The following is a 115,343-nucleotide window of genomic DNA, read 5'->3' on the forward strand; positions in this document are numbered from 1 at the left end:
GGCGTGAACAACACCGTATTGGACATGAGCCTGTTGAATCAGCTCGCGCCCAATGCCCTCACCCGCACCGACATTGCGATCACTCAGGAAGAAGGTCAGCTCCCGTCTACCTTTGTCGACGGACGCAACCTGCTGTTCCTCTCGTTTGCCGCTGTTTTTGCCAAGCAAAAAGGCGCACGCCATATCGTGACTGGCGTATGCGAGACGGATTTCAGCGGCTATCCGGACTGCCGCGACGCGTTTATCAAATCGCTCGACGTGACGCTCAACCTGGCGATGGATTATCCATTCGTGATCCACACGCCGCTGATGTGGCTGAACAAGGCGCAGACGTGGAAGCTCGCTGACGACCTGGGTGCCTTCACCTATATCCGCGAAAAAACCCTTACCTGCTACAACGGCATCAAAGGAGACGGCTGCGGCGAATGCCCTGCCTGCCACCTGCGAAAAGCCGGACTCGACACCTACCTTTCCGAAAAAACGGCACAAGGGGCCGATGCCTGATGAGCGCCTACTTCGACTTTAAAATCGTGGAGCGCATGCAGACATTAGGCACCGATATCGATCATTCACAGCTTCGCTACCACAACAAGCGCGTGATGGTCAGCAAGGAATTTACCTTCGATGCGGCACACCACCTGCACGCCTACGAGGGGAAATGCAAGAACCTGCACGGTCACACGTACAAGGTCGTCTTCGGGATCAGTGGATTTCCCGACGAAATCGGGCTGGTCATCGACTTTGGCGACATCAAGGAAATCTGGAAGAAGCACATCGAAATCTATCTGGATCACCGCTATCTCAATGAAATGCTCCCCCCGATGAACACCACGGCGGAAAACATGGTCGTTTGGATCTTCGAGCAGATGGAGCAGCAATTGCAATCCAGCACCTACCGCGACCGATACAAAGGCGCTTGGTTGGAATTCGTCCGCCTGTATGAGACGCCGACCAGCTACGCCGAGGCAAGACGGGAGTGGATGGTCGAATGAGTCAGATTCCTGTTCTGGAAATTTTTGGACCAACCATCCAGGGAGAAGGCATGGTCATCGGGCAAAAGACGATGTTCGTTCGTACCGCTGGCTGTGATTACCGCTGCTCCTGGTGCGATTCGGCTTTTACCTGGGATGGAACAGCTCGAGACGAGATCAGGCAGATGTCTCCTGAGGCGATCTGGGAAGAGCTGTACCGTCTGGGAGCAGACCGCTTTTCTCACGTCACGATTTCTGGCGGCAATCCCGCGCTGATCGAAGGCATCGGTTCGCTGGTATCGCTTTTGCAAGAAAAAGGGATTCGCACTGCCGTGGAGACGCAAGGCAGCAGATGGCAGGATTGGCTCATGCAGATCGACGATGTGACGATCTCTCCCAAGCCGCCCAGCTCCGGGATGCAGACTGATTTTGACATGCTGGATCAGATCGTCCATCGCCTTGTCAATGGCGAGCATCAAGGCGTCAGTCTGAAGGTCGTTGTGTTCGACGACGAGGATTTTGCTTATGCACGCATGATCCACCGTCGCTACCCGCAAGTGCCTTTTTACCTGCAACCAGGCAATAGCGATCTGACCGACGCCGATACTGAAACACTGCGCGACAAACTGTTGCACTCCTTTGAATGGCTGATTGACCAGGCGATGGCAGCCCCTGACATGAACGATGCCAAGGTGTTGCCGCAGCTGCACGCCCTGGTCTGGGGCAACAAACGCGGGGTATAACGATAACGAATGAGGAAATGAGGTAGTAACGAAATGGCCAATCAAGAAGAACGAGACTTGTCTTCACTCACGCTCCTGGGCAACCAGGGAACCACATACAACTACACGTATGATCCAAGTGTATTGGAAACTTTTGACAATAAACATCCGTACCGCGACTATTTTGTCAAATTCAACTGCCCGGAATTCACCAGTCTCTGTCCAATTACCGGACAACCCGATTTCGCTACCATCTATATCAGCTACGTTCCGGATATCAAGATGGTGGAAAGCAAATCGCTCAAGCTGTATCTGTTCAGCTTCCGCAATCATGGAGACTTCCACGAAGATTGCGTCAACATCATTATGAACGACCTGATCAAGCTGATGGAGCCGCGCTATATCGAGGTATGGGGCAAATTCACGCCGCGTGGCGGCATCTCCATCGATCCGTACTGCAACTACGGCAAGCCGGGGACAAAGTATGAGGAAATGGCGAATTACCGGATGATGAATCACGATCTGTACCCGGAGAAAGTGGATAATCGCTAAACTTTGTATTTTGGAATCTAATTGAAAATGTAAAGAGGTACTCAGAAACGAAGAAACGTCCCTGAGTACCTCTTTTTTATTGTATCGAACCTTTAGCTCAATCTTTCGTTGTTACTTTGGATATGCATGCCGATCGTTGCACCGATAATCCGAACCTTATCGAACACTGTCAGTACTTCTTGGCCAGTCAGCGTGTAGATTTTTCCGGCGTGACCGTCACCGATTAATGCGGCTACCCCTACGTCGGCGATGTCGGCAACGTGAATCATAGCGCTGGGCGAGTTACCATAAGGTATTTCGTATCTGGCTCCCTCTTCATTTCGTAGAAGTAACGGACCGGTGACCTTTAACGTCTCAGCATCAATCACATCTGATGCATGAGTGCTGATGTCCACTCCAGACTCCTACATAACCTGAACAGACCGAGGGTTCAGACCGTGAGCTTCTAGACCCGCGCTTTTCACCTCGTAACGATCGCCACCCAGCGCTTTCAAAAATCCAACGGCGATCTGGCTGCGGCAAGAGTTCCCGGTGCAAAGGAATAAAGTATTTGACTGACGTGGGCGCTAAGCTAACGGGCAGGAGAGTTGAAGAACAAAGAGAATAACTAAGGTTATCAATTTTAGGATAGGCGGTGATAAGAAGATGGCTCAAGTAACTCTGAAAAGAATAACTTCTGAAAACTGGAGGGAGGCTCTTGAACTTTCCGTAAATGTTGAGCAACAAGAATTTGTTGCCGCTATCACACCACCTGTTGCAATTGCTCTTGCCAAGGCGTATATCAGACCAGACGGCAGGATGGTCGAACCTTACGGGATCTACCTTGAGCAAAATATGGTTGGTTTCTTCAATCTGCACTATACTCCCGATAGCAAAGAAGACTATTGGGTTTTTCATTTTTTCATTGATAAAAGGTTTCAAAGAAGAGGTTTAGGATCTGCTGCAATGGCGAACTTGATAAAACATATCAAAGAAACCCACCCTTCTTGCCATTGCATTCGCTTGACTGTCCATCCCAAAAACGAGGCGGGGAAAAGCTTCTATACTAGGCTTGGATTTAGCGATAATAAAATTCTTTCATTTGGTGAACCAACATACTCCATCTACATTTAGGCATACCTTGTTCAACTAACGCATTACGTTAGTTCAATGAAGCAGCGACAGTCTAGGACTTTATTTTCTTGTCCTTGATTGTCGCTGTTTCACTTCGTGCAGCTAGCATAAAGATAATGGCAGCAATCCCTGCCGTGACGGATACCGGAATGGCAATCACTTCATTCAGAAGATAACCTGTCAGCAGAATCCCCAAAATGACCCAGGAGAGTCGAAAAAGACGAACATCTTTTAGGGCTTCATGAGGCTGTTTTAAAGAAGACAATTCATACTGTTTGGGAATATCATTTTTAAAATATAGATACAAAACGAGTAAACTTGCACCTAGCGAGAAAAAGTTCGGTACAATCATCCGGGTCGCATACTCAACAAATCCGATATCAAAAAAGTCTGCAGAGACGATGCTGACCAGGTTGCTCACGATCAATGGCAACGACGTGGTATCCGCGATAAAGCCACTTGCCATGATAAAAGGCAAAATCATTTTATCCGGGAATTTCAGGGCACGTACTTGTGCAAGAACAATCGGTGTCAGAATCAGTGCCGCACCATCGTTTGCAAAGAAAGCAGCTACAGCTGCTCCCAACAGGACCACATAGACGAACATCCGTCGGCCATTCCCTCTGGCTAACCTGGCCATGTGCAAGGCGGACCATTCAAAAAATCCGATTTCGTCCAAGATCAGCGAAATCAAAATAATGGCCACAAACCCCAGCGTTGCATTCCAGACGATTCCCGTTACACAACGTCGGCAAAGCTGACAACGCCAAAAACTAATACCAAACCTTATATCGTTATAACTATATGGTTATTTAACTCATACACTGTTCGATCTGCAAGCAATCCTTGTCGCAGGTGGCAGGGACCTGCCAATCGGCGAGCATCGCACCGAGTTCCTTCTTTGTGGCAGCATAGGCCTTTTCGAGTTCGGTGGCGAGCAGCTTGCGACACTCTTCGGCGGACGCTCCGCAATACCGATGTTTCGGTTCGGGAGCCTGGCCCGAATAGAACCGGATTTCATCGGCAACTCGGGATAGCCAGGGGCTTGCCGTGTCCGGATTTATGTTCAGCGAAGGCAGATTGTTGGTCTTGCCGGCTCCGTCAAGGATTTCGCTTCCGAGCTGCGGTTCGAACACGGAGCGCACGAGCGGTTCCCAGAGGCGGTCAAGCAGCGCAATCCCAGGGCCGTGCTCAAGCTTTCCATCGCCGTTGTTGTCGAGACGCAACCCGTCGACTGCTGCCCAACGATCAGCAAGCTTATATGCCTCCTCTGCTTCCTTGTCTGGAAGCTCACCAACGAATTTGCGGATCAGCGGGTAGAACTGCTGGGCCTGGAAGTCGGTCACCGCTGCTTTGGTGTGGATTTTGACGAGGTCGGTCAGGGAGATCGGCCCCTTCGCGACTGCATCCAAGGTTGGTTCCTTCAGCAACTTCACACGGTGGTCGCTGGTTGCGGACCAATATTGATCCTTCATTGGCCAACCAACCGCGGTTGCGTTGTTCCACCCAGCAATCACGCCGTCCGGACCGTTGATCGTATGGGGGTACTGGGATTTGGGCGGTGTCTGGAAGGTGTAGCTTGACGGATCGAACCCCTCCCAATCCCACTCGCCAGTACCCCAGACAGGCAAGTCACGAGCGGCCCCGGGAGCCCGTACCGGCACCAGACCTGCATCGAAGCCGGCGATGTCCTTCGTGTCAACGTACCACCAGCCGATATTGTAGGCCGTCCCGGTCACCACCTCACCGAAGTCCGCCGCAGACTTGATGACGGAAGGCGAGAACAGCTTGGCATGCGCGACGTAGTCCATTTCCTCGTGCATGTAATAGGTCCGTGCCTGTGCCAGGGCGACCGGTTTGCCACCGGACATGGCCCGCCCGATGACCGGCCCATGGACGCTGCGCTCGGACGTCAGGGTGTAGCTTCCGCCGTCTGCAAGCTGCCTGCTCTCGGTTCGGGTCGTGAACGGTAGGCACTTGCCCTTGTAGAGATAGTGGGTGGACTGAATTGTCGCAGCTTTTCCATCCGGCTCACACAGAACTTCGGCGAAGGTATCGGCCTGATCGGGAGGCAGGATCGTGATCGACCAGGCATAGTTTTCGCCACGTCCCGCGACATAAGGATAGGGTCCGCTGATTTCCAGAATGCCGCGTGCCTTGAAGTCCGGCGCAACAATGGCGATCTCGGAGTCGAAATTGTGCGGTGTGGCGTAGCCATCCTGAGGGCCTTGCACGGCCAATGGATGGCCGGTAACGGAGTGCTTGGCGGCCACCAGCAAGGCATTGGAGCGTACCTTCGGAAGCATTGCAAGATCCAGATCCAGCGAAGCCTTCTTTTGCCCGACCCGGAGAATTTCCCTCGGCTTATAACTGTCGAGGTCGAGCTTTGCGATCGATGCCGGATTGACCGCCAGATCGACACTCTGCACTGCGGGCAGGCTTACTGACGTACGGGCGTTCTGCTTGGACCGGAGATCTTCGTAGACCGACTGCGCCTGGTCGCCGAACTTGGCTTCGAGCTGCGCCAACAATTGCGCGTTAGCCTCTTCGCCCGCTCTGAGGCCTCCGCCCCAGGAAATATGATTGAACGCTGCCATGGCCATGATGTCGGTTACATCCCAACGCTGGGGCTTGATATTGCGATGGACATATTCGAGCGGCAGGAGCGAGGAGTCCGCTTCGATCGCATCGAGATAGGCGTTCAAACCATCAACATAGGCTCGAATGTCTTTCGCCGCCTGTTTGCCCCAATAGCCATACGCCACCTCGAGGCGGTCGAACATCGCCTTATATTCTTCCTTTGAGTAGTCGATCAGGCGAAAGGTTCGAGCATCGGATTGCAGGTTCATGTCGTTCTCACCGCGCCCAAGAAACTCAGCGCTGCGCGCCCACCATTGTGCTCGAAACTCATCCATCTGCCAGAGCCGATCTTGCGCTCTCGCGTAGCCGACGCCGAACATCGCGTCCTCGCGCGTATCGCCCTTGACGTGGGGGACGTTGTGGGTCTTGTCACGAACGATCTCGACGCCGACTCGCGGCGAAATACGCGACGCCACATCCTGCGCAGGCACCTCAAAGTCGGCTGGCTTGAAGAAATTTGAAAGCTCGTCTTCCGTGAGGTGATCCAGTGCCTTTGGCAACCCGTCGTACATGTCGCGCTGGCTTTGCGTACCTGGTGGCTCAACCCCTTCTTTGACATAGTTACCACCGTTGCCGGGAGCGAAGACCCCCTGCACATGAAGGCTGGGATCCGCCGACGCAGTCACGGCTCCTACCATCAAAAAAACGGCCAACGATAAAAGCATCATGCAGGCATGCTTGCGTATTCGCCTATTTCCACGCATTTCCATTCCCCCATCTCTTTTTCTGATTGCGAGAGCCAAGGCAGCAAGTCCGGTACGTCATAGCATCTGCCGGCGTTGGCGTCACTCGGCTGCCACACTTTTCTGTTTGGGTGCAGCCAACGTCAACGTTGTGATGGTGACGAAACTGGCGATCAGCCCGTACACGATTGGATCAGTCGAGCTGATTCCCTTAACCGCCAAACCGACGAGGATCACCACCGTACTAACCAGAATGGAATAGAACGCCGCTTTGGCTGTCGTCTGTTTCCAGAAGAATCCCAGGAGGACCGGGAAGAAAATCGCTCCTGACAGCACTGCATAGGCTATATCCAACGCCACCAGCACATCCTGAATCCACACAGCGCAGATGATCGTAAACACCCCGATGGTGAAGGTGGTCAGACGAGATACCTTCATGAAGCGCTGTTCGCTCATGTCAGGTGCGAAATATCCCTTGACGATATCGTTGACGATCAGCGTGGAAGAAGCAATCAGCGTTCCGGAAGCGGTGGACATCAGGGCAGAAACGACACTGGCCAGAACGATTCCAAGCACACCGCTCGGCAGCGTTTGCAGTGCCATGCTGGCAAAGGCATTCTGCGGATCGTCCAGATTAGGCAGCACTACGAATGCGCACATGCCGATGATGGAGAGCACGATTGCGTACAGGAAGCTGTAGACCCCGGCTCCGATCGTTCCGTATCGGGCAATCGTCATGGTGCGGGCGGTGAAAATCCGCTGCCATATATCCTGCGCCACGACCATGCCCAGACAAAACAACAGGAAATACTGAATAATCGTCTCCAGTCCAACATTGGTAAAGTCAAAATAGTTCGCCGGCACTTTCGCCGCAAGGTTGCTCCAGCCGCCCGCTTTGGACAGGCTCATCGGCAGCATGATAAAGAAAATACCGATTGTCATGATGACGAATTGCACGATGTCAGTCATTGTTACAGACCACATGCCGCCGAGAATGGTGTAGAACAGCACGATTCCTCCCCCGACGATCATAGATACCGTCATGTCCCAACCAAGTAGCACGTTCAGGATGGTGCCCATCCCGATTACCTGCGTCACCGTCACCATCATCGCATAGATTGCGGCCACCAGCGCACTGATCAGGCGTGTCTCCCGGTTAAAGCGGCTTTGCAGCATTTCGCTTACTGTAAGTACCTTCAGACCGGAAATTTTCTTAGCGAGAAAAATCCCAAGCACAACGATGCCCATCCCCAGCATAAAGACCAGCCAGATGCCGGACATCCCCAGTTGGTACCCCAGCTTTGTCGTTCCAATCGTGGAAGCGCCTCCAAGTATCACCGCAGCAAGGCAGGCAAGATACATGGTGAAGCCCAGATTGCGCCCCGCTACAATGTAATCCTCCGAGGTTTTGGCCCGTCTTGCCCCCAAAATACCAACAAAAATTAAGACAGAAAAATAGAGTATCATGACCAAAATATCAACCGAATGCATTGTGCTCCCCCCAAATTATCATAGATAGGTAGGGCTGGGTCCGGCCGATCAACAAGACGGCCCTTCCCTATTTACAACCGTTTTGATGCTAGTTGCCGTTTTGCATCTCTCTCTTTTTCAAGGCAATCAGCGTAATAAATTCATAGACGATGTTGGCAGCTGCCGCAGCGGTAATCTGACCGTGGTCATAGGCAGGCAGCACCTCTACCAGATCAAACCCGACGAAGTTAATCCCCGTCAAACCGCGGACGAAAGCAAGCGCATCATCCATGCTGGCACCGGACACTTCAGGCGTTCCTGTCCCCGGCGCATAGACCGGATCAAGGAAGTCAATGTCAAACGACAGGAACACCGGTCCGTTGCCCACACGCTCGTGAATAATCTCCAGCATCCTCTCGACGCCAGCCTTCTTATACTGGTTGGTCGTGTAGACATCCAGTCCCAGATTCCTGGCATCGTCCAAATCCTCGATACCATACAAGCCGCCTCGCATGCCGATCTGTATGGAGCGGGAGACGTCCAGCAATCCTTCCTCGATAGCACGGCGGAACACGGTGCCATGGTTGTATTTTTTTCCAAAATAACTATCCCACGTATCGGAGTGGGCATCAAATTGAAGCAGTGCAACCGGTCCGTGCCTGTTGGCGATCACTCTCAGCTCCGCAAGCGTAATCGAATGGTCGCCCCCCAGGACGATCGGGATGATGCCCTGCTGAACGACTGGTGTCAGTCCTTCTTCCATTTTTTCATAGGTGTCCTGAATGTAACCGGGAACTACCTGAATATCCCCATAATCCACACCAGATACGTAGTCAAATACATTGATTGCCTGCTCCGGGTTGTACGGACGCAGCAGAATGGAGAAATCCCGGATTGCCTCCGGGCCGAAACGCGCGCCCGTTCGAAACGATTGGCCCGAATCAAACGGTACTCCGGTAATCACGAAATCCATATCCTTATCCAATGTCTCAATGAAAGGGAGTCGCATGAAGGTACGGGGTCCGCAAAAGCGCGGGGATTGAAACGAATCTCTCGGTTGGTACTTACCCATGATGTTTCCTCCTAATTCAGATTTGAGTAGGTATATCAGCAACAACCGTGCCAAAAGTGAAAAGTAAGCGTTTTCAAGAGAAATCGCGATTTTTCACCGTTCATGGTATTCACTGTTGAATAGGATGAAAACAAGAAAGTGCTCCAATATAGTGCTTTCACGCTCCCTATACATCGATGAATACCATATTCATCGATATATAAAAAAGGTTACCTTACGCTCAGTCCAATTGATGACTAAACAAAGGTAAACAGTCGCAACTATTAGTTCTCTTCCACTTCCGCTTTCTCCCGCTTGCGAAAGCGACGCACTTTCAACAAATTGCCGCAGCATTTGTAACACACCTGCGGCACATATACCTTTTTTCAAATCTGTAAAAATTTGTTCTTCATATGGTAGAACAGAATGTAAGAAATGATCGGCACGCCCCGTAGTCCTAAGTGAAAGGCAAAGAAAACATGGGAGGGACATCCATGCACGAGGACCAGGAATGGGTAAACCAGGTCTTGAACGGAAATAAACAAGCCTACGCCCATCTGATTCACAAGTACAAGGACAGGATTTATGCATTGCTCCTTCGCATGGTCCGTCATCTTGGCATGTATGTCTCTCCGACATTTGCCTCCTACGTATCCTCCTTCGTCAGTCGGGTCAGCGGGGACCTTGGACTAAAATTTGCGGCTGAAAACGGCTTCAATACAGCAGTCAATCAATCGGTCAGCGATCAGGGATACACCTTGCGCGTGAAGGATATCGTCGCCGACTCGGCTCGACTCGTCATCACCTATACGCTGGAGGATGCAAGCGGCAACCCCTTGGACGATCAGTATCTCCACTATTTTGACGGCAGCAAGATCTATCTGGCTGACAAAGTAGGGAATGTCTTGTCTGAATTGCCGGAGGATCATGAATTGGGACAGGGCTATGGGGACATCACGTTTGTACTCGATGAATGGCCGAAAGACGAAGACATCGTCGTCCATTTTGATGTACATGAGATTGGAGTCCGTGACCCTAAACCGGTCAATTTCGCATTGCAGATACCGGTCAATATTGCAGAAAGCAAACAAGCAGCGACGACGATCCCTGTCCAAAACGTCTTTACATCGCCGCAAGGCATCCGGTTCTCCTTTGATCAGGTCATGTATGCACCGAGTGCGACGCGCTTCGAGATCACGACATCCGTGACAGACGAATCGTATGAACGAGAGAGACAGCTCGTCCACGAGATGGAAGGGGATGATGCCGATTTTACCATGGATGATAGCTACCGCTTTTCGTATCGAATCGTCAATCAGGCAGGCGAAGTGATAGCGGCTTCTGAGCGTGGAGAGGTGAATAGCGGACGTACACTCTACTTTTCCCCTACCTATCCAAAAGGGGAAAATGTAAAAACGGGAACCATTCAGTGGAAGACAGCCATCATCCCGGGAGAGCCATCCGAGACGCTGACCTTTATCCTGGATGAAATCGAGAAAGAAGAGAGAGCCGATTTTGCCATCTCGATCCGTCCTGACACGTTGCTTCAATCTCCTATTTCGAAAACCAATGAGGAGACGGGAGATACCTATACGATCAAGGGCCTGAAAAAGGGAATTTATCCCGGAACTAATGAGGAGATCTGGGTCATGACAATCGAAGGGAATCTGAAGATTTGGGATATGCCATCGTGGATCTTGAGCGACGGAACGGGAAAACGCTATGAAGTGACTCCCGACTATACGACCATGACCGTCAGGCATACCAAAGAGGGAGAGATTCTGAAACAAAATTTGTTTATCAAGGGAATGGCCTCACCACCTGAGGAGCTGTCCCTGAAGCTGAAGACCTACAAGAAGCGTTACACGAATATCGAGTGGAAAGTTCCGATTCCATCTCAAAAATAATTCCAGCCACTGTGGGCATGGTCATCCATGCCCATTTTTTTATCGAGCAGTTTGGTTCTCACCCTTGCTGATCATTGCCTGACGATTGCTTCTTCGCTTTTATGAGAAACATTTCCCGAATAAAAGCCCCGACTGCCATCGATAAGGCAACGATGACGACGAGGTTCATGACTCGCACAAAGGTATGAGGCGTCAGGATTGCCGTCGCACAACTGGACAAGACCATCAACCCGAAGAGGATCGAGAAAAGGATCAGCTGCTTGAACGTCGCCTGCTTACTCATCCCCTTCCCCCTTGGCGGACAGCTTTTTCAAAATCTTCTTCAAGGTCTCGTTGATAGTCAACAAAGCCATCAGGATAAAGCCAAGCATGATAAAGGTAATAATCTCTCCCGTAAAGACGGAGACAACCGCCAGAATGACGGCATAAAGAATATGCAAGCCGTTTTTAAAGAACTCCAAGTAAAGCACACTCCTTTTGCTACGATATTGAGAAATTGATGCCATAGAATGAGCCGATTCATCAGGAAGACCATCCGATATGTTTTATGATGCCCCCCCGTTCTTCTCACTCAACCGTTGGACCTCTTTCTCCAAAAAATCAAGCCGCTTGTGAATGCGGTAAAAAATCGGCAAGTAGGCAATTACGACAATGATGAGCCAGCCCATTCTGATTTCCTCCTTTCACATTCTGACAGGTTGATACGTTTATCTCAAATGGATGCAGAGATTTTCAGTAGCCAGCCTTTGCAGGTCGCGACCGTCGATTTGGCCTCGCTCCAATTGCTTGTGCGCTATCTCTTGAAAACCATCGCCAAACCAGATCGACCATAATTCTACTAGCTGGCCGTCCGGTATCTTGGTCTTCGTGTATTCCATCAATTGATTCGTCCATCTCTCATCGAAGTTTCCTTCCAGCCAGTAGATTTTGGGCAATTGGATGTAGAAGTCCAGATCATAGGGCGGATTCTCGCATCGACCGATCTGTAAGCCGCCCAAATCCGTTTCCTTCTCTGCGTACAAAACCTCTGCTTCGTCGTCCAGCTCCTCCCAAGGGATGGGTCCTTTTGGCTGAGGATTCATTGTTTTGATATCCTTTACCTTCAGCTTGATGAATCCGCTCAGGTCGATCTCCGCTAGAGGATCGGAAGACGCGATAAAGGTATAGCGACTCATAGATTGCCCCTTTCGATCATGACATGCACGGTATTAATTCCTTCGATAATCATAGCTTTCATCCGGTACATCCAATTCACGTCCATTAATCACGACCGTATCATGATCCAGCCATTCAACCTTCGCCTCATGCTCCCGGTATTGAAAATAGATGTTCCTGGATTTCCCGCTCTGATTGTCGATCAACTCGCCCAAGGTGGAGAATGAAGTCGTCGCACCTGCATCGGAGAGATATACCTTGACCGTGTATCGTCCGTCTGGTGACTGGTTTTCCGTAAGCAGATCGCCTTTGGGAATCCGCTCCATATCGAAAAATGCCCAATAGATGCCATAGGCGAAAAAAGCAAGAACAGCGCCTCCCGCTATGGCGAGAGTGCGTAGCACCTTTCTTTTGGTAGCTCGTATCTCCTGATCTGGGAAACTGTCCATATCCATCTCCTGGTCACCTGCTTTTCTTTCCCCTTTTAAGGGAAATCTCTGTGCGAATGGGGCATATTCCCAAGCGTTTATATGGTACCATGGAAAAAGCCTACTAAACTCATTCTCGACGCGAGGTGACTTTCCGTGAGTCAATTTGAAGCCGGCACCTTTATTGCCTATCTGGCGTTTTCGATCTTTTTTCTCGTCGCCTACAAGCTGCAGCAAATCTCCTTGTTCGCATTAATCATGCTGCTGGTGGCTACAGCCGTTGGCATCGGCATTTTCTATCTTTTGATCATGCAGTACTGGTACGCCTAGCTGCCTGCCTATTTAGTGACGCGATTGGTTTTAAACAGCTCTTTTCCCTGTGCGTCCAGATAGCCGAAATGCTGTTTGGTGGTGAAGACAAACGGCGGAGATGCGACTTCTTCACTCCTGACCTGCAAAAAGATGTGATCGGTAGCCCGAATGGATTCATACACGAGTGGAGTCATCGGGCTCAACTCGATCGAAAGAAGGCCGTACAGCCCGCTCTTCTGATCTTGCATGAGGATCGCGCGATTTTTTTCCCCGTAGTTTTCGACCACCTGCATGGAGCGGTAGTTGCCACTTGTCTTGCGCTGCAAACTCGATGAGTAAGCATCCCATCCGCCCTCGCTCTCAACCAGTACGCCATCCAGGTAAGGGAATGTCTGGATGCTGACAGCCCCCTCCAGCTTGATCATCCCCTGTTCTTTCGTGTCCACCCACAAGTCTTGTTTTCCATCTGTTCTCGTCAAAACCAGGAGTGTTTGATCTTTCATCATCCGTGCCTGTATATCCCGGTACACAAAAGGAGTAAGGGCCGTTAGCTGATCATCTTCCAGCTTCACCAATGCCCACCCGCTCTGATTCGCTTTTTTGCCGATGCTGTAGACCGCATTGTTCATCTTGACCAGTACAACAGGCATTCCTTCCTGTGAATCTTCCTTGACACGCACCTTGATCTCATTGGTGATCAGCTGGCCTACTGCTGTGTATAAATCTGCCTCGTCTTTACCTGCATCCAGTCCTATTACCAAGTCGGCGGCATTGTCATAATACAGAGCACGGCTGTAACTCTTGCCAATCTGCTGGTCCGTCTTCCGATCGATCAAGACCAGTTTCTTGTCAGATGTTTCTGATGTACGAAGCTGATCGGTCAAGTGGCGCTGAAACTCCTTGCCCGGATCAGCTGGATTTCCGTCATAACCGTAGTAGAGCGTTGTTCCATCAGGTTCGCTCACTTTTACTTTTCCGTCCTGCTGTTCGTAGTGAATCACCCGGTTTTCCTGCGGCGGCAAAAGCAGGCCCTTTCTCTCCGAATACAGCCCGATCTTCTTTCCATCCTGTATGCTGAGCATGCTGTAGCTGCCGCCAATCGTCGTCAACGTGTCAAACCAGAATTGCGGTTCCTGCATGGGCAGCTCGTAGCCAGGCAGGAGTCCTTTCTTCCCGTCTTGACGGACGAGCAGGCGAGCTGCTGGTGGGCCTTCCACCCGTGGATATTGGAACGGAATGACGACTTCTCCGCCAACCTTTACAACTCCGTACAGACCTGTTTTCAGATCTTGCCCCAGAACATGGTCTCCGTGAACGATCTCTGCACCCGGCCTGAAGGAATACGACCAAGCTTTGTCTGCAGCATGGTACGTGACAGTCTGTCCGTCTTTGGTGCTGTATACTTCCTTGGTGCCGGATTCAATCCCGACGTCGCTAAAGCGCGGTTCAGCCAGCATTTTGCCGTTTCGCCACAGCCCGATGCCTGTCTCGCTTTCCACTTGCACATACCCGTGGTTCCAGAAGGCAAGCTTTTTGTATTTCGGTTCCAGCACGTAGTTGCCGTTGCTGTCTACCAGTCCCTCTTTGCCAGCTACCCGCACTCGGATGTAGGCGGACTTCGCTCCATCCTGCGGGAGATGCTCCGCTTTTTTCAGCGAAAATTTGGGCTGCATCGTGACAGGATCGTACAGAGTGAGCTGGTCGGCTGTACTGGCAATGGCGTAGCGCATCCGTTTTTCTTCTCCAGCATCATCTGCTACCTTGTACAGATCGACGAAGGAAATCTTGCCTGCGAACAGCGGCAGCAACACCTTGCCGGACGGAGCCAGCATCATCGTCTGCTCTCCGCCCATCACCACCACATCGGGGTATGCATCCGATAAAAAGTAGGTGTGGGCTCCAACGAATTTTTTCTGGGAAAGCTGTTGTGTTGCCAGGTCCAGGTATTGGAACCATCCGCCTTTTTGCACGATGGCGATGTTTCCGTCAGGCTTTATCTCTACCGAATCCCATGCAGCAGGGATAATCGTTTTGCCTGTCTTGGCATCCAGGATCCCCTTTTTTCCTGCTGCTGTGACGACCACATAACGCGGGTATTGCTCGATGCTATCATAAATCGGTGGAGTGACTACCTTTTCTCCATTGGTAAAACCGATTTTTTCGTTGTCCATGACATATGGCTGGATCGTGGGAAATGCCGCCGCATGTACGGGAATAGCCGCTGCCTGTACGAGCAGCAGGGCTGCCACACCGATCCTGGTGATGCTTCTCATCATCATCTTGTTCCTCCATCTCGTTGAATCTGCCATACTTTTCAGACGCTGCGAGGAGGGAAAGGTTTCATCTATCGTGTTTCTTTGATGCGATACCCATACGGATACGCTTCTCGGTACCCGAGCTTTTCATAAAGTCGTCGGGCCGGCAAATTATCTAAGATGACCAGTAAATGGGAGGCCAAGCGTTCATGGACAGTTCCTCTAGTTCTGCAATCACGGACATCATCTCCGCTTCTCTCACGCTACAACCCCTGCTGCTTCCGGATCGTAACCATTTGCCCCAGGTGATACGTATTGTGCGTCGTCAGACAGGATAAGGCCTCCCACCAAGTGCAGGACGGATCAAAGGGCAAAGGTTCATCCATTTTGGAGTCGTCACATCCGTTCAACTCGCGCTTCCATTCATTCATCACAGAGTCAAAGCGTTCGATTAGCGATCTCCACGCTTCTTCCTCTTCTCCCTCGGCCGTCATTACGGAAAAGGTGGCCTCATTGGATTCCAGATTTTCTACCGATTCCTGTCGATAGCGGTGCAGCCATCTTTCATTCCAGAACGTCAGGTGGGCTAGCAACTCCCAGATGGAATGCTGCCCTTCGCCTTTCCATTTCGCTTGTTCCGCCGTGAGTCCCTGCACTACCTCAAGCACAGGCGGATACCAACCCTTTTCCTTGTGAAACAAAGCAATCTGCTCGACAAAAATTTGGCTCTTTTTACTCATCCTCCGCATGTCCCCTTACGTAGTCTTTTTGCGCCATTATACCCTAAACTGGATCAACTGGTGAAAAAAAGCCCCATGCCTGACGGAATAGCGGCTGTGCGACGCTTTCATCAGGATGGGGCTCATCTTATTCCGGCTCTAGCCAACTTGCTGCTGTCTCTTCAGGGGAATCATCCGACGATAAGTGAACAATCTCCATATCCACTCAAGCGGCCCCATCGTGAAACGGGACAGCCACCATCTGCTGAACAGCATGAGGACAGTGTGGATGCCTACACTCATGAGTGCGGCAGACAGCATGTCGGTATTGCCTTTTACGCCAAACCCATAGCCAATCAGCAAGACGAGCACCGTCTGAGAGAGGTAATTGGTCAGGGCCATGCGTCCGTAGGATTTCAACGGCGCAAGCACCTTTTGAGCCGTACGGTTCTGAAGCAATCGCATCAGTGTTGTCACGTACCAGGCAGACATCAGAAGACCGACGATCGTCGCGGCAATCGTGTAATGCCAGATTTGATTGAGTTCTGCTTCAGTCATTTCGCTATCCACGATTACCATATAGCTGAATGGCACGTTTTGCGGAATCAGCTGATATTGCACAACCAAACCAATGACTGTGAGCACCAGCGTGACTCGTTGCAACACGATGATCCGCGGCATGTGCTTGGAGATATGCTGAAAAATACCGTACTGCCCAACAGCCAATCCGAGTAGGAACAACGGCAGGATCAGCAATGCCTTCATTCCTGTTGCACCTGCGGCCGCCAACAGCACCAATGCGAGGGACAAATTGATTTTTTTGTTCACCCGATAAAACGGAATCAGGAGAAACCCGACGATCGCATACGGAAGCAGCGCCTCACCCGGATGGAATTGGCTGTGAATAAAACCAAAGATCAGCAGGGCCAGCAGTCTGCAGATAAACAAGACGAGACTGTTCTCTCCCTTTTCCTTGGCCCTGCTGTAAAAGATGGTAAACCCTACTCCGAAAAGAAAGGAGAAGATGACCATAAAACGCGACTCTACTCCGAGCTGAAGGATCACATTGATCGCCGCATGGATGCTTCCCGGTTGCGGATCAGCTACGGACAAGAGCGGCAAAATGTTCACCAATAAAATCCCGATCAATGCGAAACCGCGCAGATAGTCCAAACTATCCATACGTTTGTTCGTGAGTGCTTTTTCTATGATGATCACTTCCTCCTTGACGTTATTGTGGCCGCTCACCCATCACACCGCATTATCCTAACAGGAATACAGGCCATGATTGTATCGAAATTCATTACACGCTCATTACATTTTTGTAAGGTGACTTTGGGGCGCAAAACGGCGCAACAAAAAATGACGCCCCGAGAACGAGGCGTCTAAAAGATGTACCATGTACCACTACAGCACCTGGTCGTGCTTGCTATCCTCCGCCAGCCCTGAGCTCTTGGAAGCAGACTTGCTCCAGAGCCAGTAGGCCACGGTGATAAAGATCATCCAGGGGACCCCGACGATCAGCGTCATCTGGAATGCATCCGTGAACCAGGTCGTGATCATAATCGCCAGCATCAGTCCCGCTCCGAGCAAGGTCAGATACGGATACCCGATCATTCGGACGGGGAGTTTGCGTCCACCGGAAGCTTCCCATTTTCGACGGAAGAACAGATGCGTGACGAAGATCATGAACCAGGTAAACATCGCGCCAAACAAGGAGATGCCCATCATCAGCATGAACGACTGATCTGGTGCAACCGCTTCCAAAACAGCGGCCAACGCAATCCCGATGGTGGACAGCCACAGGGCAGAGGTAGGCACTCCCTTTTTGCTCAGCGCTCCAAAGCGCTTCGGTGCATAACCAGCCCGCGAGAGAGAGAACATCATCCGTGTCGTAATGTACAATTGGCTGTTCATCGCGGAAAGAGCCGCGACGAGTACGACGAAGTTCATAATGCCGCCCGCTCCGGGAATCGACAACAGCTCCATGACTTTTACAAACGGGCTCTTATCCACACCCGCTGCTGTCCAGGGAACAATCGCCAGCATGAGAGAGAGCGTCAAAAGATAGAACACGATCAGTCGGACGACCGTCGAGCGAAGCGCACGAGGAACAGCCTTCTCCGGCTCCTGTGCTTCCCCTGCCGTCACCGCAATCATTTCGATGCTGAGATAGCTGAACAAAGCGACAATCACCGCAACCCACATCCCCCACCAGCCATTCGGCAGGAAACCGCCTTGCTCGGTATAATTGTGAAACCCGATTTCAGGCTGTGTGCTGGTCCCGAATACTACGTACGCTCCTAATAAGATAAAAGAAACAATGGCAACAATCTTCACCATGGAGAACCAGTATTCGACGGAACCAAACATTTTGACGCTGGTTGCATTCACATAAATAAGGACGGCAGAAAACAAAACGATCCATAACCAACCGGGGGCATCAGGGAACCAGTACTTCATGTAGACCGCTACTGCCGAGATTTCGGTACCGACGGCCGCGACAATACATGCCCAGTAGGAATACCGTACAGCGAACCCCGCCCACGGGTTGATGTAGTGTTCGGCAAAAGCGCCGAACGATCCAGAGGTGGGATGCGCAACGGTCATCTCTGCAAGACAACCCATTAGCAGAAAAGCAATGACAGCACCTATCGCGTAGCTGATGAGAACACTCGGCCCCGCAAACCCGATCGCGAAGCCGCTTCCCAAAAAGAGACCTGTCCCGATCGCGCCACCGATGGCGATCATGGTGAGCTGCCCGGTGGTCAACCCACGGTGCAGCCCTTTTTCGCGATCCATAATCTTTTGAAACTGATTCGCATCTCCAGCCATAAATAACCTCCTCAGTAAGTGGGGTTAAGCAACGACTTCTCTGGTGTTTTTAAATTTTTTGTACTGCTCTTCCTTCATGATTTTCTTCAGAATTTGCACGGCATTCCAGACATCCTCAAACGAGTTGTACAAGGCCACCGGAGCCAGGCGAATGCCGTTTGGCGCGCGGAAGTCGGGGGTGACGCCGTTTTCCTTGAGCGCTTTGCAGATGCGGATCGCCTCGTCATGCTCCAGGTAGACATGGCCACCGCGACGCTTGTCTTCCAACGGATTGCCGATTGTAAAGCCCATTCCTTGCAGCTCATGATCGATCAGATCCATCATATAGCGCGTGAGCTGGAGCGACTTTTCCCGAAGCCGGTCAATGCCCGCCTCCGCAAACAATTCCAGAGAGCCGATCAACGGCGCAATGCTGAGCAGATGCGGTGTTCCCATTTGATACGCACCTGCGTCTTCGGCCGGCGTCAATTGATGCTCCATGTCAAATTGTTTGTCCTTGCGGGAGCTGAACCAACCTGTCAAGCCGGGAAGACGATGAAAATGCTTCCGGTTAATGTACAGGCTCGCTACCCCGCCCGGCCCTGCATTCAGATACTTGTAGTTGCACCAGACTGCGAAATCAACATCCCATTCCGCGAATTCATGCGGCATCGCACCGACCGAATGACAGCAGTCAAAGCCGATCAGAATCCCGCGTTGGTGTGCCTCCTGTGTCAAGCGGCGCATATCGAGGATTTGCCCGCTGCGATAATAGACGCTTGGCAAGACAACCAGCGCGATCTCATCTGTCATCGCGGCGATAATATCTTCTTCCTCAATCAAACGACCGTCGCGGCTTTTCACCCGCACCAGATGCTCCTGCGGATCGTAGCCTCTCAATCTCAGCTGGCTTTGCAGCACATAGATGTCAGAGGGAAAATTCAGCTCGTCGGCGAGAATTTTCGTTCTGTTTCCAGCTGGCTGATAAAACGTCGCCACCACCTGATGCAGATTGGTCGTCGTCGAGCCTGTCACAATCACTTCTTCCGGGGAAGCGCCTACGAGCGGAGCCATCTTTTTTCCCAGACGTTCAGACAGAAAAAACCAAGGCTCATCTCCTTCTGTCCAGCCATTGATCCCGTGCTCCTTCCACGAATCCAGCAAGGCAAGCAAGGACTGTTCTGCCTTTTTGGATAGCAGCCCCAACGAGTTCCCATCCAGATAGATGGCCCCTTCCTTCAGATAAAACTGACTGCGAAAAGAAGCCAGCTCATCCTGCTTGTCTCGCTCGATCGCCCATTCGCGTGAAGGATCAAAATGTTGTGCAGCCAAAAAATCATCCCTTTCTTCAAGTATTCATTTTCTGTAAATTAAGAGTATTATATCAATGATTTCATGTCAATGACATCATGTCGGCGAATGCTTGTCTCGGTTTTCTGGCATTTCCTGTTTTTCTTGTGAGATAATAATATGAGAAAACACCGATTATTCCCGCAAAACGAAAGGAAAGCCTATGAATACGTCCCAAGAGAAAATGCCTGCCCGCAAGCGGCGCTCCCTCGAAACCAGAAAAAGGCTGTTGGAGGCCGGGCGAGCTCAATTTATCGAAAGCGGTTTTCAAAAAACGACCATCTCCCAGATTATTAAGAGAGCCAATACCGGCTATGGAACGGCTTATGTCCATTTCAACGGAAAAGACGATCTGCTCATTCATCTCATGGAGGAAGTCATGGTCCAGTTTTACGAGATCGCCGAGCTTCCCTTCACTCCGAAATCCAGAGAAGAAGCTAATATCATGATCGAAAAGCAGGCTGGACTGTTCCTCGAAATGGCGCATGAAGAACGCCAGATGATGCAGGTGATCGAGGAAGCCATTCGTTTGTCAGATGAGGTAAACCGCAAATGGAAGGAGATCCGCGAGCGATTTATCAAGGGAATCGAACAGGATATTCGCTACTCCCAAGCCCATGGCCTGGCCCGGACGGATGTGAACCCCTACCTGATCGCCCAGGGATGGTTCTTTGCCAATGAGATGTACCTTTGGGAAATCGTCAAAAACGAGGATGGCTATCCGGTACAAGAAATTGCCCGCAATCTCACCGCGATGTATACGGGTGGGTTGTATACCTGATAGATGAAGTGATTCGCGTATAAATCCAGGAGCTGATGCCCCTCTGGTCGAGGAGCACCAGCCCTGCGTAGTTAGTGGTCTAGTTGCGACGAGCCATCTGCACCGAATAAATGTCTCAAGACGATGCGACTCATGTCAGTGACGCGCTCAAATACAAAGGCAACTTGATCATCGTGTGGCTGCAGATAGTAATTTGTGTATCCGAACTGCGTAAGTTCCTGACTAAGCCGCAGAGCATCTTTGACATTTACGAAGAAGTACAGATGCTTGGTCATAATAATCACCTCCTTCCGCACCTAAAAGTAGCAGAAGGATCTTGGGACAAAAAACACTCTAAAAAGGAAAATGGAACTGTAGTGAGGTGAAGTCCCCAATTGGGGATAAATATAAATATCGTGTGAAAACTACCCCTATAACACTGTTCATGGAAGAGAAACAGTCGTAGGGGGTCTAAGATGTCCTTGAAAGATTTTGAAAACCGAGTTGTTCTGATCACAGGTGGTGCAACCGGAATTGGTCGTGCCACTGCACTTGCTTTTGCAAAGCGTGGCGCTAAAGTAGTCATTGGGGATGTAAATGAACAAGCGAAAGAAACCGTGGAAATGATCAAACAAGAAGGTGCAGAGGCACTATTCAAGAAAACGGATGTAACCAGCTCATCCGATGTGAAAAGCTTGATTGATTTTACAGTAGAACAATTTGGTGGTCTAGATCATGCATTTAACAACGCTGGTGTACTGCCTCCAACAAAAGACTTTGCAGATATGACAGAAGAAGACTTTGACTTTGTTGTCAATGTAGATCTTAAAGGTGTTTTTTATGCGATGAAACATGAACTTGCCTACTTCACAACCAAGGGAAAAGGTACGATCGTAAACACAGCCTCCATCGCAGGCATTATAGCGGACCCCGGCATGGCACCCTATGTCGCGGCGAAGCATGGTGTCGTCGGGTTGACCAAGGCAGCAGGCATCGAGTATATTGCAAAAGGCATTCGTGTCAACGCCATTGCGCCAGGTTTAGTGGAAACGAATATGACAAAAGGCTGGCTCGAGGATGAAGAAATGAAAAAGGTGGTTACTGCAAATACACCGATAGGCCGTCCTGCAAGACCGGAAGAAATCGCAGGCATGGTGCTGTTCCTCTCTTCAGATGCGGCCTCCTATGCAGCTGGTCAAACCTTTATCGTGGATGCTGGTCAAACGGCACATTAACGATCATTGGTCGAAAGGCACTCTTTCTTACAAGGGTGCCTTTTCCTTATCCGAGCAAGTAAAAGCCCGGACACAAAACCGTCTCCAGGCTTCAACAAAATACTGATACTGCTGCTATTGCTTCCGCTACATTCCTTTAAACCATCCCACCGCTTTTCGCAACGACTCTGCCTGCTCCTCCAAAGAACGGGTCGAAGCATTCACTTCCTCGCTTGCCCTCACCTGCATCTGTGTTGCTGCCACGATCTTGTGGGTCTCGTCTGCTCCGCTTCTCACGACAGCGGCAGTCTGCGCGGATGTGGCGGACAACTGCTCGACGCTCGCGGACAATTCCTCCGTGACCGCGGATACCTCCTGCACTTGACTGGAAATCTCCCCCATGCCATGCGTAATTTGCATAAAGGCTGATTCCGCATCCTTCATGATGTCTGCACCCTGGTGTACATCCTCTGCCATCGTGTTCATCGCTTGTACCGCCTGTGCGGCTTCCAGCTGTATATTCTGGATCAATACGGCGATTTGCTTGGCAAAATGATTGGAGCGCTCCGCCAGATCCCGCACTTCATCCGCTACGACGGAAAAGCCCCTGCCATGCTCGCCAGCACGCGCTGCTTCGATTGCGGCGTTGAGAGCGAGCAAATTGGTCTGGGAAGCAATCTGTGTAATCATCTCCACGATCTGCTCGATTTGCTGCGAGCTGTCGCCCAGTTGCTGGATTGCTTTCGCCGATTCGTCCATCGTCTGTCGAATGGCGCCCATTTGCGAGCTTGCTTGCAGCAACGCGGATATTCCCTGCTTTGCCTCCTGCTCCGCCGTCAGGGAAGCCTCAGCCAATGATGAGGTGGATTCTGCCACACGTCCGATCCCGAACGCCATCTCTTCCATCGCCCTGGCGCTTTCCTGCGCACTAGCGGCCGTAGCATCTGTCCCTGCGGATATTCCTTGGATCGAAGAAGCGATCTCGTGACTGGCAGCGAGCGTATCCTTGGCGTGTCCGCTCAGTACAGCAGAGGATCTGGCGACATGACTTGCCGCTTCGTTGACCTGTACAGCAAACTGCTGCAGCTTGGCCCGCATGGCATTGACGTGGTTCGCCAATTCACCGATCTCGTCCCTGTTGCGGATCTTGAGATCTGCTTGCCCGAGCTCGCCTTGCGTGATCAGCTTGACGGAGCCTGCGACCTGCATCAGGGGATTGCGGATATGACGTGTCAGGAGCACGGAGAGCAGCATGCTGATCAAGAGCGCCACTGCCATGCTGATCAAGGTTTCCCGTCTCCCCGACTCATGCAGCGCAGCGGCTTGCACGGTAGCATTGGCCGCCCCTTCCTCGCTCAGGCGAACGAGGTTGGTCAAATATCCGTCCATGACTTGAAACATCGTGTCAGCTTCCCGCATGACATCATTGAGCGAAACACGGCCAGACTGACCCACCATTTCTTCATAGGTTGTCAGGTAATTCGCCCATGCCGCTTTCAATGAATGAAAGAACTTCTCCTCATCGGCGGTGAGCGGCGCCTGCTCGTAACGGGCGAACTGTTCCTCGACCTGCTGCAGCGTTTGCTGTGCCTGCTCATGAATGAAGAGCTGCTTCCTCTCATCCGTGGTCCCTGCGTATTGAAGCTGCAGCGCAAAAAAATGCTTGGTTACATATTTGATTTGCATGATCGCCGTCATCTTGGGAATCCAGTTTTCGTTAATTTCCTCTGCCTTGCTGTTGATCTGTTCCTCCGTGCGCAGCCCCATCCAGCCCAATCCGGCCATGAGCAGCAGCATGCAAAGAAAACCCGCAAACAATTTGGTGCCAACTGTCTGCTTCATCCTGAACGCCTCCTCCCTTCCATCTGAAAAAGGAGAAAAAGAACCTGACAATACCCGTTGCTTTTTCTCCTGGATGTTTACAATGCTTTTCTTGTCGCTTGCTGTTGTGTAGATTGGGTGATCTCATCCTCGTTTTGCGGCAGCTGGTAGATTGTTTCCAGCAAATGGCTGACAGCAGCGCGTTCACGCTCGCGATCTGCCTCGCTCCAGCCCAGCTTCTCACCCATGAGACGAATGACCGTATCTGCTTTGGCGTCTGCTTTTTTCACCTGGAAATAGGTCCAGCCTGTACGCAAGCGCAGGAAGTCGGCTGCCGTCGCGGTCATCTCTTCTTCGATCGCGTAAGACAATTGGGCATCGAGCAATTCTTCCTCCGTCCGCTTCTGCCCCGCAGCCGCTTCACTCAATCGCTCGTAGATGCGCAAGGTGTTGGTGCCGTACGTATCGATCCATTCTTGAGCGGTTGCTGCATCTACTCCTTTGGCAGTCCCTTTTGCCAGAAGCTCTTTCTTACAAGCCTCGTAATCGGTATGTCCCATGCGTTCACCGCCGCTGACCACGATCTGATCGGTCTCGCAAGCGCCGAACTGGCGTCCCGATTGTTTGGAGAGATCCCCCGCGACGAGGTCGACTACTTTTTCCGCCATTTTGCGGAAGCCTGTCAGCTTGCCGCCGGCAATCGTAATCAATCCGGAATCGGAGATAAAAATCTCATCCTTACGCGACAGCTCGGATGGCCCTTTTCCTTCCTCGTAGATGAGTGGACGCAATCCAGCCCAGTGGGAGACGACATCCTTTTCCTTCAGTTTCACCTCCGGGAACATGGCGTTCACAGCGCGCAGGAGATAGTCGCGGTCTTCCTTGGTCGTGCGCGGCTGGTCGATATCCAGTTGGTAGCTGGTATCGGTCGTGCCGATATATGTGATGTTGCCGCGCGGAATCACGAAAACCATCCGGCCGTCTGGCGTATCAAAATAGGCGGATTGCGTGACAGGCAGCTTTTCCTTCTCTACGACCAGGTGAACGCCTTTGGTCAGATAGAGGCGTTTTCCTTTCAAGGAATTGTCCAGCTTGCGCACACCGTCTACCCACGGACCTGCAGCGTTGACGATTTTCTTCGCGTAGATGTCATAGGTATTTCCCGTGTTGCGATCCGTCACCTTGACGCCGACAGCTTGACTGCCGCGATAGATGAATTCCGTCATTTTGGCGTAGTTGACGATCTTTGCTCCTTGCTGCCACGCCGTTTTCATAATGTCCAGGGTCAGGCGGGCATCATCTGTCCGATACTCGTAGTAGTACCCAGCGCCCTTCAAGCCGTCCTTTTTCAACAACGGCTCATGACGCAGGGCTTCTTCCCTGCTGAGCATTTTCCGCCGTTCTTTTCGCTCCACCCCTGCCAGCCAATCGTAGACGTACAAGCCTACCGATGACGCCAGATAGCCGTACGTTCCGCCTTTGTAGATCGGCAAAAGCATCGGAGCTGCGATCACCAGATGCGGAGCATTTTTGTACAAAATCGCACGCTCGCGTCCGACTTCCTGCACGAGCTTGACATCTCCCTGCTTCAAATAGCGCAAGCCGCCGTGAATCAGCTTCGTCGACCGGCTGCTGGTCCCCGATCCGAAGTCATTCTTCTCCAGCAGCCCGACGCGAACCCCACGCAAGCTCGCATCGAGTGCGATCCCTGCTCCTGTGATTCCCCCGCCAATGACAAGGAGGTCCAATTCTTTTTCCGCCATGTCAGCCAGGATCGCTGTTCGATTCTTTGCTGAAAAATTTCTGTCCATCTCCGCTCTCCCTTTCTCTACAACCTGCTATTTTTTTCCAATAACAAAAACCCCCAAAGGAAAAGAGCAACTTGTGCATCTTACAAGTCGCAGCTTCTCCAAAGGGGGTTCTCCTGTTCTCTTCCCTGTTGAAAACATGCTATGGAATTAAAACCACAATTCACTTGTCCCGACAGACACAGCGAGTGCTCCGGCTGCCAGTGCATCATTGATTTCTTTCTTGGTGTCGATCAATCCTCCGGCAATGATCGGCAGAGGTGTCAGGTTCGTCATCTCCTGGATGACACGGGGCATCACGCCTGGCATGACCTCGACCGCATCCGGCAAGGATTGTTCAATCACCTTGATCCCTTTGACCACAGCATTGCGATCGATGAGAAAAATCCGTTGGATGGCCATCAGATTCATCTCTTTCGCTACGCGGATCAGATTGCTGCGAGTCGAAATGATCCCCGTCGGTTCAATGTTCTTGGCGACGTAGGCGACCCCGCTTTTATCCGCTGCAATGCCTTCAATAAACTCCATGTGCAAGAATACATGCTTTCCGGCTGCCTTGACGCGATCCACCAATTCCTTGATGTTGAAAATCGAGCCAGTGAGCAGAAAGATGATATTCACTTCACTTTCGAGTGCAGGCTCCAGAAGCTGCTCTTCTTGCACTGCAGCAATAGTCTGGCATTCCACCAGGTCGACGATCGGGTACATTCCCTAACCTCCGTTGCTTTGAGTTCCCGATACCATTATAGCACGATTGGTTAGAGGTTCACGATTTCTTTAATGCTATTCAGCACATAGCGTGGACGATGTTCGCTTGTTTCCGCCATCTCGGCAGTGCTGATACCCGTCAGGACCAGTACAGAATTCATCCCGGTATCATTGCCCATCTTGATGTCCGTCTCCAAGCGATCTCCGACCATATAGCAAGCGGAGTAATCCAGCCCGAGATGCTCTACAGCCGCCTCGGCAGCGATAGGAGAAGGCTTGCCAACCACCAGATCGATCGGTTGTCCTGTCGCTCCCTCCAAAGCACCGATCAGAGCGCCTGTGTCAGGAATCTGCCCATCCTCGAGCGGGCAAGTGCGATCCGGATTGGAGGCAATGACAACCGCTCCGCGAATCGCTGCCTGATAGAGATCATTGAGACGGTCATACGTAAAGTTGCGGTCCCAGGAAAGCACGACATACTGCACATCCAGCGGATTCTCGCTCATCGTGATGCCGTGTTCGCGCAGTTCATCGCGGATCGGCTCTTCCCCGATGACCAGCACCTTGTCTGTTGGCTTGCATACTTTTTGCAAATAACGGGCGACGATCAGAGATGAATTGAGCACGTCATCCAGACTGGTCGGAATCCCCATCTTTGTCAATTTGTGTGCGTACGATTGCCGGGTCGCAATCGGCTTGTTGGACAGAAAGACTACCTTGTCCCCTCTGTCGCGCAAGGCTTGGATCGCCTCAACTGCTCCATCGATCAGCTTGTCGCCGAGGTAAACCGTGCCATCCAGATCAAAAATAAATCCCTTCATGCTGACTCACTCCTGTCCTATCCAATCCGTCATCCTATTAATAAAGCTGATCCTTCGTGATTTTCTTGGCGATAGCCTGAAGAATGATCACAATCACGATAATCAAGATCGCCATCGCACACGCCGTATAATATTCACCGCGCAGCAGGTTTTGGAAGACCGCCAAGCTCATCGGCGCCCAGTCCGTAGGAGCCAAAAGAATGGAAATACTCGTCTCTTTAATAACGGTGACGAAGACCAGAATCGCACCGGCCGCAATCCCTGGCACCATCAACGGCCCAATGACCGTAAGCGCAGCAATGAGGTTGGATGCGCCCAGGCTGATAGCCGCTTCTTCGATATCCTTGCGTATCGCCATCATCGAGCTCATCGTCGAACGGATCATATACGGCATCCGGCGAATCGTATACGCGATGATCAGCAAAATCGCCGTCCCGGTCAGGTGGATCGGAGCTGTGTTAAATGTTTGAATCAGCGCGATCCCCAAGGCAATCCCGGGAACGATCAGCGGAATCGAGGAAACAAAGTCAAGTCCCCCGGAACCACGACGCACGACAAAGTAAGACACAAAGGTAGAGATGATCACGCTCAGCACCAGCGTACCTCCGGCCAGCACCATACTGTTCCAGATGTTTTTGCCGGAGATGCTGAAGATCGTTTTGTAGTGATCCAGCGTATACCCGTCCGGCAGCGCATGGTGTCCCCAGGTCGTGGCGATGGACGAGAGAAATACCGAACCCATTGCCAGAATCGGAACAAATGTGATCAGGAATGTGTAGATTGTCAAACCTACCAGCGTCCCTTTGTGGTCGTTCAGCTTTTGCTTGGTCGGCTTTCCGGAGATGGTTCCGTACTCTCTGCCTTTGATTACCAGACGCTGCAGCCAGAAGAAGAACGCTGCGACGAGCAACATGATCACCGTCAGGACTGCAGAGCCCGCCCAGTTAAAGAATCCGGCAATCTCGCGGTAGGATTCTACTACGATCAGGTTCAAGTCTTTGGGTGCCAGAATGATCGGCGTACCGAAGTCGGAGAAGCTGACCGTAAAGATCAAGAGCATGCTGGAGACAATGCCCGGTACTGCGAGCGGCAGTGTTACGCGCAAAAACGTGTACCAGCTTTTCGCCCCGAGGTTTTGCGAAGCTTCTTCCAACGTGACATCGCTAATTTTGAATGCAGCTACCATTGGCCACAGTGCATAAGGGAAGAAGAAAAAGACCTGTACCAACACAATGCCCAGCATGGACTGCACATCAAACAAGACACCTTCTCCACCGAAGCTATGGTAGAGCTGCGTCACCCAGCCCGTTTTCCCGAACATTAGGACGAAGGCGTGGGACGAGATAAAAGTCGGCATAATCAATGGAATGGTGCACAATGCCGCAAAGAAAGGCTTAAACGGCATTTTCGTGCGGGCAAACGCATACGCGATCGGCAGCACAACCAGTGTGACGATAATAGCTACCCCAGTCCCCAGCTCCAAGCTGTTGATCAATGCCGCAAAATAGCTGTTCCCCTCGCTGAAAATCGAGGTATAGGCCTCCGCCGAGATGTTGGACAGCTTTTCTATTGTCGAATTGAAGATCTTTTGGCTGGTAAAGCTGCCAAAGATATTGATGGGCTGCCCTGTGAAACTGACGAGCAGAATCGAAAAGAGCGGAACCAGCAAAAAGACAAAGAAGAAAAGATAAATCAGCCATTTGAGAACCGACAATCCATTTAATTGAGCGAGGAAACGTTTCATCATAACGCCACCACGCGATTCGGATCAATTTGCAGTTTCACCGCTGTTCCTGATGGCAAGATTGGACTGCCCGCTTCAAACACCGTGTCTACCTCAAAGCGCAATTCGCCAACCTTGACATCGTAGCGGATCGTCGGGCCCAGGTAAGTGGATAGTTCAATCGTTCCATCCAAGATGTTCTCCTCGTTGGCTGCTGCCTCCCCTGCAAACAGTCGGATGCTTTCAGGACGAATAATGATTTCAACGTCCTTTTTGCTTGTCGGGTACGTGGAGCGAAGCTGTTGATTTTGTCCGACCTGAATCACGGTCTCCCCGGCCTCATTCGTGCCTTTGACCGTGCCGTTGAAGATGTTGGACGAGCCTACGAAGTCCGCAACAAACTTGGTAGCAGGGTTGCTGTACAGCGCTGTCGGTGTATCGACTTGCACCAGACGTCCGCCATGCATGACGGCAACACGGTCTGCCATGCTCATTGCTTCTTCCTGGTCGTGCGTGACGAAAATGGTAGTGATGCCTACCTTCTGCTGAATCTGACGAATGGTGACGCGCATGACGTTGCGCAGCTTTTTATCCAGGTTGGAGAGCGGTTCGTCCATCAGCAGAACGGCAGGCTCCATAACCAGGGCGCGCGCCAATGCCACACGCTGCTGTTGACCGCCGGACAATTGACCCGGCAAGCGATCAGCCAGATGTCCCAATTCGACAAAATCGAGGGCATCGCGTACCTTTTGCTCAGTGACGCGGTCTACCTTCCCCAGTTTTCTGTTCAGCATATGCGCCAAAGTGGAGATTTTTGCTCCGAACCCGCCTTCGTAAAAGCGGCGAATATTCAGACTGTACGCGACATTCTCAAACACGTTGAGATGTGGAAAGAGCGCGTAGCTTTGAAAGACCATCCCGCAGTTGCGCTGGTTGGCCGGAATCAGGTTCACGTTACGATCCCCGATGTAGATATTGCCGGAAGTAGGTGTCTCAAATCCCGCAACACATCTCATCGTTGTCGTTTTCCCGCAGCCGGAAGGACCCAAGAGGGCGAAGAACTCGCCCTCCCGAATCTCCAGGTTGACATCTTCCAAAGCGGTGTTTCCGTTATATTGTTTATTCAAGTGCTCAATCTTCACCGATCCCATGGAAGATCCCCCTCTTATTGGAATTTTTGACGCCATTCGTTACGTACGCGGTCATAGTTTTGTACAACCCAATCTACATCCAGCTCTTGCGCGTGAGGAATTACTTTTTCCAGCGTCAGCGGAGTTTTGGATTCTACGTCTTTGGAGATTGGGATATGGTACCAGTCAGCCAGTGTTTGTTGTCCTTCTTTGGAGAGCAGGTAATCGATCAGTGCTTTACCGCCATCTGGGTTTGGACCACCCTCAACCAGCGACACAGGGTTTACGATAATAGGTGTTTTCTCAGGCACGATGAAGTCAACCTTCTCGCCTTTTGCCTTGTTTTCATAAGCCATGAAGTCAAAGCCGATACCGATCAGAGCTTCCCCTTTTGCTACGGCTTTTGTAGGTGCAGAACCGGAGTCAGGGATTGCGCTCATTTGGTCTACCAGTTTTTCGAAGTACTTCCAACCTTCTTCGTCGCCTTTTTCCATCAACTGGCTAAGTACGAGGAGTGTAGCTGTACCCGATGCTGCCGGGTTTGGCATTTGAATTTTGCCTTTCCATTTTGGATCGAGGAGATCATCCCATGTTTTCGGCAAATCTTCCGGCTTCACCAGCTCCGTATTGTAGACGAAGCCGAGTACGAATACTTCAGCGCCGATCCATTTCCAATCCTTGTCGCGAACCTTGATGCCGTCAACTACTTCCGGCCAATCCTTGATTGCTTCTGGTGTATAAGATGTAATGATGCCTTTGTCCTTCGCAGACTCGAAAGGAAGGAATCCGCCGCCGCCGTACCAGATGTCAGCCATTGGGTTGTCTTTTTCCGCAATCATCCGGTTAACCAGTACATTGGTACCTGCATATTGCACGTTAACCGAAGAACCTGGGTTCAGCTTTTCAAAGGCTTGTCCCATCTGTTTGGTCATATCAGGTGTTTCTGGAGAGTAAAAAGCAATTGCGCCCAGTTCTTTCTTCGCGTCGCCACCCTCGCTGCCGCCTGTATTGGAAGGCGCAGAACCCTCGGAGGAAGAGCAACCAGACAAGACAACAGATGTCAGGAGAGCTGCTGTCGCCAAACCATGAAACCACTTTCTTTTTTGCATTTTTTGGACCCCTCTCTATTTTTTGTTCTTTTTCGCCAATCGACAATATTCTGGCAAAGCGCTCGATTCAGACAGAAAAAGGAAAAAACCCCTACACAAACATAAACACACTTCTCCCCTAGGGAATGTGTTTACGGGTAAGGGTTTTCTCCATGTTCTCCGCCTAACCGTATGTGAAGCACTTTTTGTCGATTAACAGGTTATCTATAGCGAATTATAGGGATTCTTCACATTATTGTCAATGAAAACACTTACATTTTTTTAAATAATTCGCCCTTTGGTGTGATTTCGTTCCAAATTCTCGCTGATCTCCCGGTAGGTTTCGGGCGTTTGCTGCTTGAAAAATTGCGAGACTCCCCAAGGAAAAATCTGGTGCAGCCACATCTGATAACGATTCGTGTAGGTGAACATCGATTTCGTTACCCGGGCAAATTCCTCTTTGCTTTCCATGTCTTCAATCAGCTCATGATAGCGACTTAGATACCGCCCGTATCTGGCAAGTCCAAAATAGCTGATCACCCCAACGTCGATTTTCAGCATCCGTTTTGCCATGGTCTGCAAATGCTTCAGATCAAACTCCGGGTCTTGGCTAAACGCTATCAAATCCGCAAAGATATGAATGCCCAACGCCCTCATCTCTCCCCCGAGCATCACCAGTACGGAATAATATTGCCCGTATATGCCCGCTCCTGAAGGAAGATATCCTTTCTTCAGGGCATAAATATCCTCAGGTTCGTTCACCCAAATCTCCTCGATCTCTTTTTCCAGTTCAGTAAGGAAATCTTCTATCTTACGGTTCACTGTTCATCACCGCCTGCCAATCGGACGTGGACAGACAAGTAGTGATCATCAAACAACAGATTATGCCAGACCTTCTCGCCAATGACTTGGATCTTTTCCAGATCCTCATCTGCAATTTGAGCCAGAGGCACAGCTGGCACGGGCTCGGTCATCGGACCGTAATTCATCGCCAGATATTGAAAGTCCAATTCGATATTTATTCTGCCGATCGGTTGTTTGTCCATCGGTTCCTCCTGATACGCGACCTCGCTGACCAGCCGATAGGGGAAATACATCTGTTTGCCGGCAACAACCGCATGACTTTGTATGCTTGTAAACGGCAGTGTTTTCTTGAACTCCTCGCATAACTCCGGATTCATCTCCGACAGAAGTGTTGCTCTGACTGTACAATCAAAGTCAGGCCAACAAATTTCAATTCGTATACTCATCGAATTCCTCCATTCCTCGAGATCCCTATTTCTTGACTGACGCTAGGACGACTGTTTCAACAGCAGCTTGGCTTCATCCGAATCCAGGAACCCGTGGAACTTGCGAATGACTTCAGCCGGCTGCGGCCGGGTGCACAAGCTGACGACGACGAAGACGACAGCGTTGAAGAGCAATGCCCATAAGCCAGGCATCATATCGAGCAAGTCGATTTTGCCAAGGGTAAACCAGACCATCACCACTGTGCCCACAACAAAGCCTGATAGTGCCCCTGCTTTCGTGGCTCTCGGCCAGAACAATGCCCCGAACAGCATCGGAAAGATTTGCGCCATACCCCCCGTAGCCAAAGCAATCAGCATCGCCAGGAGCGGCGGTTTTTCGATCGAAGCATAGAAGGAGAAGAGAAAAATCACGACAATCGCAATGCGACCCACGGAAATCAAACGTTTATCGCTGGCGTCCTTTTTGATCGTCTGATAGACATCTCTCGTAATCAAGGCACTCGCTGCATGCAATTGCGAATTCGCCGTAGACAGGACAGCCGCCAATCCCCCGGCGCAGACAATCGCCGCAAAGACTAAAGGCGTGTATTCATACAGGAATCTCGGCAGGATTTCGTCAGGGAATTCGATCCCCGGAAATACGGCCTTCGTTCCCAGACCAAACCAAATGTAGGAAATATAGATCCAGATCAGATACAGGGGAGAAAGAACCGCTACCCACTTCAGCACTTTAATCGAGCCTGCGGAGAACATCCTCATGATGACATGGGGAGCAGCCACGCTGAGTCCGATCGTGATGATCACGGTCCAGGAAAACGCCATCGGCAAAGAGAAATACCCGGCATCCCCCGGCAAGAGCAATTGGTTCGGCGTCTTTTCCGCAACAGTCAGCCATGTCTGTGTCGGACCGCCATAAAGGACATCCGTCAAGTACCAGCAACCGGCAACCATGGCGACAAACATGAAGATCCCCATGAATATATCCGTCCAAGCAACGGAGCGCATCCCGCCCAAATAGACAAAAATGAGTACGACAATCCCTGAGATCAATGCACCCCAGACATACGGAACAGCTCCCAGCGTAGCGAATTCCGTGATCCAGCCTGCGCCTGCCAATTGAAGCTGGATATAGGGAATGACAAAGGCCGCCAGCACGATGCCTGTCAACACCTTCAGAAACTTGCTTTGATAAAAGGCATCCAGCAAATCACCAGGGGTCATGAAGTCGTATTTCTTGCCCAAAAGCCATACTCTGCTTCCTACCAGATAAAGCAAGATTCCGCCCAAGGTTTGCGTATAGGGGCCAATCGCCCAGTAGCTCATCCCGTGAGCATACAAAAAGCCGCCCGTGCCTAAAAATGCGGATGCGCTATGGTAGGTCGCCGTGTACGTAAAAAACAGGGCGGCAAAACCAAGGGTCCTGCTGGCGACAAAGAAATCGCTGGCGTTGTTGTCCAGCTTCTTGGCCCAGCCGAAAAGGCCGATCGCCAATACAATAAAGGTAAACAAGGCCAAGATAATGGTTGATGTAATGGCTGGAGACATGCGCGTTTTCCCCCTTTATTAAACCCATAGCTTTCGGGCTGCATAGATCCCGGCAACTAGCATCACGTGAACCCAAAAGGTTAACCATACATAGGTAAAGGGCATCCCGAACAGAAACGGATAAGCCGTATTCGCCCAGATCAATCCCGGATAAACCATGAGAAATGAGATGATGACAATAACCGTCAACGTCCAGCCCAGCTTCGTTCTCGGCAAAAGGTATGTATGCTTTTTGATTAACCTCATCGCCTCTTCCTGATCGTCAACAGCTGTTTTTACAGAAGTTTCCAACTCCATTCTCTTCCCTCCTTTTGAAATCAGACAAGCTCTGGCCCACCCTAACTTGAAAATGGATCATTCCTCCAACAGGAAGAATTTGCGCCCGATGATCGCTTCTAAACGAAAGTACCTGTCCAATTCACTGTCCCGAATCGCATGAGTCATCGCGGATACGGTGTCAAAGTCAGGTACATCGAAGAGAAAACACGCATGCCAGCCTAATGTAGAAGCTCTGCCAGCACTGAAAACATCGGCATCCAGTGTACCGAGAAGGGTAGAACCATTCGCTTTCCAGCTTTCCAAGATGACATTCAGCTTGGGGATAATGGCTTCATGCTTCTCCTGTTTTGTCGTTTGGTACCACCCGCTGGTAGCTTCAAACAGAAACACCACTCGCAATGGCTTGGTTATTTTCGGGACCAAAACATCTACTTGATCGCTCATCTGCACATCCCCTTACTTTTTGAATATTCAGATAAAAATGAACGCCGTATCGTTGTATGCGCACCTCTTTATCTGTGTGTTATAATTAATAATATTCAAATCATTCACTCACTTCAGTTAAAAGTGCTACAAACATGACTCCTTTAATGAAAATAGTAGAGGTGACATACATGAGGGATTCCAGGCATACTTCGTCTTCTACCAACTCCTTTAATCATTCGCCTTGGCAGCTCAATCAGATGGATGTCTGGGAAGCCTTGTTTGAAGACGCCCCAGTCAAAACACTTCGCAAAAATACCGTTGTCTTTCATCAGGGAGATCCTTTGCAATCGATCTATTTTGTGAGACGGGGCAGAGTCCGGTCTTCCGTCTTCGATGAAGATGGCCAGGAGATGACGATTTTAATTTTTTCTGAAGGCAGCATTTTCGGTGAGGTATCAGCGATTGAACAAAGTCCTTATCAAGTGACGACCACTACGAATACAGCCTGTACATTGGCCTATCTGCCCGTTGCGGTGTTTCTGGAAAAAGTCGAGCAAAGTCCTTCCCTCACTCGCCAGCTGAATCGAAGTTTAACCCAAAAAATAATAAGGCTAGCCTCTCATATCAAGGACATAGCCTTATTAAACTCCGATGAAAGAGTGGTTGCCTATTTGTTAAAATTAGCAGATACCTTCGGAGTAGAAACAGAACTGGGTTTAAAAATCGCCATTCCCTTTACTCATCAGGAAATGGCGGATCTTATCGCCACTTCGCGTGTAACGGTCTCGAAAGTAATGAGTCTGCTCGATAAAGAAGGCATCTTGCAAAGAATAGAGGGTTATCTCTATATCAAAGACAAGGAGGCATTGCTCCAGTGGTGTGCTTCTCAGGGACGTTGATTGCGTTCATACCACTTGATCAGGGCCTGTGTACCGCTGTTTTCCTCTCCCTCAGCTGCCATCTCGTCATAGAGAGATTTCGCCAGTTCCAATCCGGGAGTCAGAAGCCCCATCTCTTTGGCTGATTCCAGCGCAATGCTCATATCCTTGATCATATGCTTGATATAAAAGCCAGGAGCGTAATTGCCGGCGATCATGCGCGGAGCCAGATTGTTCAAGGACCAGCTGCCGGCAGCCCCGGCACCGATGCTGTCCAGCACGCGTGTCGGATCAAGCCCGGCTTTTTTCGCATAGGAGATCGCTTCACACACCCCGATCATATTGCTTGCAATCGTAATCTGGTTGCACATTTTCGTGTGTTGGCCTGCACCAGGACCGCCTTGCAAAATGACATTGGTCCCCATGATGCCAAGCAGCGGAGCCATCGCATCGAAGGCTTCCTGATCCCCGCCGACCATGATCGTGAGTTTCGCATCGCGCGCTCCAATATCACCGCCGGATACAGGGGCATCGAGCGAATGCAGCGCATGCTTTTTCGCTTCCTCGTAGATGCGCTGCGCCAAGGACGGCTTCGAGGTCGTCATATCGATGAGATACGTCCCGGGTTTGGCGTGCGCGATGACTCCCTGCTCGCCCAGGTAGACCTCCTCTACATCATGCGGATAGCCAACCATCGTGATGATCACGTTCGCTTCGCCGGCGAGATCTGCTACCCGCTCCTTCCACACGGCTCCCTGCGCCAGAATCTCTTCAGCCTTCTCCTTGCTGCGTGTGTACACCAGCACCGGATAACCCGCTTTTATAAAATGGGAGGCCATGCTTTTTCCCATCACGCCTGTCCCGACGAATCCAATTACGCTTTTTTCTGTATGTGCTTCCATGATTGCCCACTCCTTCGCCGTTTTCACTATGCTTTCTTTAGACTAGTTACTTCTGTAAACAGAGAGGAAAGTCCTTTCCATCACGCACTTTTGGAAGCAGAAAACTTCTTCCTGTAATAGACGGAGAACCCGATGATGACAGGTACGAGAATGATGGAAGGCATGAACCACACCACGATGGATACGGAATCAACCCCAAGCAGTCGCGGAGCGCCGAATACGGTAAAGGCGGTTACGGTGGCGATGCAGCATCCGAGCATCCCGCCCAAATGCTCAAACCACCAGTGCATGCGACGGTTGGGCGGCCGCAGCCAATACGCCAGTTGAGTCGCCCCCAGGAATATCCCAATGAAAGGAAAATAACTCAACAGCGGAAAATCAATCAGAAAACCGTAGGCCGAAATCGCTACCCCCGAGATGAGCAGCAGGGCGGAGACGAACAGATCGGCTAATTGGCGATGAGCGGCTACGCGCTTTTTGAACCGCAGCACACGGATGCCATGCCAGGCGGAAGCAGAGCTTAACAAGGAGATAAAGATGAGAAACCAGGCGAACGCCGTGCTGTCGGCAGTGCGATCCGGATCAAAGCCGATTCGCCAAACTCCCATGTACAAAGCGGATAGCGCCACCACCCCCATCGATACCACATACACCCAGCCTATGCGGTTATGCGTTTTGCCCCCTTTTTTGGTCACCACAGGAATCCAAAAGACAAGTAACGCGGCAAAACCAGCAATGATGTGCACAATCTTAAAAAAGGAAAATAAGAACATGACCAGCTTCCTTTCCACCCATGTTGGCCGTTGCAGCTGCAGCCGACAACGCCACTAAAGGGATTATACAGAAAAATCCAATCCCTCCCAAGAAAAATAAAACAGCAAAGGAGCCACCCTTCGATGGCTCCACAGCGTTACAGTGAGGCAGAAGATTTACTTGGGGGACAAATGCCGTTTCTCCACCATAAGAAACGTATCGTTCTTGCAGCCGGGGCAGCCCTGATTTTTCAACTCCTCAATCGTCGCCACCTCTCCTTGCAAACCCACGAACACTCCCTGGCCGCATTGCATGCAGCGATAGGTCCGCAACGTGCGTTTTACTTCCCCTGTATAGAGCGCGTCAGAAAAGGCATCCTTGACCTGGGCGTCCGTTACCGCGGTCGTCTCCAGGACGATCATTTGACTGCGGTTCGCAATCATTTCCGCTCCTTCGTACTGATTGAAATGCTGGTGGGCCGCATGGACGGTAAGCCCCATACGGACAAATTCCCGGTTCATCGCCAGCATGAAGTCAGGTGATTTATGGGCAAAGGACAGGAAGACCGGGAGCCCTTTCTTTTGCTTTAAGGCCGTGATCCCCCGTGAGACAAACAGGCTCATTCCTTGCAGCGTGTACGGCGGATCGGTGAAAAAGCAATCGTATTGCGCATGCCATTCGCTCGGAAGCGGATTTCGCAAATCCCAGGGAAAGCACCGGATGGGCAGTTGGGCGCGGTCTGCGATTTCATGGATGTGGCGTATAAATCGTTCATCGAGCTCCACCACATCGATCTGGGCTTGCGGCACCTCTATGCCGGGAAAGAGCTGCTGAAGGAGCATCCCCAATGAGACGCTGACCAAGTCATCATCCCCTACGCACAAGATCTTTTTGCCGACCAGGCTGTGGTGCTTCAAGCACAGGATTGCTCTTCGCAGGCTGGTTTCCGTCGTGCATTTCGACTGGTCCAGCTGGACATTCACCTGCGGCCGACGCGCGAACTCTTCTTCCAATCTCTCCAGAATCACCTTCATCTCAGGAAGGTGAACCGCCTCATTCATGTCCGCTTCCATGAGTTTCAGGTACAGCGCCCTGTTAATGCCTCGATAGCCACATCTTCGTTCTACCCATCGATTGGCCTCTTTCGTGCAATGGACGCCATTTTTTTGTTCGAGCGCGCCCTCGCGGATCAATTCTTTTTTGATCGCGGCCGCTACAGGGATGGGCAAAAAGGTTCTGCGGGCCAACTCCTTTGTGGAAATGCCCGGATGAAAATAGCAGGCGAGCACAGCTTTTCGATCACCTGGATTCCCTCATCTACCTTCACACGTGCTCCTACTTCTTCTACGTAATGTTTCATTGCGTCACTCCTTCAGGTTTTGTGAGATATGCTTGCGCTGCAGCTTGACTTTCTGATTTTGGATCAGGACCACGATGTTGCCTTTCGCGTCCTCCTTCTCGTACACAACGCCGCTTTTTCCCAGATAGGAGACGAAGACCTCATCGCCCGGCTCCAGGGTTTTGTCTGTGTCTGGTTGTGGTTGTCGCACAGCCTCTGTCGCAGCCTCTTGCTTTGTCTCTGTTTTTGGTGTTTGCGGTTCGTCAGACTGATCTGGCTGCCACGCGGGCAAAAGTACCAGGGATGGCTCTGCATGCACGCTGTTTGCCGCTTGACCCGTGACATCCACCTCCGCAGCGAATTCACCCAGTCGTCCGGTTCGTGTGATCCCGTTTGCCGTGATCTCCCTTGAGCGCTCAATGATTTCGTTTGGCAGGCCGATTTTTAATGCGATGGAAAAGGCGTAGCTCTGTCCGGCTTCCCCGATCCGCAAGCGATACAGCGGTTGAAGGGTCTGGGTATCGAACTCCATCCGGGCGTTTTCAAAGCCGGGTGTTGCCGCTGCGAAATTTTTGATTTCATTAAAATGCGTCGTCGCCACAATCGTCGCCCCTCGTTTGTGCAATTCCTCCAGGATGGCGATGGACAAGCCGACGCCTTCGCCCGGGTCAGTACCGGAGGCCATTTCATCGATCAGGACGAGGGTCGAGGAATCTGTCATTCTCAGAATGTCGATCACATTATGAATGTGGGCGGAAAACGTGCTCAGAGCATGCTCAAGGCTTTGCCCATCGCCGATTTCTACTGCGATATGGCGAAAGATCGAAAACAAACTTCCCTCTTGAACCGGAACCAATAAGCCCGACTGGACCATGAGGGTGAGCAGGCCCACTGTTTTGAGCGTCAACGTCTTGCCGCCCGTATTGGGACCCGTAATAATCAGGGATTTATAGCGAAAGCCCGTCTCGAAGTTCAAGGGAACCATCTCCCGGCCGAGCAAGGGATGGCGTGCTTCACGCAGCCGCATAAACCCTTGTTCATTGATTTGCACATTGGAGCCCCCGATCGCCAGCGCGTACTTCGCTTTGGCGAAGAGAAAATCGTAGATGCCTACTGTCTCTACGTTTACGTGAAGCTCGCGGCTGTACTCATCTGCGAGAGCGGATAGCGCCATCAGCACTTTCGTGACCTCACGCTCCTCCTCTCCCCTAAGTGCTTCAAGCTCAAATTGGAGTTGGCTGATATCACTCGGCTCTACATACACGGTTTGACCACTGGCAGACTCATCCAGGACACTCCCTGTCACCTGCTTGCGGTATTCTTTCTTGATCGGAATGACGTAGCGTCCATTTCGCGTGCTGATAACATGCTCCTGAAGAATCGATCGGTACCTGCCCATCAAGGCAGCCAGCTTGCTTTTCAGACGTTCTTCACACACGACGATCCGCTTTCGCACCTTCGCCAGATCCTTGCTGGCTGTATCCATGACCTGCCCACGCCAGATGCTGTTCTCGATTTCTCCTTTCAGCCTAGTAAGCGGGGACATCGCGGTAGCAAAACTCGTCACATGCGGGGCTGCGTTTGCTTTTGCAGCCATGTACTTGATCAGTTGCGCGCAACTCGTCAGGAATTGGTGGATATGCCCTAAATCCTTCACGTTGAAGACATGATCCTTGCCCAATAAGTCCAAGATGCGCTCGATTCCTTCCAGCGAAGGAATCGGCACACTGGCCCCATGTTCCAGCAAAGCTTTGGCCTCCGCTACCTCATCCAGCTTTTTCCGCAATTCCTTTACACCTGTCATAGGAACCATCTCCTCGACATGCCTTTGCCCGATATAAGAGAGGGCATATCCCTTGAGCTTTTCCTTGATTTTGTCGTACTCCAGTCTCTGCAAGGTTTGTTGATTCATCTTCCTTCGCTCCTTTTCATGAAAAATAAAAAGGACGAAGAATGAACGAGTGTCATTCTCCGCCCTTTATGGCTCCCTATAAAAGTGCCCGCCAAAAAGAAAACCGTGCTGAAGACAGCACGGATTGTGGGCGCAATGTATAGGTCATATACCTAAGGCATTGTATGATATCCGCTGTTCTTAACTAAATCCCAAGGCCACTCATAAGCCATGACAAAATAAACCTTGCAAAAGCTGCAAAATTTTCATGGACTTACTACGAACCTCTGTATGGAATTTGATTAGTTAAGAACGACCACCGACATCAAAATCTCTCCTTAGACGAGGATACCCTCACTATACCGCGTGTGATCCGGTCCAGTCAAGAATAACGCAAGGAATTTTGTGTTACCCTATCCAAATAATAGAAAATAATAAGCAGGGTGTTCACCATGAAACGGACCTTCAGGCTCAAGAACCGAAACAATCAAATGGTGGAGATGGAAAGCGATCCATCATCCGAGGAAACTCCGATCCAGCTCGATCCATCGAATCCTGACATCGAGACTCGCATGGACTTCCTCCAGCAGAAGCTGGCTGATTGTTCGGATGTCGTCACCCATACCTTCTTGGCTGGACCCCAACGGAAGTGCGCCTTGATCTATCTGCATGGCATGGTAGATGTGAAGATGCTGCAGAAGGACATTCTACAGTCCATTTTAGCGATACGTGCCAGAAATGCCTCTGCGTTTACCCATGCTATTTTTGTCAACAAGCAACTTCCTGTCAGCGATTATCGGGTAATTCCCACTACGGAAGGCATCTCCTCGATCCTCGAAGGCAATGTACTGCTACTCATCGATGGAGAAAGCCAAGCACTCGAGTTCCCTATATCTTCAGTAAAAAAGCGTCAAATCAGCGAGCCTCCCAATGAATTGACGGTTAGGGGACCACGCGAAGCCTTTATCGAGAGTGCGGACGACAATCTGACCCTGCTGCGCAAGCGGTTAAAAACCTCTGACTTCAAGACGGAAACCATGCGCATCGGGACCAAAACGCAAACGAAGGTATTGATACTCTACATCAAGGGAGTCTGCAAGGAGGAGCTGGTACAGGATATTAAAGGCGTCCTGGAAAAGATCGAAATCGACAGCGTTCTCGGGAGCAGTTATTTGGAGGAATTTTTGGACAGCGCTCCTTTTTCCCCATTTCCCCAGGTGCAATATACAGAACGCCCGGATGTCATGAGCGCTGGACTTTTGGAGGGAAGAGTCGGCATCATCGTCGATGGTTCACCTATTACGCTGATCGTCCCGGTGACGCTGCCGATGCTGCTCCAATCCGCAGAGGATTACTTTCAACGCCATGTGGCGAGCACCTGGATTCGCTGGATTCGTTATCTCTTCGCCTTCAGTTCCCTGGTCCTGCCATCCTTTTATATCGCCATCACGACGTTTCACCCGGAAATGATTCCGCAAAAGCTGTTGATCACGATTGCTGGTTCCCGCGAAGTAGTTCCGTTTCCCGCTCTCATCGAAGCCATGATCATGGAGATTTCCTTCGAGGCTTTGCGCGAAGCAGCCATTCGCATCCCCAAACCGATCGGTCAGGCAGTTTCCATTATCGGCGCATTGGTCATTGGAACTGCCGCTGTTCAAGCGGGAATTGTTTCGGCTGCGATGGTGATCATCGTCTCGTTTACCGGAATCGCCTCGTTCATTATCCCTCACTTCGACCTGGGACTGGCATTTCGCTTGCTGCGTTTTCCAATCATGATCTTCGCGGGTTTGTTTGGCCTTTTCGGGATCATTTGCACGATGATCTTTCTCTATATCCACCTGATCAATTTGCGTCCTTTTGGCGTCCCGTACCTGACGCCCATGACACCTTTTGTATGGAGTGACTTTAAAGACACACTGATCCGGGCACCCTGGTGGCTCATGCTCAAAAGGCCGGTCCAGTTTGGTCCCAATCGTGTCAGACAGCAATACTACCGGGCACGGATTCCAAAGGAGGATGGAGATTGAACAAATCCAGTTTGGCCTTCCTGGTCGTTCTTCCTCTGCTGTTCCTCGGAGGGTGCTGGTCTTCGGTTGAAATCAACGATCGAGCATTTGTCCGCATGATGGTCCTGGACAAGTCGGAAGAGGGCATCGAGCTTACTCTCTCACTCCCTCTTCCCAGTCGCTTGATACCCGGACAATCAGGTGGTACTGGGAATCAAAACGGAAAACCATACACCTTTGTAATATAGGACGGGGCGTACAATTGGTGAAGCTTTTCGCTTGATCCAATCCGACCTTTCCAGAAAAATTACTTTCGGTCAGACTAGCGCGGTTGTTATTGGCAGCAACCTGGCCAAGGAAGGAATACTGCCGATCCTCGAATTTATTGCCCGAGAACCGCGATTCCATATCAACTCGAACCTTTTTGTCATACAAGGAAAGGCTATTGATATAACACAGGCGCCTACCATACTGGAACGCTTCCCTACTGAAATCCTTCTAAACTACATGAAAGAAGCGGTCATCGTCAAAACCAACACCAATGATGCTCTGATGGCCACTCACTACGGGGGAGACATGATCCTGCCCCTCCTCAAAATGGAGAGGAAGTCGATACCAAGTGAAAAAGGGCAAAATCTCTGGCTGCAAACGGCGGGAGGCGCGTTTTTTAAGCAGGGAAGGTTGGCAGGCTTGCTGGACATTCATCAAATGCGCGGTGCACTGTGGATTTTGGGCCAATTGGATACCTCCGTCATTACCGTGAAATCTGAAAAAGCCAACAGATATGTAAACTACATGGTCAAACGCTCGAACACTCGAATTAAACCGGTCTTCCATGGCGATCAGATTACAGTCGTCATTCGCACCAAAGCTACTGCCTCTCTCATTTCCAGTGATGCTGATGTGGATCCCCTAGATCCCCACGAACAGAAGCGAATGGAAAAAAAGTTGAACGCCAAAGTAAATGAGAGCATTATCCAGGCAATCGAACTGGCAAGAAAGGCTGACTCGGACGCCTACCAAATCAGCTCCCATCTGGATTGGACGCATCCGAAACTATGGAAAGAGAAAGCTCCGCAATGGAGAGAAATCTATCGCAATCAAATCAAATTTCTCCCCCAAGCTGAAATTTCGATAAAACGGGTAGGTTCCATCAAGCAGCCCGTGAGAATTCATTCTGTGGAAACGGAGGGAGACAAATGATCATGATTGCTCTTTTATACGGCATTATAGTGGGAGTCGAGTTCCGGTATTTGCGGCTCCATCAACGAAAACGGCGCACTTTCTATTTTGTGATTGGAACCGCCGCAATCACATTTTTGTATTTTGAAGCCTTGTATGTGTTTCGTGATCAATATTCGATTGGGCTTTCGCTTGAAGCGATTTTCTCGCCGATAGATCAATTGATTGTGTGGAGAAGGTAAAATCATGGGCAATCGGACAATTAAAATTACTCAGCTGCAGATCTACATGCTGTTCACCTTGTATCTTTTTACTACCATACTTGGATTTCGAATGAGTACATTGGTAGCAGAGGCGCGATTTTCAGCCTGGGTATCCTTGCTTTGTGGCTCCCTGATCGGATTGATCATCACCTACTTTTGTTTTCGTCTGGCAGTGAAGCGTCCACAAGAGTTTTTTGGCTTTTACGGAAAAAGGATAGTGGGCAGCTGGCTGCACTATCCTCTCGTTCTCATCATCATTTTTTCGACCCTCTTTTCTGCTTCCTACATCCTGCGGGAAATTCAAGATTTCATCGTAGAAGTCTACCTGCCGGAAACACCTGACTGGGCCGTTGCCCTCATATTTGGCATCTGCATCGCCTATGCAGTCCGCTCGGGCGTTCAGACGATATTCCGCTGCGCCCAAGGCATCTTTTTTTTCAGCATTCTCAGCATGATCATCGTTCCTCTATTTGTAGCCAGTGAAATGAAGTGGGGCATGTTCCCTGCCCTGTTCAACCATTTTGACGCACCTGGGATCTGGAATGGAACGTATCTTACGACTGCTCTCTACGGAGAAATGGGGTTTATCATTTTTCTTTTTCCGTACTTTGCAAATGGACAACGAACGATGAGAAGCATCAGTTGGGCCACCATCACCTCACTGATCATTATTTTCTCCAGCCTGATCCCTGTTCTGTTCATTTTCGGCCCGTACGTAAGCGGCAATCTCAACTACCCCGAGCTGGAGCTTATTCGCTTTATCCGTGCCGGAGCTTTCCTGGAGAACCTGGATCCTGTGTTATTGGCGGTCTGGCTGACCAGCGTTTTTATTAAAATCAGCATGCTTACCTATATAGCGGTCATCTTGCTCGTGAACACCTTTTCATTGACAGATCATAAACCCTTTTCCTTTTCTGTAACGGCCGTTATGATTGGTCAGGCGTTGTATATGGTCAGATCACACACGGAGCTTTCCTATATTTTGTTGCACGGCGGCTCCTCTTTTCTGCTATTTGCCCAGGCAATTCCGATCTTCTATTTATTGGTAGACGCGTTCCGAACGAGATGGGGAACGAGGTACGAGAAACTTTCCCAGAAGAATTGACAAGGCATTGTCGACAATTGCCGCTATTCTTTCTATAATGGTGGGGATTGAGAAAAACCGTTCTCAGGTTGTAGGAGATGATTCCGATTTCGTACGCACTTTCCTTTTTGTTATCGTTTAGTATCGTGATGATCCTGATCCCTCCCTTGCGCAAATTGGCTTTCAAGCTTGATTTTGTGGACAAGCCCAGAAAGGACGTCGAACGTAAAATACACCGCGAGCCGATACCGCTGACTGCCAGCTATGCGATTTTCGTCGGCTTCGCTGCTTCTTTCCTGCTGTTTTCCAAAGAGTCCGCCATTCAGACGATTGCCGTCCTTTGCGGCTCGGTGCTGCTTTTGGTTATCGGCACCATCGACGACTGGTACAAGACACAGGGGAAGGACTTTTCCGCCCTTCCGAAGCTGATTGTACAGGTGTCTGCCGCAGTCATCGTCTATCTTTCGGGGATCACCTTTTCCGGCTTTTACAATCCGTTGAGCGGCGAGTACATTCTGCTCCCTGTCTGGCTGCAATTCATCCTGACAATCCTCTGGATTTTCGGGGTGACGACCGTAATCAACTTTTCGGACGGGATGGACGGGCTGGCTGGCGGGTTGACGGCGATTTCTGCCGGAACGCTGTTTGTCGTCGCCCTGGCAAAAGGGCAAAGCACGTCAGCTGTAATGGCGATCAGCCTGATCGGCGTGTCTATTGCCTATCTGCGCTACAACAAGCCGCCGGCGAAAATTTTCATGGGCGATGCAGGGGCGACATTTCTTGGCTTTATCCTGGCCGTGATAGCGCTGGATGGGGCCTTCAAGCAAGCGACTGTCCTCTCTCTGTTCATTCCGATTCTGGCTCTCGGCGTCCCGATTTTTGACAATCTGTTCGTCGTGACCAAGCGACTGCTGCAAGGAAAGCCGATCTACCAGGCGGATGCCACACAGGTTCATTACCGCTTGCTGAAGTCCGGGTTAAATCCCAAGCAGGTCGTCGCCTTTCTTTGTTTGATCAGCGTCTGTTTCAGCTTGACTTCGATTATTTTGCTCCTCTTGGGAGTATGACGAGCACAAAAAAATGCCGCATGGGACCATCTCCCAGCGGCATTTTTTCATTTCCGACAGATTACGACTGCTCGATCAGGGCAGCCGCTTCGGCAGCAGCCTGCTCCACTTTTTTGCGATGCTGCAAGCAAGAGATGCACTTTTTGCTCTTGCGTCCGAATGCCGTGTAGTATTTGGACTTTTTGCAGGAGCGGCAGGTCATGTACAGCGAGCTGGACATCGCGTAATTTTCTTCCGGCGTATTCTTCACCAGAGGAATGATCTTGTTGTATTTGACGAGCAGATGGGCCGTGTGGATCGAGTCCACCAGTGCCGAATGAAGCCTTCCTTCCTGCACGATCCCCGCTTGGTCGATGGCGTCTTTTAAGCCCATTTGCTTGCGTTGGGCAAGCTGCATGCTGATGGGGGGCTGGATGTCATTGTAATTTTTCAACCAGGAGAAAGGCAGTCCGAATCGCGCGCAATGTTCGATCATCAAGCGTTTATCGTCTTTTCCCCAGGTACATAGATAGTAGTCCTCATCATGCCCAATCCACGCGAGAAAGTCGGCAAAGGCTTTGGGAAACGGGATAAAATCGGGCAGATTATCCTTGTCCAATCCGATGAAATCACAAGTCCGCTCGGATATGCGGCGTTCGATGGCAGGAAAGGTGTAGCGTTGAAAGGTGTCTACTTCGACTCCGTCCTTGCCCGGTACGACCTTGGCGGCACCGATCTCGATGATTTCGGGGATTTTATTTTTCTGAAAGGTTAAGGTCGTTTCCAGATCAAATACGATGATTTGCATGGGGAATCACATCCTGAGCGTAATACTTCTATTATGACGGCAGACGGGGATAAAAATCAAAAAATGTTCTACATTCTTTATTTGCTATTGCGGTCTTGGCTCGGGCTGACCCCCAGTTGTTTTTTAAATGCGCGCTCAAACGTACCCAAGCTGCCATACCCCGTCTCGAAGGCAATTTGTGTGATGTCCAAGTCCGTCTTCTGAAGCAGATGAAGCGCTTTTTGTATCCGAATCTGTGCTAGATACTGGGCTGGTGTTTGGCCTACCTGGTCACGGAAAAGACGGATCAAGTGATACTTGCTGAGTTCAGCCGTTTGTGCCAGCAAATCCAGGTGAATATCCTCGGACGAGTGTTCCTGGAGATATTCCATGACCCTGCGAAGGGCTGGATGTCGTACCAGCGCAGTCTTTTCATGCAGCGGATGGGCATGTGACCCATTCTGGAGGGAAAGAAGAAGAAGGGCAAGCTCCTGCTCCGTCTCTTGCATGTCCAACTGATTCCATGATTGTGACATGGTTTGCAAAACTGCATATTCGGCCAAACGGCGAAAGTGACTTGTCGCGCCATGGGCCCAGGGAGCAAACTCAATGGAGGAAACGGGCTTCCCCAACCGGTCTGCCTGCACATTTCGCAAAAAGGATTCCTTGAAAAAGATTAGCATCATACGGGCGGGATCATCCCCGGCGTAGTGCCGATGCTGATATCCAGGTGAAAGCACTAAACGCTCATTTACGGTGAGCTCTCGGATTTCCCCGTTACATTCCATCCGGGTAGACCCATGTATCGGAATGCTCATCTGGTAATACCCTTGATGTTCATGCAAATCATCCGCTGAGCGGGCCGCCACTTGATAAATTGTGATGGCACACTGTTCTCCTTCAACCGTAAGCATTTTGGAAATATTACCCATTTTCAACTCCTTTCTTCGGTGCACGCTCGAACCGCAATTATTGCCTCACTACCACCGCAATTATCGGCAAGACTTTGCCGTCTTTGGCCGCGATAATAGGATCATCTTCTTATGCAGGAGTGCATCAGTCTATGAAATGGTCCTTGCTTCGCAACCGCAATTTCGTCCTGTTTTTGGTGCGTGAATCCTTTTCTCTGTCCGGCACGATTTTTCTCAACATTTCCCTTGCCTTATACTCCCTCGCCTTAACAGGTTCTGCCACATTGTTTGCATCAATCCTGTCCTTGGGCATCATTCCGCATCTGGTCCTCGGACCGCTGGCAGGCGTAGTCGTCGATCGGATGAATAAACGGACATTGATCCTCTTGCTGGAGTCGGGCAAAGGGATATGCTTGTTTTCATTTTTTTTATTTTCCCAGATGGCTCCCGTCGAATCGGGATGGATTTACTTCTGCGTATTGTTTTTTGCAACCTGCGATGTATTTGCCTCTCCCGCGTATGTGACCATACTGCCTACCATTGTCAATGCAGACGAACTAAGCGATGCCAACGCTCTCGATACGACCGTCGTGGAGACGGTCCGCGTGCTCGCTCCATTCCTGGGAACCGTTGTCTACAGCTATTATGGACTTAGCACAGTCTTTCTCGTGCATGCTGTACTCTGTACGGTCTCTGCCCTCGTCACATCCCGCATGGCGATCGCTATTCCCCCTAAAACCGGGGTGTCTTCCACTATCCTACAGGATATGAAAATGGGCTTCCAGTTCTTCACAAAGGATAGGCGCATCCTGTCGCTTGTCGCCAACGGAGTGTTGACCCATCTTTTTCTCTTTCCGTTTGTCCTATTGGGGTTCCCGTTCTTGATCAAACAAGTCTTCAACGGCAGCGATCTTGATTTTGGCATGGTAGAGAGCCTGCAGACGGCGGGCTCCCTGTGCTCTATTGCAGGCGTTGTTTTTCTACAGAAACGGTATCGGCTTTCTATCAATATCGGAATCGGCATCATCGGCATGCTGGTATTTGTTTTCCCGTTGCTGCTATTGGCGGACTCCGGCTTTTCTTCCTTCCTCATGCAACATCCGACTCTGATGGTTCTGTATTTCGGTACCGTAAGCTTTCTACTGTTTTTTGCCTTTGGCACATACGGTGTCTTTTTTCGAACCTTCTATCAACAGACGATCGGGGTGGCCATGCTTGGACGCTTTGTCTCTGTCATGGGCATGCTGTTTGCGATGGGTCGTTTTGCCGGATTCCACTTATATGGCAGAATCTTCGATGCCTCCCCGCTTCTGCACGCCATTCTGCTTTTAGGAATGGGCATGATTCTGAAGCTGCTCATGCACATCCCCTTTCTGGTTGATGAAAAAAAGCGGAGGCAATGCGACAAAGCAGAAAACAGCCGCTCCCTCTGAGCATGGGCGCGGCTGTTAGAAGCTGCATCAGTCATTCGGCTTTGGTCAATTGGCGCAAGGAATAGCTCATTCGTTCTACTTTTCCTTCTGCTGAACGGAAGAAATCGATCCAGACGGTGGATCGGCCGCGCCGGAAGACAAAGCTGTCAGCTCCGACCGGGATCAGCGGATAGGCCTGACCGTCCGCTTCCAGGTACAGCTCATTTTCTTTGCTCACAATCTCGGCCTTCATCCATTCTTGCGATTTGTACAGGCCGACATACTCCCTTAGTCTCTCACCTGGCAATTCTATTTTCTCAATCGGGTAGATGAGAGCATCTGCAGATCTGTTCGAGATCGTGTTCAAGATGCCCAGCACCAGATCGCGTACAGGTACACCGTCCACATTGCACAGCACGACGCCGCTTAGACCCGTCTGCGGCTGGACAAACACATGCGAACTGATTCCTTTCAGCGAGCCGCCATGCTCGATCAATGCTCCTCCGGGAAAAGCGGGCGAGACCATCAGTCCGTAACCATAGGAGCGGTATCCGTCACATCTGGCATGGGGTGTCGTCATCTGATGAATGCTTTCACGGGACAACACACCGGATGCTGGAGCCTCGCCGCCCGTACGGAACAATTCCAGATAGGTCAGGAGATCTCGTGCCGTAGACTTCAGAAAGCCACATGCGCGCATCGCCGGAGCATCATGCCAGAGCGGAGCCGCGATCACCTGTTCATTGCCATCTATTTTCTTTCGGGTATACAAGGTGGCGACATCCTCGGAATCTGCCAAATCCTCCACCGCAAATACCGTTCTCGTCATGCCCAGCGGCCCCAGAATATGCTCCGACAGGTACTGCTCGTAGCTCATATTGCTGACACGCTCGATAATGGCTCCGAGCAGACCGTAGCCATCGTTGTTGTAGCTAAAAGCTGTGCCGGGCGCTCCCAAAGCCGTACCCTTCCACTTGGCGATTGCTTCCAACACCTCTGCGTATGTATCGAGGTAGGGAACTGTCTTGAGCTCCTCTTCTGCCTCTGTCCCCAAAATCGCCGGATCTTGCTCCAGACTGCGCTTCATCGCGCCGTCCAGATAGGGCAAGGGAGGCATGCCCGGCGTATGCGCCATGAACTGCTCAATTGTAATGGCGTTTGTCATCTCGTCATCCAAAAAGCGAAACTCTGGCAAGTAGCGTATCACCGGATCGGTGACGGACAGCTTGCCTGCCTCTTGCAGCTGCATGATCGCTGCACAGGTGAAAGATTTGGTCACCGAAGCTATTCCGAAAACGGTATCCATCGAAAGCGGCAGTTGCTGCTCCTGATCGCGGACGCCGAAGCTTTCCTGGTAGATCCATTCCCCATCGCGGGCTACTGCGATGACCGCACCGGGAACCTCGGATTCTTCCAGCAGTTTTTTGGCAAAATCCTCAAATGCTTCTGTCCATTGCTGCATGATTACACCCCTCCCATGGCCAATTCATAGACGGCTCTCGCCACCTTTGCTATCGTACGCTCTGCCTCCTGCTTTTCTTCCACTTTTCGCGACAGGACCGAAATGGCTATCTGGCCTTTTCCCTCTGGCAGATAGATGATTCCTGCGTCATTCACAACCCCATTCACGGTGCCTGTCTTATGCGCGACCCTGGTTCCCGGAGGGAGGAGAAGCGGCAGGCGGCTATTGTATTGCTGCCGGCGCAGGATGTCCAGGATCAGATCGCAGGAGGCTGCGCTCAAAATCTCTTTTTTTGCCACCATCGACAGCAGACGGTTCAAATCGGCTGGGGTCGCGACGTTGTTTTCTGTCGTCGGTGCCCCGACATCGAACAGCAGTTGATAATCTCCCGTCTCTTCACGCCGCTCATATTCCGCGAAGCCGGCAGGCGAAGGCGACGGATCCTCCATCCCCACACAGCGATTCAACAGCTGCCAGCAGGTTTGCGGAAGATAGATGCTTTCCAGCCCCAATTCGCGCATATGCTTCTCGATGTTCCCGAGTCCGACAAGGTTGATCACCATATCCGTCGCGTAGTTATCGCTGACGATGGTCATCAGCATCGCCAGGTCCTTTACGGTCAGCTCTGCGCCGGAATCCAGCTCCTGCAAAACACCGGAACCCGGCACCCGCTCTTCGTATCGCAAGGGAATGCGCTGATCCAGCCTGATTTTCCCCGCTTCCACATCACGCATCAATGTCACAATTATCGGAATCTTAAAGACGCTGGCCATCTGAAATAGCTGATCAGCCTGGTGTCCCACTGTCATCCCGCTCTCCAGGTGGGTAACGGCCACCCCGAACTCTCCTTTTGCTTCCTGCAAAACCTCATCAATTGCCTGCTGCCAACTCATGACTATGCCTCCATTCGTCTGCTTGCCTATTCTCGTGTTTCCAGGTATTTCGACATGGGGGGGTTTATTTCCTTGAAACGGGTGGTACTCCGTCTTTAGTGGTGGAAAGGAAAAAGAGGAGAACGCTCAGGCGGGTTGGGATCTTTGCTGGGAGTCATTCCTGGTCGGCTCCATTCCAAAGGCGGAACCGCGGCCAAAAGCAGCCACTTCAATGAAGTGATTCAAGGTTGTCCGCTGAAATCGTGTTCCGCCTTTTCCATTGCGCCTGGGTCAAGATCCCAAAAGCCTTCGCTTTTCTCCCCTTTTTCCTCGGCCAGCTTATGCCTGTCCTACTGCTGTTATTCAAAATAAAGGATTAGACTGAAAAAATATAGTTAACGGGCAGTAATGCGGGATAACAACTTATCTTGTGTCCACACCCAGTGTCTGATGAATGTATGATTTTTTTTGATTGGAGCCAGATTGTTAGAAGAGCACCAACGTCGCAAGTATCAAAGGAGGCAAAAACGTATGAAAATCGTTGTTACTAGTATATTCGTACAAGATCAAGACAAGGCTCTGGAGTTTTATACAGAAAAGCTGGGGTTTGTTAAAAAGGAGGACGTTCCAGTCGGAGAATTTAGGTGGATAACCCTTGTTTCTCCCGAAGAGCAAAACGGTACAGAGCTTGTACTCGAGCCGAATAATCATCCTGCCGCCAAAGAGTATCAAAAGAAGATATTTGCTGATGGCATCCCAGCAACGATGTTTGGCGTTGCAGATATTAACAAAGAGTATAAACGATTGTTGGAAAACGGCGTGAGGTTTACTATGGAGCCGACAAAAATGGGCGAACTCACATTAGCTGTCTTCGACGATACATGCGGCAACCTTATACAGATTGTCCAGAAGTAACTTCTACAATGGAAATATACATTGTGAATAAGTACATGTAAGAATACGCTAAAACGGCAGCCGACATAAGGGCTGTCGTTTTAGCGCCTAATGGGCAGTAATATACAAATTAGCAATCCATAAGAAACACAAAAAGTACTTTAAGCTTATCATTGAAAAAACTAAACTTGAAAGCTAATGGGGCGAAATTATCAACCAGCCGCTTACCATGTATGAAACTTTAATGTCGACAATATTGAACTAGCTGTCGCCGACCTAAGGCATATGGCCGTCTTTAAGGATCCGGCTGGTAACATGCTGGCGGTTCTAGAAGAGTAAAGTTTACGCAGGTTCGAGAAATTTAAAAGGAGGTAACATGAAAACAACCCAATCAAAAGACGGCACAACCCTAGCATACGATGTGTACGGTAGTGGGCCAGCACTCATCTACATTACGGGTGCTATCTGCTATCGCTCATTTAAGCCGGTAGTACAAGATGCCAAGGTATTCGCTACTGAATTCACGGTTTATAGCTATGACCGTCGTGGACGCGGTGATAGTGGCAACACACTTCCTTATTCTATCGAACGTGAAATTGAAGATATCGAAGCCATGATTGACGCAGCCGGCGGCATGGCTTATTTGTATGGCCATTCTTCTGGTGCTGTTTTAGCACTTGAGGCTGCATTGCGACTTGGCAGCAAAGTACAAAAGGTAGTTATGTATGATGCGTCATACGTGCACGATGAAATAGAAAAGGCTGAATATAAACAGTTGAGCCAAACCATACACAAACTTCTCGATGATGGCAAAAACGCAAAAGCAATGGTCACCTTTTTGAAGGGTATTGGTATGCCAAAAGTATTTGTTTTGTTGTTGCCGCTATTTCCTGGCTGGCGAACTATGAAAGCACTCTCTCCAACACTTGCTTATGATATTGCTCTGACTCAGGACATGCCACCCCTCGAACGAGCCACTCGGGTTTCCGTACCAACGCAAATCATCGTTGGACAAAAAAGTCCCGCCGCAATACATGATGTCGGCCGCCAACTAGCAAAGGCAATTCCAAGCGCAACGTTCGCACAGCTTCCAGGACAAGACCACATGGTTAATGCGAAAAGTCTGCTGCCACTTCTATCGGGCTTTCTCAAGTAATTTTCTATAGCGTTATTCGATCATGGATATTGAACGGAACGAAAGACGAAAGCTCAATCATGACATGACGGCAGCCGGCCAGACGCTCGGTTGCCTTTTCATTAAGCTACGGCAGGATACCGACAGTAAGGAAGCGAAATCGATTGAGGCACAATTTTCATCATTTTAGTTCTTGAAAGGAGAAGAGAAATGGCAGAGATTCTTTTGTTTCGACGGTCATTTGTTTACCACGATCGAGGATGGCATGGCCTATGTCAATGAGATCGGCTTCGAAGAGATAACAGAGCGAGGTATACGTGTAGCCAGTGAGTTTCCGCGTGAGATCATCTACGCGGGGTTTTCGCTCGGTGTTGTTGCGGCTCAGAAGCTCGCTCAGACTCGTGAAGGCGCTCGTGGCGCATTGTTGTTTTACTCTTGCGTTCCGACATCGATGTTCGGATCTCCCTGGCCGGCGGAACTGCCGGTGCAGATTCACGGCATGGACGCTGATCCCTACTTCGTTGATGGGGGCGACATTGAGGCGGCACGCGAGCTCGTGGCTACAGCCGATCATGCCGAACTCTTTTTGTACCCAGGAAATCAGCACTTCTTCGCAGATAGCAGTTTGCCGTCATATGACGCCAACGCAACGACGCTGCTGTTGCAGCGTGTACTCGAATTCCTCCAGCATTTGGATAACTGAGCGTTTGCTACGGGCAGATTACGTTAATGATCTTCATTTTATTTAGTTGCATGCAAAAACCATGTATGTAGTATGATCGATGTGTTAGTTATTGTATGATGGGTAATATACTGACTGCCTGAATAGGTATTTAACATAGGAGGATTGAATGTCCTGGAGCAAATTGAAGCAAAATCTGGAGAGTTTTCTCTGTCCTGCGTTACATGGAAGGGTTGAATACCGTGCAACCGGCTATCGCTATTTACCGGATAAAGCAGGCCTTTGTTATATTGCGGTAGATAAAAAGAATGTATTCAATATGAGTGATAAAACTACTTTAATCAAATGGTATCAGACGGAGCTGGAAATTAAGAATGATCCAGATATCCAAATTCCTATCAGCAATGAAGAAATTGAAGCTGTCAGAAAAGATACCAAGGGAACAGTTCCGGAGGATCGTCTAAAAGTAATTGCAAGAAATAGAAAGATTTCAGAATATGCAAAGGAGCTTTTGTTAGCACAAGTATCATTAAGTAAATCAAATTTTAGTAGTGTAGCTAATCAATTTTTATCCCTTTCTATAGAAGAAAGCATGGAGAGCAATGATATACTATTGAATATTCTAGCTTTGGTGGACAGACGAGTTGGAAAAAAGCGAATTTTAAACATGGCTGAGAAAATGAAGGTAAAGCATCCAATCGTGCAGTATTTTTATGAACTACGTCTTAGTACCTTATGAAAACAAATAACAAGAAAATGTAGCTGAGCAACCACTGAAGCCCACTCAAAATCTCACGAGGAATGTGATGAGGATATGGTTAAGGCAGTGGATCAAGCCTCCTAAAACGATGAATCACGATCATTTTAGGAGGGAACCAAACATGATTTTCCATCCCATTGACATGGATACCTGGAGCAGAAAGCCTTATTTCGACCATTACCTGAACAACGCCAGATGCACCTTTAGCATGACGGCCAACATCGACATTACCCGGCTGCTTCCCGAGCTGAAAAGAAACGGATATAAGCTGTATCCGGCGCTGATTTACATGCTTACGACGGTCATGAACCGTCACACCGAGTTTAGGATGGGCTATGATACGGATGGCTACGTAGGTTATTGGGAAAGCATGTTTCCCAGCTACACCATTTTCCATGAAGACGATAAGACTTTCAGCAGCATCTGGACAGCACACCACGAAGATTTTCATGTCTTCCACGAGCGCTACCTTGCCGATCTCGCTGTGTTTGGAGAGATCAAGCAATTCACTCCCAAGTCCAATGAACCGCCATACACGTTTCCCATCTCGTGCGTGCCGTGGGTGAGCTTCACTGGCTTCAACCTGAACATTTACAACGAGGGGACCTACCTCTCGCCTGTCTTTACGATCGGAAAATACTTCAGGCAGGCTGACAGCATCTTACTGCCGTTAGCGGTGCAAATGCACCACGCCGTGTGCGACGGGTATCATGCCAGTCTGCTTGTGCAAGAAATGCAAGCTCTAGCTGACGCTGTCGCCACGTGGCTGCCGTGCAGTAAATAAACGAATACAATGTACAAAAGCGACAGCCCCGGACATGGCGATCCATGCACCGAGCTGTCGCTTCGTTTCTTTCCTTTGCATACGATCGATCTAACGCATCCGGAGCAGTTTGACCCTGCGGTGTCTGCTCCCTCGGAACATCTGGCTCTCCCTGTTACTCCTTGCCTTCGGGAGCTGCGTTGGCCAATTCCTGTTCGCGCAGCGTTCTGCGCAGGATTTTGCCTACTGCTGTCTTTGGCAGAGCGTCCCGGAATTCCACGATGCGCGGCACCTTGTAGGCAGCCATGTTTTCACGGCAATAGGCGATCAGATCCTCTGTCGTCAGACTGGCATCTGGCTTGAGAACCACGACAGCCTTCACGCTCTCACCCAGGTATGCGTCAGGAACACCAATCACCACCGCTTCCATGACAGCCGGATGCTGGTACAGCACTTCTTCCACTTCGCGCGGATAAATATTGAAGCCGCCAGCGATGATCATATCTTTTTTGCGATCGACGATGTAATAGTAATCCTCCTCGTCGCGGTAGGCGATGTCACCGGTGTACAGCCATCCATCCCGGAGGACCTGTTCCGTCTCTGCCGGCATATTCCAATACCCGCTCATCACCTGCGGACCGCGAATTACCAGCTCTCCGGCTTCTCCTGGCGGAAGCTCTCGCATTCCGTCCTGCAAATCCACGATTTTGGCTTCCGTGTTCAAAATGGCCTTGCCCACAGAGCCCGCCTTTTGTTTGTCAATTGGATTAAAATGCGTCACAGGCGAGGCTTCCGACAATCCGTAGCCCTCCATGATGGTAGCTCCTGTCTTCGCTGTAAATTCCTTGAGGATCTCTACCGGCAGGGGCGCAGACCCGCTCAGGCAGTAACGGATCGAGGAAAGCCCGTAATCCGCAGCTTGGGGATGAGCGTTCACGGCTACATACATCGTCGGGACTCCCGGGAAGAGTGTCGGTTTGGTATCCCGGATCGTCTCCAGCACCTCATCCCGATCAAAACGAGGGAGCAGAATAAGCTGGGAACCGTCCAGCACCCCCATGTTCATACACACGGTCATGCCATACACGTGAAAGAGTGGAATCACTGTCAGAATGCGGTCCTGGTCTTCTTCGTCGCTTTTATCTTTGGCGCCTTTGAGGATTCCTGAGATCTGGAAGGCGTTGTAGACGAGATTTCTGTGGGTGAGCATGGCGCCCTTGGAGCGGCCCGTCGTCCCTCCGGTGTACTGCAGCACGGCAATGTCATCCGCAGTCAAGGGAACGCTCGGCAACAATTCTCCTGATCCGAACAACGCTTCAAACAGGATGGTGTTTCCGCTGTAGACGTCTCCTCTTGGAGGCAGCTCCACGATGATTTTCTTCAGATTGGCTGCCAGGGACACTTTTTCCACCGCAGGGAGCAACGGCGCGAATACCACGATGGCTTTCGCTCCAGAGTCTCCGAGATAATGCTCCAGCTCGGCGGGGACTGCCATCGGGGTGATCTGGACGACGATCCCTCCGGCCTGCAAGATCCCGTAGTACGCAATCGGAAATTGCGGGCAATTGGGGAGCATCAACCCGACGCGATCCCCTTTTTCAATTCCCAAATCCCGCAATCCGGCTGCAAAGCGGCGCACACGTTCTGTCAGCGTCCGATAATCCATCTGCATTCCTTTGAAATATACAGCACTTCTTTCCGGGTAGCGCTCGCAGGTGGAGGCCAGCAATTCTGGCAAGGTTGCCTGCGTCATGTCTAGTTGTGACATCAACAACACTCCCTTTCACGTGAATAGGCTGATTCTGTATATATAATTCAAAGATAATGGGTCGAATTCCTCTCTCTTTTGTCCTCCATCATGAAAAAACAGGGAAGACGACCGACGCTCGGGATCCATCCTTTAGTCCGGATCAGTTACAGGTATCCAGCCCGTCAGCAATGCCCCACCCTCCGCATGATTGCCTGCGGCCAGATCCCCTCCGTGCCGCCTCATAATTCTCTGCGAAATGGTCAGCCCTAGTCCGCTGCCCCCCGTAGAACGGTTTCTGGACGCATCGCCACGATAAAGAGGATCAAAAACCCGTTGCAGCTCTTCCGACGAGAAGCCCGGCCCAGTATCACGTATCGTAAACATCACTTTCTTCTCTTCTTTCTGGCATTGAACAACAATATCACCATGGGCGGGTGTATGTCTGACGGCATTTTCCAGCAGATTGTTCACGGCTCGCTCCAATAAGTGCGTGTCACCGATGATGGTGCAAGGTTCTGCAAAATGGCTCGTGATCGAGATGTGCTTTTGCTGAGCACGCGGGTTCAAGCTGTCAATCGACTTCTGGAGTATGAGAGCAAGATCAACAGACTTGCTGCTCAATTCCGTCTCCAGATACTCCATCTTGGTAAAGGTGAAAAGGTCCTCTACCAGCAGGCCCAGCTGCTCCGCTTTTTCCTTGCAAACCGCCACATATTTCGATCGTTTTTCCGGTGTTTGGGCAATGCCTTGTTCCAGACCATCCAAATAACCGCGCAAGGCGAACAACGGTGTTCGTAAATCATGCGCGACAGCCGCGATCATGAAGCGGCGTTCTTCCTCCAGTGCCACTTGTTTCTGATGCGACTTTTGCAGTCCTTTGACCATCACCTCAAATCCATCGCGGACTTCGGCTATTTCGGTGATCCTGGACATGGGCAGCTGCACATCCCAATCTCCTGCGGCAATTTGTCTAGCCGCCACGCTCATCTGCTCGAGAGGCTTTAGAAGGAGCCTTCTCATCACCACTGCGACAATAAAAAAGGCCAGTAAAAGTCCAGCAACCGCCGCAATGATTTGGACCGTATTTGATTTCGGCACGTACATGACAACCTTCCCAAGTACACGACCGTCCTCTATGATGGTGAACCGCTCCGTTGACTGCGAGGCATGATCGTGTTCTGGATTGGAGCGATAGATTTCTTGATCTGACGCAGAGAAAAGCGTCACTTCCAGCTTTGCTTCCTGAAGCAGGCTATCCAGTTGGTTTTGCCAATTCGGATCCATCCATTTGTCCGAGTTGGTTTGGATCAGGTTCATCGTTTCGGTCTGCTGTCTTTGAAAAACCTCATGTTGCGGCTGATTTGTTGCAAAGCTCAGCGTGCCTGTTTCCATGAAATGAGCTGTCAAAAAGAACCACCACGGCATGTTGAGGATGAAAAATAGGCAAAGCATGGAAACCGTACGAATGCGAAGTGTTCTCATGTTAACCTCCCTCGAAGCGATACCCTACTCCCCATACATTGACCAGGTATTGCGGATGATTCGGATCGGATTCGATTTTCTCGCGAAGCCGACTGATATGAACCCGGATCGTATGCTTGTCGCCTACTCCATCCCAAAATTTCTCAAGTAATTGTTCATAGGAAAAAACATGTCTCGGGTGTTCCACAAATAATCGAAACAGCTCGTATTCCCTCGGTGTAAGCACGATGCTGTTCCCGTCCACGAATATTTCTCTTGTGGACAGGTTTACTTTGAGACGCCCATATTCTACGATCCTTCCATTCGATTGCTGCTGGGTAGTGGAGCGGCGCAATACTGCTTTTACTCTGGCAATAATCTCCCCCGGTGAAGCCGTCTTGACGATATAATCGTCGCCGCCGAGAGTCAGCCCGCGAATCTTGTCCACATCATCGCTGCGAGCGCTTAGGAAAAGGATCGGAACATTGCTCTGCGCACGAACCCGACGGCATAACTCAAAGCCATTTTGACCCGGCATCATGATGTCAAGGATGATGCAATGAATGGCGCTCTGCTGAAACGCTGCCCATGCTTGTTCGGTATCACAAGCAGTAATGACGTGAAAATGTTCATTCTCCAAAAAGTCTCGCAATAGTTCAACAATACTAGGGTCATCATCTACAACCAGTATCGTGTTGAGAGCATTCATGAATATCCCACCTTTGCTTTTCCAGTCTATCATTTTTTCTGCAAGAACTATCGGAACCACGCATTTTGTGATGGTTTGTTTACTATTTTGTGATTCTCTTGCCACATCCTTTGAGATATTCCATTGCTATCATTCGAGGCGAGCACAGAAAAGGAGGATGTCTGAATGCTTACTGTTCAAATCGTACTATTCGATGGTTTCGACCTTTTGGATGCCATGGCGCCTTACGAGGTTTTTTGCGCTGCTTCCACAATCGCGGAACAAGAATTACAAGTAGAATTCGTCACCGCCGAAGGGCCGAGGCTCGTGACGAGCGGGATCAATGGTTTACAAATAGAAGCGACCGGAGGACTGAATCCAGAACGCGCGGATATTATTCTCGTGCCCGGTGCAGCCGGTGATGTCGAGGGAGATGGTCCTGATTCGATCCCGGCAATTCTGAATCGGGCAGCGAATACAGAATTGACCCGTTTGATCCAACAGGCACTCGGGAAAGGAGACGTCGTGGTCGCCACGGTATGCGGAGGTTCCCTGCTGCTGGCTATGAAAGGGCTGCTGGAAGGCAGACCGGCGGTAACCCATCATCTCGGGATGGATGTACTTGGAGCCGCCGGGGCCATTCCCGTCTCGGCACGTGTAGTAGATGACGGCAACCTGGTTTCCGGCGGCGGCGTGACCTCGGGACTCGATGTGGCTCTGTATCTGCTGGAACGCGAGCTTGGTCCGCGCATCGCCCACGCGGTAGAGCAATTGTTTGAATATGAGCGAAGGGGAACGGTTTGGCGAGAGAAAGGAATTGCGCCTAGCTCTCAGAAGAGGTGGCAGGACGAAGAGCCGAACATCGCGAAGATGACTTCCGGCACTGAGCATCACAATATCGCTCAGGCATCTGTCTTTGACGGTGAGTGGGATACAATAATCGTGACACCTGTAGGAAGCCTTCCAGTCCGGCTGTCCATAACAACCAAGAATGGGGCAATCCAAGGCACTGCGCTCCAAGGAGATGAGGCGGTCACATTTATGAATCCGGTTCTGCAGGACAACAAGCTTGCCTGGTCGCTGCGAATCACGAAACCAATGCGTCTCAATCTGAAATTCGAAGTTGCCGCCGAGGGAGATCACATGACAGGAATCGCTAAAGCTGGTGTCCTTCCTGCCTCCAGATTAACGGGCATACGGATTTCCTAACCTGGAAGCTATGAAAAATATGATAAAGATGGAGCCAGGAGGTTTTTGGAGCTCATGAAGAATCGCAAAGCATTATACGGCATTCTAGCCTGTATCAGTATTGGATTTATCCTTTATGCCCTGGTATACAATTTTATCATCGATCCCAGAGCCGAGGAATTTTTAAGCCATAAAACGGGACTGAAGCGCGAACTCAACCTGCCCGTCTGGTTAAACGTGATGTACGTTCATGTTGCTTCCGCCTGCATTGCCATGGCGGCCGGGTTGCTCAACTTTTCGCAACGTATTTTAGAAACATACCGTAAGCTTCATCGCATCAACGGCTACGTGTATGTATTGTCCGTACTTATTGTCGTGCTGACCTCCGGGTATATGGCACCTTACGCCACAGGCGGAAAAATAAGCAGCATGGGGTTTAATGCGCTAAATATCCTATGGCTGCTCCTCACCATCGTGGCGCTTGTCCACATCAAACGAAAACGGATCAACCAGCACCGGAACTGGATGATCCGCAGCTACGCCTTTTGTTTTACGAACATGCTGATTCATCTGATCACCTCCCTTTTTCATCAGGGATTTGGGTTCGTGTACGCTACCAGCTACACGATTGGCCTGTACAGCTCCATTGCGCTGCTGCTGCTTATTCCTCAACTTATCATCAGAAATCTCGGCCAATCTAGAGACGCTTGCCATCAGTTGTAAAACAAAGAGAGCATTCCCACGGCGGGAATGCTCCTTTTGATTCTGCTTTTTCTTATGTATACGAGGCTATGTTCAACTGATCGCAGGTTCGTACATGGACAAGGATAAGGCCTCACATGACCTGCGGCAAAAGACGATCGGGACCTGTCTTTGCTTCGCCAGCTTCTTGATATTTTTGCTCAGATTGTGGTTGACGAAGTTGATAAAGACGACGATCAGCTCCGTGTCCGCCGGGATCATCGCCTTCACCTCCGATTTCTTTCTTCCGGAGACGTGATACACATGGCGAAATCCCTTCTCCTGCAGCATGGTCTCGATTGCCCCTACCTTATCCCCGCCAACGACAAGGACGCCAGCCATACCCGATTCCTCCCATCGCTAGGCTTGAGTTTTAATTTATATTATTCCGAGTTGTTTAGTGTGTATTATAGCATGCGAGATGGGATTTGCCAAACTTTTTTCGAACCCTGGCAGCTGCTGCCATTCATGCATATTTGCTTGGGTAATGGACATTCTTATCCATATAAACGCACAGGAGGAAAAGTTATGAAAGAAAATGATCACACATTAGAAAGTGAAATGACATTAACGAACCGCCAAGGTCATCCCATTTCCGATAACCAAAACATTCGCACAGTCGGAAACAGAGGGCCATCCACATTAGAAAACTACCATTTTATTGAGAAAATTTCACATTTTGATCGTGAGAAAATTCCGGAACGCATTGTTCACGCACGCGGAGCTGGCGCACATGGCTATTTTGAAGCGTATGGAAAAGTGGGAGATGAGCCGATCTCGAAATATACCAGAGCCAAATTATTTCAAGAGGCGGGGAAGAGAACCCCTGTCTTCGTACGCTTTTCCACGGTAGCTGGCGGCGGCCACTCTCCTGAAACGCTGCGTGATCCACGCGGGTTTGCCGTGAAGTTCTATACCGAAGACGGGAACTGGGATTTGGTAGGAAACAACCTGAAAATCTTCTTCATTCGTGATGCGATGAAGTTCCCGGATATGATCCACGCGTTTAAGCATGACCCTGTAAACAATCTACCCGATCCGGAAAGAATGTTTGATTTTGTTTCCCAAACACCGGAAGCGACGCATATGATCACCTTTTTATTTTCTCCGTGGGGGATTCCGGCCAATTATCGTCAAATGCAGGGCTCTGGAGTCAACACGTACAAATGGGTGAATCAGGAAGGTGAAGCGGTCCTTGTCAAATATCATTGGGAGCCCAAACAAGGAATTCGCAATCTGACCCAAAAGGAAGCCGAGCAAATTCAAGGGAAAAACTTTAATCACGCGACACAGGATCTATATGAAGCGATTGAGCGGGGGGATTATCCTGAATGGGAGCTGTTCGTCCAAATCATGAGCGATGACGAGCATCCCGAATTGGATTTTGACCCTCTGGATGATACGAAGCTGTGGCCGAACGATCAGTTCCCATGGCTGCCAGTCGGAAAAATGGTCTTGAATAAAAATCCGGAAGATTACTTTATGGAAGTGGAACAAGCTGCATTCGGCACAGGCGTCCTGGTGGATGGACTCGATTTCTCGGATGACAAAATGCTTCAGGGGCGGACCTTTTCCTATTCGGATACGCAGCGTTATCGCGTAGGCGCGAACTACCTGCAACTGCCGATCAACGCTCCGAAAAAACGGGTGGCGACGAATCAAGGCGGCGGACAAATGCAGTTTAAGCTGGATCGCGCTCCCGGCCAAAACCTCCATGTCAACTATGAGCCATCCGTGCTGGGCGGCTTGCAGGAATCACCGAAGAATGGAAAGGATCATGAACCACATTACGATGCAAATGTGGTTCGCCAAAAAATTGACCGCACCAATGATTTCAAGCAAGCCGGCGAAACGTATCGCGCCTTCGACGATGCAGAGCGCGAGGAATTGATCTCCAATTTGGTGGATGCCCTTAAAATATGCAATCCCAAAATTCAAGAGAAAATGATCGAGTACTTCACGAAAGCGGACCCGGACTACGGGAAACGTGTTTCGGAAGGGCTGGCAAAGGCGAAGGCAAGCCTCGAGCACAACAGTTCTGCCGCAGCAGACAAAGCTGTTAAGGACGCTGAAAATATGGGTCACAAGACAGACGGCTATTAGGCTGCTGAATGGACGCTCCCCCACTCAGGACAACAATTTGAAGTGGGGGATTCTTTTGCATCATAAAAAAAGACCGCTGAGCACTCTCGTGACAACGGCCTCTTCCCTCTATGAACGAATGCTATTTACCTGGCATATCCGGACAGAGCTTTCGCCGTTTCGCAAATCACGGGAACTACCTGTGATTCCAGCATGTCCGGATTCAGTACGCTAGTCGGCGCTGCTACGTTGATCGCGGCCAGAATTCCGCCATCGCGATCAAAGATCGGAACTGCTACCGAGCAAATGCCAATCTCGAATTCTTCCTTGCTGATGGCATAACCCTTTTTCCGAATCTCCTCCAGCTCCTTTTTCAGATCAAGCAGCATGGTCTTCGTCTGGGTGGTGAAGGATGGCAGATTCGTATTCTCGCTTAAAGCCTGCAATTTCTCCTCCGATAAAAAAGCGAGCAGAACTTTTCCCATCGAGGTGGCATGGGCAGGCAAGCGGGAGCCGATCATCACATTCAGCGTAGAAAAGCTGGTGCTGGTAGCCGCACGCGCGACGTAGACCACTTCATTTCCATCGAGAATGCCCATATGCGCCGAAGCCCCCGTCTGGTCGCGCAGCTTCTCCAGGTAAGGGCGCGCAAGATCGGGGAGCTGCATCGTATTCAGATAGGCAAAGCCCAGATCCATCACCTTCGGAGTCAGCTGATAACGCTTGGTGACTTCATCCTGGTAGAGGTACCCCAAATACTGCAGCGTATAAAGAAAGCGGAACGGAACCGTCCGGCTTACGCCCATCTTGGCGGCGATTTCGACCAGGCTCAATGTCGGTGTCGAGGCATCGAACATTCGTAATATTTCCAATCCTCTGATCAGGGAATTGGAGAGATAGCGGTCTTTTTCTGGTTTCGACATAAGCGCTTGTTACTCCTTTCACTAGCAAACTTGCAATAGGCGGTCTCTCCTATTGTAGTCTTTCTTGTGGTCACGTAACAAGTGCGAACTGGAAACTTTTAGGCTTAGACGGCTTCGCCCTGCTTTCGGGCGAAGCCGTCTTTCCTTATCCGATCGAAATGTATTCCGTTTTCTTCTTCAGGGAAGAGAGCACACTCAGAGCTGCGAGATAGCTTGTTTTCGGATTGCTTGGCATCGGATCATTCTCCAATTGGATGCTCATCCGGCCAAAAGCGCCAGTCGCCTCGATACAATGCGTGTTTTTCGTCGCCTGCGGATCTGCGACAATTTTGACGGTTGTTTTGTCACTGCCAAGGCCAGCCAACGACAATACAATCGCAACGTTGATATTTTTCGGGAACTTGCTGATTGCTTCCGTCGCCGTTCCTTCAAAGACTACTTCCTCTGTCTCCACCTCTCGTCCAATCAGGGAAAGCGGCGGCTTGCGGGTGGTCAGGGAGACAGACTCCAGCTGACCAGAGGCATAAGCCGAATGAATGACATCCAGGCCGCCAATCGCACCGGATGGCAGCGTGATGCGCGTTCCGTTCTGACGGCATGCCTCACGGAGATTTTGATACAGCGTCTGATCGACCAGTGCGCCTACGCTGATAATAACCAGATCTTTTCGCTTCGCGATGACCTTCTCTGCATACTCATGCACAGCTTGGACCGTCGCAGCTTCTACGACAATGTCAATGCCCGAGTCCAAAAACGCGTTCAAGTCCTGGTAACCGTCGATTCCATAGCGGCTCTCCCACTCTTCGGCTACTTCGGGACGCCGGAGCAAAACAGACTTGACCGTGCTGTTGGGCAGTGTCCGTTCGACATTGATGCTTTGCAGGAGGAAGGTCGCGATGCTTCCTCCGCCGATGATTCCGATTTTCATCAGGCTTCCCCCTTCTGTGCTGCCTGTTCGCGCTCCCGAATGAACGAGCGAACGAGCGAGTTGAATGTCTCAGGCTGTTCCATATAGACCAGATGCCCAGCCCGTGGGACCAGCTCCAGGGTAGAGCCGGCGATGCCTTGGTGCACGACTTGGGATTCCGGCACGGGCGTCACCTTGTCATCCTCGCCGCAGATCAATAGGGTAGGCATTTGAATCGATGCGAGCAACGGCGTTTGATCCGCGTTGAACAGCGAATACGCCACCGAGCGATAACCAGCCAGACGTACCTGAGACATGATCCGTTTGCCCTCTGCGACCAGCTCTGGCGCGGCGTGAGGCGAAAACATCGCGGGCGTGCGCAGTTCGGCCAGCTCTTCTGGCGGCAGGTTCTCGATATTATGGAGACGATTCTTCAGTTTTTGCTCGTTGGTATCCGGATTGACGCGACCGCCGCGGGTGCTTGCAGCCAGGATCAAGGCTTTCAGATATTGCGGATATTTGGAAGCGAACTCCATTGCCAATGTGCTGCCCATGGAGTGACCCAGCAAGTATACCTGCTCCAAGCCGAGCGAATCCAGAAAACCTTTGAGAATTTCGGCCAGCTCGCCAAAGGTGCGGAATTCCGGATCGGGATCGGAGCTTTGGCCATAGCCGGGAGTATCCCAGCCGATCACGCGAAAATCATCTTGCAGTCCAGCGTACTGTCTCGCCCAGGACTGCGAGTTATTGCCCAAGCCATGCAGAAGGACGAGAGGAATGCCCTCTCCTGCTGACCGATAGTGGATGCTGAGCGACCCTACTTGCGTCACGGACATTGCGATCACCTCATCTTGGTCTTTTGGTGCGTGAAATGAAAAGACCCGGCGGATGCCGGTCGTCTTTTCATACTGATAGGCAAGAGCCCGTCATTATTTTTGTTGTTCAGCAGCAGCCGCAGCAGCTTTGGCTTTTGCACGCTCAATGCGAAGATTTTCGAGTGCGCTGCCTGGCTCGTATGTTGGAATTTGCGGTTTTGCCGCACCCAGCATAACTGCCATGATCGCTTCTTCATCGCTGTCGTTGCGAACACCGCGGTAGTAGCCTGGAGGAGTCCAGATGCAATCGCGCTCGCCCAATTTGAGCTCATGGATGGTGTCGCCGATTTGTACGCGGGCAGTCACGCTGCCTTTGATCACGAAGAATACTTCTTCTACGTCTTCATGCAAGTGCATTGGGCCTTCGCAGCCTGCAGGCAGGTACATGTTGCTCAAAGTGAAGTGTTCAGCTTGGATCACGTTGCTATCTACGGCAGCTACCGCGCCAGTACCGATATAACGGCATTGGGCACGACGGTAGTGAGGGCTGATTTGCTCTTGGAAAGAAAGTGCGTTATAGTCCAATTTTCTTGTTTCCAGACGGGCTACATACTTTTTCTCAAACTCTTCAATGGAGATGTTTTGTTCACTCATGATTCATGCCTCCTCAAGTGTTTGTGTTTTAAATGAGAAACATTGTTTTGTATTTAAAATTATTATATGCTCATTTTCCCTGAATGTCAATATTCGAAATGGTAAGAAAACATCATTTGTATGCGTTTCCAAACCGCCCTGTTACTGCCAGAAAACGTACTTGCGCTGAATCTTCTGGATCAACAGGTTCAACAGATAGCCCACGAGCGTAATCAGGACGACACATGCCAGTACCTTTTCCTGCATCAGGGAGGCGGACATGTAGGTCAGCAGATAGCCCATGCCTGCGGTCGCGCCGATCATCTCTGTCAAAATCGCAATGATAAAGGCCATCGGCAGCGCGATCTTCAACCCGGTAAAGATAGAAGGCATCGTCGCAGGCAGCAGCACGCGCCAAAATACCTGGCTGCGATTGGCCCCCATGTTTTGCGCGGCCCACAGGTACAGCTTGCCTACGCGGGTCGAGCCGTAATAGGTATTCAGCACGATCGGGAACAGACATTCCAGGAAAATCATCGTGATCTTGGATGCGGAACCCAGCCCCAGAATGAACACCAGAATCGGATAGAGCGCCACACGCGGGATCGGAAATCCAAGCGAGAAGATCGGCTGCACCAGATCATTCAATAGCTTCGAGCGGCTCATCAACAGCCCGAGCGGAACGCCGACGACAGCAGCCAAGGCGAACCCTGCAAAAACGCGGAACAAGGTGATGGGCAGATTCTCCAACAGCATCCCGGTGGTGATCAGTTCAAAGGCAACGACAAGCACTTTGGACAAGGAAGGGAACAACCGCTCAGGCATGATTTGCAAAAAGACCACCAGCTCCCATGCCACCACGATCCAGATGAGCGATTGATATTCAATAAGAAATTTCCATCCTTTTTTCATGATGATCTACCCCCTGTTCTCCGACCACCAGAGCAATCGCGCACGGACAGCCAGCAAAATTCGATCGAATAAAAAGCCAAGCAGGGCAATGAAGAAAACGGAGACAAACATCAGGTCGGTACGCCCGGCCATGTCAGCCAAGAGGATCATGAAGCCCAGCCCAAGGCCATTGGACGATCCAATCATTTCCGAGGAGAACATCATGACGAAGGTCAGGCCCAGCGATACGCGCAGCCCGTCGAAGATCTTCGGAAGGGAAGCAGGCAGGATGACCTTCCACAGGATCTGAAACTTGCTGGCCCCCATATTCTCGGCTGCCCAGACAAATACTTGCTTGACGCCATGCACTCCGTCCTTGGTCGCAATGAAGCAAGGAAAGAAGGCGGTTAAAAAAATCAGCAGGATTCGCGTCGTATCTGAAATCCCGAACCAGACCATCAAGATCGGCAAAAGCGCAATTTTCGGAACGGGATTGAGCACGTCGACGATGGGCTGGAAAAAGATCCCGACCGGTTTGAAAAATCCGGCCGCAATCCCGAGGACAATCCCCAGCACCATGACGAGCAAAAAGCTGACCAGCGAGCGGTACAAGCTGGACGCTGCATTGGTAAACAGCTCGCCGCTGACGATCAAGGCCCACATCTCGCTGCCCACCACATACGGGCTGGAGAGATACGCGGGTATCCATTCCAGACTGGCAAGAGCCTGCCAAATGGCCAGGAGAACCACGATCTCGATCGCGGCAATCTTTTGCAGGCGTTTATCCATCACATTCCCTCCTCGTCCGATGTACCCTGTTCCTGATGAAGCAAGTCCCAAATATGATTGCGGATATCCATGAACTCCTGGGTCTTATGCACGTCGAGCGTGCGAGGACGCTGGAAGTCGATCTCGATAATCTCTTTTACCACTGCCGGACGGCCGCTGAAGACAACCACGATGTCACTCAGGAATACGGCCTCGTCGATATCATGCGTGACAAACATCACGCTCTTGTTGGATTCCTGCCAAATGCGCTGCAATTCGACCTGCATCTTCTCGCGGGTCTGGGCATCCAATGCGCCAAAAGGCTCATCCATCAACAGCACATCGGGATTAAAAGCCAGGACGCGCGCCAGGGAAATACGCTGTTTCATTCCGCCAGACAGCTCGGAAGGAAGGTTTTTGCGGAAGTCCCAGAGATTCACCAGTTTGAGATAATGCTCGACGACTTCATCGCGTTTGGACTTCTCCATCCCCTGGATTTCCAATCCCCATGCTACGTTGTCAAACACGTTTTTCCATGGGAAGAGCGCAGATTCCTGAAACATCATGCCGCGGTCGGGACCTGGCTTGTCCACTTCCTTCCCACGAATCCGAACCTTGCCGCTAGACTTGGGAATGAAACCGCCTACAATATGCAAAAAGGTACTTTTTCCGCATCCGCTCGGACCTACGATGCTGACAAACTTCCCCTCCGGAATCTTCAGGCTGATCTCCTGGATAGCAGTGACTTCCTCTTTCCCTCTGGTGTAGACCTTGCCCAATTTCTCGATCTCGATGGCCGGTGTCTTGTTTTCCATCACTGATTCTCCTTCGCTAGGTAATAGACAGGTGAACGGCCCCTATTATGAGGGAATAGGGGCCGCAATGTTTTGCGAGTATGGCTTACTTAGGCAGATAAGACATGTCGATGATGGTATTCGGATCGACTGGCTTGTCCAACCATTTTTCTGCTACCAGCATTTCCTGGATTTTGCCCCATGCTTCGATGTTTACGGTTCCGTCTACGGAGCGATTGTTATCCGTCATTTTCACGTACAGCGCTGGGTCTGCTTGTACTTTTTTCGCATCGATCAATTTTTGGCGAGCTGCTTCGCCGTTTTCCTCGTAGTACTTGACGGTGTTTGTATAGTCACTCAAGAAATCTTTGATTGCTTGTTCGTTTTTCGTTACAAAGTCAGGGTTTGCCATCATGACCAGGAAGTCTTCCTCGACGTTCACACCTGTTTTGGAATTGAACACCTCGACGAACTCGCCACTCGCATTCGCTGTTTCAAAGAATGGCTGTGGGAATACTCCGACATCGATTTTTTTCGATTTTACCGCTTCGCCCATGGAAGGAATCGGAATGACTGCGTATTTCACATCTGTATCCGGGTCCAGGCCTGCGGAGCGAACCGCTGCACGCGCCCAAAGGTCAGTCGGTGCCTTGAAGTCAGGGATCCCGATTACTTTTCCTTTCAAATCAGCCATGCTCTTGATGCCGGAATCCTTCAGCGCCATGAACTTGGTGTTGAAGCCCTTGCCAGGCGAATCCTTGACCACGGAACCGATGACTTTCAACTGGATTCCCTGGGAAGCCGCCAGCATGGTCGCCCCTTGGCCGATGGAAGCTATGTCGATCTGGTTGGCTTGATAGGCGTTCAGTCGGTCTGCATTGGCGCGGAATTGCGTAATGTTCAGGGTGTAGCTTTTTCCTTGATTAGGTGTTAAGGAAGGATCTACCTGCATAAGCCAGAAAGGTTCCTCTGAGGCAAAACCGCCGCCCAATCTAATCTCTACGGGTTGGTTTCCAGCTGATGCCGTCTGTTCAGCAGGTTTTTGCTCTCCTGCTGGTTGTGCTGGCTGGTTGGTCTGGCCCGATCCACAGGCTGCTAAACCGACTGCCAGGCTCAAGATGAACGCGATTTTACCCAAACCTTTTTTCACGATGATGCCCCCTTGTAACAATCAAAGTATTGTTTCGCATGAAAAACACCGTTTTTCATATAAACAATATGTTACAAGCTTATTCACATCCTTGTCAATATTGAAAACGATTAAAATAGTAAAAATATTCTTTGTAAATCAATCATTCACGCAAAAAGAAAAACCACCCCATATATATTGTAGAAAACTTGAAAAATGGGTGGTTTTTTCTTCCGTTTTTTTACTGTAAAACTTTATGAAAAAAGTTAATTGTCTCTTTCCAGGAATCACGGGATGCGTCCGCATGATAGCCGCCGCGTGTATCGTTCAAGAATCCGTGATGCGCTCCCTCATACACCTTGTAGGTGAAGATTTTGTTTGCCTGCTTCATGGCATCTTCAAATGCGGGCACCAGCGAAGTGATTTTCGGATCCAGCTCTCCGAAAAATCCCTGGATCGGGCATTGGATGGCTTCTACCTGCTCCTGGGTCACCGGCATGCGGCCGTAGTAATTCACTGCTCCCGCAAGCTTGGGCTCGGCTGCGGCCAGCATGATGGACAATGCTCCGCCCATGCAAAAGCCGATCGAGGCGACTTTCTCGCCCTTGCTCCACTCATAGTCAGCCAGGAATCCTGGCACGGCTTTGAGGCTTTCCAGCAATTCCGGCAATTTGTTCAAGTAGGCAAACAGATCGGTAAAAGTAGCGCGCAGCATCTCACGCAGTTCTTCGGGCTGTTTTTCCAGTGCCGCTTCGCGCGCGACCGGGTCATGCCAGGACGGAGGTGCCAACGTATCCAGAAAAGTCTTGATCTGCTCGATGCGCTCCTCTGTCAAGCTCTCGGGGCGTTTTCCCTCTACAGCGTACAGATCGGGAGCCACTGCGAGATACCCCGCCTTGGCAAAACGCTCTGTCAAATCGAGGATATGCGCATCCGTCCCCCACAGCTCCTGGATCACCAGGATGACGGGCAAGGGAGCTTTGGCCCGCTCGGGACGAGCTGTATAGAGCCGATGCGTCGTTCCATTTTGCGAAAACGTGATCCATTCTGTCTTCAGTGACATCCTATCCCCTCCTTTTGACTGGCGTGTATCCATAAAAAGCGGAAAGTTCGTCTGCTGCCTCCAATATAGCGGGCAGGACGAAGCTGGTCACATAGTCGAGCGGCAGGATGGATTCGGGAGCAGCCACACTGATCGCAGCGACGAGTTCGCCGCTTTCATGAAAGATGGGAGCTGCCACGGAGCGAACCCCCGCCTCAAACTCTCCGCTGCTGATGGAGTAGCCTTGCGCGCGGACCGCTTCCAGCTCTTTCAGCAAAGAGGCAATCATCGTTTTCGTGTCTTTTGTATACGAATGCAGATCCGAGATGAGCAGCAGCTCCTGCCATTGCTCCTTGGGCTGGAAGGCCAGCAGGGTTTTTCCGATGGCGGTCGCATGTGCAGGCAAACGAGAGCCGACTGCAACAGCGAATCGGGTTATGCCCCTGGCCGTTTCACAAGCGACGTACACGACAGACGTCTCATCGAGAATCCCGATATGCGCGGAACCGCCTGTCTCGTTGCGCAGGCGCTCCAGATAGGGCCGGGCTACCTCTGTGATCTGCAAGGTGTTCAGATAGGAGAAACCAAGTTCCAGAACTTTCGGTGTCAATTCATAGCGCTTGGTGCTTTCATTTTGTCTGATGTACCCCATATGCTGCAGGGTAAACAACAGACGAAACGGGGTGGTTCTGCTCACACCCAGTTGATTGGCGATTTCGACTAAGGAAAGAGTAGGCTGTTCGGGTCGGAACAGCCTCAGGATTTCCAGTCCCCTCATCAGGGAACTGGAACTGTATCGTTCTTTTTCTTCTTTTGCCACCGCTTTGCCCTCTCTCTCATGGAATGGGGGGGAGCATGCCGGTATAACGCATTTCTTATCCTTCAAAACGCTCCAAAAGTTCAATAATCACGTGATAGTCCGATACGGTATCCATGTACGCGTATTTGCCATTGCCTGTGAAGAAGTAGCCTTTTTGGATCAGCGGATACCCCATTGCTTCCAGCTCTGCTACCTTTTCATCCAGATTTTTTACCAGAAATGCGATATGATGGACGCCCTCTCCCTTGGTGTCGAGATGCTCTCTCCACGTGCTCGGCGAATCGCCTGGTTCGATCAGCTCGATCTCGATCAACGGCGTTTTGATGAACAGGAAACGGCATTTTGCTTCTGTCGGCTGACCGCGATAGACGACGCGTGTCACTTCCGGCTTGCCTTCTTTCAGCACGTTCGGCTTCTCAACGCCAAGCAAAGAGCAGTATGCGTCTGCTGCGGCATCCAGATCGTGGACGACTATCGCAATTTGCACGACTGTATCACTGCCTAGCAGAGGTTTGATGTCTTCTGCCTTGGCCTTCACCGGCGGGATCGCCTGCGGCTCGTCACGCTCCAGCAGCTCGACCATGGTTTTGCATTTCGGGACGGTGTCCACGTAGGCATAGCGTCCCTTGCTGGAGGTGAATTCACCTGTCTGCACGGTTCCGTATCCGGCTTCGTTCAGGATCGCCAATTGCTTTTTCATATCTTCTGTATCGACCGCCATATGGTGAATGCCCTCGCCTTTTGTGTCGAGGAATTCGCGCATGGTGCTTGGCTCTAGATCGGGCTCGATCAGCTCGATCTGGACAGAAGGCGTATCCATGAAGATCAGCTTGTTTCTTGCTTCTGTAGGCTGGCCGTTGAAGACGATTTTGGAGATGGAGCTGTCTCCGGTCAAAAACCAGTTCGGCTTGGGTACGCCCAACAGCTTTCCGAAGGACTCAGCCGCTTTCTCAATATCATGAACGACAAAACAGATCTGGTTCAGCTTGCTCGTTCCCAAAAGTGCGTTACTCAAGGTCCAGTCCTCCTCTAGCTCAAGCCGCGAACCACAAGTCCTCCGTCGCTGGAGATGACCTCTCCGGTGATCGCTCGCGCCTTGTCTGATGCGAGCAGCAGGTAGGCCCCGACGTGATCCTCCGAGGCCATCACGATCTTCAGCGGGTTGCGCGTCTTAATGCTTTTCGCTTTGGTTTCGTTGTCTACTATATTGACGAACGGGCGCAACGGCGCAATGACGGAGAGTGCCGTCAGTGTGCCTCCCGGAGCTACGGCATTGACGCGGACGTCAGGTGCCAGCTCAAAGGCAAGCTGGCGCAGCAGGCCAAGCTGGGCGTGCTTGCTGGCTGTATACCAGACCCCTCCTCCATCCGGGTAGAAGCTGGCGCCGGACAAGGTGAAAATGATGTTTCCCCTCGTCCGTTTCAGTTCTTCCACTGCTGCTTTGGCGGCAAAGAAGCTGCCTTTTACATTGATGGAGAACAAGATGTCATACGCCTCTGACATTGCTTCCGGGGTGACATTGACGAACTTGGCAAAAGCATCGAACACCCCTGCATTGGAGATGAGGACATCCAGCTTTCCGAACGCTTCGACTGCCGTCTCTACCGCTCGCTGATGATCCTCATAGATCGTCACGTCCCCTGTGATCGTGCGCACTTTTTCACCGAATTGCTGTTCCAGCTCTTTTAATCCTTCTGCCGAACGGTCCAATACAGTGACAAAAGCGCCTTCCTTCACAAATTCCTCTACGACCGCTCTACCGATCCCGGAGGCCCCGCCTGTGATATATACGGATTTTCCCGATAGCTCTGCCATTTTTGTACCCTCCCTAACCGCTATACAAAGATAGCCAGGTTGCGTGTGTTGATGGTCGTCTGGTCGATCAGGAAGAATCGCTTGGACAGCTTCCACTCGCCGTCTACATAGGTGAATTCATCCGTTCTTTCCCCCGAAACAATGTCGTGGAAAATATCGGTGGAGCGGCTGCGGTACAGCATCAAATAGCTTTTTACCACCGCTTTTTCATTGGCTTTGAATTCCATCACGCGCACATTGTTTACGTTGCGGCGGGTACGCGAAGGCGGCATTTCCGCCCAGGCGTATTCGGTTTTCAGACGCTCTACACGCAGCTTCAGCAGCTCGTAATCGTCGTTGAAGGCAAACATGTCGGTCGCATAGTCAGGGCGTTCCATCCCTTCCTTGTTTACGCGCACCGGCATGACGTACTTGAGATCCTTGTGCATCAGGGCAAACCAGCCGTCGAAGTCGATCTCGTCCAAGAGACTCGCCTCGCGGTACAGCCATTGCTGAAATTCATGTGTTGCCAGCATCATTTCCATGCTCATCGTGTCCATCCTCCTCCACAAATTACGAGTTCATCAGGTCGAGCCAGTACCGGTAGAAGTTGCGGGAGCCAGCTTCGGAGAATTTGTCCGGATAAGCTACACCTGGACCCGGGAAGTCTTTCACGGGCTCGCGATGCATGCCCATCGTGTAGTTGTAGGTCAGTTGCTTGGTGTATGGCATTGTGCCGCTGGCAGCAGCTGTAATATCGGTAAATACCTCTGTGTCATCCTGTTCAAAGATCCCCGATGGACTGAATGTCAGGATGTACGCTTCACGAGAACGCTCTTTCCAGTCCTCTGTCGCGCCTTTTTCTACCAGGAACCAGGTCATGACTTCCATCTTGTCCGGTCCGACTGGCTTCCACAGGCGCATCGTGGTATTGGAGATCAATTGGTCTTTGATTTTGGTATGGGAAACCAGGATCGACAGGTTCGGGAAAACGGTACCAATCAGATTTTTCAGATTGGACATCATCTCGAATTGAGCGGCCGACAGATTCGCCTTGTACTCGTCGATCAGGTTTTCCGGGAACGCGAAGTCCGGGTTCGGCATTCCGATGTTGCAGCCATGGCCGTTGTTGGTATGAACCTGATAGCCGCGCTTGGAATAGGTTGCGCTTGGCACCATGCCCAATGCTGCGATCGATCCATGCGTCACCATGGTGTGGTAGGAGTCGCTGACGAAGTTGTCAGAACCGATTTTCCAGTTCGAGTGAACGATAAATTTCTGCGGAGGTCCTACGACTTCCATTTCGGTGCGGCCGAACACCATGTCCAGATACCATTTGTAGTCGCCAAGGAAGTCTTCCAGCGGCTGCGGATTGTCGTTCCAGGTACCGAAGATCAAGCCTTTGTAGGTGGCGATGGTGACCTTGTTCAGGCTCATTTTGGATTTGTCCATTTTGTCGCCGTAGATGTCGTTTTGCAGCGGCACCCCGATCAGTTCGCCGGTATTTTTGAAGTTGAAGCCATGGTACGGACAGGTGAAGTTGGCCTTGTTCCCTTTGTCCGCACGGCAGAGCTTCATTCCACGGTGTGTGCACATGTTGTAGAAAGCGCGGAGTTCTCCGTCCGAAGAGCGAGTGATAATGACGGAATAGCCCGCCAGATCACGAGTCAGATAGTCGTTTTTCTGGGAAAGCTCGGACTCATGGCCCAAGAGAATCCAGGTTTTCATAAAGATTTTTTCATGCTCCAATTTATAAATGGTAGGGTCCGCCAGGATATAGGCAGGAATGACGCCTTCCTCCGGCCGTACCGTTTCATTCAGGTATTGAAGGGTCTCTTCACGGGTCATTTCGTCAAGAAGCACTTCTGGCTTACTCATTCGTGATCACTCCGTTTCTAGCATTTTGATCTTTCTGTATCTTCCATTTACAGTGATGCTTTCTTATACAGGAGCACTTCTGCCCCTTCTTTCTTCAGGGTGGTGATATACGCCAGGAAACCGATGATCGCGACTACGATCAGCATGATGATGGATGTGCCGAAGTCGCCGCCTGCCGCATCACGCAGCCAGCCCATGATGTAGCTGGAAAAACCGCCGAGAATATTCGTGAAGCCCATCAAGCCTGCTGCGCGGCCTGCTGTCTCAGGAGTGGAGAATTTGACGATAAACAGATTGCTCAATTGGAACACGCCGCCCTGCGTCCCCATCGCCAGCCCCAGACATACACCCGCCAGAACCGGGTTCGATGCATTGGAGGCAATGGTCAGGAAGATCGCACAAAGCGCGAACAAGATAGTGGCCAGCAGAGAAGGTCGCTGTGTTTTGTCCGCCAGATAACCGCAAATCAGAACGAAGATCAAGGCGAACAGCCAGGACAAGGAAGTGATTCCAGCCATCTCTTCGATCGCGAATCCTTTCCCTTGTGTCAGGTAGGTCGGCAGCCAGATACTGATCCCGAAGAACAGGAAGGAGGATGCGAGCATTCCGATCCAAACCATCCAGTAGCGGAAGTCTTGCGCAAAGTTTTGACGGTCTTCCGCTTTGCTCACGACGTCTTCCTGACGGATGAAAGCCAATTCTTCCTTGCTCATTTTCGGATGTTCTTCCGGTGTTTCACGAGTCAAATACAGGAACATCGGGATGTTGATCAGCAGGTTGAACGCTGCCAGCAAGAAAAAGGCGCTATGCCAGGTAAAGTTGGCAATAATGGCAGTCAAGGCAAGTGCCCCGATCGCTGGTCCCAGATAGTTGCCTGAAATCCAGGAGGATTGGGCACGGCCAATCTCCTTGCGATTAAACCAGTTCGCAATAAATTTGCCGGATACCGGGATCATGATCCCTTCGCCGATCCCCAGAATAATCCGGGAGACTAAAAACGTTTCATAAGAGGTTGCCAAGCCCGCCATAATCATCGTAATTCCCCAGATGACCAAGCCGAGGATCGCTGTCTTGCGGGCGCCGAGCTTATCGATGACGATGCCCCAAAACAGGTTGGACAATGCATACGCGACTGTGAAGATAAAGGTCAGAAAGCCAATCTTTGCGTTCTTGTCATCGCCAGTCAGGCCCATGTCTGCCAAAAATGCTGGATCCGTCTGGATAACAGAGATGCCAAGCTTGTCAATTTGCCCAAAGAACCAGAAGAAGAAAATTGGGATTGAAATATAAACCCATCGCATGTTTTTGCTTAGCATAATCTGCGCCTCCTGATGTAAGATGCACTAGTTGAGTGTGGGCGTAAAGCTGTTAATTGGCAAATCCGTATTTGTCTGCAAACAAATCAATGCTGCACCATTCGGTTTCGCGGCTCAGTCCACTCTCTTTCAGGCCTGGGAAGTCATAATGCAAGTCTTGGAAAATCGTATGGTTGTTAAAGAACACAGCTCCCGCTTCCAGGCGGTCGGCAATTCCTTCAGCCTTTTCCTGATCGGCTGTCCAGACGGAAGCGCGCAATCCGAATTCGGTGTCATTCGCCATCGCAATGGCTTCATCCAGATCGGAGAATTTCAATACAGGAATGATCGGCCCGAACTGTTCTGCGCGAACCAGCTCGCTGTCTTGTGTTACACCAGTGGCAATCGAAGGGAGCATGAAGTAGCCTTTGTCCCAGGATTCTTCATCCAGCTTGATTCCAAGTGTTTCGACATGAGCGCCTTCACTCTTGGTGCGCTCGATCAAGCCTTTTACATAATCGTACTGGGCTTTGTTGTTGATCGGACCCATCATGGCATCCGGCTGAATGCCGTTGCCGACGATCATGCGTTGGAATTCCTTGGTCAGCTTCTCGAGGAACTCGTCATAGCGGGATTCATGCACGTACACGCGCTTGATCGCGGAGCATACCTGACCGGCTGCTCGGAGGATTCCCATGCGAATGCGCTGCATCGCTGTTTCGTCCAGCACGGCATCTTCGAGTATGAGCGCCGGGTCATTTCCGCCCAGCTCCATGTACAGCTTTTTCACAGTACCCGAAGACATTTTCATGATTTGTTTACCGGTCTCAGTGCTGCCTGTAAAAGCAATCGTGCGGACGCGTGGATCATGACAGAGCACGTCTCCCACCAAAGCACCCGAGCCTGTGACGATATTGATGACGCCTGGAGGCAACTGTGCGGCTACTACCTTGAGCGTCTCGAGGACAGTCAAAGGGCAATCGGTCGCCGGTTTGACTACGACGCTGTTTCCTGCCAGTACAGCTGGAATGACGCGTTTGTAGGTCAGAATCATCGGCGAGTTCCAAGGAGAGATGACGGCTGTCACACCGCGCGGACGGCGACGGATTTGCACCATTTGTCCGCCTGGCAGCGTTTCTGTTTTCCAAAATTTAACAAGCGCGTCTGCGCCTTTGCTCATGATTTCCACACAGCGCATGATGTCTTTTTTGGCTTCGACTAGCGGTTTTCCGTTTTCACGGACGAAGAGCGGCACCGTGGACTCGATGATTTCCGCCAACTTTTCGGAAGCTGCTTTGACCAGCTCCGCTCTTTTCTCTACCGGTGTGCTCGCCCATGCCGGAAATGCCCGCTCAGCCGCATCGACCGCTTGATTTACCTCTTCTCTTGTACAAAGAGCCACCTGTCCAACCACTTCTGAAATGTTGGCGGGGGTGGTCACATCTGTGACCTTCCCCCCCTTGATCCACTCGCCATTGATCAGAAATTGGCCGGAAATGCTTGGATATGAGTTCGTCATGTTTGTTCGGCCTCCTTACAGTTTTTTCGGCTTAAAGGCGTCTGCCGCTCCTGGAGGGCCGCCAAACGGTTTGGCCATCGGACCTACGGCATTCATATCGACTACGATCATGGTTGGTTTTCTGCGCGCTACGGCTGCTTCCAGCTCATTGACCAGTTCTTCGGGAGAACCGACGCGGTTGGATTCGTACCCCATCGATTTTGCCAGCATGACGAAGTCCGGGCTGACCAGATCGACAGCTACCTGACGTCCGTAAGCTGCATCCTGAATGTTGCGCAGTACACCGTAGCCTGCATCGTCAAACAAGAGAACGATCAGCGGCAGATTTTCCTGTACCGCTACAGGCATTTCACCCACGTTCAGCATGTACCCGCCGTCTCCTGCCATCAGGACGACTACGCGGTCCTGTTGTCCCATCTGGGCACCGAGAGCAGTCGGCAAGCCTTGTCCGATACCGCCGCCGGAAGCGTGGATGGAAGTGCGAGGTTCATAGATTTCAAACAAGCGGCTGCCCCACACGTTGGCAGGAACCGTCACGTCACGCACGAGGATGGCGTCTTTTGGCAGCACTCTGCGCATGCCGTCGACGATCGCTTCGTATGGTCCCAGCGTTTCGCGCAGGATCGCGCGCACTTTTTCACGAACGGATTTCACTTCTTCTACATAAGCCGCCTCAGGAGCAACGCTTTTTGCCTGGAGTGCTTCGTTCAAAGCAGCCAGGATCGGCTTCGCTTCGCCCAAGAGGCCATGTGTCACTTCATAGTTGCGGTTGAACGCACTCAGGTCAGCGTCGATGCTGATGTGCGCCTCTGGTGCAGTCACTTTCCAGTTGACCGTCTCATTGCCGCGGAAACGAACCCCGACACTTACCAGCAGATCCGCATTTTTCAACAGCTCTTTTACAGCTTCATAAGCCGCGAAGTGACCGATGCATTGCGGATGATCCTCTGGAATCGAGCCTTTGCCGGACTGGCTGGTAATCACGGCGGCGCCGGTCAACTCAGCCAGCTTGGTCAGCTCTTTGGAAGCGCCTGCAGAAATGACGCCTCCGCCCGCCCAGATCACCGGACGACGGGAGTTTGCCAGCTGATCGACAACCTCTGCCGGAATCACAGGTGCTGCTTGTGTCGCACAGGCGACTTGCACCGATTCGATCTTGCTTTGCGGGATGATCGCGGATTGGAAATCAATCGGGATTTCCAGCGATACGGGACCTGCTGGAGCCGTCGTCGCTGTGACGATCGCTTGACGGACCACGGAAGCAGCTTGCTCTGGCTTGCGCAGGCGGTACGCTTCCTTACAGCAGCCCTTCATCATGGAGAGCTGGTCTTTGCATTCGTGAATGTAGCCACGGCCTGTTCCCAGGTATTTCGAGCCGACTTCACCTGTCAGGTGCAAGACAGGGGTTCCTGCTGCCCAGGCTTCGACCAGTGAACCGGCTGCATTCGCAGCGCCGCTTCCTGTACTGGTAATGACGACCCCCAGCTTGCCTGTCGATCTCGCGTAACCATCCGCCATATTGGCTGCACCGCTCTCGCCACGGGAGCAGACGATGCGGATGCTCCCCTCGCGAAGCAATGCGTCGTAAATCGGCATATTGTGAATGCTGACGACACCAAAAACGACTTCGACCCCGGCGCGTACAAGCTCGGCTACAACCGCGTCCGCTGTTGTGTATTCCATTTGTCCATTCGTAGTCATGATGTACCCCTTTCAGACTTTTTCGTTATTAAAGCGCTTTCCCCAAAGCTCCGGCTACTTCAATCGTAGATCCCGATACGTAGCTGGCTTGTGCAGAAGCCAGGAAAAGGATCGCACTCGCCACTTCTTCGGGTTGGCCGACTCTGCCCATGGGGATATTGCGTTTTTTCGCCAAGTCGTTGTAATACTCTGCCGGATCCATCTCAGGCGCATTCTTCAAACGTCTGCGCTCCCATTGATCGGTCGCGATCAAGCCGAGACTTACAGAGTTTACCGTGATGTTGTGGGGAGCCAGCTCCTGGGAAAGAGTCTTGCTCAGGTTCAGCAGCCCTGCACGAGTCGCAGCAGTCGCGACCATATGCCGCTCCGGTTCTTTCGCCAGCGTCGCATTGATATTGATGATGCGGCCGCCGCCCTGCTTGAGCAGATGCGGATAAGCGGCGCGTACTGCGTGAATGATCGCGAAGTACTTCAGATCAATTTGCTGTCTCCATTGCTCATCCGTGATGTCAAAGAAATAGCCCATCACGCTTTGGCCCGCTGCGTTGACCAGAATATCGACAGCGCCGAAGTGTTCAGCAGTGCCGTCGATAAAGCTGTGCACGTCTTCTTTGCTAGTCACATCACAGGTTTTCGCAAAAACCTGATCGGCAGAAGCGAACTGCTCCAGATGCTTGCAAGCGTTTTCCATTCTCTGTTGATCGCGCCCGCAAATCGCGACGCGGGCGCCTTCCTGCAGGAACATCTCTGCCGTTTTCAAACCGACGCCGGAGGTTCCGCCCATGACAATCGCCACTTTATTTTTCAGACCCAAGTCCATCTTTTTTCAACACTCCTTCTTCAGCGCTGGCTGGTTGTCGTCGATGCTAGTCTTTTTTCACCAGTTTGGTCGCCCAGCCTTCGTCCGGATCGCCTTTCATGGATGCACGGGCTCCTGGCGGCGGCGGACCTGCAATACCCCATTGGTCCATCAAATGCGGCACGCGTTTCCAAACCAATGCTTGCCACTTGTCATCGTCCTCTACCGTAGTCAGGTAGCAGGTGTACTCCATGACGTATCCTGCTGGATCGCGGAAGTAGCAGAAAATGTTGTTGCCTGGGCCGTGACGTCCTGGTCCCCACATCGGTTCGACATCTGCTTTGCGGACATTGGCGATTCCGCGCATCACTTCGTCGACGCTCTCTACCTCATAGGCGATGTGATTCACAGATGCATGTTCGTCCTGGTTAAATGCAAGCGAATGGTGGTTCTTGTTGCAGCGCAGGAAGACCATTTGATGCTCGCTCCAGTCCGTAACCTTGAAGCCCAGTACTTTTGTATAAAAATCCGTAATCATGTCGATGTCTTTGGTATTCATGACGACATGGTTCAATTTGATCGGATCGACGTTTTTCTTGCTCCAGTCCTTGGTGTGAATCTCTACCCAACAACTCAGCTCGATGCATCTGCCTTCCGGATCGAGAAAGCGAAGCCCGTATCCTGCTCCCGCTTCGTCCAGATAGCCTGGTTCTTGAATGACGGGAATGCCCAATTCCTTCAGTTTTTCCGCAGCCGAATCGACAGCATGCTTGTCGACGACACCGAACGCGATATGGTGCAAGCCTCTTTTTTCCCCTCTTTGCAGATGCAAAATGTGGTTCTCTGAGCCAGCGCCACGGAAGTACACATTATTCTCGTCCTCTTGGAGCTTATCGAGTCCCCATATTTTTTCGTAAAAATCTGCCTGTTCTTGCAACACCGGCGTAAATAAGCTGATGTGGCGCAGATGGGTAATGCCCAACATAGGAAATCACCTCTTGTGGAATAGTGTTTGGAGCAAGAAAAACGTATGTGTTTTAAATATAAAACGATGTTTCCGAATATGACTAAAAAAAAGAGGCTCTTACAACCTGTTGCTATGCCTAAGATGCTTTGCCCTTCCTTCTCTCTCCCATAAACACGCGCATCGTTTCATATACAAAACAAAGTTTATTTTTATGTCTTTATTTTAGTTTTTTCGCGACTATGGTGTCAATACTAAAGATTTAGATAATTTCACACTTATATGCAACCCCCTATGCCTGATAGACATAGGGGGCGCTTTTGCTAAGGAGTTACCGCTTTTGTTTGGATTATTTTTTCATCCAGACCGAGCGCTGTATGTACCACACGCAGTACATTTTTCAACGCAGATGGATGGACGTGAGTGTAAAGACAGCCTTCTTCATTCTTTTTCCAAGAATTGGCGTGAGGCAGCCGTCTTAACACAGGCAACAGCTCCCAGGTCGAAAGCGGTGACTCACCCGCGATGGCAACCCGGTATCCGCCCAGTTCTTCCCTGTGCGCCAGGGCAAGGCGCGGCCGATCAGACCCTGTCGAAGGCTCACCTCCCACCCTGGTTCCTTCCTCGGTGGAAAAGCTGGAGCGAACGACCAAAGGCACTTGATGCTTCCTGGCATGTTCCACGCAGCGCGCATGCAGGACGGCTGCTCCCATGCGGGATAGCAACAACATCTGCTCGGCGGAAATCCAGGAGAACTTCTGTGCAGCTGGGACCAATCGCGGGTCTGCTGTATAGACGCCATCCACATCCGTCAAAATCTCGCAAAGCTCTGCTTGCAGGGCAGCCGCCAACGCCACAGCACTGGTATCGGAGCCTCCCCGTCCCAACGTGGTAATCTCTCCTTGCTCCGATATCCCTTGGTAACCCGCCACGATCACGACCTTCCCTGCATCCAGATGCTTGTGGATCGGCGAGGGATCGACCGATTGAATCCGTGCATCCGTATGTTTGGCCTGTGTCGTGATTCCTGCCTGCCAGCCTGTCAGCGACACCGCCTCGCAGCCTTTTTGACGCAGGGCCATCGCCAAAAGGGCAATCGATACCTGCTCTCCCGTGCTTGCGAGCATATCCCATTCCCGGTCAGCGGGCTTCTCGGCGATTTGTTCTGCCAGTTCCTTCAATTTATTTGTTGTATTTCCCATTGCGGACAAGACGACCACCAAGCGCTGATGCGTCTGCCTGGCGAGAATGATCCGATCGGCCACCTTGCGTATCCGGTCTACAGATGCAACAGACGTGCCTCCATATTTCTGTACAACAAGCGCCATGCGTCTCCTCCCTTATTCTCTCGTCGCAATATAGTCAGGTCGAGGCTGCTGCCCCGAAAACGGAGCCACCAGCTTGTTTTCCACGCTGTTGTAAACCATGAACACATTGCTGCGCGGCAGTGGGGAGATGTTGCTGTTGGAGCCGTGCATAATATTGCAATCGAAAAGAACGACACTCCCCGCTGGTCCCGTCATCGTGTCAATTCCATGCTTCTCCACGAGCTTCGCCAGATTCTCCTGATCAGGAACACCGTATTCTTGTCTTCGCAGCGACTGCTCATAGTGATCTTCCGGCGTCTCTCCCACGCAGGTGATGAACGATTGATGGGAGCCGGGCACGAGGAGCAGCGGGCCATTATAATGGAAATTTTCTTCCAGTGTAATCGAACAACTCAAGGCCCGCATCCGTGGCATGCCATCCTCTACATGCCAGGTCTCAAAGTCGGAGTGCCAGTAAAATTCCTTGCCGGTAAAGCCTTTTTTGTAATTGATCCGCGACTGGTGGAGATAGACCTCGCTGCCCAGGATTTGCTCGATCATCTGTACCAATCGAGGGTCCTGCGACAGCTGCCGGAACACCTCGTTGTCCCGGTGAACGGCGAAGATGGATCGCACCTCTTGGGATTCTGGCTCCCGGATTACTTCCTTGCGATTCGCTTGCGCATTTTTCTCCCATAAGCGATCCATTTCGCTGCGAAGTTCCTGGACTTCTTCCGATGCAAAAAAGCCGGTCAAGTTCAAATAGCCATTCTGTTCGTAAAAGGAAAGCTGCTCGGTTGTGAGCGGGCCGCTGTTTGTCCGTTCGTTGCGATAGACGACCGGATCCACACGCGGCAGAATCCTTGCCTTTGGGCTGACACGAGATGGATACACGTCATGTACGATGGATTGGTTTGTCATGAGCGATTTCCCTCCAGTAGCGGGTAGACCCCTTCTTCATCATGAACCTCGCGCCCTGTCAACGGCGGATTGAAGACGCAGACCATCCGCATCTGGCTGCGCGCCCGCAAATAATGCTTTTCATGCCCGGACAAGGCGTACATCATCCCGGGACGGATCTGATAGGTTTCGCCTCCGACGACCTCGATCTCGCCTTCTCCTTCGATGCAATACACGGCTTCCAGATGGTTTTTGTACCAGATGTAGGTTTCCGTTCCCGCCTTGATGATCGTATCGTGCAGAGAAAAGCCCATCTGATCATGCTGCAAGAGAAACCTCCTGCTGGCCCATGTCGGCGTATCGATGTCGTCCTTCGTTCCGATAAGGTCCTCCAAGTGTTTGACGATCATAATCCTCTCTCCTTTCGCTGGCATATCTTTACACTTTCCTCGAGAATATCCAGTCCTCTATTCAGTGCTTCGTCAGAAATCGTCAGCGGGGGCAAGAGCTTGATCACTTCGCTTCGCGCCCCGGAAGTCTCCATGATTAATCCTCGCTCAAACGCGCACGCGCAGATTTTTTCTGCCAGCTCATCCTCCTGTACGGCGAGACCCAGCATCAACCCCTTGCCGCGAACCTCCGCGCCCAGATATGGATAATCAGCTGCGATCTTCTCCAGTCGGGCACGCGCCATCTGCCCCTTTTTCCCGATGCTTTGGCGAAACGCGTCATCCTTCCAGTAGTTCAATGCCTCAAGCGCGGCGATAAACGCCAGATTGTTGCCGCGAAATGTCCCGTTGTGCTCACCTGGCTGCCATTTATCGAGGTCCGGCCTGATCAGCGTGAGGGCAAGGGGCAAACCGTAACCGCCGATGGATTTGGAGAGGCAGACGATGTCCGGCGTAATGCCCGCCTGCTCGAAGCTGAAGAAGGAACCCGTTCGTCCGCAACCTGCCTGCACATCATCGACGATCAGCAGGATGCCGTGCTTGCGGCAGATCGCCTCGATTCTGCGCAGCCACTCCGAGCTCGCTACATTGATCCCCCCTTCCCCCTGAACGGTTTCGAGGATCATAGCTGCGGGGAGAGAAAGTCCGCTGCCACCGTCTTCGAGCAGCCGTTCGATATAGGCGGCGGTATCCACATCCGCGCCCATGTAGTTGTCATAGGGAAGGGACAAGGCATGGGTCAGGGGCATCCCGGCTCCTTCGCGCTTCATCCGGTTTCCGGTCACGGACAAAGAGCCGATCGTCATGCCGTGAAACCCGTTGGTAAAGCTCAGGACCGTATGTCGCCCAGTCGTCTTGCGCGCCAGCTTCAAGGCTGCTTCGACGCTGTTGGTTCCCGTGGGACCGGGGAACATGATTTTGTAGGACATGCCGCGCGGGGCCAAGATCACCTCGTTGAATTTCTTCAGCAACGCCTCTTTGGCTTCGGTCGCCATATCCAGGCTGTGCGTAACTCCGTCCTGTCTCAGATACTCGATCAGTTTTTCCTTGATCACCGGGTTGTTGTGCCCATAGTTCAGCGCTCCTGCGCCAGCAAAAAAGTCTATATAGGCCCTTCCTGCGTTATCCCAGAGTGTATGCCCGCTCGCTTTGGCAAACACGACCGGAAAATTTCGGATGTAGCTCCTTACCTGTGACTCGATTTGCGCGAACACCTGCAATGGGTTTTGTACCTCGGTAATGGTTTTCATGCACAACCTCCTCAGTCATGGGCGGGAATGGGACCGATGCGATACGTCCATTCCGCTTCATGGGCTCCACCTGGAAACAAGTGGGCGGGAAAACATTCTTCGATCCGACAATGGGTCCTGTACGTTTTGCCTACACCTTTGAACAAAGCACTGGAAGCTTCATTGGCAGGAGAGACAGTCGCTTCCAGATAGCGAATGCTCTGGCTCTCGCCTCTGCGCAAAAGCTCCTGAATCATGCTTTTGGCGATGCCCATTCCTCTGTATGCGTCATGGACGCCGATCTGCCAGATAAACAAGGTATCCTCCTGATCTGGTCGGTAGAAGCCGGTCACAAAGCCCACGATTTCTTCTTCAATCTCGGCGACTACGCAGGTATCCTGAAAAAATCGGGCAAACATCAGGTAGGCATAGGCAGAATTCATCTCCAGCACGCCGGAATCGCGCGCCAGCCGCCACATCGAAGCGCCGTCGTCTTCTGTCGGCGATCGCAGGCTGATTTGCCCGGAACGAATCTTCTCGCTCGTCTTCATCTGTATCACCTCCTTTCAAAGCTACGGCTTTGCACCCGGGTTCACCCCGCGCGAAAACGGCTCAGGAACGTCTGCAGTCGCGGGCTTTCCGGCTTGTAAAAAATTTGTTCGGGCGTGCCCTGCTCCACAATCCTGCCTCCGTCGGTGAAAATGATCCGGTCTGCCACATCACGGGCGAAATCCATCTCGTGAGTAATCAAAAGCATCGCCATCTCGCCCTCTGCCGCGATTTCCCGAATGACCGCCAGCACTTCCCCGACCAGCTCCGGGTCGAGCGCAGAGGTCACCTCGTCAAACAGCATGACCTTCGGACGCATGACCAAGGCACGGGCGATGGCGACGCGCTGTTTTTGACCGCCGGACAGCTGCGTCGGATAGTGGTCCAGCTTGTCGGCGAGACCGACCTTTCTCAGCATGGTGATCGCCCGGTCGATCGCTTCTTCCTTGTCGAGACCCAGCACGTGAATCGGAGCCTCCGTTACATTGCGCAGAATGCTCATGTGCGGAAACAGATTGAAGTGTTGAAACACCATCCCGATCTTGCCGCGGATACTGTGCAAATGCTTTTCATCTGCACGCACCAGTTTGCCATTCACGTTCTTATGCCAGAGATGCTCTCCGTCCACCTCAATCGTTCCTGAGCTCGGCTCCTCCAGCGTCATCAGCAGACGGGCCATCGTGGTCTTGCCGGAGCCGCTGGGGCCAATCACGGCGATCTTTTCGCCGGGTGCGATGTCCAGATCAATTTCCCTTAAAATGGTCAGGTCCCCAAACGACTTGCTCACCTTTCGATAACGGACGACGGGAGCTTCCTTACTTGCAAAATTCATGATTGCTTCCTCCTTTTTTACGTGCGGTTCCACTTCAATTCCAGTCTCCTGATCAACAGCGATGAGGCGTAGCTGAGAATCAGGAAAAGAATCCCTACGAGTGTGAATGCTTCCAGATAGCGGAAGGATTCCGCCCCGATCATCTTGGCTGCCATAAGCATTTCAACCAGCGTAATGGCGGACAAGACGGGCGTTTCTTTGAACATGACAATCAAATAATTGCCGAGAACCGGGACTACCGGACGGATCGCCTGGGGAAGAATAATGCGCCGCCACATCGTCCACCTCGTAAAGTTCAAGGCTTTGGCAGCTTCCCACTGACCTCGCGGCACGGCTTCAATCCCGGAGCGGTACACCTCTGACAGATAGGCGCTGTAGTGGATGCCTAGCCCCAGCACTCCGGCGGTAAAAGGGCCCAAAGAAATGCCGATCGCCGGCAAGCCGTAGAAAAGGAAGTACAACTGCACCAGGAGCGGCGTGCTGCGGACGAATTCGATCACTCCGGTGAAAATCAGCGAGATCAAGCGATTCTTGGAACGGCGCCCCATCGCCAGGAGCAAACCTCCCACCAATGCGATGGCAAAGCCGACGATTGTCGCTAGGATGGTCATTTTCATCGCGTCTAGAATGTACGGCAGGGTACTCCAGGTAAAACTCCAACTCCACATCGCCTACACCCTCCCCGCAGAAAAACGACGTTCCAGCCAACGCATCATCAATGTCAACGGGTATGCCATGACAAAGTACATCAACAAAATAAGACCAAATATTTCAAATGTTCTGGATGCATCGAATGTGCGTAAGATCATCCCCTGATATGTCAGATCCGCCATCGTAATCAGGGAGACCAGGGATGTCCCTTTCAGCAGTTCAATGGCTAAATTGCTGAAGGACGGGAGCATGATGACCATCGCTTGGGGCAAAATCACGCGTCTCATCCGCAGCATGGGGCTCATGTTCAACGCAATCGATGCTTCCGTCTGTCCTTTGGGGACTGCGAGGATGGCGCTTCGCACTACTTCCGATCCATACGCTCCGTAGTTGAGGCCCAATGCTGCGACCCCGGCTGCCAGCGCAGTCAGCTCGATTCCCAGCAGCGGCAGTGCGTAGAACAGCCAGAACAACTGGACGATCAGCGAGGTGCCGCGAAAAACCTCCACGTAGACCGAGCTGACCAGACGAATGCTTTTTCGGCGGGAAAGTCGGGCGAATCCCGCCAGAAACGAGAGCAGAAACGCAACGCCCATCGACAGTACGGTGACCTTGAGAGTCGTGACGGCTCCCTGATAAAGCAGCGGCAATAAATCGACAGACACCATGATCCTTCATTCCTCTCCATTGCTGATTGCCTTATTCTTTGACTAATTCCTCTGCTGTCATCTCACCCGGCAATTCCTGCTCGGTAAAACCGAACGGCTCCAAAATTTTCAGCAGTTCCCCTGACTCCTTCAGCTTTTGCAGCTCCGCATTGTAGGCGGCGACAAAATCTGCATCCTCTTTGCGGAAGGCGGCCGCACCGTAGCCACGGACACTTTTGCCGTCGATCTCAGGCTGAACAAAGTCCATCACTCGCTCCAGGCTGTCGTCCTTCGCACTATCCAGAACGGCTTGCAGAGAGGGGCCTGTCATCGTGATCGCATCCGCACGTGCGGATTGCAGAGCCGAGACCGCTGATGGCTGGTCGGGAACGAGCACCATCTGTTCCTTTTTCACGCCGCTTTTCTCCAGATATTCAATCTCGATCGCTCCGCCCATCACGGCTATTTTGGCAGCAGGATTGGCTGCAATGTCTGCGTAGCTTTTCAGGTTCAGCGGGTTCCCCTTCTTCACCGCAATCGCTTCTCCGATGCTGTACTCGGGATTGGCAAAAGCCACTTCCTGTGCTCGTTTCGGTGTGATGTACATGCCGGCGGTAATGATGTCAAAACGATTTGCCTTCAAGCCGGGAATCAGCGAGCCGAATTCGGTCAGGACACCGTTCATTTCCGGGATGCCCATGCGCTCCAGAACGACACGCGCTACCTCTACGGCTTCTCCCGTCAGCTTGCCGTCTGGTGTCGCATAGGCGTATGGCACCTCATTGGCGAAGCCGACTGTGACAAAGCCCTGCTGTTTCGCTTTTTCCAGCGTCGACCCTCCTGACGTCTGCTCTCCTCCCGGCGCTCCTGTCTGCGCTGTGTCCGCAGAACAACCCGCAAACAACAGGCTGCTGGACAATATCGCCGTACATACGAATCTCATCATGCTTTTTTTCATTTCTTGCTCCCCCTTGTTAATTGGATACGGATAAATTGGATACAACAAAAAATCGGCGCATTGCTTCTTCCTGCCGAGGGCCATCCCGGGGGCAAAAGCAAATGCACCGATTGTTCTACGTAAAGCAGGCAGCGCAAAAGAAACCTCCTTGTTTGGAGCTCTTCCAAACAAACAAGTGCTGCGATTCCCTGCGAAAAGGTGTTCATACATGATCTGCTTTAGCCGACGAGGTTAGCTGACGGGTAGGATGGCAGTTTGGCATCCCTTCTGCTTGATGCAGAATTAACCCCAGAGGTGGTTCCCCCGCTTCCGTCCTGAACGGAACTAGGCCCATATTTGATTGGCAGGTGGATCTGTACTCCTTTCATGAAGCCGTTATGGTTAACACGCGTTTTATGTTAGCACAGGCTCGACGGGGACTCATCCTTGATAATCAACGATATGCGGCCTTCAGGTCCCCTCAGGCAGAGTTAACCGTAATTACCGGATGTATCCAAAAAGTTCCTCCCAGATCCTGCCCTGTCCAATCTGGTTGAAAATGTTTAGGGGGTGTCGTCGAGCTGCAGTGGTGGGGAGGCGGGATCTTGTCCCAACCAGCCCAAACATAGTTGTACAAGTAGGGGGTGAACAGTTTCCTCCACGGGTTTTTCCCAAAAAGGGGATCGTTCTACCCGGCTACCAATAGAGTAAAGCCATTTCCATGAAAAATGGCCAGCCAGTTTTTTCTGGCTGACCTCATAATACGAAAAAGGGAAGAACGCTCAGGCGGGTTGGGATCTTCGCTGGGGGTCATCCCTGGCCGCCTTCATTGCAAAGGCGGAACCGCGACCAAAAGTAGCCCACTTCGAAGAAGTGATTCAGGGTGTAGAGTAGAGAACTGACGTTTTCTGGCGACCGTTTGGTCGCCTTACTCCTTTCAGTTCCCCTTATCAAACCGTACGTGAGGTTCTCCCTCATACGGCTTTCCGATGTTCTTCTTTTCTTGGCATTCGGTTATCGCGTACGGCAAGCTTCACAAGAATTCCTCTTGTAGCTTTTGCTATCTCTCTCATCCGCGCATGTCTCGCTTGTTTATTCCTTTTCTTGTTGTTAAAGAGCACAAGTCTTGTCAGAACATACCAGTCGATGCGACATAACCACTTAGCTCCTATGGGTGAAAGTGAGTAATAATTCTTGAAACCTTGAAGTTTTCGATTCAGCCCTTGTATCAGCTCGTCTAGTGACCAGTACAACTTGTTGCGCGGTTTGGTATACTCTTTGATTTTCCTTCTCATTTCCTTCATAGCCTTCTTGCTCGGAATGTGTGACATGACGTACATTTTCTTTCCACCCTTGAGAAGAATGGGAAATTTTCGATGGTGTAAACCAAGGAAGTCAAAGCCCGTCGTATTGTCCCAGATATTAACCAGTCGAGACTTTTCTTTACTAAGTGTAAGGTCCAGTTTGTTTAGTACCGCTTTTATGACTTGTATACTTTCCAAAGCGTCTTGTTTCGATCTACACATGATTACAAAATCATCCGCATATCGGATCAGCTTCCCAAGATGAGTGAATTGCTTCTCCCAAATCGTGTCCATGTAGTCCAAATAAATATTTGCCAACAGTGGAGAGATTACCCCTCCTTGCGGAGTGCCCCATTCGGTTTCATGAAACTGTACATCTTCCATGACGCCCGCACGGAGCCAGTTCCGAATCAGCTTTAGTATCCTGCGATCAGAAATCCTTTTCTCTACTAGCTTCATGAGCTTTTCCTGATTAATGTTGTCAAAGTATCCTTTGATGTCTACATCGACTACCCAGGAGGCCGTCCTGCTGGTTTTCTTGATTTGTGTAATCGCCTGGTGGGCATTTCGTTTGGGACGGAATCCGTATGAGCAATCTTTGAAATCGGCTTCAAAGATAGGCTCAATAACCATCTTGGTTGCCATCTGAACAACACGATCTCGGATGGTCGGGATACCAAGCGGTCTTTGTTTCCCATCCGCTTTCGGGATGTACGTGCGCCGCACAGGAGATGGATGATATTGCTTACCCTTCAGGTCGAGATAAATTTCGTTGAGAAATTTACTTTCCCCATACTCCTGAACGATTCTTTCAATTGTCTGTCCATCTATCCCGCCGCTACCTTTATTGGCTCGAACTCTACGCCACGCTTCCGCAAGAATATCTGGCCGGTACACTTTGTCATACAGAGCATGAAATCGCCGTTTTGGATTTTCCTTGGCACAAAGATATAGGGTTGTCCAAAGTTGTCGAGCTTTTACATTGGTGTAGTTAGCAAGTTTACTTGCATTCACTCACTCTTACCTCCTTTCAACCCAAGAACAAAGCAGGGTTCCTTCCCTCCACAAGGTTGTGTTGTCCTTATGTTCAACGGTACTATAAACCCCTCCGACTCCCTCTCTGCCGTCCACCCTTTCGCATGTGCTTATAGGCTTTCGCTTTACACCCCAACGGGGTGTGCAGAGTAGGGTCTCCCCAGTTCCGTTAACTACTTTCTCAGCGTACCTGGATCGGCTACACTGAATTGGACAATTCTCTTAAGGTCTAGTAGATTGAAATCAAATCGACAAGGAACGGAGAGAATGTCATGCAGAAACGTGAGCGTCGGTCATTTACAGACGAGTTCAAGCAGCAGATGGTTCAACTTTACGAGAATGGGAAACCGCGTGCAGATATTTTGAGAGAATATGATCTGAGTGCATCTGCGTTTGACCGTTGGGTCAAACAGAGTAGAACAACAGGTTCTTTCAAAGAAAAAGACAACCGAACCGAGGAAGAAAAGGAACTCAGAGCGCTGCGTAAGGAAATCCAACGGTTGAAGATGGAAAACGATATTTTAAAGCAAGCAGCGCTGATCTTCGGACGAAATTAACGGTAATCCAGCAAAACGCTCATAAGTATCCCATATCGGCCATGTGCAAGATCCTTCAGGTCAATAGGAGTACCTACTACTACGAGAGTAATGAGCAATCATCTGTCAATGATGAAGTAGAACAAGCAATTATCCGTATTTTTGAAGAGAATCAGCGCGTGTATGGAGCAAGGAAAATCAAAGCAAAACTTCAAGAAGAGGGAATGACGGTTTCCAGACGGCGCATTGGACGTCTGATGAAGAAAAACGGCCTGGTCTCGGTCTACACAGTGGCGCAGTATAAACCGCATATGTCGTCATGTAACGAATCGCCGATCCAGAACGAACTGAATCGCGAGTTTGCGAAAGAAGCACCACTGGAAGCCGTTGTGAGTGACTTGACATACGTTCGGGTCGCAAATAAATGGCACTATATTTGTTTGCTCGTGGACTTATTTAATCGGGAGATCATCGGTTACAGCTGCGGAAAATTTAAAGATGCCGCACTAGTCTATCAAGCATTTGCAAGCGTAAAAGGAGATCTACGCCAAATCCAGCTTTTTCACACAGATCGTGGCAGTGAGTTTAGAAATCTCACGATTGATGAAGTGATCAACACGTTCAAGATCAAGCGTTCATTGAGTATGAAAGGCTGTCCCTATGACAATGCAGTTGCGGAGGCAACCTTTAAGCTGATCAAAGCCGAGTTCGTGAGAAATCGCAAATTTGAATCGCTATCTCAGTTAAAGCAAGAGCTAGGAACATACGTCAAATGGTTTAACGAAGCAAGGATTCATTCCACACTAGGATATCTAAGCCCATTAGCGTACAAAGAGAAGGCACTTAAGAAATCTGTCTAGTCAGGTGTTGACAATCCAAGGACAACTATTCTGACACAGGGGGCTTTACACCCCAACGGGGTGTGCAGAGTAGGGTCTCCCCAGTTCCGTTAACTACTTTCTCAGCGTACCGCTCCCCATACTCCGGGAGGTTCCTTGATGCTGTCTCCAAGTTCTACACATCGTCCATGGACTTCGCCTGCGGCCACCGGGCTCGTCTCCTCCTTGTCCATCCACTGATGGTCCCTTTAACGAAGCGGCAGGATTCACTTTATGTTACGGTCCGCTGATTTGCTCGCTCCCTTACGGGATACTTTGTCACAGGGCTTCAACCTTAGGATCTCTCCACCAGTTGCCTGTCAGCTACGAGGCGACTTGGCTCTTACCTCGGTTGGACTTTCACCAACTAGTAATTAACGGCTTTCTGGGCTCGCTGGCCGCTAAATGCGTGTTCCGCCTTTTCCATTACGGCTTGGTCAAGATCCCAAATGCCTTCGCTTTTCTCCTCTTTTTCCTCGGCCAGCTTCACTCGATCTCCGAGCTAATGGTATGTGGGTTTCTCAGGGTGTCTTTCTTATTTCTTGGTCACGACTCCGTCCGCATCTACCTTGGCATCAAATGAAATCTGGTTCAGCTTTTCGATCATCCGCTTTTTGCCCGCTGCATCCATGGGTACGGGCTGGCCGTTGACGATTTTCACGGGGATGACGCTGGTCTTTATACCTTGATCCTGATCGGCAAATGCCAGCTTGACCATGATCGCCTCGCGACCTTTGGGGTTGTAGGAGGTGGTGAACACGAAATTGCCGACACTGTAGTAGATGGGAGCATCCTTGTAGAACTCAATGCCCATCACCGAGTGCGGATGCGAGCCGACGACGGCATCGACGCCGCTGTCGATCAGCTTGCGGGCAATCGCACGCGCGTATGGTTCGGGAACATCCTTGTATTCCAGATTCCAATGCATGACAGCGATGGTGATGTCTGCGACCTCTGACGCTTTTTTCACATACGTCAGCATCGGTTCATCCGTGTAGGCATGCGCAAGTCCTGGCTTGTTTTTCCCGGCGAACCACTGGCGATTGGGAAGAACGCGGCTCAACCCAAGCACGGCGATCCGTTTGCCCTTGATCGTCGTCAGATAAGGGGCGAACGCCTCCGCCTCTTTTTTTCCCGCTCCCACCCAGGCGATTTGGTTTGTCTCCAGATGCTGGATCGTGTCAAACAGCGCATCCATTCCGTAATCCAGCGAGTGGTTGTTCGCCAGGTTGACGACATCGAATCCAGCATTCGTCAAGCCTTTTAGCGTTTCCGGCTTGGAGCGGTAGGCAAATTCTTTCGGCTCTGCTTTTCCCCGCGTGCTCACGGATGTTTCCAGATTCCCGATCGTCAAATCCGCCTGCTGCAAGATCGCGGCTGTCTTTTGAAACGGGTAGTCCACCCCATGCTTGGCGATCTGTGCACCGACGCTTTTGTCCAGCATGATATCCCCGACAAAGACGATTTGGAGCTCTTCCGTCTGCATCTGCTGCTGCGCAGGCTGGTTCGTCTGTTCCGTGGCCATGACGAGTCCGGGAGCACCTCCGGCTACAGTCAACAGGCATGTGAGTCCCCATGCTGCCAGCGTTATTTGAAGGCTTCGGATCTTGCTTCACCTCATTCCTTTCCCTATTTGCCTTCATTCTAGGAAAAGGAGCGTGTGAAGCCTGTTGAAGGATGTCCGGCGCGAGAAGAAATTTATCGTGCCAAACCGACGCAAAATGTGGATTTTTTTACCATCCCCCGATCAGGACAGCAAAGCCGCGATTTGATCGGTATCGACATTGCCTCCCGAAATGACGGAGACCACTCTCTTGTCCCGCAGAGACGTTTTCGCAAACAAGGCTGCCGCTACCGTCGTCGCACTGGATGGCTCGATCACTTGCTTCATGCGTTCCAGCACCAGGCGAAATGCCTCGCGTATCTCTTCTTCGCTGACCAGAACGAGGTCGTCCAGGTACTTTTGCAGCACGGGGAAGGTAAGTTCACCTGGCTGCGAGGTGCGCAGGCCATCGGCGATTGTCGTGGTTCCCGGGATGGAGACAAGCTGGTTTTTTTGCATGGAGAGGAATGTGTCGTTGGCTAGCTGCGGCTCTACCCCGATGACCTGAACGGAGGGCTTCGTTTCCTTGATTGCGGTCAGGATCCCGGAGATGAGCCCTCCTCCGCCGATGGGAACCAGGATCGCGTCGACATCCTCCAATTGTTCGAGGAGCTCCAGGCCGATCGTCCCTTGGCCTGCCATAATCAACGGATCGTCGTAAGGAGGGATGTACACGCCATTCTCCTCTTTGGCAATCTCCTTGGCCTTGGGCAGACGCTCTGCTGACGTCAGTCCGCATTTCACCACTTTGCCGTTGTAAGCCTGGATGGCTTCCATCTTGCACGTCGCTACATCTTCCGGGACTACGATCGTCGCGGGGATCCCCAGCCTATTGGCAATATAGGCGACTGCCTGTCCGTGATTGCCGGAAGAAGCTGCTGTAACGGAAGTGGCTCCTTGTGCAACCGCCTGCTTCACCTTGTTGGCTGCCCCTCGTATTTTGAAGGAACCTGTCTTCTGCAGATGCTCTGCTTTGAAAAACAGCTTGTTGCCGCTTCGTTTGGACAACTGGTCGGAATGAAGCAAAGGAGTGAAATGAACAGTGTCGGCAATCGCCTCTCGTGCTGCAATGATGTTTTCTCGACTGATCATGGACGTCTCTCCCCCGTTTACGATTTTACAGCGATCATAAAATCAATTTCGACCGGCGTATTGACAGGAAGCTCCGCTACGCCGACAGCCGTTCTGGCATGTCTTCCTTTTTCCCCGAAAATCTGCATAAGCAGCTCGGATGCGGCATCCATCACCTGCGGCTGTTGGGAAAAGCCGGCACCCGACTGCACGTAACCGGTGATCTTCAGCACCCGCTCTACCCGATCGAGGCTGCCGATTTCCGCTTCCAGACAGCTCAAGCCCCTGAGAACACAGATCCGCGCCAGCTCCTGCGCCTGTTCGATCGTGACGTCCTGTCCAACCTTTCCCACATACGGAATGTTGCCGTCGACTCTCGGCACTTGGCCGCTGATGTAGGCGATCCCCTGGTGCACGACAACGGGCACATACTGGTAAAGCGAAGGGACAGCTTGTGGCAATTCCAAACCCAATTCAAGCAATCGTTCCTTGATCATGGCTACCTCCAAAATAAAACCTCTGCTTTGCATGCAGAGGTCTCTCATTTACATAAATATACCAAATTTTCATGCCAATGATCCAGTTGTCTCGCTGCAAAAGCTCCTCACTTCGGCTGCATGCGGATGGCCCCGTCCAAGCGTATCGTCTCGCCGTTCAGCATGGCGTTTTCGATGATATGGCCCACAAGGCTGGCGTATTCCCGCGGCTCTCCCAGGCGCGGGGGAAAAGGAACCATCGCTCCCATGGCATCCTTGGCAGCGCGCGGCAACGTATCGAAAAGCGGCGTGTCGAACAATCCGGGAGCAATCGTCATGACGCGAATGCCGTAAGGGGCGAGATCACGCGCAATCGGGAGTGTCATTCCCACAATGCCGCCTTTGGAGGCACTGTAGGCTGCCTGACCGACCTGTCCTTCATAGGCGGCGACCGAGGCTGTGTTGATGATGACACCTCTTTCTCCCTGCTCGTTTGGTTCATTGCCGGCCATCTGTTCTGCCACCAGCCGAATGACGTTGAAGGAGCCGATCAGGTTGACAGAGATGACTTTGGAGAAGGCATCCAAGCGATGCGGGCCGTTGCGAGACAAGGTTTTTTGGGCGATTCCGATGCCTGCACAGTTGACGGCAGCGTGAATGGTCCCGAAGGTTCCGGCGACCTGATCGACGGCATCCCGTACACTCTCTTCACTCGTCACGTCAGCATGGACGTAGGTGGCATAATCTCTTCCCAGCTCCTGAGCAAGCGCAATCCCCTTCTCCCGGGAAACATCCAGGATGGCTGCCTTCCCACCATGCTCTACCACGTATCTCACTGTTGCTTCGCCAAGACCGGATGCTCCGCCTGTGACAGCGACGACAGTGTTCTGAATATCCAAGCCATCCTCTCCTTCCGCTTTTCAGTTCCCAGAAAAAGGAATGCAAGTTGGATACCAGTCTGCCTATCGTTGATCTTTTGCGGCTTTTTGCCGTTGTGTTGTGTCCGGTTATTGCGCGAAACGGACAGTTTTTGGACAGAGATGTTCTTTGCCGGACAATTGCCTTTCTACAGGTAATCCTCCAGGTTGATACCCTCGTATTGTGGAATTTTGACCCGAAGATAGCGCATCGGCTCGCTGTCCAGTGGAATCGTACAATCGAATCCCAGCTTGGAGCCTACTCCTTCATCCGTAGAGGGATCCAGCTTCGAACCCTGGGCGCCATGGACAACTACCAGATCGCGCTCTGCCTGAAAACGCGTGGCGATCGCCCATTCCACTTCCTCCATATTAAAGATGTCGACGTCCTCATCCACCACGACGACATGCTTGATGTCGAAGCTGTTTGCCAGTGCGGCCAATATGGCGTTTTTCCCCTCGCCTTCATTTCGCTTGAGAATGGACACGATGGCATGATAACGACAGGTGCCGCCCAGGCTCATATGCACCGCCTTCACACCCGGTACCGTTTGTTTGATCGATTGCAACAAACTGGCCTCCCGCGGAATACCCCCGAGTAGAAGATGCTCATAGCCCGCTGGCACGATGGTATAGAAGATCGGCTGATGCCGATGCGTAATCGCCATGATTTCCACGACCTCTTTATCGCTTCTCGGCCCGTAGTATTTCGGAAACTCTCCAAACGGCCCCTCTGGCTCACGTACATGCGGCAGGATTTTTCCTTCCAGCACGATTTCGGCAAAAGCAGGGACGTCGATGTCCACAGTCTCACAGCGAACGACCTCAAGCGGTTCACCTCGCAGCGCTCCCGCAATCTCCAGTTCATCTACCCCAAAGGGTGTACTTGCTTGCGACGCCAGTAGGGTCAAGGGATCGACACCGATGACAATCGCACACTCCAGCGCCCTCCCTGCACTCTCCGCCTGTTTGTAGAGATGATAAGTATGTCTGGGGAGAAGCAACGCGCCGAGGCGATTCTTGCCCGTTACCTGCAGCCGATGAATGGAGACATTTTGCTTGCGCGTGACAGGGTCCCTGACGATGAAGAGTGCTGCAGTCAAATAGTTGCCCGCGTCCTTTTCATGATGAACCGGAATCGGCAACAACCGCATTAGATCGATGTCCTCCCTAATGATGTTCTCCTTTACAGGAGCCTCATCATTTCCGACCTGCTTGCAGGGGAGCGGAGATGCGACCGCATCCGTGAACCTCCTGATGACGTCATAAGGATCGGTCTCCATCGCCTCGGCAAACTGCTCCCGCGTCGAGCAGATGCCGGACACCACAGGGATGCTGTAGTCTTCTACTTGTTTAAAAAAGGCCGCCTTCACACCGTCAAGCTTTTTTGTGACTGCTGCCAGCTCGTACTGAAGGCTGACCTGTTTCTCGATGGTCGCAAGGCGTTCTGTCTGTCGCAAATACTCCAGCCAAGTGCGTAATGTCTGCGCTCTTCGCATGGCTTCTCCCCCCTCCTTCAATTAAACACTTGCTTGTTTCCCAAAAATATCCCGGTATCTGCGCTGATACATTTTCGTCAATCTCTCGCGCCCCCTCACCTCTGGCGGGGTCGGATACTCTTTTCCGTCCACGATGATCGGCTGGTCGTAGCGAATGAGGATATGTGGCAGGTATTCGTTGAGCAACGCATCGATACGCTTGGCGTGCAAGGGGTTTCGAGCCAGCAGTTTCAGCATGCGCAACCCGAAGCCCACATGACGCCCTTCGTCTTCCTTGATGCGGGCGAAGCCTTCTGCCAATCCGGGCAGCAAGCCTTTGCTGCCGTATACGGCTTCAAAGACTTCATACCCCGTCATGGCCTGAACTCCCTCGATGACGCCCTGATAGTGGGTCAAGCCTTCCACCAAGGCAGCCTCCCGCTCTTCTTCCCCCAGTTCCAACGCTGCAAGCATGGTTTTTACCCGATCATCCAGCTTTTGTTGCACCACATTCTTGACTCCGGATATGCGCTCCCGGCCAAATACCTCCTGAAAATAACGCATGAAAAATTGCGTATGCTTGAATTCCTCCAGCAATTGCGTGCTTAAGAACGCCTGTTGCTCCGTCGAGGAACCCAGCATGATCCACGGGCAGAATTTCAGGGCGACATTCTCCTCCGCATCCAAAAAACCGGTGCAGAAGTGGATCAGATAACCCTTGAGGTCCTCATCCAGCTCTGCAAAATCCTTTTTGTCCCGTGTCAGATCAATCGAGGCAGGGTCCCAGGTGCCAAAACGGATCGCCTTTCGATACAAATCCCATGCCACCTCATCCGTGGATTTGTCGAGACCTAAAATCAGATCGTCAGCAGTCGTCATATTGACTTGCTCCTTCATTTTTCATTCCCCCTCAACGAAATGAAATGATTAAAACGCTTTTTGCAAAAGCTCCAGGACTTCCTGCTCGGTCGGCAGCCGAGGATTCCATTTCATCATGCCGCTTTTAAAGGAGTCTTTGGCGATGTCGACCAGCTTTGCTTCTGGAACACCCACTTCCTGCAGTCTTTGCGGGAGACCAATATCTTGGACAAGCTGACCAACCAATTCAGCTGCCGTTCCCGTTTCTTTCTGAACGCTGCCCAGAACATCTGCGATCAACTCCGCTTTTTCCGGACGTACAGGTGTATTGAACGCCACCACATGCGGCAGCAGCAAGCCAATAGCAACCCCGTGCGGAACGTGGCAATGTCCCGAGAGCGCGCTTCCGATAGCATGAGCAAGGCCTAAGAAGCCGTTGTTAAATGCCATCCCGGCCAGCACGCTGCCCTGGGACATTCCGATCCGTGCTTCCATGTCTGCTCCGTCTCGAACCGCTCGGCGCAAATGCGGCGCAATCATCTTCATCGCATGGATGGCGAGGGCATCGGAAGCCGGGCTGGAACGCAGGGAAAAAAACGTCTCAATCCCGTGGGCCAGCGCGTCAATTCCAGTCGCAGCCGTCATTTTTGCCGGCAAGCTCAACGTCAGGGCAGGATCGATCAAGGCGGTCGATGGAGCCATATGCGGGCTTGTTACGGTTATCTTGACGTGGTTCTCCCAGTCGGAATAAACTCCGAAGATCGTCACCTCGCTCCCCGTGCCGGAAGTGGTCGGAATTGCAATCAACGGGATCGCGGATGCTGCAGGGACGCGATTGACGCCCGCATACTGGCCGATGCCGCCGCCATTTGCCGCCAACACGCGAATTCCCTTGGCCGTATCGATCGGACTGCCTCCCCCGATCGCCACCATGCAGTCGAAGGACTGCTGCTGGAACATGGCTGCACCCGCTTGGATGGTCTCCAGACTGGGGTCAGGCTCGACATCGGCGTAGATCTGGAAATGAAGCCCTTTTTCTTCCAGTGAGTGTATCACTTCATCCAAAAGTCCCGCCTGTCGCACTCCTTGATCTGTGACGAGGAAGACGCGGCGTACGCCCATCGACAAAAGCATCTCTCCAAGACGGGATGCGCTGCCCACCCCGAACTGGACGTTGGTGGGCAAGTGAAAGGAAAAAGGAGATTCGATTCCCTGCACGCTTTGATTCGCACTCATCGGTCTTCCCTCCCCTCTTCGCTCGGCAAGTCATCTATTTCAAAATGAATATGCTTCGTCTCGCAGTATTCCATCAGTCCATCCACGCCCCGGGTGCGGCCTAATCCGCTCTGCTTGTAGCCCCCGAACTCTGCCTCCGGGAAATTTTTATTGTACGTATTGATCCAGACCGTCCCCGCGCGGATTCCTTTCGACATGCGCATTGCCCGATTCAGGTCACGAGTCCACACCCCTGCCGACAGGCCGAAGTCTGAGTCATTCGCCATCTCGAGTGCCTCTTCTTCCCTCGCAAAGCTTTGAACGGCGAGCACCGGACCAAATATTTCCTCGCGCACGACGCGGCAATGCGAAGGCAACTCATCGATGATCGTCGGTGCAAAAAAGCTTCCCTGATCAAATGCTCCGCCTGTAATCCGCTGGCCCCCCGTGACGATTTTTCCTTCGCTCCGTCCAATTTCACAGTAATTGGCGATTAGCTCCAACTGAGCCTGATTGACGACCGGTCCCATGTCGGTCGACTCTTCCAATCCATTGCCGACACGCAGATTCTCCGCGTATCGCTTCATGCGCGACAAGACCTCGCCTTTTACGGATTCATGTACAAGCAGCCGCGAACCAGCCATGCAGATCTGCCCCGCAGAGATGAAAATGGAACGGCCGATCACAGGAATGGCCTTGTCAAGATCGGCATCTGCAAATACCACATTGGGAGATTTTCCGCCCAATTCCAGCGCCAGCTTCTTGATATTGCTGGTGGCCATCTCCATGATCTGTTTACCTGTTGATGTATCGCCCGTGAAACTGATCATATCCATCTTCTTGCTCGTCCCCATTGCAGCCCCAATACTTCGGCCGGGACCTGTCACGATACTGACAATACCCTTGGTGAACTGCGGCACCTGATCAATCAGTTTGAATATTTCAACAGATATAGCTGGCGTGAGGCTAGCCGGTTTTACCAGCACCGCATTGCCCGCCGCGAGTGCCGGAGCAAGCTCCCGAATCATCAAAAGCGCAGGCCAATTCCACGGCGATATGATCCCGACTACGCCGATCGGCTCCTTGGTGATGACGCCAAAATTATGCGGCTCCAGTTGCACAGAGCGGCCAAACACCGTCCGTGCCGCACCTGCGAAATACTTTAGCGTATCGACACAGCCGGCCAGCTCCTGGCGGGATTCCTTGATCGTCTTTCCCTGCTCGCGGGTTAGAATGACAGCGAGGCGTTCGAGCTGCTCCTCCATTTTTTGCGCCAAGCCAAGCAATGCTTCATAACGCCTCTTGGGATTGTATCCCCAATCGCTTCTCTGAAAGACTTCGTACATTTTGTCTATCGCTTGCTCCACGTCCTGAACTGCAGAGTTCTGTGCGTATCCTACCAGCTCCCCCGTAGCAGGATTAAAAGATTCCAACCACTCTCCCGAAACGGAGGACGTCCACTCTCCGCCAATGTAATTGTAATATCGGGTCACCTGTACCCCTCCCTCTTTTTTTCTCCTTGCTCCATACCCTGCCATCTCTCAAACAGATGGGCTTCCAGACGAAATTGGTCGAGAGCCTTCTGCACGCTTTGATTCACGATGTCGTCGATGCTTTGCGGAAGATGGTAAAAAGACGGGACCGGGGGGAGAATGATTCCTCCCATCTGCGTGACCGCGAGCATCTGCTGGATATGGCCGAGGTGGAGCGGCGTCTCACGCAGCATCAGCACCAGCTTTCTGCGTTCCTTCAATTGCACATCCGCGGCTCTCGTCAACAGCTCGCTATTGTAGCTGTTGGCGATTCCGGAGAGGGTTTTGATGGAACATGGCGCAACGATCATGCCGTCGACCAGATACGAGCCGCTGGAAATCGCAGCCCCCAGATCCTGGTTGTCGTATACCTTGCTCGCCATCCTCCGCAAATCTTCCATCCGGTAATTCGTTTCGTACTCGATCGTGCGAATCGCTGTGCTGCTTACCACCAGATGAACCTCCACGCCCAATTTGCAGCATTGCTCTACGATCCGCACGCCATAAATGGCTCCGCTCGCCCCCGAAATCCCTACCACGAGTCGCATGACAACCTCCTCTCGTTATTCAAAATTGCCCTTGGTCTCCGGTATCACCAAGCTGCCGATTACATACACCACAAACACGGCGATTGAAAAGCCCATTAGCGAGTAAGGAATATTTTCGGTCGTTCCGCTCGCCAGCGTGACAAAGGTAGGCATCATGCCCCCGACCGCAAAGCCCATGTTCCAGGAAAGACCTGTTCCGCTCGACCGGATCGATGTCGGGAAGCGTTCATTGAGAAAAATCAGGATCGGGGCATAAGCTGCATTGCCCAAAAATGCCAGCGCGAGGGCGTAGAAGGTGATCATCGGGATTGAGGTTGCGCTTCCCAATTGAATGAAGAGAACAGGCAACAGAATCAGATTGATGAAGCCAATGAGCAAAAAGGTCTTTTTCCTGCCGATTACATCACTGAGATAGCCAAACAAGACGGCCGAAATGATGGCGCTTACACTTGCTCCCATGAGAATCAGAGAAGCGGTACCGCTGGACACCTTATTGATGACATTCAGGAAAGTAGGCAAATAACCGGATGTGAGATAGTAAGCAGTTCCGCCGCCGGTCACGAGCATGAGATTGACCAAAAGCACATTCCGGTATTGCGTGAAAATCATTTTGACAGGCGACCCCTCCGGTTTTTTCGCCGCTTCCTTTTTTTGCTGGGCTTGCAGCCACAACGGGGATTCCTCCAGCGATTTGAAAACAAACACGCCTAGCACAGCGCTGAGGATGCCGGCAAAAAACATAAATCTCCAGCCCCATGCATCAAACGCTTCGCCGGGAAATGCTTCAGAGACAATAAAGTAGACGATGGAAGCGAGCAAAGCGCCCAGACCTGCACCTCCGCCCCCGACAAACCCGGACATGAATCCGCGCCATTTTGGCGGGACCGATTCTGTACCGATCGTATGCGTCGAGGCAACCACGCCGCCTACAAAAATGCCCTGCACCAGCCTGAGAATCAAAAAGATGATCGATGCACCGACACCAATCTGATGTACCGTCGGCAATGCTCCAAACAAGGCCGTGGCTACGCCGACACCGATGACAGCCACAATCATGGCTTTTTTGCGCCCTTTTCGGTCCGCGTACGAACCAAACAAAGCGGAGCCGATCGGCCGCATCAGTAGTGTGACGGCGAAGGAAGCATAGACAGCTGCCAGGGAAAGCGTAGGCAGCTCGGTGGGAAAAAAGAGCTTGCCAATCACAGGTGCCACATAAAGAAGGACAAAGAGATCAAACAAATCAAGAGCCCATCCCAGAAGAGATGCGATCGATGCATTTACCATCTGGCGGCGGCTGATCTCTACCTTCGGCGGCTGATTGCTGGAAAGCACCGTCGTACTGTTTGTCATGGACATGTTCATAACCTCCAATCATCTATTGTTGAAGCGGAGCCCAGGCTCGGGTATTCGCTTTGTCAGCCCCGAGCCTCCCCTCTCTTACTTCCCGGTAAAATTCGGCTTCCGTTTTTCGTTGAAGGCCTCTACCCCTTCACGGAAGTCGTCCGTGCTGCGCAGCATGCCATAGGCATAGCCTTCGATCTCCAGCCCCGCGCTCAGTGATCCCTCTTGGGAGGCGTTCAACACCTGCTTCAAGACGCGCAGGGCAAGCGGCGAGTATTCCAGCAGCTCGTCGACGAGATCTGCTACAGCCTGCTCCAGTTTTTCCTGCGGCACGACTGTAGTGAGCAGCCCCCATTGATACGCTTCTGCGGCTGGAATTCGTCTACCGCGCATGATCATATCCTTGGCGCGTCCCAAGCCTGCCAGTCTGGCGATTCGTTGGGTGCCGCCGCTTCCCGGAATCATGCCAAGCTTGATCTCCGGCAGGGCGAGCAATGTCGTATCGGAAGCGACGCGGAAATCACACGCCATGGCGATCTCCAGCCCCACGCCGAAGGTATAGCCTTGCAGTTGAGCAATCACCGGCTTTGGCGAGCGTTCCGGAGCGGCAACATTTTTATGGAGAACAGACAGCTCCTCAGGGTGGCGTTCCATGAACTGTGCAATCGTGCCCCCCGAAGAAAAAGCCTGGGTTCCCTCCCCTTTCAGCACGATGACACGCACATCATCGTCTTCGTTCAGCTCCTGGAAAATCTGGTTCAACTGGGAGCGGCCGATAAAGCTGAGCGTATTCATTTTTTCCGGACGATCCAGGATGATGGTCGCGGTCTTTTTTTCCGCGTTTTTCTCGACGCGAATGTGATCCCACTGCGTAGCTGCGAGGCTGCTTGTTTGTTTTTCCATTACGAAACACTCTCCTTTTTTGTTGGGCTTGGTTGAGCGTAGCCATCCCGAAGCATCCGCCGCAGGATTTTTCCGACGGGACTTTTGGGGATCGAATCTACCAAAACGTACTTTCTCGGTCTCTTGAAGTTGGACAAATGCTTGCTTTGTCGGCAGAATTCGTCCAGCTCCTCAGCGTTTAACTGGGGATCATGGGCGACGATAAAGGCCGTTACGACTTCTCCCCATCGCTGATCGGGCAACCCCACCACAGCTACCTCCGCGACCTTGGGATGCTTGGCGATGACATCCTCCACCTCCAACGGGTGGATGTTTTCTCCCCCGGAGATAATCATGTCGTCCACGCGCCCCAGGACATACAGGTCGCCGTCTTCATCGAAGCTCCCCATGTCTCCCGTGAAGTACCAGCCCTCACGAATGGCCTTGCGCGTAGCGTCGGGACGATTCCAATATCCCTGAAAGGCTTCCTGGGAACGCAAATCCACGATGATCTCTCCCGGAACCCCTGTCTGGACCACATCCTCAGGAGTGGAACCTCCATCCGGGTCTGCCACGACGACGCGCAATCGCTGGTGAAAGCCCGGCTTCCCCGCACACCCCGGCTTGCGGTCGAGATAATCACAGATGGAAAAGGTGTATACCTCTGATGAGCCGTAGTGGTTGACGAACACCTTGGGCTTTAGCTTGGCGAAGATTTCCTCTGTCAGGGCCTTGGTCATCGCTGCTCCGGCATAGCCCAGTTTTTTGAGAGAAGAGAGATCGTATTGAGCGAACTTAGGATGATAGACAAGATCGTGAAAAATGGTAGGAACGAGATACACGCATGAGAGCTTTTCTTTTTCCAGCGTCTCCAGGACCGTCTCCGCATCGTAATCAGGCGTCATGACCATCTTGCCGTTCAGCAATGCGATGGAGAGGAGGGAGCGCATGCCCATGGTGTGGTATAGCGGCATGACCCCAATCGTGCTTTCCTGAAAGACATACTGATTTTGAATGATGTGGGCGACAGCGGCGCTGTACTCATTGCGATGGGTTCGCGGAACGCCCTTGGGCCTTCCGGTCGTGCCGGAGGTGTACAGCATCAGGCAGAGATCATCTCCGTCGCTTTCGCTTCGCACAAGCGGTTGCTTGCTCTTGTGCCGCAGCTCCTCGTACTGGATGTCTGCTCCCCTCGCTTGCAGGACGGCCACCTTGATCGTATCCATTCCATGCACGGCCGCAAGAACGGCATGCTCGCTGACCGGTTCATAGATGACAGCCTTTGCCTGCGCATCTTTGACGCAATATTCAATCTCTTCTGCCGTCAATCGGAAGTTGATTGGAGTGAACACGGCGCCGATCTTTTGAATCGCCCAGTACAGGATGACCATTTCCAGACGATTTTTTAGTACGAGGACGACGCGGTCATGTCTTTTAATTCCGAGGGACTGCAGACCAGCTGCGGCATGGTCGACCTCCTGATTCAGTTCGGCGTAAGTAAATCGTTTTTCGCCTTGTACGAGTGCCTCATACTGTGGGTGTCGTTCGACTGCAAATTGAAACAGGGTCCCCAGATTCACGTACTTCACCTTCCTTCCTTCGATCGGCCACTTGCTGCACGGCCTCTACGATTCCCTTGTAGCCCGTGCATCTGCACAAGTGACCGGACAACATATCGGCAATTTCCTCCTTGCCCGGATCGGCATGAGTCTGCAAAAACTCGACGGAGGACATCAGGATGCCTGGCGTGCAAAATCCGCATTGCAGGGCGTGACATTCCGAGAACGCTTCCTGCAGGGGGTGGGGTTTCCCATCCTTCGCCAATCCCTCTACTGTCGTGATGTCGGCGCCTTCCGCCTGAATCGCCAGGATCAGACAGCTGCGAACCGCTCTGCCGTCCACCAGCACTGTGCAAGCTCCGCATACGCCGTGTTCGCAGCCGACATGCGTGCCCGTCAAGCCGCAGTCCTCCCGCAGAAAATCGCTCAACAGCTTTCGGGGTTCGACCTGTTCCTCATAGCGCTTGCCGTTTACCTGCAAGCGCAGGCTGTATCGTTCCTCGCGCTTTACCTGCATCACGTCGCACTCCCCTTTCCCAATACCGCGCGATGGTAGGCGGTCTCCAACACCCGTGCCGCAAATACCTGGGCCAGGTGGAGGCGATACTCCCTGCTGGCGTGCAGATCCCCTTCCGGATCGATATCGGCTGCCGCTGCACGGCTCGCTTCCAGCAGCAGCGAATCCGTCAGCTTTTCGCCGAGGATGAGACCCTCCACCTCGCGGGCCAGCACCGGAACCGCATCTACTCCGCCCAAAGTCAGCCTGACGGAAGCGATCCGCTCCTGTTCGTCGACATCGAGTACACATGCCGCCGAAACCAGTGCAAAATCTCCGTGTTTGCGGCTGTACTCCTGGAATGAGTAGCCTTTGGGTATATGCCTTGTGGGGATTTTCACCTCACGCAGTATCTCGTTCGGCATGAGATCCGTCGTCAGATAGGTGATGAAGAAATCCTCCACGTCCACTGCCCGAATTTCCTCCGCGCTTTGGATGACGACTGCAGCTTGCAATGCCAACAGGGACAAGGGAATCTCGGCCGTCGGATCGGCGTGGACGAGGCTGCCCCCGAAAGTGCCGCGATTGCGCGTCTGCATATGCCCGATGTAGGGCAAGGCCTCCGCAAGCAGCGGTGTTTTTTCTCTGACAAGAGCGGACCTCTCTACGTCCCTTTGCCTGGTCAACGCTCCGATGTGCAGCCAGTCCCCTTCCTCCCGGATGTACTTCAATTCTTCCAGTCCGCTGATATCGATCAGGCACTCGGGCGTGGACAGGCGCATGTTGAGGATCGGGACCAGACTCTGCCCTCCGGCGATCAGCTTCCCTTCCTCGCCGTACTCCTGCAAGTATTGGCACGCCTCCTCCACCGTGGAGGGACGAAGATAATCAAATGCTGCCGGTTTCATCTCTATCCCCTCCGAATTTTTGTCAGGCTGTTTTTTGTTCCTTATCCACATGCTTCTTCAGCTTTTTGAAAAAATCCGTAATCAGCAGCTTGGCGACGCCGCCCAGCATCCGTTGACCGATCGAGGCCACCTTTCCCCCTACCTCGGCTGTGTAAGTATAAGTGAGCGTCGTGCTGCCATCCTCTCCGGGGGCCAGTTCGATCAGTCCTTCTGCCTCGACAAAGCCTGGCGCTCCTTCGCCCCGTACAATCAGCTTGTAGCTTTTTCGCTCGATCACATCTGCCAATTGAATCGTGGCATCGTATTTTCCTTTGACCGCCGCTACTCCGACAGCCAGATCCGCACGGTATTTGCCATCCTCCACAAGCACCAGCTCCTTGCAGCCCATCATGCACTCGGCCAGCACTTCCGGATCCAGGATCTTCGCCCATACCTGCTCCACTGTCGCGTTCAGCTCGACAGAACCATTGCCGTTCATGCGTATTCCTCCTTCTTTTTCTTCGATTGCTGGATCCATGACCAGACGCGGTTCGGCGACAGGGGAAGCGTGTCGACCGTTACATCCCATTCAGCGAGCGCATCCGCCACTGCATTGGCGATGACGACCGGAGCGCTCATCGTATTTCCTTCTCCCAGCCCTTTTGCCCCGAGCGGTGTCAGCGGGGACGGCGACTCGATATGCCCGATGGTGACAGGAGGCATCTCGGTAGCGGTCGGACATAAGTAGTCCATGAAGCTGCCGGAGAGAAATTGGCCGTTTTTGTCATAGGCAAGCTCCTCATAGAGCGCGCCGCCCAAGCCGTGAGCCAGACCGCCCATGATCTGTCCGTCGGCGATCAGGGGATTCAGCAGCACGCCAGCGTCATGCACCGTGCAGTAATTCAGGATTTTCACATCCCCCGTGGCTGCATCTACCTCGACGACGACCGCATCCGCGACGAATCCGTAGGCAGCCGAACCGTTGACCCGATCCTGTTCATCCGGGGGTTGTGCCGTAGGAATCGTATAAAAGGCGGTCTCGTGAATGCCCGGCTCCGTCCCCGCTGGCAGACCCTGCGGATTCCAGTGGGCCGAACCGACCAGTCTCCTGAGCGAAACCTGCTTGGCAGGATCATTTCTCAGTGCGACTTTTCCGCCTTTCATCTCCAGTTGATCCGGCGAGCACCCGAGCTGATCGGCCGCTATCCGCAGCAGCTTTTCCCGAACCTTGCCAGCCGCCTGGTAGACTGCACTGGAACCGATGGGGGCAAATCGACTCGAATAGCTGCCCGATGCCACAGACCAGGGACTGGTCAAGGTGTCCATCTCTGCTACGACTTTGACCGTGCAAGGATCTACGCCCAATACTTCTCCTACGATCTGTGCTGCCACCGTCTCATGCCCCTGCCCTGTCGGAGCCGTACTGATGCGGACGCTGATGCCGCCCATCGGATCGATGGACACGGTCGCGCCTTCTGCACATCCTGATTTGGGCAATGATTTTGACCGCTCCTCGGGAGTCAATGCGACAGTGATATAGCCCATATTGGAGCCGGAGGGCTCGACGATGCAGGCCAGACCGATTCCCAGCAGCTTCCCTTTTGACCGGGCTTCCTTTTGGCGTTGGCGAAACTCCTCGTATCCGACCATTCCGATCAGCTTGTCAAACGCACTCTTGTAATCACCGCTGTCGTAGATGCCGCCTGAAGGCGTTTGGTAGGGAAACTCTTCTTTCCCCAGCAGATTTATGCGAAGGACCTCTGCCGGATCGAGTCCCAGCTTCGTCGCCACCATCTGCATGATGCGCTCGAGCGGAAAATAGAGCTGCTGTCCGCCATAGCCCCGTATCAGCCCCGTCGGACTTTTGTTGGTCATGACCGCGATGGTCTCCATCTGCAAATGCTCGATCCGATACGCGCCGGTAGTGTTGGAATGCGTCCGGTACAGGCAGGCGGGCTCCGGCGCTCGCACGTAGGCCCCTACACTGTCTACCATTTTCATTCGCAATCCCGTGACCGTACCGTCCCGCTTCACCGCCGCCTCGATCCATGTCACCCGATCGGTGCCGCTCGAGCTCGCCATGAGATGCTCCTGGCGATCCTCGATCCATTTGACTGGCAAGCCCAGTTTTTTCGAGACTACGCCCATCAGCACCATATAGGGGTAGACACCGGACTTGATCCCGTAGCTGCCTCCCACATCCTTGGGAATCAGAATGCGGAGCCGGTTGCTGTCGATCCGCAAGGCTGCGGCCATGACGGACTGCAAGGTAAACGGCCCGTGAAAATTGGACCAGATCGTCAGGCTGTCATCACTTGACTGATAAGAAGCAATTACTCCATAGGTCTCGACAGGCGTGGCGCTGTATTTGGGAAAGGCAAACTTGTGCTTGATTACGACATCTGCTTCGCGGAAGGCCTTGTCAGGGTCCCCGTAGGAAAAATGCCGATGGTTGGCGATGTTGGAGCCAACCTGCTCATGCAGCAGCGGGGAATCTGGAAGCAATGCCTGCTCGATCTCGACGACTGCGGGAAGGGGCTCGTATTCCACCTCGATCTTCTCCAGCGCATCCTCGGCCAAATAGCGGTTCTTGGCGACTACGACCGCTACCGGCTCCCCGACATACCGCACCTTGTCTACCGCCAGAGAGTAATAGTGCACGGAAGCCGTCACACCTACCGGAAAAGGATTCGTGCAGGCCGCCACATCCTGTCCGGTCACCACGCCCTTCACACCTGGCATCTCTTCGGCTACCTGCGTGCGGATCGCCTTGATTCGCGCATGGGGATACGGGCTTCGCAGGATGGCGGCGTGATGAATATGGGGCAGGGGATTCATGTCCTCGATGAAGCTGCCTTGCCCGGAAGTGAGTCGCGCGTCTTCTACGCGCTTCATCGGTTTTCCGATCTGTTTCGTCTCCACTCGCTGCTTCCTCCTCTCTTTTATCTGGTAAAATTTGTAGTTTTCGCATGTGAATACTGAGGTTTTTGAGCAACAGACTCCACAAGCCATATCCAGCCTGGAACGGTTATGACTTCGCTGCCAGAAGAGGTTCCTTGCGCCGCTCATGCAAGGGCTCGCTTCTTCCTTTCAGGGATAGCCCGCTGCGTCCGCTGCGGCAACTGCTGATCTCTGCCAAAATGCTCAGCGCGATTTCCTCGGGGGAATCAGCACCGATGTCCAGTCCTACAGGAGCATGCAGCTTGTTTCGCTCATCCTGATCGAATCTTCCTCGCTCTTCGCTGATCTCCCGCAGGATCTGCTCCGTGCGTCTGCGCGGACCAAGCACGCCCAGATACGGAATGGGCGACTCCATCAATCGTCTGAGCAGCATCAGATCCAGCTCATACTGATGAGTCATCACGACGACATAGGCATCCTCCCTCACGGAGATGGATCCATACTCCTGCCGAGCAACCAGCACCACCTCGTCCGCATCGGCAATGACCGGATGCCGGAGGGACAGTTGGCGATGATCGATCACCGTCACATGCCAGCCTAGCTCTCGCGCTCCCCGCACGAGCGGTACGGCGTCCGGCCCAGCGCCGCAGATGACCAGCGGCGTTCGCGGCTGTATCGTTTCTGCAAAAAGGGTAATCTCCACTTCGTCCCTGATCACTTGGTACAGCCCTTTCGCCTGCGCAGGCAGTCCGAGGGTTTGCTGTTCATCCTGATCGAGGAAAAACACACTCCCCACAGGCTGCTTGGCTGGATCACCGGTCTGGATGATGACGCCGCTCATGCACACCTCTCGGGTCATCGCCTTTGCCTCATAGATGTGAAAAAGCTGTTCGGCTTGGTGGGGAGCGTGCTTGGGATCATAGGGCTGAAGCAGGATTTGCATCGCACCGTTGCAGCCAACCCCAAGTCCCCAGAGCAGATCCTCTTCCGCACGGAAATCGTAGCGATGCACCGCAGGTCTTCCTGTCTGCAGCACATGCCTGGCATGCTCAAGCAAGTCACTTTCGACGCAGCCCGCGCTCAGTGTCCCGATCACTTCCCCGTGTTCCAGGAGGAGACACGCTGCTCCTTCCCTCCTGTACGTAGAACCCTCGACATGAATGATCGTCGCCACGACTCCGCGCTCCCGGCTTTGCAGACAACGCTTCAATCCGCGGTATACTTCCATCACCTCTGCATCACCTCACATCGGGAAGTAGCGTGCTTGAAACTATAATAGGAATATTTCGAATTATGCGGTTTTAAATTCTTCGCATCCTCATCTTGAGATTTTTGCTTTTTACTCACTCTTGGCGAGCAGGCTGGAAAACATCTGCCTGTATTCGGTTGGCGTGATATTTTCCAAGCGTTTAAACGTTGTGGCGAAGTATCCAGCATTCGTAAAGCCTGCATGATTCGCGATCACTTCGACCGGCAGCGCCGTCATTTTCAACAGCTTTTTCGCCTGCTCGACGCGGTATTTGGTCAGATACTCCACAAACGTCACCCGCATCTCCGCTTTGAAGAGGCGGCTGAAATGGGAACTGCTCAGGTACACACGATCCGCCACATCGTGCAGCGTGATCGGCTCATGATAGTGGCCATGGATGTACTGCAGCGAGCTTTGAATGGGATTTCCGTAATCGATCTTGTCCGATTCCGGAGAATGAGCGCTTTTTCTGACCGATGTGGTCTCCCTCCACAGCTGCGGCATGAGAAGCCGATCACAGGCGGCCAGGAATTCCAATCGGGCCACGGGCTTTAACAAATATCCGGAAAACCCTGCATTGATGGCAGCCTGAACCACTTCGAACATCTGCAGTTGTGTCAGGACGACAATGGGGATGTACGGATACTGCTCCAGGATGCGCTTGCCGCACTCGATCCCGTCCATGTCTGGAAGAGACAAATCGAGGATGACCATGTTCGGCTGATAGTCTCGAACCATCGCCAATCCCTTCTGCGCGTTGTCGCACTCGTACACGGGAAGGTAATTGTACTGGCTTCCCGCCAGAATCGATCGAATTTCTTCACCGGTTTCTATTTCATCGTCGATAATGAGCAGCCCAGCCAACAGGATCCCCTCTTTCCTACGTGTTGTTTCTCTGCGCCAAAAGGTGGTTCAGCTCCCGGCGAAGTATCTTGCCAGACGCATTTCTCGGAAGCTCGTCTACGAACAGGTATTTGCGCGGCCGCTTGCTATTGGACAGCTTCGCGTGCTGCTTGCAATACTGGTCTAGCTCCTGTACCGTCAGGCCGGCATCCGGCTCCTGCGGGACGATGCAGGCGACCACAATCTGTCCCCAGCGATCATCTTCCTCGCCGATGACCACGGCTTCTGCCACCTTCGGATGACTGGACAACACTTCTTCGATCTCCACCGGAGAGATGTTTTCCCCTCCAGAAATCAGCATCTCATCAATTCTTCCGACGATGTAGAGATCTCCCTCATCATCCAAAACGCCGAGATCACCCGTGTAGTACCAGTCGTGGCGGATCGCCTTGCGGGTAGCATCCGGGCGATTCCAGTAGCCTTTGAAGGCTTCGTCTGACCCTGCGTGAATGATGATTTCCCCGATCTGGCCGCTCGGAACCACGTCTTGTGGCGTAGCGCCTCCAGATGGATCAGGGACAATCAGCCGCATGCGCTGATGAAATCCAGGCTTGCCCGCACAGCCCGGTTTTTTGTCCAGCGCAGAGCAGGTGGTAAATGTGTAGATTTCGGTGCTGCCGTAATGATTGACGAAATGCTTGGGTTTGAAGAAAGAGAAGCATTTTTGCGTCAGGGCTTCGGACATGGGAGCGCCTGCATAGCCGATTTTTTGCAATGCCGACAGGTCATAATCGGCTTTGTTCCCGTTTTCCAGCAGCTCATGGTATAGGCGGGGGATCATGTACAAGCAAGTGATTTTTTCTTTTTCCAGCAAGGACAGCATGGAGACCGGGTCGGATTGTACCGGTATGACGTACTTGCCATTGAGCATGCACATCGACAACAGGGAATGAATGCCCATCGTGTGGTACAGCGGCATGGCTCCCAGCGTATTTTCAAACGGCTCGTACGCGTTTTGAATGATGTGCGCGATGGTGGAAGCGTATTCATTTTTATGGGAGCGCGGCACGCCTTTCGGAAATCCGGTCGTTCCCGAAGTGTACAGCATCAAGGCAATCTCTTCCTCGTCGAATACGGCGCTCTCGAACGAAGAAGTCCCTCTTTGCACCAATTCGTCGTAGCTGACGTCGCCCTCCCCATGATCCACTCCGATAAAAACAGGACGATCGCTGAATTTTGCTGACATTACTGCGCGTCGGCTGCTGCTTTCAAAGATGACTGCCTTTGGCTCCGAATCACTGATGCAGTACTGGGTATCCTCTGGAGACAAGCGCATGTTGATGGGCGTAAAGATCGCGCCCAGCTTTTGAGTAGCCCAGAATACACATACTGCTTCACGCCGATTTTTCAGCAAAACCATCACGCGGTCCCTGCGGGCCACGCCCAGCTTCATCAAGGATGTCGCCAGACGATTTACTTCCTCGTTCAATTGCGCAAAGGTATACCTCACTTCATTCTCAACAAGCGCGACACGGTCCGGATAGCGACTGATTGCACATTCAAAGACGGTCCCGAGATTCATATTCGTTTCCCTCCAGATCTTCTGTCCAATCCTCCTATAATGGTACCAAAAAGATCTTTTTGAAAAATCATACTATACGCATTTCCGGCTTCTCTTTGTAATTTTGATCTTTGCGCTTTTAAAATTTAATCATCCTTCGACTAGGACCAGCCAGCTCTATATGGGTGTTTCGGGGTATAACAAAAGCGCTTCGAGCCTATGGATCGAAACGCTTTTTCGCTGCATGTTGGGGAACGGGGGCGAAAACGGAGGTAGATCCAGTCATTTTCTCATTTTCGCCAGATTCCTGCACTCAGGAAATATTTGATAAATAAAAGCAGGGCGTCATTGGA

111 protein-coding genes, 4 pseudogenes and 1 riboswitch (1 of these 116 cut by a window edge) are annotated in these 115,343 nt (G+C 51.7%); of the genes and pseudogenes, 26 read left to right on the top strand and 89 right to left on the bottom strand.

The genetic code is table 11. The features are described 5' to 3' along the window. The 4 genes in view from queC to queF are tightly spaced (at most 33 nt apart) and all read left to right on the top strand, a layout consistent with a single transcriptional unit that may run on beyond the window. Positions 1-504, top strand: the 3' portion of a protein-coding gene (gene queC, locus T458_RS46840; RefSeq protein WP_290367277.1) for a 7-cyano-7-deazaguanine synthase QueC. It extends 174 nt beyond the left edge of the window; 504 of the gene's 678 nt are visible here — the last part of the coding sequence; its start codon lies off the left edge, out of view; the stop codon is at positions 502-504. Then, the gene (gene queD / locus T458_RS46845; protein ID WP_023558017.1) at positions 504-992 is read left to right on the top strand and encodes a 6-carboxytetrahydropterin synthase QueD; all 489 of its coding nucleotides are present in this window, start codon (positions 504-506) and stop codon (positions 990-992) included. Before queC ends, queD begins: the two co-directional genes overlap by 1 nt. Further along, entirely contained in the window at positions 989-1,714 is a 726-nt protein-coding gene (gene queE, locus T458_RS46850) for a 7-carboxy-7-deazaguanine synthase QueE (protein ID WP_023558018.1), read from the top strand. The genes queD and queE overlap by 4 nt, the downstream gene beginning before the upstream one ends. 33 nt (positions 1,715-1,747) lie before the next feature. Continuing rightward, on the top strand, positions 1,748-2,245 hold the full coding sequence (gene queF, locus T458_RS46855) for a preQ(1) synthase (RefSeq protein ID WP_023558019.1): 498 nt from the start codon (positions 1,748-1,750) through the stop codon (positions 2,243-2,245). 92 nt (positions 2,246-2,337) lie between these two features. Here queF and T458_RS46860 read toward each other — a convergent pair whose 3' ends face one another. Together T458_RS46860 and T458_RS56620 are read right to left on the bottom strand one after the other, a co-directional pair. Next, complete coding sequence (locus tag T458_RS46860; protein WP_023558020.1) at positions 2,338-2,640, bottom strand: SDR family oxidoreductase; 303 nt, start codon at positions 2,638-2,640, stop codon at positions 2,338-2,340. Positions 2,641-2,652: 12 nt separating this feature from the next. Beyond that, positions 2,653-2,787: pseudogene (locus tag T458_RS56620) on the bottom strand (arsenate reductase); the annotation flags it as partial. 103 nt (positions 2,788-2,890) lie between these two features. On the opposite strand from T458_RS56620, the gene T458_RS46865 reads away from it, so the two are divergent. Next, the gene (locus T458_RS46865) at positions 2,891-3,358 is read left to right on the top strand and encodes a GNAT family N-acetyltransferase (RefSeq protein WP_023558021.1); all 468 of its coding nucleotides are present in this window, start codon (positions 2,891-2,893) and stop codon (positions 3,356-3,358) included. 58 nt (positions 3,359-3,416) lie between these two features. Here T458_RS46865 and T458_RS46870 read toward each other — a convergent pair. The 4 genes and pseudogenes from T458_RS46870 to speB form a co-directional block, all read right to left on the bottom strand. Further along, positions 3,417-4,141: pseudogene (locus T458_RS46870) on the bottom strand (ArsB/NhaD family transporter); the annotation flags it as partial. Between the two features lie 29 nt (positions 4,142-4,170). Further along, positions 4,171-6,708 carry a penicillin acylase family protein gene (locus T458_RS46875; protein WP_023558022.1) on the bottom strand — a complete coding sequence of 846 codons (2,538 nt, stop codon included), beginning with the start codon at positions 6,706-6,708 and terminating at the stop codon, positions 4,171-4,173. A 75-nt stretch (positions 6,709-6,783) separates the two neighbouring features. Beyond that, entirely contained in the window at positions 6,784-8,172 is a 1,389-nt protein-coding gene (locus T458_RS46880; protein ID WP_023558023.1) for a sodium:solute symporter family protein, read from the bottom strand. 88 nt (positions 8,173-8,260) lie between these two features. After that, on the bottom strand, positions 8,261-9,223 hold the full coding sequence (speB, locus tag T458_RS46885; RefSeq protein WP_023558024.1) for an agmatinase: 963 nt from the start codon (positions 9,221-9,223) through the stop codon (positions 8,261-8,263). A gap of 473 nt (positions 9,224-9,696) precedes the next feature. Here speB and T458_RS46890 point away from each other — a divergent pair, with 473 nt between their 5' ends. Continuing rightward, entirely contained in the window at positions 9,697-11,109 is a 1,413-nt protein-coding gene (locus T458_RS46890; protein ID WP_023558025.1) for a DUF4179 domain-containing protein, read from the top strand. 58 nt (positions 11,110-11,167) lie between these two features. Here the strand turns inward: T458_RS46890 and T458_RS46895 are convergent, their stop codons facing one another. The 5 genes from T458_RS46895 to T458_RS46910 all read right to left on the bottom strand — a co-directional run bounded on the left by T458_RS46895 (position 11,168) and on the right by T458_RS46910 (position 12,713). After that, positions 11,168-11,392 carry a hypothetical protein gene (locus T458_RS46895; RefSeq protein WP_023558026.1) on the bottom strand — a complete coding sequence of 75 codons (225 nt, stop codon included), beginning with the start codon at positions 11,390-11,392 and terminating at the stop codon, positions 11,168-11,170. After that, a complete protein-coding gene (locus tag T458_RS46900; RefSeq protein ID WP_023558027.1) occupies positions 11,385-11,570 on the bottom strand; it encodes a hypothetical protein in 186 nt (61 codons plus the stop codon). The genes T458_RS46895 and T458_RS46900 overlap by 8 nt, the downstream gene beginning before the upstream one ends. 84 nt (positions 11,571-11,654) lie before the next feature. Further along, positions 11,655-11,777 carry a hypothetical protein gene (locus tag T458_RS57810; protein WP_023558028.1) on the bottom strand — a complete coding sequence of 41 codons (123 nt, stop codon included), beginning with the start codon at positions 11,775-11,777 and terminating at the stop codon, positions 11,655-11,657. A gap of 39 nt (positions 11,778-11,816) precedes the next feature. After that, the gene (locus tag T458_RS46905) at positions 11,817-12,284 is read right to left on the bottom strand and encodes a hypothetical protein (RefSeq protein ID WP_023558029.1); all 468 of its coding nucleotides are present in this window, start codon (positions 12,282-12,284) and stop codon (positions 11,817-11,819) included. Between the two features lie 33 nt (positions 12,285-12,317). Further along, a complete protein-coding gene (locus tag T458_RS46910; RefSeq protein WP_023558030.1) occupies positions 12,318-12,713 on the bottom strand; it encodes a DUF5412 domain-containing protein in 396 nt (131 codons plus the stop codon). A gap of 135 nt (positions 12,714-12,848) precedes the next feature. On the opposite strand from T458_RS46910, the gene T458_RS57305 reads away from it, so the two are divergent. Further along, complete coding sequence (locus T458_RS57305; protein WP_023558031.1) at positions 12,849-13,022, top strand: hypothetical protein; 174 nt, start codon at positions 12,849-12,851, stop codon at positions 13,020-13,022. Positions 13,023-13,030: 8 nt separating this feature from the next. Here the strand turns inward: T458_RS57305 and T458_RS46915 are convergent, their stop codons facing one another. The 5 genes from T458_RS46915 to kynU all read right to left on the bottom strand — a co-directional run bounded on the left by T458_RS46915 (position 13,031) and on the right by kynU (position 20,124). Next, positions 13,031-15,283: a WG repeat-containing protein gene (locus T458_RS46915; protein WP_023558032.1), complete on the bottom strand. Its 2,253-nt coding sequence runs from the start codon at positions 15,281-15,283 to the stop codon at positions 13,031-13,033. Between the two features lie 239 nt (positions 15,284-15,522). After that, positions 15,523-15,999, bottom strand: a complete 477-nt coding sequence (locus tag T458_RS46920; RefSeq protein ID WP_023558033.1) for a DinB family protein — start codon at positions 15,997-15,999, stop codon at positions 15,523-15,525. Positions 16,000-16,137: 138 nt separating this feature from the next. Beyond that, positions 16,138-17,196, bottom strand: coding sequence for a DUF418 domain-containing protein (locus T458_RS46925; protein ID WP_023558034.1), 1,059 nt, complete (start codon positions 17,194-17,196; stop codon positions 16,138-16,140). A gap of 189 nt (positions 17,197-17,385) precedes the next feature. Further along, positions 17,386-18,813, bottom strand: a complete 1,428-nt coding sequence (locus tag T458_RS46930; RefSeq protein WP_023558035.1) for an amino acid permease — start codon at positions 18,811-18,813, stop codon at positions 17,386-17,388. A 24-nt stretch (positions 18,814-18,837) separates the two neighbouring features. Then, positions 18,838-20,124, bottom strand: a complete 1,287-nt coding sequence (gene kynU, locus T458_RS46935) for a kynureninase (protein WP_023558036.1) — start codon at positions 20,122-20,124, stop codon at positions 18,838-18,840. Between the two features lie 181 nt (positions 20,125-20,305). On the opposite strand from kynU, the gene T458_RS46940 reads away from it, so the two are divergent. Then, positions 20,306-20,923 (top strand): TetR/AcrR family transcriptional regulator, encoded by a 618-nt coding sequence (locus tag T458_RS46940; RefSeq protein ID WP_023558037.1) that lies wholly within the window; start codon positions 20,306-20,308, stop codon positions 20,921-20,923. Positions 20,924-20,994: 71 nt separating this feature from the next. Here the strand turns inward: T458_RS46940 and T458_RS46945 are convergent, their stop codons facing one another. Beyond that, entirely contained in the window at positions 20,995-21,198 is a 204-nt protein-coding gene (locus T458_RS46945; protein WP_023558038.1) for a hypothetical protein, read from the bottom strand. Between the two features lie 180 nt (positions 21,199-21,378). On the opposite strand from T458_RS46945, the gene T458_RS46950 reads away from it, so the two are divergent. Continuing rightward, the gene (locus tag T458_RS46950; RefSeq protein WP_023558039.1) at positions 21,379-22,137 is read left to right on the top strand and encodes an SDR family NAD(P)-dependent oxidoreductase; all 759 of its coding nucleotides are present in this window, start codon (positions 21,379-21,381) and stop codon (positions 22,135-22,137) included. A gap of 126 nt (positions 22,138-22,263) precedes the next feature. Here the strand turns inward: T458_RS46950 and T458_RS0129125 are convergent, their stop codons facing one another. From T458_RS0129125 to T458_RS47000, 12 genes are all read right to left on the bottom strand, one after another. Beyond that, positions 22,264-23,958, bottom strand: coding sequence for a HAMP domain-containing methyl-accepting chemotaxis protein (locus T458_RS0129125; RefSeq protein ID WP_023558040.1), 1,695 nt, complete (start codon positions 23,956-23,958; stop codon positions 22,264-22,266). A gap of 77 nt (positions 23,959-24,035) precedes the next feature. Next, positions 24,036-25,748, bottom strand: a complete 1,713-nt coding sequence (locus tag T458_RS46955; protein ID WP_023558041.1) for a glycerol-3-phosphate dehydrogenase/oxidase — start codon at positions 25,746-25,748, stop codon at positions 24,036-24,038. 147 nt (positions 25,749-25,895) lie between these two features. Beyond that, positions 25,896-26,453 carry a glycerol-3-phosphate responsive antiterminator gene (locus tag T458_RS46960; RefSeq protein ID WP_023558042.1) on the bottom strand — a complete coding sequence of 186 codons (558 nt, stop codon included), beginning with the start codon at positions 26,451-26,453 and terminating at the stop codon, positions 25,896-25,898. 50 nt (positions 26,454-26,503) lie between these two features. Further along, positions 26,504-27,274 (bottom strand): HAD-IIA family hydrolase, encoded by a 771-nt coding sequence (locus T458_RS0129130; protein WP_031306039.1) that lies wholly within the window; start codon positions 27,272-27,274, stop codon positions 26,504-26,506. A gap of 37 nt (positions 27,275-27,311) precedes the next feature. Continuing rightward, positions 27,312-29,021 carry an ABC transporter permease gene (locus T458_RS46965; RefSeq protein WP_023558044.1) on the bottom strand — a complete coding sequence of 570 codons (1,710 nt, stop codon included), beginning with the start codon at positions 29,019-29,021 and terminating at the stop codon, positions 27,312-27,314. Then, positions 29,018-30,148, bottom strand: a complete 1,131-nt coding sequence (locus T458_RS46970; RefSeq protein WP_023558045.1) for an ABC transporter ATP-binding protein — start codon at positions 30,146-30,148, stop codon at positions 29,018-29,020. The genes T458_RS46965 and T458_RS46970 overlap by 4 nt, the downstream gene beginning before the upstream one ends. Positions 30,149-30,162: 14 nt before the next feature. Next, positions 30,163-31,236, bottom strand: coding sequence for an extracellular solute-binding protein (locus T458_RS46975; protein ID WP_023558046.1), 1,074 nt, complete (start codon positions 31,234-31,236; stop codon positions 30,163-30,165). Between the two features lie 261 nt (positions 31,237-31,497). Then, entirely contained in the window at positions 31,498-32,037 is a 540-nt protein-coding gene (locus T458_RS46980; RefSeq protein ID WP_023558047.1) for a cucumopine synthase-related protein, read from the bottom strand. Further along, on the bottom strand, positions 32,034-32,465 hold the full coding sequence (locus tag T458_RS46985) for a hypothetical protein (RefSeq protein WP_023558048.1): 432 nt from the start codon (positions 32,463-32,465) through the stop codon (positions 32,034-32,036). Before T458_RS46985 ends, T458_RS46980 begins: the two co-directional genes overlap by 4 nt. Before the next feature lie 42 nt (positions 32,466-32,507). Next, positions 32,508-34,010, bottom strand: coding sequence for a sodium:solute symporter family protein (locus T458_RS46990; protein ID WP_023558049.1), 1,503 nt, complete (start codon positions 34,008-34,010; stop codon positions 32,508-32,510). Positions 34,011-34,028: 18 nt separating this feature from the next. Further along, positions 34,029-34,307, bottom strand: coding sequence for a hypothetical protein (locus T458_RS46995; RefSeq protein WP_023558050.1), 279 nt, complete (start codon positions 34,305-34,307; stop codon positions 34,029-34,031). 57 nt (positions 34,308-34,364) lie between these two features. Further along, positions 34,365-34,733: a hypothetical protein gene (locus tag T458_RS47000; protein WP_023558051.1), complete on the bottom strand. Its 369-nt coding sequence runs from the start codon at positions 34,731-34,733 to the stop codon at positions 34,365-34,367. 239 nt (positions 34,734-34,972) lie between these two features. Between T458_RS47000 and T458_RS47005 the strand changes: the two genes are divergently transcribed. Further along, entirely contained in the window at positions 34,973-35,614 is a 642-nt protein-coding gene (locus T458_RS47005) for a Crp/Fnr family transcriptional regulator (protein WP_171819396.1), read from the top strand. Here the strand turns inward: T458_RS47005 and T458_RS47010 are convergent. The 4 genes and pseudogenes from T458_RS47010 to T458_RS47025 all read right to left on the bottom strand — a co-directional run. Beyond that, complete coding sequence (locus T458_RS47010; RefSeq protein WP_023558053.1) at positions 35,602-36,495, bottom strand: NAD(P)-dependent oxidoreductase; 894 nt, start codon at positions 36,493-36,495, stop codon at positions 35,602-35,604. The two genes, T458_RS47005 and T458_RS47010, sit on opposite strands and share 13 nt — an antisense overlap. A gap of 80 nt (positions 36,496-36,575) precedes the next feature. Beyond that, positions 36,576-37,268 (bottom strand): DUF2306 domain-containing protein, encoded by a 693-nt coding sequence (locus T458_RS47015; protein ID WP_023558054.1) that lies wholly within the window; start codon positions 37,266-37,268, stop codon positions 36,576-36,578. A 156-nt stretch (positions 37,269-37,424) separates the two neighbouring features. After that, positions 37,425-38,537: a bis-aminopropyl spermidine synthase family protein gene (locus T458_RS47020; protein WP_354702691.1), complete on the bottom strand. Its 1,113-nt coding sequence runs from the start codon at positions 38,535-38,537 to the stop codon at positions 37,425-37,427. A gap of 437 nt (positions 38,538-38,974) precedes the next feature. Next, positions 38,975-40,499: pseudogene (locus T458_RS47025) on the bottom strand (endonuclease MutS2); the annotation flags it as partial. A 431-nt stretch (positions 40,500-40,930) separates the two neighbouring features. Between T458_RS47025 and T458_RS47030 the strand changes: the two are divergent. From T458_RS47030 to T458_RS47055, 6 genes and pseudogenes are all read left to right on the top strand, one after another. Then, a complete protein-coding gene (locus T458_RS47030) occupies positions 40,931-42,505 on the top strand; it encodes a spore germination protein (RefSeq protein WP_023558057.1) in 1,575 nt (524 codons plus the stop codon). Next, positions 42,502-42,732 carry a Ger(x)C family spore germination protein gene (locus tag T458_RS47035; RefSeq protein WP_023558058.1) on the top strand — a complete coding sequence of 77 codons (231 nt, stop codon included), beginning with the start codon at positions 42,502-42,504 and terminating at the stop codon, positions 42,730-42,732. Before T458_RS47030 ends, T458_RS47035 begins: the two co-directional genes overlap by 4 nt. Before the next feature lie 10 nt (positions 42,733-42,742). Then, positions 42,743-43,687, top strand: a pseudogene (locus T458_RS47040) (Ger(x)C family spore germination protein); the annotation flags it as partial. 2 nt (positions 43,688-43,689) lie between these two features. Then, positions 43,690-43,908: a hypothetical protein gene (locus T458_RS47045; protein ID WP_144083875.1), complete on the top strand. Its 219-nt coding sequence runs from the start codon at positions 43,690-43,692 to the stop codon at positions 43,906-43,908. 4 nt (positions 43,909-43,912) lie between these two features. Then, the gene (locus T458_RS47050) at positions 43,913-45,034 is read left to right on the top strand and encodes a GerAB/ArcD/ProY family transporter (protein ID WP_023558061.1); all 1,122 of its coding nucleotides are present in this window, start codon (positions 43,913-43,915) and stop codon (positions 45,032-45,034) included. A gap of 77 nt (positions 45,035-45,111) precedes the next feature. Then, positions 45,112-46,080 carry an MraY family glycosyltransferase gene (locus T458_RS47055; RefSeq protein WP_023558062.1) on the top strand — a complete coding sequence of 323 codons (969 nt, stop codon included), beginning with the start codon at positions 45,112-45,114 and terminating at the stop codon, positions 46,078-46,080. Positions 46,081-46,141: 61 nt separating this feature from the next. Here T458_RS47055 and T458_RS47060 read toward each other — a convergent pair whose 3' ends face one another. Further along, positions 46,142-46,867, bottom strand: a complete 726-nt coding sequence (locus tag T458_RS47060; protein WP_023558063.1) for a 3'-5' exonuclease — start codon at positions 46,865-46,867, stop codon at positions 46,142-46,144. Between the two features lie 77 nt (positions 46,868-46,944). After that, a complete protein-coding gene (locus T458_RS47065) occupies positions 46,945-47,778 on the bottom strand; it encodes an AraC family transcriptional regulator (RefSeq protein WP_023558064.1) in 834 nt (277 codons plus the stop codon). A gap of 131 nt (positions 47,779-47,909) precedes the next feature. On the opposite strand from T458_RS47065, the gene T458_RS47070 reads away from it, so the two are divergent. After that, the gene (locus tag T458_RS47070) at positions 47,910-49,190 is read left to right on the top strand and encodes an MFS transporter (protein ID WP_023558065.1); all 1,281 of its coding nucleotides are present in this window, start codon (positions 47,910-47,912) and stop codon (positions 49,188-49,190) included. A 31-nt stretch (positions 49,191-49,221) separates the two neighbouring features. Here the strand turns inward: T458_RS47070 and T458_RS47075 are convergent, their stop codons facing one another. Then, the gene (locus tag T458_RS47075; protein WP_023558066.1) at positions 49,222-50,631 is read right to left on the bottom strand and encodes a serine hydrolase; all 1,410 of its coding nucleotides are present in this window, start codon (positions 50,629-50,631) and stop codon (positions 49,222-49,224) included. 2 nt (positions 50,632-50,633) lie between these two features. Continuing rightward, a complete protein-coding gene (locus T458_RS47080) occupies positions 50,634-51,524 on the bottom strand; it encodes a serine hydrolase (protein ID WP_023558067.1) in 891 nt (296 codons plus the stop codon). A 510-nt stretch (positions 51,525-52,034) separates the two neighbouring features. Between T458_RS47080 and T458_RS47085 the strand changes: the two genes are divergently transcribed. The 5 genes from T458_RS47085 to catA all read left to right on the top strand — a co-directional run bounded on the left by T458_RS47085 (position 52,035) and on the right by catA (position 55,758). Next, positions 52,035-52,418 carry a VOC family protein gene (locus T458_RS47085; protein WP_023558068.1) on the top strand — a complete coding sequence of 128 codons (384 nt, stop codon included), beginning with the start codon at positions 52,035-52,037 and terminating at the stop codon, positions 52,416-52,418. A gap of 355 nt (positions 52,419-52,773) precedes the next feature. Beyond that, positions 52,774-53,553, top strand: coding sequence for an alpha/beta fold hydrolase (locus tag T458_RS47090; protein WP_023558069.1), 780 nt, complete (start codon positions 52,774-52,776; stop codon positions 53,551-53,553). A gap of 244 nt (positions 53,554-53,797) precedes the next feature. Next, positions 53,798-54,235 (top strand): dienelactone hydrolase family protein, encoded by a 438-nt coding sequence (locus tag T458_RS47095; RefSeq protein ID WP_084568047.1) that lies wholly within the window; start codon positions 53,798-53,800, stop codon positions 54,233-54,235. A 148-nt stretch (positions 54,236-54,383) separates the two neighbouring features. Next, positions 54,384-54,953, top strand: coding sequence for an SF0329 family protein (locus tag T458_RS47100; protein WP_023558071.1), 570 nt, complete (start codon positions 54,384-54,386; stop codon positions 54,951-54,953). Positions 54,954-55,095: 142 nt separating this feature from the next. Next, positions 55,096-55,758 (top strand): type A chloramphenicol O-acetyltransferase, encoded by a 663-nt coding sequence (gene catA, locus T458_RS47105; protein WP_023558072.1) that lies wholly within the window; start codon positions 55,096-55,098, stop codon positions 55,756-55,758. Positions 55,759-55,912: 154 nt separating this feature from the next. Here catA and T458_RS47110 read toward each other — a convergent pair whose 3' ends face one another. From T458_RS47110 to T458_RS47120, 3 genes are all read right to left on the bottom strand, one after another. Then, the gene (locus T458_RS47110; protein WP_023558073.1) at positions 55,913-57,505 is read right to left on the bottom strand and encodes a long-chain-fatty-acid--CoA ligase; all 1,593 of its coding nucleotides are present in this window, start codon (positions 57,503-57,505) and stop codon (positions 55,913-55,915) included. 132 nt (positions 57,506-57,637) lie between these two features. Further along, positions 57,638-58,969 carry a sensor histidine kinase gene (locus T458_RS47115; RefSeq protein WP_023558074.1) on the bottom strand — a complete coding sequence of 444 codons (1,332 nt, stop codon included), beginning with the start codon at positions 58,967-58,969 and terminating at the stop codon, positions 57,638-57,640. Position 58,970: 1 nt separating this feature from the next. Then, positions 58,971-59,657 (bottom strand): response regulator transcription factor, encoded by a 687-nt coding sequence (locus T458_RS47120; protein WP_023558075.1) that lies wholly within the window; start codon positions 59,655-59,657, stop codon positions 58,971-58,973. A gap of 165 nt (positions 59,658-59,822) precedes the next feature. Here T458_RS47120 and T458_RS47125 point away from each other — a divergent pair, with 165 nt between their 5' ends. Continuing rightward, positions 59,823-60,845 carry a DJ-1/PfpI family protein gene (locus tag T458_RS47125; RefSeq protein WP_023558076.1) on the top strand — a complete coding sequence of 341 codons (1,023 nt, stop codon included), beginning with the start codon at positions 59,823-59,825 and terminating at the stop codon, positions 60,843-60,845. Positions 60,846-60,899: 54 nt separating this feature from the next. Beyond that, positions 60,900-61,547, top strand: coding sequence for a DUF2306 domain-containing protein (locus T458_RS47130; protein WP_023558077.1), 648 nt, complete (start codon positions 60,900-60,902; stop codon positions 61,545-61,547). A gap of 72 nt (positions 61,548-61,619) precedes the next feature. Here T458_RS47130 and T458_RS47135 read toward each other — a convergent pair whose 3' ends face one another. After that, positions 61,620-61,907: a DUF2325 domain-containing protein gene (locus T458_RS47135; protein WP_023558078.1), complete on the bottom strand. Its 288-nt coding sequence runs from the start codon at positions 61,905-61,907 to the stop codon at positions 61,620-61,622. A gap of 186 nt (positions 61,908-62,093) precedes the next feature. Here T458_RS47135 and T458_RS47140 point away from each other — a divergent pair, with 186 nt between their 5' ends. Next, positions 62,094-63,668: a catalase gene (locus T458_RS47140; RefSeq protein ID WP_023558079.1), complete on the top strand. Its 1,575-nt coding sequence runs from the start codon at positions 62,094-62,096 to the stop codon at positions 63,666-63,668. A gap of 125 nt (positions 63,669-63,793) precedes the next feature. Here the strand turns inward: T458_RS47140 and T458_RS47145 are convergent, their stop codons facing one another. The 29 genes from T458_RS47145 to ltrA form a co-directional block, all read right to left on the bottom strand. Beyond that, on the bottom strand, positions 63,794-64,570 hold the full coding sequence (locus T458_RS47145) for an IclR family transcriptional regulator (protein WP_023558080.1): 777 nt from the start codon (positions 64,568-64,570) through the stop codon (positions 63,794-63,796). 145 nt (positions 64,571-64,715) lie between these two features. Beyond that, positions 64,716-65,498 carry an aspartate dehydrogenase gene (gene nadX, locus T458_RS47150; protein WP_023558081.1) on the bottom strand — a complete coding sequence of 261 codons (783 nt, stop codon included), beginning with the start codon at positions 65,496-65,498 and terminating at the stop codon, positions 64,716-64,718. Continuing rightward, the gene (locus T458_RS47155; protein WP_023558082.1) at positions 65,498-66,313 is read right to left on the bottom strand and encodes an alpha/beta fold hydrolase; all 816 of its coding nucleotides are present in this window, start codon (positions 66,311-66,313) and stop codon (positions 65,498-65,500) included. The genes nadX and T458_RS47155 overlap by 1 nt, the downstream gene beginning before the upstream one ends. A gap of 93 nt (positions 66,314-66,406) precedes the next feature. After that, positions 66,407-66,946: a cupin domain-containing protein gene (locus T458_RS47160; protein WP_023558083.1), complete on the bottom strand. Its 540-nt coding sequence runs from the start codon at positions 66,944-66,946 to the stop codon at positions 66,407-66,409. Between the two features lie 141 nt (positions 66,947-67,087). Then, positions 67,088-67,837, bottom strand: coding sequence for an ABC transporter permease (locus T458_RS0129140; protein ID WP_023558084.1), 750 nt, complete (start codon positions 67,835-67,837; stop codon positions 67,088-67,090). A 6-nt stretch (positions 67,838-67,843) separates the two neighbouring features. After that, positions 67,844-68,605 (bottom strand): ABC transporter permease, encoded by a 762-nt coding sequence (locus T458_RS47165; RefSeq protein WP_023558085.1) that lies wholly within the window; start codon positions 68,603-68,605, stop codon positions 67,844-67,846. Then, on the bottom strand, positions 68,605-69,399 hold the full coding sequence (locus T458_RS47170) for an ABC transporter ATP-binding protein (RefSeq protein WP_023558086.1): 795 nt from the start codon (positions 69,397-69,399) through the stop codon (positions 68,605-68,607). Before T458_RS47170 ends, T458_RS47165 begins: the two co-directional genes overlap by 1 nt. An 85-nt stretch (positions 69,400-69,484) precedes the next feature. Beyond that, complete coding sequence (locus T458_RS47175) at positions 69,485-70,528, bottom strand: ABC transporter substrate-binding protein (protein WP_023558087.1); 1,044 nt, start codon at positions 70,526-70,528, stop codon at positions 69,485-69,487. A gap of 220 nt (positions 70,529-70,748) precedes the next feature. Continuing rightward, positions 70,749-71,570, bottom strand: coding sequence for a dienelactone hydrolase family protein (locus T458_RS47180; protein ID WP_023558088.1), 822 nt, complete (start codon positions 71,568-71,570; stop codon positions 70,749-70,751). Position 71,571: 1 nt separating this feature from the next. After that, entirely contained in the window at positions 71,572-72,369 is a 798-nt protein-coding gene (locus tag T458_RS47185) for an IclR family transcriptional regulator (protein WP_023558089.1), read from the bottom strand. 55 nt (positions 72,370-72,424) lie between these two features. Beyond that, the gene (locus tag T458_RS47190; protein ID WP_023558090.1) at positions 72,425-73,384 is read right to left on the bottom strand and encodes a VOC family protein; all 960 of its coding nucleotides are present in this window, start codon (positions 73,382-73,384) and stop codon (positions 72,425-72,427) included. 14 nt (positions 73,385-73,398) lie between these two features. Beyond that, a complete protein-coding gene (locus T458_RS47195; protein ID WP_023558091.1) occupies positions 73,399-74,184 on the bottom strand; it encodes an SDR family NAD(P)-dependent oxidoreductase in 786 nt (261 codons plus the stop codon). 20 nt (positions 74,185-74,204) lie between these two features. Next, positions 74,205-74,714, bottom strand: a complete 510-nt coding sequence (locus tag T458_RS47200; RefSeq protein ID WP_023558092.1) for an aromatic-ring-hydroxylating dioxygenase subunit beta — start codon at positions 74,712-74,714, stop codon at positions 74,205-74,207. 22 nt (positions 74,715-74,736) lie between these two features. Next, positions 74,737-76,041: an aromatic ring-hydroxylating dioxygenase subunit alpha gene (locus T458_RS47205; protein ID WP_023558093.1), complete on the bottom strand. Its 1,305-nt coding sequence runs from the start codon at positions 76,039-76,041 to the stop codon at positions 74,737-74,739. A gap of 47 nt (positions 76,042-76,088) precedes the next feature. Then, positions 76,089-77,357, bottom strand: a complete 1,269-nt coding sequence (locus tag T458_RS47210; protein WP_023558094.1) for an MFS transporter — start codon at positions 77,355-77,357, stop codon at positions 76,089-76,091. 52 nt (positions 77,358-77,409) lie between these two features. Next, positions 77,410-78,855, bottom strand: a complete 1,446-nt coding sequence (locus T458_RS47215) for an aldehyde dehydrogenase family protein (protein WP_023558095.1) — start codon at positions 78,853-78,855, stop codon at positions 77,410-77,412. Between the two features lie 15 nt (positions 78,856-78,870). Beyond that, positions 78,871-80,556 carry a thiamine pyrophosphate-binding protein gene (locus T458_RS47220; protein WP_023558096.1) on the bottom strand — a complete coding sequence of 562 codons (1,686 nt, stop codon included), beginning with the start codon at positions 80,554-80,556 and terminating at the stop codon, positions 78,871-78,873. Between the two features lie 28 nt (positions 80,557-80,584). Further along, on the bottom strand, positions 80,585-81,376 hold the full coding sequence (locus tag T458_RS47225; protein ID WP_023558097.1) for an SDR family oxidoreductase: 792 nt from the start codon (positions 81,374-81,376) through the stop codon (positions 80,585-80,587). Between the two features lie 46 nt (positions 81,377-81,422). After that, the gene (locus T458_RS47230; RefSeq protein WP_023558098.1) at positions 81,423-82,340 is read right to left on the bottom strand and encodes a VOC family protein; all 918 of its coding nucleotides are present in this window, start codon (positions 82,338-82,340) and stop codon (positions 81,423-81,425) included. Positions 82,341-82,642: 302 nt separating this feature from the next. Beyond that, positions 82,643-83,647 carry an aspartate kinase gene (locus tag T458_RS47235; RefSeq protein ID WP_023558099.1) on the bottom strand — a complete coding sequence of 335 codons (1,005 nt, stop codon included), beginning with the start codon at positions 83,645-83,647 and terminating at the stop codon, positions 82,643-82,645. Positions 83,648-83,659: 12 nt separating this feature from the next. Beyond that, positions 83,660-84,547, bottom strand: a complete 888-nt coding sequence (gene thpD, locus T458_RS47240) for an ectoine hydroxylase (RefSeq protein ID WP_023558100.1) — start codon at positions 84,545-84,547, stop codon at positions 83,660-83,662. Further along, on the bottom strand, positions 84,544-84,936 hold the full coding sequence (locus T458_RS47245; protein ID WP_023558101.1) for an ectoine synthase: 393 nt from the start codon (positions 84,934-84,936) through the stop codon (positions 84,544-84,546). Before T458_RS47245 ends, thpD begins: the two co-directional genes overlap by 4 nt. Then, positions 84,933-86,225 carry a diaminobutyrate--2-oxoglutarate transaminase gene (gene ectB, locus T458_RS47250; RefSeq protein ID WP_023558102.1) on the bottom strand — a complete coding sequence of 431 codons (1,293 nt, stop codon included), beginning with the start codon at positions 86,223-86,225 and terminating at the stop codon, positions 84,933-84,935. The genes T458_RS47245 and ectB overlap by 4 nt, the downstream gene beginning before the upstream one ends. 11 nt (positions 86,226-86,236) lie before the next feature. After that, positions 86,237-86,755, bottom strand: a complete 519-nt coding sequence (gene ectA / locus T458_RS47255) for a diaminobutyrate acetyltransferase (protein ID WP_023558103.1) — start codon at positions 86,753-86,755, stop codon at positions 86,237-86,239. Between the two features lie 41 nt (positions 86,756-86,796). Next, the gene (gene ehuA / locus T458_RS47260) at positions 86,797-87,585 is read right to left on the bottom strand and encodes an ectoine/hydroxyectoine ABC transporter ATP-binding protein EhuA (RefSeq protein WP_084568048.1); all 789 of its coding nucleotides are present in this window, start codon (positions 87,583-87,585) and stop codon (positions 86,797-86,799) included. A 17-nt stretch (positions 87,586-87,602) separates the two neighbouring features. Next, positions 87,603-88,253, bottom strand: a complete 651-nt coding sequence (gene ehuD / locus T458_RS47265; RefSeq protein ID WP_023558105.1) for an ectoine/hydroxyectoine ABC transporter permease subunit EhuD — start codon at positions 88,251-88,253, stop codon at positions 87,603-87,605. Positions 88,254-88,256: 3 nt separating this feature from the next. Continuing rightward, on the bottom strand, positions 88,257-88,904 hold the full coding sequence (gene ehuC, locus T458_RS47270) for an ectoine/hydroxyectoine ABC transporter permease subunit EhuC (protein WP_023558106.1): 648 nt from the start codon (positions 88,902-88,904) through the stop codon (positions 88,257-88,259). Positions 88,905-88,935: 31 nt separating this feature from the next. Next, positions 88,936-89,841 carry an ectoine/hydroxyectoine ABC transporter substrate-binding protein EhuB gene (ehuB, locus tag T458_RS47275; RefSeq protein ID WP_023558107.1) on the bottom strand — a complete coding sequence of 302 codons (906 nt, stop codon included), beginning with the start codon at positions 89,839-89,841 and terminating at the stop codon, positions 88,936-88,938. A gap of 206 nt (positions 89,842-90,047) precedes the next feature. After that, a riboswitch (cyclic di-AMP (ydaO/yuaA leader) is annotated at positions 90,048-90,182 on the bottom strand. A 612-nt stretch (positions 90,183-90,794) separates the two neighbouring features. After that, a complete protein-coding gene (ltrA, locus tag T458_RS47280) occupies positions 90,795-92,138 on the bottom strand; it encodes a group II intron reverse transcriptase/maturase (RefSeq protein WP_023555181.1) in 1,344 nt (447 codons plus the stop codon). A 293-nt stretch (positions 92,139-92,431) separates the two neighbouring features. Here ltrA and T458_RS47290 point away from each other — a divergent pair. Then, positions 92,432-93,555, top strand: a protein-coding gene (locus T458_RS47290) for an IS3 family transposase (protein WP_144083812.1) whose coding sequence is annotated in 2 segments (ribosomal slippage) — positions 92,432-92,681 and positions 92,681-93,555 — 1,125 coding nt in all. Because the reading frame shifts where the segments join, the coding sequence is not laid out codon by codon here. Between the two features lie 553 nt (positions 93,556-94,108). Here the strand turns inward: T458_RS47290 and T458_RS47295 are convergent. From T458_RS47295 to T458_RS47385, 19 genes are all read right to left on the bottom strand, one after another. After that, positions 94,109-95,098 carry a CapA family protein gene (locus tag T458_RS47295; RefSeq protein ID WP_023558109.1) on the bottom strand — a complete coding sequence of 330 codons (990 nt, stop codon included), beginning with the start codon at positions 95,096-95,098 and terminating at the stop codon, positions 94,109-94,111. Between the two features lie 222 nt (positions 95,099-95,320). Further along, entirely contained in the window at positions 95,321-96,268 is a 948-nt protein-coding gene (locus tag T458_RS47300) for a threonine ammonia-lyase (protein ID WP_023558110.1), read from the bottom strand. A gap of 17 nt (positions 96,269-96,285) precedes the next feature. After that, a complete protein-coding gene (locus T458_RS47305) occupies positions 96,286-96,777 on the bottom strand; it encodes a RidA family protein (RefSeq protein ID WP_023558111.1) in 492 nt (163 codons plus the stop codon). 74 nt (positions 96,778-96,851) lie between these two features. After that, complete coding sequence (locus tag T458_RS47310) at positions 96,852-97,622, bottom strand: 3-hydroxyacyl-CoA dehydrogenase (RefSeq protein ID WP_023558112.1); 771 nt, start codon at positions 97,620-97,622, stop codon at positions 96,852-96,854. Between the two features lie 167 nt (positions 97,623-97,789). Then, positions 97,790-99,139, bottom strand: coding sequence for a UbiD family decarboxylase (locus T458_RS47315; protein ID WP_023558113.1), 1,350 nt, complete (start codon positions 99,137-99,139; stop codon positions 97,790-97,792). A gap of 21 nt (positions 99,140-99,160) precedes the next feature. Then, positions 99,161-100,015: a R2-like ligand-binding oxidase gene (locus T458_RS47320; RefSeq protein WP_023558114.1), complete on the bottom strand. Its 855-nt coding sequence runs from the start codon at positions 100,013-100,015 to the stop codon at positions 99,161-99,163. Between the two features lie 30 nt (positions 100,016-100,045). Beyond that, positions 100,046-101,212, bottom strand: coding sequence for an iron-containing alcohol dehydrogenase family protein (locus T458_RS47325; RefSeq protein ID WP_023558115.1), 1,167 nt, complete (start codon positions 101,210-101,212; stop codon positions 100,046-100,048). Next, a complete protein-coding gene (locus T458_RS47330) occupies positions 101,209-102,684 on the bottom strand; it encodes an aldehyde dehydrogenase family protein (protein WP_023558116.1) in 1,476 nt (491 codons plus the stop codon). The genes T458_RS47325 and T458_RS47330 overlap by 4 nt, the downstream gene beginning before the upstream one ends. Beyond that, positions 102,681-103,271 (bottom strand): UbiX family flavin prenyltransferase, encoded by a 591-nt coding sequence (locus T458_RS47335; RefSeq protein WP_023558117.1) that lies wholly within the window; start codon positions 103,269-103,271, stop codon positions 102,681-102,683. Before T458_RS47335 ends, T458_RS47330 begins: the two co-directional genes overlap by 4 nt. A gap of 15 nt (positions 103,272-103,286) precedes the next feature. Beyond that, positions 103,287-104,627: an MFS transporter gene (locus tag T458_RS47340; protein ID WP_023558118.1), complete on the bottom strand. Its 1,341-nt coding sequence runs from the start codon at positions 104,625-104,627 to the stop codon at positions 103,287-103,289. An 81-nt stretch (positions 104,628-104,708) separates the two neighbouring features. Next, positions 104,709-105,515 carry an enoyl-CoA hydratase/isomerase family protein gene (locus tag T458_RS47345; protein ID WP_023558119.1) on the bottom strand — a complete coding sequence of 269 codons (807 nt, stop codon included), beginning with the start codon at positions 105,513-105,515 and terminating at the stop codon, positions 104,709-104,711. Further along, positions 105,515-107,074: a class I adenylate-forming enzyme family protein gene (locus tag T458_RS47350; RefSeq protein WP_023558120.1), complete on the bottom strand. Its 1,560-nt coding sequence runs from the start codon at positions 107,072-107,074 to the stop codon at positions 105,515-105,517. Before T458_RS47350 ends, T458_RS47345 begins: the two co-directional genes overlap by 1 nt. Next, complete coding sequence (locus T458_RS47355) at positions 107,022-107,570, bottom strand: (2Fe-2S)-binding protein (protein WP_023558121.1); 549 nt, start codon at positions 107,568-107,570, stop codon at positions 107,022-107,024. Before T458_RS47355 ends, T458_RS47350 begins: the two co-directional genes overlap by 53 nt. Further along, positions 107,570-108,457 carry an FAD binding domain-containing protein gene (locus T458_RS47360; protein ID WP_023558122.1) on the bottom strand — a complete coding sequence of 296 codons (888 nt, stop codon included), beginning with the start codon at positions 108,455-108,457 and terminating at the stop codon, positions 107,570-107,572. The genes T458_RS47355 and T458_RS47360 overlap by 1 nt, the downstream gene beginning before the upstream one ends. 22 nt (positions 108,458-108,479) lie before the next feature. Continuing rightward, positions 108,480-108,935 carry an SRPBCC family protein gene (locus T458_RS47365; protein WP_023558123.1) on the bottom strand — a complete coding sequence of 152 codons (456 nt, stop codon included), beginning with the start codon at positions 108,933-108,935 and terminating at the stop codon, positions 108,480-108,482. Next, the gene (locus T458_RS47370) at positions 108,932-111,358 is read right to left on the bottom strand and encodes a xanthine dehydrogenase family protein molybdopterin-binding subunit (protein WP_023558124.1); all 2,427 of its coding nucleotides are present in this window, start codon (positions 111,356-111,358) and stop codon (positions 108,932-108,934) included. Before T458_RS47370 ends, T458_RS47365 begins: the two co-directional genes overlap by 4 nt. A gap of 106 nt (positions 111,359-111,464) precedes the next feature. Beyond that, entirely contained in the window at positions 111,465-112,565 is a 1,101-nt protein-coding gene (locus tag T458_RS47375; protein ID WP_023558125.1) for an XdhC family protein, read from the bottom strand. A gap of 111 nt (positions 112,566-112,676) precedes the next feature. Continuing rightward, positions 112,677-113,450, bottom strand: a complete 774-nt coding sequence (locus tag T458_RS47380) for a response regulator (RefSeq protein ID WP_023558126.1) — start codon at positions 113,448-113,450, stop codon at positions 112,677-112,679. Positions 113,451-113,466: 16 nt separating this feature from the next. Continuing rightward, positions 113,467-115,011, bottom strand: coding sequence for a class I adenylate-forming enzyme family protein (locus tag T458_RS47385; RefSeq protein WP_023558127.1), 1,545 nt, complete (start codon positions 115,009-115,011; stop codon positions 113,467-113,469). Between the last annotated feature and the right edge of the window lie 332 nt (positions 115,012-115,343).

The sequence above is a fragment of the Brevibacillus panacihumi W25 genome (assembly GCF_000503775.1).
GTDB lineage: Bacteria > Bacillota > Bacilli > Brevibacillales > Brevibacillaceae > Brevibacillus > Brevibacillus panacihumi_A.

Coding starts and splice junctions, on each gene's coding strand:
- T458_RS47315 (WP_023558113.1), bottom strand. CDS start 99,139: ATGCGAAGAGCGCAGACATTACGCACTTGGCTGGAGTATTTGCGACAG.
- T458_RS46875 (WP_023558022.1), bottom strand. CDS start 6,708: ATGGAAATGCGTGGAAATAGGCGAATACGCAAGCATGCCTGCATGATG.
- T458_RS47195 (WP_023558091.1), bottom strand. CDS start 74,184: ATGGCAGAGCTATCGGGAAAATCCGTATATATCACAGGCGGGGCCTCC.
- T458_RS47205 (WP_023558093.1), bottom strand. CDS start 76,041: ATGAGTAAGCCAGAAGTGCTTCTTGACGAAATGACCCGTGAAGAGACC.
- ehuC (WP_023558106.1), bottom strand. CDS start 88,904: ATGGTGTCTGTCGATTTATTGCCGCTGCTTTATCAGGGAGCCGTCACG.
- T458_RS46895 (WP_023558026.1), bottom strand. CDS start 11,392: ATGAGTAAGCAGGCGACGTTCAAGCAGCTGATCCTTTTCTCGATCCTC.
- T458_RS47220 (WP_023558096.1), bottom strand. CDS start 80,556: ATGACTACGAATGGACAAATGGAATACACAACAGCGGACGCGGTTGTA.
- T458_RS46975 (WP_023558046.1), bottom strand. CDS start 31,236: ATGCAAAAAAGAAAGTGGTTTCATGGTTTGGCGACAGCAGCTCTCCTG.
- T458_RS46995 (WP_023558050.1), bottom strand. CDS start 34,307: ATGGAGTTGGAAACTTCTGTAAAAACAGCTGTTGACGATCAGGAAGAG.
- T458_RS47200 (WP_023558092.1), bottom strand. CDS start 74,714: ATGAGCATGGAAATGATGCTGGCAACACATGAATTTCAGCAATGGCTG.
- T458_RS0129125 (WP_023558040.1), bottom strand. CDS start 23,958: ATGAAGCAGACAGTTGGCACCAAATTGTTTGCGGGTTTTCTTTGCATG.
- T458_RS47385 (WP_023558127.1), bottom strand. CDS start 115,011: ATGAATCTCGGGACCGTCTTTGAATGTGCAATCAGTCGCTATCCGGAC.
- T458_RS47095 (WP_084568047.1), top strand. CDS start 53,798: ATGGCCTATGTCAATGAGATCGGCTTCGAAGAGATAACAGAGCGAGGT.
- T458_RS47100 (WP_023558071.1), top strand. CDS start 54,384: ATGTCCTGGAGCAAATTGAAGCAAAATCTGGAGAGTTTTCTCTGTCCT.
- thpD (WP_023558100.1), bottom strand. CDS start 84,547: ATGACAAACCAATCCATCGTACATGACGTGTATCCATCTCGTGTCAGC.
- T458_RS47090 (WP_023558069.1), top strand. CDS start 52,774: ATGAAAACAACCCAATCAAAAGACGGCACAACCCTAGCATACGATGTG.
- T458_RS47030 (WP_023558057.1), top strand. CDS start 40,931: ATGAAACGGACCTTCAGGCTCAAGAACCGAAACAATCAAATGGTGGAG.
- T458_RS47085 (WP_023558068.1), top strand. CDS start 52,035: ATGAAAATCGTTGTTACTAGTATATTCGTACAAGATCAAGACAAGGCT.
- T458_RS47140 (WP_023558079.1), top strand. CDS start 62,094: ATGAAAGAAAATGATCACACATTAGAAAGTGAAATGACATTAACGAAC.
- T458_RS47325 (WP_023558115.1), bottom strand. CDS start 101,212: ATGAGTGCGAATCAAAGCGTGCAGGGAATCGAATCTCCTTTTTCCTTT.
- queD (WP_023558017.1), top strand. CDS start 504: ATGAGCGCCTACTTCGACTTTAAAATCGTGGAGCGCATGCAGACATTA.
- T458_RS47365 (WP_023558123.1), bottom strand. CDS start 108,935: ATGAACGGCAATGGTTCTGTCGAGCTGAACGCGACAGTGGAGCAGGTA.
- T458_RS47005 (WP_171819396.1), top strand. CDS start 34,973: ATGGATGTCTGGGAAGCCTTGTTTGAAGACGCCCCAGTCAAAACACTT.
- catA (WP_023558072.1), top strand. CDS start 55,096: ATGATTTTCCATCCCATTGACATGGATACCTGGAGCAGAAAGCCTTAT.
- speB (WP_023558024.1), bottom strand. CDS start 9,223: ATGGGTAAGTACCAACCGAGAGATTCGTTTCAATCCCCGCGCTTTTGC.
- T458_RS47135 (WP_023558078.1), bottom strand. CDS start 61,907: ATGGCTGGCGTCCTTGTCGTTGGCGGGGATAAGGTAGGGGCAATCGAG.
- T458_RS47145 (WP_023558080.1), bottom strand. CDS start 64,570: ATGTCGAAACCAGAAAAAGACCGCTATCTCTCCAATTCCCTGATCAGA.
- T458_RS47055 (WP_023558062.1), top strand. CDS start 45,112: ATGATTCCGATTTCGTACGCACTTTCCTTTTTGTTATCGTTTAGTATC.
- T458_RS46905 (WP_023558029.1), bottom strand. CDS start 12,284: ATGAGTCGCTATACCTTTATCGCGTCTTCCGATCCTCTAGCGGAGATC.
- T458_RS46950 (WP_023558039.1), top strand. CDS start 21,379: ATGTCCTTGAAAGATTTTGAAAACCGAGTTGTTCTGATCACAGGTGGT.
- T458_RS47225 (WP_023558097.1), bottom strand. CDS start 81,376: ATGGACTTGGGTCTGAAAAATAAAGTGGCGATTGTCATGGGCGGAACC.
- T458_RS57810 (WP_023558028.1), bottom strand. CDS start 11,777: ATGGGCTGGCTCATCATTGTCGTAATTGCCTACTTGCCGATTTTTTAC.
- T458_RS46990 (WP_023558049.1), bottom strand. CDS start 34,010: ATGTCTCCAGCCATTACATCAACCATTATCTTGGCCTTGTTTACCTTT.
- T458_RS46970 (WP_023558045.1), bottom strand. CDS start 30,148: ATGGGATCGGTGAAGATTGAGCACTTGAATAAACAATATAACGGAAAC.
- T458_RS47075 (WP_023558066.1), bottom strand. CDS start 50,631: ATGCAGCAATGGACAGAAGCATTTGAGGATTTTGCCAAAAAACTGCTG.
- T458_RS47050 (WP_023558061.1), top strand. CDS start 43,913: ATGGGCAATCGGACAATTAAAATTACTCAGCTGCAGATCTACATGCTG.
- T458_RS46915 (WP_023558032.1), bottom strand. CDS start 15,283: ATGATGATGAGAAGCATCACCAGGATCGGTGTGGCAGCCCTGCTGCTC.
- queE (WP_023558018.1), top strand. CDS start 989: ATGAGTCAGATTCCTGTTCTGGAAATTTTTGGACCAACCATCCAGGGA.
- T458_RS47045 (WP_144083875.1), top strand. CDS start 43,690: ATGATTGCTCTTTTATACGGCATTATAGTGGGAGTCGAGTTCCGGTAT.
- T458_RS47335 (WP_023558117.1), bottom strand. CDS start 103,271: ATGCGACTCGTGGTAGGGATTTCGGGGGCGAGCGGAGCCATTTATGGC.
- T458_RS47215 (WP_023558095.1), bottom strand. CDS start 78,855: ATGACGAACTCATATCCAAGCATTTCCGGCCAATTTCTGATCAATGGC.
- T458_RS47115 (WP_023558074.1), bottom strand. CDS start 58,969: ATGAGAACACTTCGCATTCGTACGGTTTCCATGCTTTGCCTATTTTTC.
- T458_RS47230 (WP_023558098.1), bottom strand. CDS start 82,340: ATGTTGGGCATTACCCATCTGCGCCACATCAGCTTATTTACGCCGGTG.
- T458_RS0129130 (WP_031306039.1), bottom strand. CDS start 27,274: ATGAAGGGATTTATTTTTGATCTGGATGGCACGGTTTACCTCGGCGAC.
- T458_RS46910 (WP_023558030.1), bottom strand. CDS start 12,713: ATGGACAGTTTCCCAGATCAGGAGATACGAGCTACCAAAAGAAAGGTG.
- ehuB (WP_023558107.1), bottom strand. CDS start 89,841: ATGAAAAAAAGCATGATGAGATTCGTATGTACGGCGATATTGTCCAGC.
- T458_RS46960 (WP_023558042.1), bottom strand. CDS start 26,453: ATGTACCCGATCGTCGACCTGGTGGAATGCCAGACTATTGCTGCAGTG.
- T458_RS47000 (WP_023558051.1), bottom strand. CDS start 34,733: ATGAGCGATCAAGTAGATGTTTTGGTCCCGAAAATAACCAAGCCATTG.
- T458_RS47360 (WP_023558122.1), bottom strand. CDS start 108,457: ATGAAACCGGCAGCATTTGATTATCTTCGTCCCTCCACGGTGGAGGAG.
- T458_RS47125 (WP_023558076.1), top strand. CDS start 59,823: ATGCTTACTGTTCAAATCGTACTATTCGATGGTTTCGACCTTTTGGAT.
- T458_RS47235 (WP_023558099.1), bottom strand. CDS start 83,647: ATGGCGCTTGTTGTACAGAAATATGGAGGCACGTCTGTTGCATCTGTA.
- T458_RS46965 (WP_023558044.1), bottom strand. CDS start 29,021: ATGATGAAACGTTTCCTCGCTCAATTAAATGGATTGTCGGTTCTCAAA.
- T458_RS47010 (WP_023558053.1), bottom strand. CDS start 36,495: ATGGAAGCACATACAGAAAAAAGCGTAATTGGATTCGTCGGGACAGGC.
- T458_RS47305 (WP_023558111.1), bottom strand. CDS start 96,777: ATGCAAAGCAGAGGTTTTATTTTGGAGGTAGCCATGATCAAGGAACGA.
- T458_RS47110 (WP_023558073.1), bottom strand. CDS start 57,505: ATGTCACAACTAGACATGACGCAGGCAACCTTGCCAGAATTGCTGGCC.
- T458_RS46920 (WP_023558033.1), bottom strand. CDS start 15,999: ATGAGTAAAAAGAGCCAAATTTTTGTCGAGCAGATTGCTTTGTTTCAC.
- T458_RS47070 (WP_023558065.1), top strand. CDS start 47,910: ATGAAATGGTCCTTGCTTCGCAACCGCAATTTCGTCCTGTTTTTGGTG.
- T458_RS46940 (WP_023558037.1), top strand. CDS start 20,306: ATGAATACGTCCCAAGAGAAAATGCCTGCCCGCAAGCGGCGCTCCCTC.
- T458_RS47245 (WP_023558101.1), bottom strand. CDS start 84,936: ATGATCGTCAAACACTTGGAGGACCTTATCGGAACGAAGGACGACATC.
- T458_RS47120 (WP_023558075.1), bottom strand. CDS start 59,657: ATGAATGCTCTCAACACGATACTGGTTGTAGATGATGACCCTAGTATT.
- T458_RS47375 (WP_023558125.1), bottom strand. CDS start 112,565: ATGGAAGTATACCGCGGATTGAAGCGTTGTCTGCAAAGCCGGGAGCGC.
- T458_RS46880 (WP_023558023.1), bottom strand. CDS start 8,172: ATGCATTCGGTTGATATTTTGGTCATGATACTCTATTTTTCTGTCTTA.
- T458_RS47060 (WP_023558063.1), bottom strand. CDS start 46,867: ATGCAAATCATCGTATTTGATCTGGAAACGACCTTAACCTTTCAGAAA.
- T458_RS47080 (WP_023558067.1), bottom strand. CDS start 51,524: ATGAGTTGGCAGCAGGCAATTGATGAGGTTTTGCAGGAAGCAAAAGGA.
- nadX (WP_023558081.1), bottom strand. CDS start 65,498: ATGAAAATCGGAATCATCGGCGGAGGAAGCATCGCGACCTTCCTCCTG.
- ectA (WP_023558103.1), bottom strand. CDS start 86,755: ATGAAGACGAGCGAGAAGATTCGTTCCGGGCAAATCAGCCTGCGATCG.
- T458_RS46930 (WP_023558035.1), bottom strand. CDS start 18,813: ATGGCTGGAGATGCGAATCAGTTTCAAAAGATTATGGATCGCGAAAAA.
- T458_RS47295 (WP_023558109.1), bottom strand. CDS start 95,098: ATGGCCACGGAACAGACGAACCAGCCTGCGCAGCAGCAGATGCAGACG.
- T458_RS47345 (WP_023558119.1), bottom strand. CDS start 105,515: ATGGAAAAACAAACAAGCAGCCTCGCAGCTACGCAGTGGGATCACATT.
- T458_RS47160 (WP_023558083.1), bottom strand. CDS start 66,946: ATGAGTGAACAAAACATCTCCATTGAAGAGTTTGAGAAAAAGTATGTA.
- T458_RS47300 (WP_023558110.1), bottom strand. CDS start 96,268: ATGATCAGTCGAGAAAACATCATTGCAGCACGAGAGGCGATTGCCGAC.
- T458_RS46955 (WP_023558041.1), bottom strand. CDS start 25,748: ATGGACAGAAATTTTTCAGCAAAGAATCGAACAGCGATCCTGGCTGAC.
- T458_RS46985 (WP_023558048.1), bottom strand. CDS start 32,465: ATGAGTATACGAATTGAAATTTGTTGGCCTGACTTTGATTGTACAGTC.
- T458_RS47155 (WP_023558082.1), bottom strand. CDS start 66,313: ATGTCCGTGACGCAAGTAGGGTCGCTCAGCATCCACTATCGGTCAGCA.
- T458_RS46945 (WP_023558038.1), bottom strand. CDS start 21,198: ATGACCAAGCATCTGTACTTCTTCGTAAATGTCAAAGATGCTCTGCGG.
- queF (WP_023558019.1), top strand. CDS start 1,748: ATGGCCAATCAAGAAGAACGAGACTTGTCTTCACTCACGCTCCTGGGC.
- T458_RS47015 (WP_023558054.1), bottom strand. CDS start 37,268: ATGTTCTTATTTTCCTTTTTTAAGATTGTGCACATCATTGCTGGTTTT.
- T458_RS47355 (WP_023558121.1), bottom strand. CDS start 107,570: ATGCAGGTAAAGCGCGAGGAACGATACAGCCTGCGCTTGCAGGTAAAC.
- T458_RS47180 (WP_023558088.1), bottom strand. CDS start 71,570: ATGTCACTGAAGACAGAATGGATCACGTTTTCGCAAAATGGAACGACG.
- T458_RS47165 (WP_023558085.1), bottom strand. CDS start 68,605: ATGGATAAACGCCTGCAAAAGATTGCCGCGATCGAGATCGTGGTTCTC.
- T458_RS46865 (WP_023558021.1), top strand. CDS start 2,891: ATGGCTCAAGTAACTCTGAAAAGAATAACTTCTGAAAACTGGAGGGAG.
- T458_RS46890 (WP_023558025.1), top strand. CDS start 9,697: ATGCACGAGGACCAGGAATGGGTAAACCAGGTCTTGAACGGAAATAAA.
- T458_RS47340 (WP_023558118.1), bottom strand. CDS start 104,627: ATGTCCATGACAAACAGTACGACGGTGCTTTCCAGCAATCAGCCGCCG.
- T458_RS47130 (WP_023558077.1), top strand. CDS start 60,900: ATGAAGAATCGCAAAGCATTATACGGCATTCTAGCCTGTATCAGTATT.
- T458_RS47170 (WP_023558086.1), bottom strand. CDS start 69,399: ATGGAAAACAAGACACCGGCCATCGAGATCGAGAAATTGGGCAAGGTC.
- T458_RS0129140 (WP_023558084.1), bottom strand. CDS start 67,837: ATGAAAAAAGGATGGAAATTTCTTATTGAATATCAATCGCTCATCTGG.
- T458_RS47210 (WP_023558094.1), bottom strand. CDS start 77,357: ATGCTAAGCAAAAACATGCGATGGGTTTATATTTCAATCCCAATTTTC.
- T458_RS47065 (WP_023558064.1), bottom strand. CDS start 47,778: ATGGGTAATATTTCCAAAATGCTTACGGTTGAAGGAGAACAGTGTGCC.
- ectB (WP_023558102.1), bottom strand. CDS start 86,225: ATGAAAACCATTACCGAGGTACAAAACCCATTGCAGGTGTTCGCGCAA.
- ehuA (WP_084568048.1), bottom strand. CDS start 87,585: ATGAATTTTGCAAGTAAGGAAGCTCCCGTCGTCCGTTATCGAAAGGTG.
- T458_RS47320 (WP_023558114.1), bottom strand. CDS start 100,015: ATGAAGGAGCAAGTCAATATGACGACTGCTGACGATCTGATTTTAGGT.
- ehuD (WP_023558105.1), bottom strand. CDS start 88,253: ATGTGGAGTTGGAGTTTTACCTGGAGTACCCTGCCGTACATTCTAGAC.